This window comes from Vibrio porteresiae DSM 19223 (assembly GCF_024347055.1).
GTDB classification, from domain to species: Bacteria; Pseudomonadota; Gammaproteobacteria; order Enterobacterales; family Vibrionaceae; genus Vibrio; species Vibrio porteresiae.
Window position 1 is genome coordinate 288,357 of sequence record NZ_AP024895.1, and the last position, 115,343, is coordinate 403,699.

Here is a 115,343-nt window from a genome sequence, read left to right on the forward strand (position 1 = left end):
TATGCCTTTGCTGGGCTTCTACGTGGCAGCCGATCTGAAGTCACCAAATCGTTAAGTAATGATCTCGATATTCCTGCCAGTGCTGAGTTGGTATTAGAAGGTTACATCGACCCAAATGAGTATGCTCAAGAGGGGCCTTATGGCGATCATACCGGTTACTACAATGAAGTAGAGATGCATCGTGTCTTCACGGTGACCCATGTCTCTATGCGCAACAAACCCATTTATCACAGTACTTATACTGGTCGTCCACCAGATGAGCCTGCCGTTCTTGGTGTGGCATTGAATGAAGTCTTTGTTCCTATTCTACAAAAGCAATTTCCTGAGATTGCTGATTTTTATTTACCGCCAGAAGGTTGTTCTTACCGATTGGCAGTAGTGACTATGAAGAAGCAGTATCCGGGACATGCGAAGCGAGTGATGATGGGTGTGTGGTCTTTCTTGCGCCAATTTATGTACACCAAGTATGTCATTGTCTGTGATGAGAGTGTTGACCCTCGTAACTGGGATGACGTTATTAAAGCAATGACGGATAACATGGCGCCGGTTGCTGACTCACTCTTTATTGAAAATACTCCCATCGATTCGCTTGATTTTGCTTCGCCAGTGGTTGGCCTTGGTTCAAAGTTGGGGATGGATGCCACTATTAAGTGGGAGCCTGAATTGGCGATGACCCAAATGAATGCGGTGTCCTCGAAAACAGGTGCTGAGAGGTCTTTAATAGACGCTGTGAAATTGCAATATCCGCGAATCCGAGATATTCACTTACCAGAGTCAGCACAAGGACGCTTTGTCTTAATCAATATGGAAAAAGATGAGGCGGGACAATCTGAGGACGTATTGCAGGCGGTAATCAATGCATTATCGGAATGTCACGATGTGAAGTTTATTGCCCTGTTCGATTTGGATGTGAATATTCACGATTGGAAAGACGTGATCTGGGCAATCACGACGCGAATGGATCCTGAACGGGATTCGTTGCGTGTTAAAGCTGCTGGTGGGCGTAGCTCTCTATTAGCAATGGATGCCACCAATAAATTTAATGGTGAAGTTCAGCGTGAGTGGGGGACGCCAATTAAGAAAGATCCTAAACTGGTAGCTAAGATTGATGAATTATGGGATGAGTTAGATATCCTATGACCCATACTGTTATATTACTTCCTAGTAACATCCAGTTTGAGGTTGAACCTGGGCAAACGGTGTTAGAGGCTGCGCTCAACCAGCAGATTTCCTTTCCACATCGTTGTCAGGTTGGTGCATGTGCTGCATGCCTATGTCGAAAAGTAGAAGGTGAAGTGAGTTATCAACTTGAGCCCATGCTGACAGAAAAAGAGCAGCAGTTAGGTTGGGTGTTTGCGTGCCAAGCTTCCCCTGAAAGTGATTTAGTACTTACTTTTGAAGAGTAAGTTTAGAGGAACACCATGATTGTAAATTGTAAAGTAAAGTCGATAGATGCTTTGGCAAGTAATACTTATAAAATTCTTTTGCAGCCAGAAAGCACTGTTACCTTCAAAGCCGGTCAATACCTAATGGTCGTGATGGGTCTAAAAGATAAGCGTCCATTTTCTATTGCTAATTCGCCCACGAGAGCAGGGGAATTGGAACTGCACATCGGCGCGGCTGAGCATAATGCTTATGCGGGCGAAGTGGTGGAAAAAATGCGTAATGCTTTGACAACTCAAGATAGCGTGGAAATTGATGTTCCCCATGGCAAAGCCTCTCTTCAAGAAAGCGAACGTCCTTTACTTCTGATTGCTGGTGGTACTGGCTTTAGTTACGTTCGTTCAATCCTTGACGATGTGATCGCTCATCAATGGTCACAGCCTACCTATCTATATTGGGGTGCTAAGGACAAATCGCAGCTTTATGCATTTGATGAGCTCGTGGCTCTTGCTAGCACTCATGCCAATATTCACTTTGTTCCAGTCGTTGAACACCAAGATGAGAGTTGGACTGGTAAAGTAGGTAATGTTCTTCAAGCTGTGAGTCAAGATTTTGCAACGTTAGAAGAATTTGATATCTATCTAGCAGGTCGTTTTGAAATGGCGGGTGCTGCTCGTGACCAGTTTGTTCTAAATAAACAAGCGAATTCAGATCGGATGTTTGCAGACGCTTACGCATTTATTTAAGTTTTCTTCATCAGTCAGATCATCTAAAAAGGGCAAAAATGCCCTTTTTTTCGCCTATTTGTACACACAAGCAGCGAACGCTCCATTTTTATCGTTTTTTTGCAAAAATCGCTTGCGGCTTTTTAATTACTCCCTATAATGCGCCCTCACTGACACGGCAGACGCCACAAGGCTTCAGCAGTATCAGTAAGAGGATAAGACGCTCGAATGAGAAAGTTGAAAAAAGTGTTTGACACTGACAACGAAATCGCTAGAATGCACCTCCGCTTCGAAAGAAAAGTTCTTGAAAAGCAAGCTCTTTAACAATTTAAACCTATCAATCTGTGTGGGCACTCGTTGATGATAATCATAGCTTCTTAGGAAGCACAATGGTTTCAATGAACTGAGTGACCAATTAAGTCTTCGGACTTAGCACAGTCAATTTATTCAGTATTCATTGAGCCGAAAAAACTTTTAATTGAAGAGTTTGATCATGGCTCAGATTGAACGCTGGCGGCAGGCCTAACACATGCAAGTCGAGCGGCAGCACAGAGGAACTTGTTCCTTGGGTGGCGAGCGGCGGACGGGTGAGTAATGTCTGGGAAGTTGCCCGATAGAGGGGGATAACCATTGGAAACGATGGCTAATACCGCATAACCTCGCAAGAGCAAAGAAGGGGATCTTCGGACCTTTCGCTATCGGATACGCCCAGATGGGATTAGCTAGTTGGTGAGGTAAGGGCTCACCAAGGCGACGATCCCTAGCTGGTCTGAGAGGATGATCAGCCACACTGGAACTGAGACACGGTCCAGACTCCTACGGGAGGCAGCAGTGGGGAATATTGCACAATGGGCGCAAGCCTGATGCAGCCATGCCGCGTGTATGAAGAAGGCCTTCGGGTTGTAAAGTACTTTCAGCAGTGAGGAAGATGGTGAGATTAATACTCTCATCATTTGACGTTAGCTGCAGAAGAAGCACCGGCTAACTCCGTGCCAGCAGCCGCGGTAATACGGAGGGTGCGAGCGTTAATCGGAATTACTGGGCGTAAAGCGCATGCAGGTGGTCTGTTAAGTCAGATGTGAAAGCCCGGGGCTTAACCTCGGAATCGCATTTGAAACTGGCAGGCTAGAGTGCTGTAGAGGGGGGTAGAATTCCAGGTGTAGCGGTGAAATGCGTAGAGATCTGGAGGAATACCGGTGGCGAAGGCGGCCCCCTGGACAGACACTGACACTCAGATGCGAAAGCGTGGGGAGCAAACAGGATTAGATACCCTGGTAGTCCACGCCGTAAACGATGTCTACTTGGAGGTTGTGGCCTTGAGCCGTGGCTTTCGGAGCTAACGCGTTAAGTAGACCGCCTGGGGAGTACGGTCGCAAGATTAAAACTCAAATGAATTGACGGGGGCCCGCACAAGCGGTGGAGCATGTGGTTTAATTCGATGCAACGCGAAGAACCTTACCTACTCTTGACATCCAGAGAACTTAGCAGAGATGCTTTGGTGCCTTCGGGAACTCTGAGACAGGTGCTGCATGGCTGTCGTCAGCTCGTGTTGTGAAATGTTGGGTTAAGTCCCGCAACGAGCGCAACCCTTATCCTTGTTTGCCAGCGAGTAATGTCGGGAACTCCAGGGAGACTGCCGGTGATAAACCGGAGGAAGGTGGGGACGACGTCAAGTCATCATGGCCCTTACGAGTAGGGCTACACACGTGCTACAATGGCATATACAGAGGGCGGCTAACTTGCGAAAGTGTGCGAATCCCAAAAAGTATGTCGTAGTCCGGATTGGAGTCTGCAACTCGACTCCATGAAGTCGGAATCGCTAGTAATCGTGGATCAGAATGCCACGGTGAATACGTTCCCGGGCCTTGTACACACCGCCCGTCACACCATGGGAGTGGGCTGCAAAAGAAGCAGGTAGTTTAACCTTCGGGAGGACGCTTGCCACTTTGTGGTTCATGACTGGGGTGAAGTCGTAACAAGGTAGCGCTAGGGGAACCTGGCGCTGGATCACCTCCTTAATACGAAGATTATTGCGATGAGTGTTCACACAGATTGATACGGTTTAATAAAAGAGAGCACCGCGTTAGATTCCTCTGCCCTCAGCCAATTGGCGCAGAGTATATTGTGTCCCGTTCGTCTAGAGGCCTAGGACACCGCCCTTTCACGGCGGTAACAGGGGTTCGACTCCCCTACGGGATACCATCTTTAAGCACATTTGCTTAAGTGTTCTTAAAAATGGTTTTACTTTCGTAATGAAAGAAAATCTTTGCTCTTTAACAATTTGGAAAGCTGACAAAACAATGTTTTATTTCAATGAAATAGAAGATTGTTTGTAAAGTTCTCAATTGTCTTCGTTATGAAGACAAACAAAAACACATTCAAGTGTTCTTGGATTTACTTTTTAAGTAAACCTTTTGCTTCTGCTTTTTCAAAGCGGAGATAAGAGGAAAATTGAGTTCGGCAATATCGAGTCTGCAACATGTATAAAAATGCAGACAACCTTGGTGACTTGTTCATCAACTCGAAACTTTTTTGGGTTGTATGGTTAAGTGACTAAGCGTACACGGTGGATGCCTTGGCAGTCAGAGGCGATGAAGGACGTACTAACTTGCGATAAGCGTAGATGAGGCAGTAAGAGCCACTTGAGTCTACGATTTCCGAATGGGGAAACCCAACTGCATAAGCAGTTATCTTTAACTGAATACATAGGTTAAAGAAGCGAACCGGGAGAACTGAAACATCTAAGTACCCCGAGGAAAAGAAATCAACCGAGATTCCGAAAGTAGCGGCGAGCGAAATTGGATTAGCCCTTAAGCTTATTATGCGTCAGGCGAAGGCTCTGGAAAGGGCCGCGATACAGGGTGATAGCCCCGTAGCTGATAACGCATAGTAAGTGAAAACGAGTAAGGCGGGACACGTGTTATCCTGTCTGAACATGGGGGGACCATCCTCCAAGGCTAAATACTCCTGACTGACCGATAGTGAACCAGTACCGTGAGGGAAAGGCGAAAAGAACCCCTGTGAGGGGAGTGAAATAGAACCTGAAACCGTGTACGTACAAGCAGTAGGAGCCTCCTTTGTGGGGTGACTGCGTACCTTTTGTATAATGGGTCAGCGACTTATATTCAGTGGCAAGGTTAACCGTTTAGGGGAGCCGTAGGGAAACCGAGTCTTAACTGGGCGCACAGTCTCTGGATATAGACCCGAAACCGAGTGATCTAGCCATGGGCAGGTTGAAGGTTGAGTAACATCAACTGGAGGACCGAACCGACTAATGTTGAAAAATTAGCGGATGACTTGTGGCTAGGGGTGAAAGGCCAATCAAACTCGGAGATAGCTGGTTCTCCCCGAAAGCTATTTAGGTAGCGCCTCGGACGAATACTACTGGGGGTAGAGCACTGTTAAGGCTAGGGGGTCATCCCGACTTACCAACCCTTTGCAAACTCCGAATACCAGTAAGTACTATCCGGGAGACACACGGCGGGTGCTAACGTCCGTCGTGAAGAGGGAAACAACCCAGACCGCCAGCTAAGGTCCCAAATTATAGCTAAGTGGGAAACGATGTGGGAAGGCTTAGACAGCTAGGATGTTGGCTTAGAAGCAGCCATCATTTAAAGAAAGCGTAATAGCTCACTAGTCGAGTCGGCCTGCGCGGAAGATGTAACGGGGCTAAGCTATAAACCGAAGCTGCGGCAATGCAATTTATTGTATTGGGTAGGGGAGCGTTCTGTAAGCCGTTGAAGGTGAGTTGTAAAGCTTGCTGGAGGTATCAGAAGTGCGAATGCTGACATGAGTAACGATAATGGGGGTGAAAAACCTCCACGCCGGAAGACCAAGGGTTCCTGTCCAACGTTAATCGGGGCAGGGTAAGTCGACCCCTAAGGCGAGGCAGAAATGCGTAGTCGATGGGAAACGGGTTAATATTCCCGTACTTCTTACAATTGCGATGGGGGGACGGAGAAGGCTAGGTGGGCTTGGCGACGGTCGTCCAAGTTCAAGTGTGTAGGTTGGGTGTTTAGGCAAATCCGGACACCTAAGACTGAGACACGATGTCGAGCACCCAAGGGTGTGAAGTCATTGATGCCATGCTTCCAGGAAAAGCCTCTAAGCTTCAGATTGTAAGGAATCGTACCCCAAACCGACACAGGTGGTCGGGTAGAGAATACCAAGGCGCTTGAGAGAACTCGGGTGAAGGAACTAGGCAAAATGGTACCGTAACTTCGGGAGAAGGTACGCTCTCGACGGTGAAGTCCCTCGCGGATGGAGCTATTGAGAGTCGCAGATACCAGGTGGCTGCAACTGTTTATTAAAAACACAGCACTGTGCAAAATCGTAAGATGACGTATACGGTGTGACGCCTGCCCGGTGCCGGAAGGTTAATTGATGGGGTTAGCGCAAGCGAAGCTCTTGATCGAAGCCCCGGTAAACGGCGGCCGTAACTATAACGGTCCTAAGGTAGCGAAATTCCTTGTCGGGTAAGTTCCGACCTGCACGAATGGCGTAATGATGGCCACGCTGTCTCCACCCGAGACTCAGTGAAATTGAAATCGCTGTGAAGATGCAGTGTACCCGCGGCTAGACGGAAAGACCCCGTGAACCTTTACTACAGCTTGGCACTGAACATTGAGCCTACATGTGTAGGATAGGTGGGAGGCTATGAAGCGAAGACGCCAGTTTTCGTGGAGTCGACCTTGAAATACCACCCTTGTATGTTTGATGTTCTAACTTAGTCCCATTATCTGGGACAAGGACAGTGCCTGGTGGGTAGTTTGACTGGGGCGGTCTCCTCCCAAAGAGTAACGGAGGAGCACGAAGGTGGGCTAATCACGGTTGGACATCGTGAGGTTAGTGCAATGGCATAAGCCCGCTTAACTGCGAGAATGACGGTTCGAGCAGGTGCGAAAGCAGGTCATAGTGATCCGGTGGTTCTGAATGGAAGGGCCATCGCTCAACGGATAAAAGGTACTCCGGGGATAACAGGCTGATACCGCCCAAGAGTTCATATCGACGGCGGTGTTTGGCACCTCGATGTCGGCTCATCACATCCTGGGGCTGAAGTCGGTCCCAAGGGTATGGCTGTTCGCCATTTAAAGTGGTACGCGAGCTGGGTTTAGAACGTCGTGAGACAGTTCGGTCCCTATCTGCCGTGGGCGTTGGAGAATTGAAAGGGGCTGCTCCTAGTACGAGAGGACCGGAGTGGACGAACCTCTGGTGTTCGGGTTGTGTCGCCAGACGCATTGCCCGGTAGCTAAGTTCGGAATCGATAACCGCTGAAAGCATCTAAGCGGGAAGCGAGCCTTGAGATGAGTTCTCCCTGGCGCTATAAGCGTCCTAAAGGGTTGTTCGAGACTAGAACGTTGATAGGCAGGGTGTGTAAGCGTTGTGAGGCGTTGAGCTAACCTGTACTAATTGCCCGTGAGACTTAACCATACAACACCAAAAGGGTTTTGTAGGACTCGATTAAGACACTTGAATTGTGTTGAGACTTGAAACAGCTTTCTAAATTAAAGAATTTGCTTGGCGACCATAGCGATTTGGACCCACCTGATTCCATGCCGAACTCAGAAGTGAAACAAATTAGCGCCGATGGTAGTGTGGGGTTTCCCCATGTGAGAGTAGGACATCGCCAGGCTTTAAATTGCATTAGCGAGATGGATATCTTGTTAATAAGAATACAGCGGAGCGGTAGTTCAGTTGGTTAGAATATCGGCCTGTCACGCCGAGGGTCGCGGGTTCGAGTCCCGTCCGTTCCGCCACTAATTAAAGAAGCCTCAGTCGAAAGACTGAGGCTTTTTTGCTTTGGATTTTAGCAATATCCACAGATTTCTCTTCTTCTTTTCATCGTTGTAGCTTGTAGCTTTGAATTGCTTCTAGCTAGCGTTTCTGTGATGGAACGTTTCCAACATTCGCAAGTCCAGACTTTGTTTCCTGACGTCATGTCGTAGTATCACGATACAAAAAAAAGCCACTCGTGAAGGAGTGGCTTAGTAATGATTTCAATGAGTTACAGAATTTGTTTTAACACTCGGTCTGCGCTGACTCGAGTGATTCTACGAATCAGGCGCTGAACAGGGGCTGGATAATTTTCCATCTGTTCAATTTGCATATAACTGCCAATCAAATGCGTATGCTGCAGGATATTCGCTTTCTCTTTTTCAAATTGATCTTGAAGGAGCTGATTTTCATCACGTACTAACAGTGCATTCTCTAAGTCCAATTTCCACGCTCTAGGATTTAGGTTATTACCCGTTAGTAACATATAACGTTTATCCACCGAAATTCCTTTCAGGTGAAAACTATTTTCTTCATGTTTCCACAGGTGGATAGAAAGCTTACGTCCAGCGATGTTCGCTTCATTGATACGAGCAAAGCGACGAAGATTTAATTCATATAGGTAGGGTAACCCACCAATCGTTTTAAACTCTTGCTCTGGAGAGATATAGAAATCGTTCGCGGTTTTATCGCCAATCACGATATCTACTTTAACCCCACGGCGTATCGCCCTTTTCACTTCTTTAGCAACGCTTTTAGGGAAGTTAAAGTAAGGCGTACAAATGAAAATCTCTTCTTTCGCTTGAGCAATCATTTGAATAATGGTCTGATTTAAAAAATTACGTCTTTTACCGATGCCAACCAGCGGGGTAATCCCCACCTTATCAGAAGCAATTTTTTGTGGTTCAAACTGATAGAGAGATTGTGTCAATGATGCACGGAACTGACGAATGTCGATTCTAATTTCTTTCGTCTTCGGTTTATCACTGGCTGATAGGTCATAGACAGCAGGATGGGCAATCATTGAGTTTTGTACGTAATTCACCATAGAGTTGGCAAGGTCGGTACTTTCAATCGTATGGTATCGGTCGAAACGATAACGTTCTTTGTAGTGTAGATATACGTTGTTGAGACTTGCGCCACTATAAATCACTTTGTCATCGATAATGAAACCTTTAAGGTGCAGTACACCAAAAACTTCTCGACCGCGCACTGGAATGCCATATACCGGAACGGCATGCTCATATTTTTGAGCATACTCAGCGTACATAGCTGAATTACCTTGTGAAGATGCCGCACCAATCAGACCGCGTTGGGCACGATGCCAGTCAACACAGATGTTGATATCTAAACCTGGGTTACGCTGTTTTGCTTCATATATTTCTGTCAGTATCTCACGTCCTGCCTCATCATTTTCTAGATACAGTGCGACGATATAAATACGTTTTGTTGCATGACGTATTGATTCGATCAACTGGGCGCGAAATTCTTTAGCAGAGAACAGGACATTAAAATTCTCTGGAGATAGCGCAATCGCTGGCAGCTTTTTGACAGGGTGTCTACGAGCAATCATAGGGATGCTTTACCTTTATATGTGCAAAATTGCGGACTAAGTATTCTACCAAATTCGCTAGTTAGATGGCTAGGAATGGTGTCCATTCTACGTCTCATCCTGAAGAAAATGCATAGGAATGAGATTCTTACCATGCTGAGTGTAGCGCTGGAATAGCATTTTTAAGTCCGGTGGGAGCTCATTTTCATCAATCGATACAAAATAACTCTGTTGATAGAAACGATCCAGATGTGAATAAGCAAAACAGTAATCTTGAGGCGTCAGAACATGTTGAACACAATAAGCGAGTAGTTGTTGTCCAATGCCTTGATTGCGAAGATTATCTGCTACCGCCATGCCAGTTAAAAGACGAAATTGGCCGACGGTTCTAAAGCGGACAAGTGCTACCATTTCTGCCTCTTGATAAGCGACAATAATAAGCTCATCACTTTTAGGCTTGGCTCCTGGATAATGTTGCTTATAGAAGCGCTTAATTAACGGAATCTTGATGGGATCAAGAGTTTCAAACTGTAGAGTAGGCATTTGTTCTGTTCTGCATCGGTATCTGTTGTAGAATGCTTAGAGTTTAATAGATTACAAGAAAGCCATGCAATTTCATCTCGATATATCATTAAAGCCTTACCACACGTTTGGTATTGATCAACAGTGTGAACAATTGGCGATCGCTGAATCCGTTGATGATCTCAAATGGATCTATCGTCACCCTGATTGGCAAGAGAAAACCAAACTCATCATTGGTAAGGGCAGTAATATGTTGTTTACTCAACCTTACCAAGGATTGGTGATTGTTAACCGTATTATGGGTATTACTCACACTGAAGACTCGGACGCTTTTTACTTACACGTAGGGGCGGGTGAGGATTGGCCAGATTTGGTGCAATGGAGCGTGAGTCACTCAATGCCTGGTTTGGAAAATCTTGCGCTCATACCTGGATGCGCAGGCTCTGCACCTGTCCAGAATATCGGTGCTTATGGTGTTGAATTCAAAGATGTCTGCCAATATGTCGACTATCTCTGCTTAGAGAGTTTTGAAGTAAAGCGCTTAACTCTTGCTGAATGCCAATTTGGCTATCGTGATTCTGTATTTAAACATCGCTTATTTAACAAGGCAGTTGTAGTCGCTGTCGGCCTTAAATTGACAAAAGCATGGCAACCTCGCTTGCAATATGGACCGTTAAAAGTGCTTGAACATGACAGTTCTGCGCAAACCATTTATGACACTGTGTGCCATATTCGCCAAGAAAAATTGCCAGATCCAGCAAAGCAGGGAAATGCAGGCAGCTTCTTTAAAAATCCTGTCATATCTCAAGAGCAGTACCAAAGCTTATTGAATCAATTCCCGGATATAGTCGCCTACCCCGCAGGGGATGAGATGAAGGTCGCGGCGGGATGGTTAATTGATAAAGCTGGTCTGAAAGGCATTAGTATCGGTGGAGCTCGTGTCCATCCAAACCAAGCATTGGTTATCGTTAACCAAACGGGTGATGCGACCGCGCAAGATGTAATTGAATTGGCTGCTCATGTGTATAACACGGTTTATCAGCTATATCAGATTAAGCTAGAACATGAAGTTCGCTTTATGGCGGCAGACAGAGAAGTATACCTATCACAATTAATGGAGAACCCTGAGTGAAAGATCATAGTGTGAAATTGAGTTTACTAAACACCTTGTCCGATGGTGTATTTCACTCTGGTGAGTCCTTAGGTCAACAACTTGGTATAACTCGTGCTGCAATTAGTAAGCACATCCAAGGGATCCAAGAGTGGGGTGTCGATATATTTCGTGTGCAGGGGAAAGGTTATCAATTAGCACAGCCTTTCATTATGCTAAGTCACGATCTTATTCAAAGCCAAGTCAGTAACCCTGTTGAGTTACACCCGATTATTGATTCAACCAACCAGTTTCTTTTAGACCGAACCGAGACGCTCGCCTCTGGTACAGTGTGTGTCGCAGAGTATCAATCGCAAGGTCGAGGTCGTCGTGGACGTCAATGGGTATCGCCATTTGGTACCAACCTGTATTTTTCGATCTTTTGGCGTCTAGAAGCCGGAATGGCGGCAGCGATGGGACTGAGTTTAGTCGTTGGTGTCGCAATTGCAGAGGCGATTGAAAGCCTTGGTATTGAGGGTGTCAAACTGAAATGGCCAAATGACTTGTATCACAATGATAAGAAGCTCGCTGGGATTCTGGTTGAGATGTCTGGACAGGCCGGAGGTGCAGCTAACTTGGTTATTGGCATGGGGATGAACTTAGCGATGCAAGATAAAAAGGGCACGATAGATCAACCTTGGACAAGTTTGGCTGAAGTGATCGGTAACGATCAGCTGGATCGTAACCAATTAGTGGTCTCTTTTATTAAGACGCTCGATAAAGCATTAAAAAATTACGAAGTTCATGGCATGCAAGACTTCGTTACTCGTTGGAATCGCTTAGATAACTTTCTCGATCGTCCCATTCGTTTAATCATGGGAAATAATGAAGTGACGGGTATCGAACGAGGTATAGATTCACATGGTGGCGTTCTGCTTGAAACAAATGAAGGATTAAAAAGCTTTATTGGTGGTGAAATATCTTTACGTCGTAATGATTAGCGGTCAACCAATCAGCCTTCCTACTCATAAAAAAAGAGACCCATCGGTCTCTTTTTTGTCGAATTATTAACGCTATTTACGTAAAAGAATTTCTTCTACCGTATGATTGTCGCCTTTGCGCAAGATGAGTTGGGCGCGAAATTTTGTCGGTAGAATGTTTTGCTGCAAGTTTTTACCATTAATGGTGTGCCAAATGGTCTGTGCTTTTTCAACTGCCGCTTCTTCGGATAGCTGTGTGTAATGGCTAAAGTAAGAGCCAGGTTTGGTAAACGCGCTAAAGCGGAATGACATAAAGCGGTCAACATACCACTCTTCGATTAAACGAGTATCCGCATCGACATAAATCGAAAAATCGAGAAAATCAGAAATAAACACGGTATGAGGTGCATGAGGGTAGTCCATACCACTTTGCAGTACGTTTAACCCTTCAATAATCAGCACATCAGGGCAATCCACCACTTTTTGCTCGTCGGTAATATCATAAGTGACGTGTGAATAGACGGGAGCAACCACATGGCGTTCCCCTGCTTTTACATCCGAAACAAATTGTACGAGCTTACGAATATCATAGGATTCAGGAAATCCCTTTTTGTGCATGATATTTTTTGCTTGCAACACTTTATTTGGATAAAGAAAACCATCAGTGGTGATGAGTTCCACTTTAGGATGGTTTCCCCAGCGAGAAAGCAGTGCTCTGAGCAAGCGAGCTGTTGTGCTTTTACCTACCGCAACGCTACCTGCGATACCGATAATAAAAGGGGGCGCTTTCTCTTTGTTGCCTAAGAATTGCTCGAGGACCGTATTGCGGTTCTGTCTTGCAGCAACATACAGATTCAATAAACGAGCAAGCGGTAGATAGATCTCTACTGCCTCTTTCATCGTCAATTTTTCATTGATACCTTGTAGCTCTTTCAGATCACTCTCTGATAGCGTCATTGGGACGGTATTACGTAGATTAGCCCACTGTTCGCGATCAAAAGACAAGTACGGACTCATAGTATTCTCGACAATCTCACACATGCGAGAAAGGAACATACAATACGTGGCGAAGAATGCAAACGACAATCGCGCCATATTTCATAATTGAATAAAAAATAGCGTAAAAAGTAGTCATCCAGAGCGAATTGATTCAATTTAAGAGATTTTTTTTGAAAATAGGGCTTGCAAGGTATGAAATCATTCAATAGAATGCGCCCCACTTATGCCGACTTAGCTCAGTAGGTAGAGCAACTGACTTGTAATCAGTAGGTCACCAGTTCGATTCCGGTAGTCGGCACCATTTTCTCCAAGTAGTGAAAATGGAAATGTATTTTTGGAGGGGTTCCCGAGTGGCCAAAGGGAGCAGACTGTAAATCTGCCGGCTCCGCCTTCGATGGTTCGAATCCGTCCCCCTCCACCATATTGAATAGGAAATAGCACAAAGAGTTACGTGTTGCGGGCATCGTATAATGGCTATTACCTCAGCCTTCCAAGCTGATGATGCGGGTTCGATTCCCGCTGCCCGCTCCACTCATTTAAGTGTGCTGATATAGCTCAGTCGGTAGAGCGCATCCTTGGTAAGGATGAGGTCGGCAGTTCGATTCTGCCTATCAGCACCAGCTCTAAGCAAACTTTTCCTTTTCATATATACTTTCTACCGATAATTATTGGTTACGTGGTCATACTTTTTGAACCACCTAAATCCGTACCTAGAGGGACAAGTCATGTCTAAAGAAAAATTTGAACGTACGAAACCGCACGTAAACGTTGGTACTATCGGCCACGTTGACCACGGTAAAACAACTCTAACTGCAGCAATCTGTACTGTACTTTCTAAAGTATACGGCGGTGCAGCTCGTGACTTCGCGTCAATCGACAACGCTCCAGAAGAACGTGAACGTGGTATCACAATCAATACCTCTCACGTAGAATACGACACACCAACTCGTCACTACGCACACGTAGACTGCCCAGGACACGCTGACTATGTTAAAAACATGATCACTGGTGCTGCGCAAATGGACGGCGGTATCCTAGTTGTTGCTGCGACAGATGGCCCAATGCCACAAACTCGTGAGCACATCCTACTAGGCCGTCAGGTTGGTATTCCTTACATCATCGTATTCATGAACAAATGTGACATGGTTGACGATGAAGAGCTACTAGAACTAGTAGAAATGGAAGTTCGTGAACTTCTATCTGAATACGACTTCCCAGGCGATGACCTACCAGTAATCCAAGGTTCAGCACTAGGCGCGCTAAACGGCGAAGCACAGTGGGAAGAGAAAATCGTTGAACTAGCGAAAGCTCTAGACGAATACATTCCAGAACCAGAACGTGCAATCGATCTGCCATTCCTAATGCCAATCGAAGACGTATTCTCAATCCAAGGTCGTGGTACAGTAGTAACTGGCCGTATCGAACGTGGTATTTTGAAAGTAGGTGATGAAGTTGCAATCGTTGGTATCCACGATACAACAACAACTACTTGTACTGGTGTTGAAATGTTCCGTAAACTTCTAGACGAAGGTCGTGCGGGTGAGAACGTTGGTGCACTACTACGTGGTACTAAACGTGATGAAGTTGAACGTGGTCAAGTACTAGCTAAACCAGGTTCAATCACTCCACACACTAAATTCGAATCAGAAGTGTACGTACTGTCTAAAGATGAAGGTGGTCGTCACACTCCATTCTTCAAAGGCTACCGTCCACAGTTCTACTTCCGTACAACTGACGTAACTGGTAACATCCAGCTACCAGAAGGCGTAGAAATGGTAATGCCAGGCGACAACATTCGCATGTCAGTAGAACTAATTCACCCAATCGCGATGGACGAAGGTCTACGTTTCGCGATTCGTGAAGGTGGTCGTACAGTAGGTGCTGGTGTTGTAGCTAAGATCGTTGCTTAATTGCAATAATCGTTTGACGAAACACTAGTAAAAAGGGCATCATTTGATGCCCTTTTTAACTGCTATCGAATGGTTTGTCGAATTGTTAATCAATCGAAAGCAGTATATTTGTAGGGCTAAGAGCATTTCTTAGTCTGAAGTGTTATGATTCAGCATTCAAAATGTTGAAAATGGATTTGCCCTGCAACAGCGGGGTTGTTGTCGTCTGAAGTAAGACTTGTGACAGGTTGGTTTATGAAAGCAAAAACTGCTGAAACTCCTGATAGCTCAAGTGCGGCAGAGATCTTCAAGTGGGTTGTCACTTTTGCTCTGCTAGCTGTCGCTGTTGTGGGTAATTACCTATACAAAGATATGTCCGTTGTGATTCGTGCTGCTGGCGTGATCGTTTTGATCGCTGCTGCCCTTGGCATTGCTGCTATTACTAGTAAAGGTAAAGCTGCAGTAATTTTTGCTCGTGAATCTCGCATGGAAATTCGCAAAGTAGTTTGGCCTACACGCCAAGAAACTATGCAAACTACACTAATTGTTCTTGCTGTTAGCATCGTTATGGCCTTAGCGCTGTGGGGTATTGACGGCATTATGGTACGCCTAGTTGCTTTTGCGACTGGTATTTAATTGAGAGAGGGTAAGATACATGAGTGAAGCACCAAAAAAACGCTGGTACGTAGTTCAAGCCTTCTCAGGATTTGAAGGTCGTGTTGCTCAGTCTCTACGCGAACACATCAAGATCCACGGTATGGAAGAGCACTTCGGTGAAGTTCTTGTTCCTACTGAAGAAGTGGTTGAGATGCGTGCTGGTCAACGCCGTAAGAGTGAACGCAAATTCTTCCCTGGCTATGTGCTTGTGCAAATGGTTATGAACGATGAATCATGGCACTTAGTACGTAGCGTGCCACGTGTGATGGGTTTCATCGGTGGTACTTCTGATCGTCCAGCACCAATTACTGATAAAGAAGCTGACGCGATTCTGAACCGTCTTGAAAAAGCAAGTGAAGCTCCTCGTCCTAAAACTATGTTTGAAGCGGGTGAAGTGGTTCGTGTTAACGAAGGTCCATTTGCTGACTTTAACGGTACAGTTGAAGAAGTTGACTACGAGAAAAGCCGCCTGAAAGTATCGGTATCGATCTTTGGCCGTGCAACTCCTGTTGAGCTTGAATTTGGTCAAGTTGAAAAACTTGATTAAAAAAACATCTTTTAGTCTTGTTTAAGGCGCGAAATCTGATTATAATTTCGCGCCTTTTTACAGGTCTCTATTGTAAATCGGGGAGCTGATCATAGATTAGCGTTTGAACCCAAATTTTAGGAAATATCATGGCTAAGAAAGTTGAAGCTTATATCAAGCTGCAAGTTGCAGCTGGTATGGCAAACCCAAGTCCACCAGTTGGTCCTGCTCTAGGTCAACGTGGTGTGAACATCATGGAATTCTGTAAAGCGTTCAACGCACGTACAGAATCTCTAGAAAAAGGTCTACCAACTCCAGTTGTTATCACTGTATACAGTGACCGTTCGTTCACATTCGAAACTAAGACTCCACCAGCAGCAGTTCTTCTTAAGAAAGCAGCAGGCATCAAGTCTGGTTCAGGTCGCCCTAACACTAACAAAGTGGGTACAGTAACTGAAGCTCAAATCCAAGAAATCGCAGAAACTAAAGCTGCTGATATGACTGGTGCAGACGTTGAAGCTATGAAGCGTTCTATTGCGGGTACTGCTCGTTCAATGGGCCTAGTGGTAGAGGGTTAATACAATGGCTAAACTAACTAAACGCATGCGTACTATCCGCGAAAAAGTGGATGTAACTAAAGAGTACGACATCAACGAAGCTGTTGCTCTTCTTAAAGAACTAGCTACTGCTAAATTCGTTGAATCTGTTGACGTTGCTGTTAACCTAGGTATCGACGCTCGTAAATCTGACCAAAACGTTCGTGGCGCAACTGTGCTACCACACGGTACTGGTCGTGATGTACGTGTTGCTGTATTTACTCAAGGTGCAAACGCTGAAGCTGCTAAAGCTGCAGGCGCTGACCTAGTAGGTATGGAAGATCTAGCTGACCAAGTTAAGAAAGGCGAGATGAACTTCGACGTAGTTATCGCATCTCCAGATGCAATGCGCGTTGTAGGTCAACTTGGTACCATCCTTGGTCCACGTGGTCTTATGCCAAACCCTAAAGTTGGTACTGTAACTCCTAACGTTGCTGAAGCTGTTAAGAACGCTAAAGCTGGTCAGGTTCGTTACCGTAACGACAAGAACGGTATCGTTCATACTACGATTGGTAAAGTGTCTTTCGACGCTGCACAAATCAAAGAAAACCTAGAAGCTCTTCTAGTTGCTCTTAAAAAAGCAAAACCATCAGCAGCAAAAGGTGTTTACGTTAAGAAAGTAAGCATCTCTACCACTATGGGTGCTGGTGTATCAGTAGATCAAGCAACACTATCTGCTGCTATTTAATGCATTTGCTTAGGCGCAAAATTAGTGTATAATTCTGCGCCTAATATTTGTGGTTGGGGCTGAGTTCAGTTCTTACTGAAACGCAGTCTCCGTCCAAGACCGTAGGCGTTATCGCAAGATAACTTAATCGTTCCTACGTAGATGGTGCCCGAACCTGACGAAAGCTCTATTTAATATCTTTCTTCTGGGAATGCACCTCAATAACTCTCACTGTTGTGATAATAGTGAGTGGTGTAACGACAACCAGGAGTTAATCCAACATGGCATTAAATCTTCAAGACAAAAAAGCAATTGTTGCTGAAGTCAACGAAGCGGCCAGTGGTGCACTTTCTGCAGTTGTTGCTGACTCTCGTGGCGTTCAAGTTGCTGCAATGACAACTCTACGTAAACAAGCTCGTGAAGCTGGTGTTTACCTAAAAGTTGTTCGCAACACTCTAGCTCGTCGCGCAGTAGAAGGCACGTCTTACGAATGTCTACAAGACGTATTCGTAGGTCCAACTTTGATCGGCTTCTCTAACGAGCACCCAGGTGCTGCAGCGCGTCTTTTCAAAGACTTCGCTAAAGAGAACAAAGCATTTGAGATCAAAGCTGCTGCATTTGAAGGCGCTTTAGCTGACGTAGAAGTACTAGCTACACTACCAACTTACAACGAAGCAATCGCACGTTTGATGATGTGCATGAAAGAAGCTTCTGCTGGCAAATTGGTACGTACTATTGCTGCTGTTCGCGACCAGAAACAAGAAGCTGTTGCTTAATAAAGCTTGCTTTTTATTGGTTGCAAAATAAACTTATTGTTGACTTAAAAGAGAATTGTTATGTCTATTACTAACGAGCAAATCCTAGACGCAGTTGCAGAAATGTCTGTAATGCAAGTTGTTGAACTAATCGAAGCAATGGAAGAGAAATTCGGTGTTTCTGCTGCTGCTGCTGTAGTTGCTGGTGGTCCAGCTGCTGCTGCTGTTGAAGAGCAAACTGAATTCAACGTTATCCTAGCTTCTGCTGGTGCGAACAAAGTTTCTGTTATCAAAGCAGTACGTGGCGCAACTGGCCTAGGTCTTAAAGAAGCTAAAGCTCTAGTTGACGGCGCTCCAGCTGCTGTTAAAGAAGCTGTTTCTAAAGAAGAAGCTGAAGCTCTTAAGAAAGAACTAGAAGAAGCTGGTGCGACTGTTGAAGTTAAGTAATTTCTTAATTTCATAGCCGTAATGGCTAATGGCTGGTGGTTTAATGACCACCGGCCTTTTTGCGCTGTAGGGTCTCGACGAGTTTTCCCGCTGTTTAGACGTCGATTTCCGTGCAAAACACGACCTATTCTTTCGTAGTAAGTCGTCACTACAGTAAACAGCTATTAGTCACTGTCCTAACCCTTCGTTATTGAAATGACCAAGGCGGGCAGTTTGGGTCACTTATCAGCGAGCTGAGGAACCCCATGGTTTACTCTTATACCGAGAAAAAGCGCATCCGTAAGGACTTTGGTACTCGTCCACAAGTGTTGGACATTCCATACCTGCTATCGATCCAGCTCGATTCGTTCGAAAAGTTTATCGAACAGGATCCTGAAGGACAATACGGTCTTGAAGCCGCTTTTCGTTCTGTATTTCCTATTCAGAGCTACAACGGCAATTCAGAGCTGCAATACGTTAGCTACCGTCTTGGTGAGCCAGTATTTGACGTTAAAGAATGTCAAATCCGTGGCGTAACTTATTCAAAACCACTACGCGTAAAACTACGCCTTGTGATTTTTGATAAAGACGCGCCAGCAGGTACTGTCAAGGATATTAAAGAACAAGAAGTCTACATGGGTGAAATTCCACTCATGACTGAAAATGGTACCTTCGTAATCAATGGTACCGAGAGGGTTATCGTATCCCAGCTGCACCGAAGCCCCGGCGTGTTCTTCGACAGCGATAAGGGTAAGACTCACTCATCAGGTAAAGTTCTTTATAACGCACGTATCATTCCTTACCGTGGTTCATGGTTGGATTTCGAATTCGATCCGAAAGACAACTTGTACGTACGTATTGACCGTCGTCGTAAACTACCTGCTTCTATCATTCTGCGTGCCCTAGGCAAAACGACAGAAGAGATCCTAGATATTTTCTTCGAAAAAATTCATTTCGAAGTAAAAGATCAGACTCTTTACATGGAGTTAGAGCCAGAGCGTCTACGAGGCGAAACTGCATCGTTTGACATCGAAGCTGATGGTAAGATCTACGTAGAAAAAGGCCGTCGCGTTACTGCACGTCACATTCGTCAATTAGAAAAAGACGCTGTGAAATTCATCGATGTTCCTGTGGAATACATCGTTGGCAAAGTATCGTCTAAAGATTATATCGACGAAGCGACTGGCGAAGTTATCGTAGCGGCTAACCAAGAGATCAGCCTAGAAGCGCTAGCTAACCTATCTCAAGCAGGTTACAAAAAGCTAGAAGTTCTATTTACGAACGATCTAGACCATGGCCCATTCATGTCAGAAACTCTACGTGTCGACAGTTCGTCTGACCGTATTTCTGCATTGGTAGAAATCTACCGCATGATGCGCCCTGGCGAGCCGCCAACAAAAGAAGCGGCTGAAGCCCTATTTGAAAGCCTATTCTTCTCTGAAGAACGTTACGACCTATCAACTGTAGGCCGTATGAAGTTCAACAGCTCTATCGGTCGCGAAGATGCTGGCGAACAAGGCACACTCGATGAGCTAGACATCATCGAAGTGATGAAAAAACTGATCTCTATCCGTAACGGTAAAGGCGAAGTGGACGATATCGACCACCTAGGTAACCGCCGTATCCGTAGCGTGGGTGAGATGGCAGAAAACCAATTCCGTGTTGGTCTTGTACGTGTAGAACGCGCTGTTAAAGAACGTCTAAGCCTAGGCGATCTAGACAACGTGATGCCACAAGATCTGATCAACGCGAAACCTATTTCTGCAGCAGTTAAAGAATTCTTTGGCTCTTCACAACTTTCACAGTTCATGGACCAAAACAACCCATTGTCAGAAGTGACGCACAAACGTCGTATCTCTGCATTAGGTCCTGGTGGTTTGACTCGTGAACGTGCAGGCTTCGAAGTTCGTGACGTACACGTAACTCACTACGGTCGTCTATGTCCTATCGAAACTCCTGAAGGTCCAAACATCGGTTTGATCAACTCTCTATCAGCGTTTGCACGTTGTAACGAGTACGGTTTCCTAGAAACTCCGTACCGTCGTGTTGTTGATGGCGTTGTAACTGATGAAGTAGATTACTTGTCTGCGATTGAAGAAGGTCAATTCGTTATCGCTCAGGCGAACGCGAAACTGACTGAAGAAAGCACTTTTGCTGATGAGCTAATCACTGCTCGTCAAAAAGGTGAATCTGGTCTTCACCCTCGTGAACACGTTAACTATATGGACGTTGCAACTAACCAAGTTGTATCGATTGCAGCATCGCTAATCCCATTCCTAGAACACGATGACGCGAACCGCGCATTGATGGGTGCGAACATGCAACGTCAGGCTGTTCCAACACTGAAATCAGATAAACCTCTAGTAGGTACTGGTATCGAACGTAACGTAGCGGTTGACTCAGGTGTAACTGCAGTTGCGAAACGTGGTGGTATGATTCAGTCAGTTGACGCTTCACGTATCGTAGTTAAGGTTAATGAAGAAGAATTGGTCCCTGGCGAAGCGGGTATCGATATCTACAACCTGACTAAATACACTCGTTCTAACCAGAACACTTGTATCAACCAGCGTCCATGTGTGATGCCGGGTGAACCTGTGTCTCGTGGGGACGTTCTAGCTGATGGTCCTTCTACTGACCTTGGTGAACTTGCGCTTGGTCAAAACATGCGTATCGCGTTCATGCCTTGGAACGGTTACAACTTCGAAGACTCAATCTTAGTGTCTGAAAAAGTTGTTCAAGACGACCGCTTTACCACTATCCACATTCAAGAACTTTCTTGTGTGGCTCGTGATACTAAGTTGGGCGCAGAAGAGATTACTGCTGATATTCCAAACGTAGGTGAAGCTGCTCTGTCTAAACTAGACGAGTCAGGTATCGTTTACATTGGTGCTGAAGTGAAGGGTGGCGACATCCTAGTTGGTAAAGTAACACCTAAAGGTGAAACTCAGCTAACTCCTGAAGAAAAACTGCTACGTGCAATCTTCGGTGAAAAAGCATCAGACGTTAAAGATACTTCTCTACGTGTACCTGGCTCAGTAACTGGTACGGTTATCGACGTACAAGTCTTTACTCGCGATGGCGTAGAAAAAGACAAACGTGCGCTTGAAATCGAACAGATGCAGTTGAAAGAAGCGAAGAAAGACTTGACCGAAGAATTCCAAATTTTGGAAGGCGGTCTACTTGCTCGTGTTCGTACTCTACTGCTATCTGCTGGTTACAGCGAAGCGAAACTAGATAGCCTAGATCGTAAGCAATGGTTAGCACAGACTCTTGAGAATGATGATCAGCAAAACCAACTAGAACAGTTGGCAGAGCAGTTCGACGAGCTAAAAGCTGAATTCGATAAGAAATTCGAAGCTAAGCGTCGTAAGATCACTCAAGGTGATGATCTAGCTCCTGGTGTACTGAAGATCGTTAAGGTTTACCTAGCGGTTAAACGTCGTATCCAGCCTGGTGATAAGATGGCGGGTCGTCACGGTAACAAAGGTGTAATTTCTAAGATTAACCCAATCGAAGATATGCCTTACGATGAAACCGGTCGTCCTGTAGACATCGTACTAAACCCACTGGGCGTACCGTCTCGTATGAACATCGGTCAGATCCTTGAAGTTCACTTAGGTGCTGCAGCAAAAGGCATCGGTGACAAGATCAATGCGATGGTTAAAGAGCAACAAGAACTTGCGAAGATTCGTGAATTCTTGCAACGCGTTTACGACCTAGGCAACACTCGTCAGCAAGTAGACATTGCTAGTCTATCTGATGAAGAAGTACGTACTCTAGCGAATAACTTGCGTAATGGTTTACCTATTGCGACTCCAGTATTCGATGGTGCATCTGAGAAGAACATCAAAGCGTTGCTGAGCCTGGCAGACCTGCCAGAATCTGGTCAGCTAACACTGTTTGATGGTCGTACAGGTGATGCGTTTGAGCGTCAAGTAACTGTAGGTTACATGTACATGCTTAAACTGAACCACCTTGTTGATGACAAGATGCACGCTCGTTCAACCGGTTCTTACAGCCTTGTTACTCAGCAACCACTTGGTGGTAAAGCTCAGTTCGGTGGCCAGCGTTTCGGTGAGATGGAAGTATGGGCACTTGAAGCTTATGGTGCTGCATATACTCTACAAGAAATGTTGACTGTTAAATCGGATGATGTGAATGGCCGTACTAAGATGTATAAGAACATCGTAGACGGTAACCACTCTATGGAACCTGGTATGCCAGAATCGTTCAACGTATTGTTGAAAGAGATTCGCTCACTAGGTATCAACATCGAGCTAGAAGACGAAGAGTAAACCCTATAGCAGTCCCTTCGGGGGCTGCTTGACTGGTTTTCGGTAGGAAGGTGCTTACGTAAGTAGGCCCCTTTTAACTCCTTACAGGAGCTGATTGTGAAAGACTTATTAAACTTTCTAAAAGCACAGCACAAGACTGAAGAATTTGACGCGATCAAAATCGGTCTTTCTTCGCCAGACATGATTCGTTCATGGTCTTTCGGTGAAGTTAAAAAACCTGAGACCATCAACTATCGTACGTTCAAACCTGAGCGCGATGGTCTGTTCTGTGCGCGTATCTTTGGTCCAGTAAAAGACTACGAATGTCTTTGTGGCAAATATAAGCGTCTGAAACACCGTGGTGTAATCTGTGAAAAGTGTGGCGTTGAAGTAACCCAAACTAAAGTTCGTCGTGAACGTATGGGTCACATCGAGCTGGCTTCTCCTGTTGCTCACATCTGGTTCCTAAAATCACTACCATCTCGTATCGGTCTATTAATGGATATGCCGCTACGTGACATCGAACGTGTACTTTACTTCGAAATGTACGTAGTGACTGAGCCAGGCATGACTGATCTTGAAAAAGGTCAAATGCTGACTGAAGAAGAATACCTAGACCGCCTAGAAGAGTGGGGTGATGAATTCACCGCTAAGATGGGTGCTGAAGCGATCAAAGATCTGCTTCAATCTATGGATCTTCCTGCAGAAGCAGAAATGATGCGTGAAGAGTTACAAACCACTAACTCTGAAACAAAGCGCAAAAAACTGACTAAGCGTTTGAAATTGGTTGAAGCGTTCGTTACTTCTGGCAACAAACCAGAATGGATGATCCTAACTGTTCTTCCAGTTCTTCCGCCAGATCTTCGTCCTCTAGTACCACTAGATGGCGGTCGCTTTGCGACTTCTGATCTGAACGATCTATACCGTCGTGTGATCAACCGTAACAACCGTTTGAAACGTCTACTTGAGCTTGCTGCTCCAGACATCATCGTACGCAACGAAAAACGTATGCTGCAAGAGTCTGTTGATGCGCTGCTAGACAACGGTCGTCGTGGTCGTGCGATCACTGGTTCTAACAAACGTCCTCTGAAATCTCTTGCTGATATGATCAAGGGTAAACAAGGTCGTTTCCGTCAGAACCTTCTTGGTAAACGTGTAGACTACTCAGGCCGTTCTGTAATCACAGTTGGTCCATACCTACACCTGCACCAATGTGGTCTGCCTAAGAAAATGGCACTTGAGCTGTTCAAACCATTCATTTACAGCAAGCTAGAGACTCGTGGTCTTGCGACTACAATCAAAGCAGCTAAGAAAATGGTTGAACGTGAAGAATCAGTAGTTTGGGATATCCTAGACGAAGTGATTCGCGAACACCCTGTTATGCTTAACCGTGCACCAACACTGCACCGTTTGGGTATCCAGGCATTTGAACCTGTACTGATCGAAGGTAAAGCTATTCAGCTACACCCTCTGGTTTGTGCGGCGTACAACGCGGACTTCGATGGTGACCAAATGGCGGTACACGTACCGCTAACACTTGAAGCTCAACTTGAAGCTCGTACTCTGATGATGTCGACAAACAACATTCTGTCGCCAGCGTCAGGTGATCCTATCATCGTACCTTCTCAGGACGTTGTATTGGGTCTGTACTACATGACTCGTTCGAAAATCAACGACAAAGGCGAAGGCATGTACCTTGCTGGCCCTAAAGAGGCTGAGAAAGCGTACCGCACTAAGACCGCAACGTTGCACGCTCGAGTTAAAGTACGTATTACCGAGACTGTAATTGATGACGATGGCAACACCACGACTGAAACTAAGATGGTAGATACTACCGTTGGTCGTGCAATGCTATGGCAAATCGTACCGAAAGGTCTGCCATTCTCTGTTATCAACCAAAAACTTGGTAAGAAACAGATTTCTAACCTGTTGAACGTGGCTTACCGTAAGCTAGGTCTGAAAGATACTGTTATCTTTGCTGACCAAATCATGTACACAGGTTTTGCTTACGCAGCACTTTCTGGTGTTTCTGTTGGTATCGACGACATGGTTGTTCCACCAGCGAAATACACTGAGATCGCAGCAGCGGAAGAAGAAGTTCGCGAAATTCAAGAACAGTTCCAATCTGGTCTTGTAACTGCGGGCGAACGTTACAACAAAGTGATCGATATTTGGGCTTCTACCAACGACCGCGTTGCTAAAGCGATGATGGCTAACTTGTCATCTGAAACTGTTATCAACCGTGACGGTGAAGAAGAACAACAAGAATCGTTCAACAGCATCTACATGATGGCCGACTCTGGTGCGCGTGGTTCTGCAGCTCAGATTCGTCAGCTTGCTGGTATGCGTGGTCTGATGGCTCGTCCAGATGGTTCAATCATCGAAACGCCTATCACCGCGAACTTTAAAGAAGGTCTAAACGTACTTCAGTACTTTATCTCAACGCACGGTGCTCGTAAGGGTCTTGCGGATACAGCATTGAAGACAGCGAACTCAGGTTACTTGACTCGTCGTCTAGTTGACGTTGCACAAGACGTGGTTGTTACTGAACACGACTGTGGCACGCACGAAGGCGTTGTTATGACTCCTCACATCGAGGGTGGTGACGTTAAAGTAGCACTGACTGAACTTGTTCTTGGTCGTGTGGTTGCAGAAGATGTTCTGAAACCTGGTACTGAAGAAGTTCTTGTTCCTCGTAACACACTGATCGACGAAAAATGGTGTCAAATCCTGAATGAAAATTCAGTTGACCAAGTATTTGTACGTTCAGTAGTAACGTGTGACTCTGACTTCGGTTGTTGTTCACTATGTTACGGCCGTGACCTAGCTCGTGGTCACCTAGTTAACCAAGGTGAAGCAGTAGGTGTTATCGCTGCACAGTCAATCGGTGAACCAGGTACACAGCTAACGATGCGTACGTTCCACATCGGTGGTGCGGCATCGACAGCAGCAGCAGAAAACAGCATCAAAGCGAAAAACAAAGGTTCTGTTAAACTGCACAATGCTAAATTCGTAGTAAACAAAGAAGGTAAGCTAGTAATCACATCTCGTGCTTCTGAGCTAACCATCATTGACGAATTCGGTCGTACTAAAGAGAAACACAAACTGCCTTACGGTTCTCACCTAAGCAAACACGACAACGATGGTGTTGAAGTAGGTGACGTAGTTGCTAACTGGGAAGCACACACACTGCCAATCATCACTGAAGTGGCAGGTCGCATCCAGTTCGTTGACATGATCGACGGCGTAACTGTTTCTCGCCAGACAGATGACCTAACTGGTCTATCTTCTAGCGAAGTAACTGATGCAGCAGCTCGTCCATCAGCAGGTAAAGATATGCGTCCAGCTATCAAACTTGTTGATGAGAAAGGTAAAGATGTATTGATCCCTGGTACTGATATGCCAGCACAATACTTCCTACCTGGTAAAGCGATTGTGAACATCGAAGATGGCGCAGAAGTAAACGTGGGTGATACGCTTGCACGTATTCCACAAAAATCTGGCGGTAACAAAGACATCACCGGTGGTCTACCACGCGTTGCTGACTTGTTTGAAGCTCGTAAGCCTAAAGAGCCTGCAATTCTTGCTGAGTACACAGGTACTGTGTCATTCGGTAAAGAAACGAAAGGTAAACGTCGTCTAGTGATTACACGTGACGGTGGTGATGCTTACGAAGAGATGATTCCTAAACATCGTCAGTTGAACGTGTTCGAAGGTGAACGCGTTGAACGTGGTGACGTGATTGCGGATGGTCCAGAGTCTCCACATGACATTCTACGTCTACGTGGTATTCACGCTGTGACTCAGTACATCACTAACGAAGTGCAGGAAGTATACCGTCTACAAGGCGTTAAGATTAACGATAAGCACATTGAAACTATCGTTCGTCAAATGCTACGTAAGTGTACTATCACTCACGCTGGGGATTCTGAATTCCTACCGGGTGAACAAGTTGAATACGCTCAAGTTAAAGTGGCAAACCGTAAACTAGAAGCTGAAGGCAAAGAGCCTGCACGTATTGAACGTGAGCTACTAGGTATTACTAAAGCGTCTCTTGCAACTGAGTCATTCATCTCTGCTGCATCGTTCCAAGAAACAACTCGCGTTCTTACTGAAGCAGCTGTATCTGGTAAACGTGATGAGCTACGTGGTCTGAAAGAGAACGTAATTGTTGGTCGTCTGATCCCAGCTGGTACTGGTTTCGCATACCACCAAGAGCGTCAAGCGAAACGCGAAGCACAAAAAGAAGGTCCATCTGTTGAACAAGCAACAGATAACCTTGCTGCTCTGCTAAACGCTGGTTTCTCTTCTGACGAGTAATCGATAGCGCTAAAAAAAAGGCACCCTCGGGTGCCTTTTTTGTTGCTTGTCGTTTACGAAGTGTTGTCAACGCAAGTTTAATCAGCCGCTGGTTTAAGCGCCTGGAGGCACCGCAAGACTGTCAGCAATTAACTGAATTAAGGAATCTTCAATACCAAAACGTTGTTCGAGCACTTCTCCCACTTCAGAGAGATCGTGGTCGAGATCCTCTAAGTCTTCGTCATCTGTAATGGTGGCGTACTTATCAGTGAAACTGAGCAAAGGCTCGTTAGTTTCAATGATATCTCCGTATGTTGCATTAATATCATCCGTTGCATGGAATCCAGTGGCATGCCACTTGTTCATTACCATGTCATAGATTTTGAAGTGGCCTTCAGAAATGTAATCGACGAGATCTTGGCAAAACACTTGTAGCTCAATAGGTGATGGAAGTTCTTCTATCGTTGCTTTAGCAGCACTCGGCTGCATATTAGCTAGCTTACAATAGGCGACGATCAGCACTTGTCTCTTGTTTAACCAATGGTCAATAACGTCGCTGGAGCCACCCCACTGTTCTTGAGTTTTTTTCAGTTTTTTTAGCATGACAATGCCCTCATGGCTCATCATCAAATGATGATTATTCTTGGCTCATAGGTATTAAAGGTGGAAAAAAACCTATTGGGTATACAAGAATTTATAGAACATTTAATCGACAACTACAAACTCTGGTATGAAATCAGATTGCCAGTAAAATGGTGTAACTTCAAGAAGTGAGGATTGGATATGTTAAAGAATAGTGACGAGAAAACCGCTTATTGGTGTGTTGTTTCAGGAACTGATGTGTGGAGTATTGATGGAGATATCCCTTTTGGCAGTGCGGAGCAGTTCCAACTTCCTGTATCACAAGCGGTTCAGATCGGTAGTTACCAAGATTCACCGGTGTACTGGCTTAATGCTGACGAACTTGAAACGATTCCTGAATTGGTTTCGCTACGGAGCTTATTAGGGCTTGATACCACAAGGTTTCATCTACTTAGCAAAGCTGTGCAATATGGGCATATGACTCAATCGCAACGTTTTTGTCCAAATTGTGGCGGACGTAACTATTTCAATCATAGCCAAAATGCAATGCAGTGCCAGGATTGCCGTACGCTGCATTACCCTCGTATTTCTCCTTGTGTGATTGTTGCGGTACGTAAAGAGAATCAAATTTTACTCGCTCAGCATCCACGCCATAAAACAGGTATGTATACCGTGATTGCGGGTTTTGTCGAATCGGGTGAGACGCTAGAAGAGTGTGTTGCGCGCGAAGTTAAGGAAGAGACTGGCCTTGAGATTACCAATATCCGCTATTTTGGCAGTCAACCTTGGGCGTTCCCTTCCAATATGATGATGGGTTTCCTTGCAGACTATGCTGGTGGCGAGGTTAAGCCTGATTATAGTGAGCTAAGTGATGCTCAATGGTTTAGTCCTGATACGTTGCCTGAATTGGCACCTAAGGGAACCATTGCTCGTGAATTAATCGAACATACCGTCACAACCATACTTGAGCAAAACAGATAAAAAAAGCCCTCCAGAAGGAGGGGGTAAGTAATATGTCGTTATGAGATGTCGGTAGTTTGAGTACCTGCTACTTTTATTATTATGTAGTGAGCGAACAAATTTGTAACATTGTGCTAAAAAGTAAGCAAAGTATTTATTGATTTATCGCTTAATTACTTGAACTGGATAACAAAGCTAAGCGGTTTTCCTCATAGATCGATGTTAGAATACCTGCCCAGTAAATCAGCTAATACAATAATAATTGGAAGACGGAATGACAGAACTAAAGAACGATCGTTATTTACGCGCCTTGCTCAAACAACCAGTCGATTGCACTCCAGTATGGATGATGCGTCAGGCCGGTCGCTATTTACCTGAGTATCGTGAAACGCGCGCGAAAGCAGGCGATTTTATGTCCTTGTGCCGTAACGCCGAGCTTGCTTCTGAAGTGACTTTACAGCCGCTGCGTCGTTTCCCTTTGGATGCTGCTATTCTGTTCTCAGATATTTTGACGATTCCAGATGCAATGGGATTAGGTTTACGCTTTGAAGCGGGTGAAGGTCCAGTGTTCGATAAACCGATCACTTGTCGCGCCGATGTGGATCGTATTGGTATCCCTGATCCGGAAGGTGAATTGCAATACGTTATGAATGCAGTGCGTCAAATCCGTAAAGACCTGCAAGGTGAGGTACCCCTGATTGGTTTTTCTGGTAGCCCTTGGACACTGGCAACCTATATGGTTGAAGGTGGCAGTTCAAAAGCGTTTACTAAAATCAAAAAGATGATGTATAGCGACACAACAACATTGCACTTGTTGTTGGATAAGTTAGCAGACAGCGTGATTGAATACTTGAATGCTCAAATCAAAGCGGGTGCTCAATCGGTGATGGTATTCGATACTTGGGGTGGTGTACTGACTCCTCGTGATTACCAAGCATTCTCTTTGCATTACATGCATAAAATCGTCGATGGTTTAATTCGTGAAAACGAGGGGCGTCGCGTTCCTGTGACCTTGTTTACCAAAAATGGTGGCATGTGGTTAGAGCAGATTGCAGCAACAGGTTGTGATGCCGTTGGTTTGGATTGGACGATTGATATTGCTGAAGCGAAAGCAAGAGTCGGCGATAAAGTGGCACTGCAAGGCAATATGGATCCTTCTATGCTTTACGCTCCACACGAGCGTATTCGCGAGGAAGTGTCTTCTATTTTGAGTGGCTTTGGGGATGGTACAGGTCATGTGTTTAACTTAGGTCACGGTATTCATTTGGATGTACCACCGGAAAATGCTGGCGTGTTTGTTAATGCGGTTCATGAACTGTCTAAGCCTTATCACTTTAATAAATAGTCACTAATTGGCGCTGTATTACAGCGCCAACCTTACAAAACGAACTTGGTAAACTGCTGATACGCAGTGAGGGAATCCTCTTCGATGAAAACGAAAGACCGAATTGTTTATGCTGCATTAGAGCTGTTTAATGAAAATGGTGAGCGTAGTATTACGACTAACCATATTGCCGCGCATATCGATATTAGCCCAGGTAACTTGTACTATCACTTTCGCAATAAACAAGAGATTGTGCGCGAGATCTTCAAATTGTACTCGGCAGAATTGATTGAGCGTTTCACCCCTTTGCAGGGGCAGTATGAGAGCCTAACTTTGCTCAAGCATTACCTCGATTCGATCTTCACTTTGATGTGGCGCTATCGTTTCTTCTACGCCAATTTGCCTGATATTTTGCAACGCGACGATCAATTGCATGCAGATTATATTGCGGTGCAGGATAAGCTTCAGGCTAACCTCATCAATATTATCCGTGCCTTTGTTGAGATGAATTTGCTCGATATCGCAGAGCAAGATATGCAAAAAACCGCAACTACACTGCATATTGTGGCCTCTTCTTGGTTGGCTTATCGCTCGGCAATGTCACCAAAAACGCAGATTACTGAAGCCGTGATTCATCAGGGCGTACTGCAGATTATCTCAATTGTAAAACCGACCGCGACCTCGACTGGTTATGAACAGCTTCAGTTGTTGGAAGAGGGCGTGCGTGCTATGCATGCCTAAAAGGGATGAGATATAACCTTTCTGTCTTGGGCAATTCAAACTAATGCTGGTAACGTAATTGAGTGAAATAAACTCAGTGACCGATTTGATATGCATTACGATATTTTTAACGGTGATGCCGATGGCATCATCGCTCTTCTCCAACTTCGCTTAGCTCATCCGATCGCCAGTACCTTGGTTACTGGAATTAAGCGCGATATTGAGTTGGTTCATCAAGTTAGCTGCCAACCCGATGATTCCGTGACGGTATTGGATATCTCAATGGCGAAAAATCAGACTGCGCTTAACCAGATATTGGAACAGGGCGTCTCAGTCTTTTATGCTGATCACCATCTTCCTGGTGCTATTCCTGAACACGCCAATCTAGATGCCCACATCGATACGGATGCGAATATGTGCACTGGATTGATCATTGACCGCTATTTACAAGGGCAATTTCATGCGTGGGCCATTACGGCTGCTTATGGTGACAATCTTATTGCGAAGGCGACTGAATTGGCTGAGAGGGCTGGCTATTCTAAAGTTCAGCAACAACAGCTTTGTGAACTCGGTACGTTGATCAACTACAACGGTTATGGCCGAAATGTGGAAGAGCTTCATTACCATCCGGCTGCGTTATTTCGCATGCTGTCTCAGTACGATTCACCGTTTGCTGTTATCGCTGATAAGCAATCGCCGTATTACTATCTAAAACGGGGTTACGAGCAAGATATCGCGCTAGCTCAATCCGTCAGCCCTTATTGGGAAGATGAGCACTTGCGTGTATTTCTGTTACCCGCTGAGCCTGCGTCTTACCGCATCAGTGGCGTCTTCGGCAACTTGATTGCCAATCAGTCGCCAGAGCAGGCGCATCTGGTACTGACAGAAATCAATGATGGGCAAGCTTATACCGTATCGTTACGGGCACCGCTATCCAACAAGCAAGGGGCGGGTGGTTTATGCAGTGAATTTGCAACGGGTGGTGGTCGAGAAGGGGCGGGAGGAATTAACTCTCTACCTAAACATGCACTTGATGAACTGATTACCAAGGTTGCTAGCTACTACCGACATTAGTGGGTTTGCATTGAAAATGATTAAGAGAAAGGCCCGCTAGCGGTATTAGCGGGCCTTTTTATTCATCGGTTAGTCTCTGCGCTGTTACTTAGGTGATTAGCGGCTTAACCAAGAGAGAGGGTTTTCTGCTTGGCTGTTACGGCGCACTTCAAAGTAAACGGCTGGTTGAGGCTGACCGCCTGTATCACCGGCTAGGGCAATCGTCTCGCCTGCCGATACTTTATCCCCCTCTTTTTTGGTGAGGGCTTGGTTGAAACCGTAAAGGGTCATATCACCGCGACCATGGTCGATCAGCACCATCAGACCATAACCACGTAAATAGTCAGAGAAAACCACAGTGCCCGGATAGATAGCTTTGACCGGTTCTCCGTAATTGGCACTGATCACAATCCCTTTCCAGTTGATTTGACCGCCTTGATAATCGCCATAACGATGCAGTAATGAACCTTTGATTGGCCAAGGCAGTTTGCCTTTTTGTCTTGCTAAACCATCCATAGGGACGGCGTTTCGTTTCGCTGCTTTGGCAATTTCCGCTTTTAAGCGTGTTTCATTACGCTGCAGCTCAGCTAGATAAACCTTATCTCCAGAAATGCCTTTTTGAATTTTACTGATAGTGCTATGACGTTGTTGTTGGCTATTGGCCAGTTCTTGGTATTTCTTGGTTTGTTGTTCTAAGAGCGAGGTGATTTGATCCCGTTCCAACTTTAACTGGTGTTCACTATCATCCAGCTCTTGATGAGTTTGCTCGAGTGTCTGGATCGCTTGGGTACGTGATTTGGCTAAATGTTGGTAGTACTGACTAATGCGATCTTCTTCAACGCCGGTATTTAACAAGTTGCCACTGGCGGTTGCGCGTTTTGTGATGTAATAGGTTTGCATCAGCTTGGTAAGAATATCGGTTTGCTTTTTACGCTGAGTCTCTAACTGCGCGATTTTTTTTTGCAGCTGAGCGATATTCTGGTTGGCTTTGTTTTGCTGCTGCTTAGTCTCTTCAATTTGCTTTTTTTGACTCGCGATATCGAGCTCTTGCTTTTTCAATGCTTGTTGCAGTTCATCGAGCTCTTTTTGTTGCTGCGATAGCGATTGTTTTTGACGTTGAATTTCACTGGTTACGCCTTTTAACTCTTGCTGAGAGGCTGCGTATGTATCGATAGAAAAAAGCAGGCTCAAAGTGAGTACAGTCGCGGATGTAGTTAGGCTGAATAAGCGAGAACGGTGAGTCTTAAACGTCATAGTGATTAGTTTTATTTACCATTTATAGCGAGACAGTATTACCTAAAGCGTTGATTGAGGCGAGCGTGCCATGCAAAAAGTTTGTCATTCTATGCACAATAAACGCTGAAATAGAAAAAGGCCTCCATCAGGAGGCCTTTGTATCGAGAGTCAAAGAGACTTATTTGAACAGCACTTTACCAGTCATTTCTGCTGGAATTTCAGTATCTGTTAGCGCCAACATGGTTGGAGCTAGGTCAGACAGTTTGCCGCCTTCTTTGAATTCAAAATCTTTGTTACCAACATAGATTAGAGGTACAGGAAGGTTAGTGTGTGCTGTGTGGATGCCACCAGTTTCAGGGTTGACCATCATTTCAGCGTTACCGTGGTCAGCAGTGATAAGTAGTTGACCATCAGCTTCTTTAATCGCTTCAACAACACGACCAATACAAGCGTCAACGGCTTCACATGCTTTGACCGCAGCATCATAAACACCAGTGTGACCAACCATGTCGCCGTTAGGGTAGTTACAGATGATCGCATCGTATTTACCAGACTTAATCGCAGCAACGAGTTTGTCAGTCAGCTCAGTTGAGCTCATTTCTGGTTGTAGGTCGTAAGTCGCAACTTTTGGAGAAGCAACGATTTGACGATCTTCACCATTAAATTCAGTTTCAACGCCACCGTTGAAGAAGAACGTTACGTGAGCGTATTTTTCGGTTTCAGAAATACGTAGCTGAGTTTTACCTGCTTTCGCTAACCATTCACCGTAAGTGTTTGTTAGAGACGCTGGTGGGTAAGCGCAAGCTAGAGGAATATCTGCAGCGTATTGAGTCAGCATAACGAAATCAATTGCTGGGAACTTAGCGCGTTCAAAGCCGGCAAAATCTGTAACGAAAGTACGAGTGATTTCACGAGCACGGTCGGCACGGTAGTTCATGAACACAACAGTGTCGCCATCTTCAATCGCTGAAGACTCTTGGCCTGCTGCACAAACCACAGTCGCTTTCACGAATTCATCGTTTTCTTCACGAGCGTAAGCTGCTTCAAGACCAGCAACGGCAGAATCGACAGTGAACTCGCCTTTTGCTTCAACAAGAAGGTCGTAAGCTTTTTGTACGCGATCCCAGTTGTTGTCACGGTCCATTGCGTAGTAACGACCGATCAAAGATGCAGTGCGACCTTTGCCTAATTTCGCAAATAGTTCGTCAAAGCGTTTTAGTGATGCTTCGGCACTGCGTGGTGGAGTGTCACGTCCATCAAGGAAACAGTGTAGGAAGATTTTTTCAGCGCCACGAGCTGCTGCAAGTTCAACGGCTGCGTAGATGTGATCTTCGTGAGAATGAACACCACCTGGAGACATCAGACCCATGATGTGTACAGCTTTACCGCCTTTTACCGCTTTATCGATAGCTGACACAAGCACTTCGTTAGTTTGGAATTCACCGTCTTGGATAGCTTTAGTGATACGAGTTAGGTCTTGATAAACGATACGACCTGCGCCGATGTTTGTATGACCTACTTCAGAGTTACCCATTTGACCGTCAGGTAGACCTACGTCTAGACCAGAGGCTGAAATCAGGGTATGTGGATTGTTTGCTACCAGACCATCCAGAACAGGGGTATTTGCGTTGTTAATCGCATTGTTGCTGTTGTCTTCACGGTAACCCCACCCGTCAAGAATGACTAGAGCCATAGGCTTCTTAGCTGACATAGTATTGACCTCGTCAAATTCAAAGTAACTGAAATTAGCGTAATTTTACTACACTTTTTCCCCTTTGCAGTAGGTTAAGATCAATGATTCTACCTATCAATGTGATTAACCCCTACTTAGAGTAGCAAGTGGTAAATTAGTAACCTTTTTAGGTGTAAGGATATTACGTACCCTAGTACACCAATATTCCAGTGCCCAGCACAGCGACAAAAGCGCCTGACCAAGCATACCGGTTTGGACATTGCTTCGTGTACAACCAGATAATTGGTAATAACATAATTGGCGTGGTAGAAGACAATAACGCAACCATGCCGACATTTCCATCTCGTAACGCGTACATGATAAGCGTCATGCCAAGAGCCATTGCCAGAAAACCGTTAACAAAAGTGATGGCAAAAATAGTAGGTGTAATTCTTTGTGTGGCGACCGCTAAGCGATGCCCTGTGAATCGAAAGAGGCAATGTGCGCAGAAAGCGGTGATCATACGGATAGCTGAGGCTGCTACAGGATCGATCTCGGTGACCATGACGGGCTTTGCCAATATACCGCCTAAGGCTTGGCAAATTGCAGCTGTTATACCTAGGGCAATACCTGCGCCAATATGACCATTGATACTATCGAGTTGATGGCTTTTCTTACCGCGACGGCCAAAAAATATGGCGCTCAATACACCAGTAAAGACGAGAGTTGAGCCTAATAATTCCCCACTGCTCATGGTTTCGCTAAAGAGAAAGTAGCCCAATACGGCAGAAAATACGGCATGGCATGAAAAGAGCAAGCCCGATTGGCGAGGCCCCATGCGATTTAAGCAGGCAAACAAAGCCGTATCGCCGATAAAAATACCAATCAAGCCAGAGAGTGCCATGGGTAAGATATCGCTGGTGGTAACAGAGTCCCAGCCGCCAGTGAAAAGCGCGAATAGCGTCAAAATGATCGAGGTGCAGCCCATTCGCCAACGGCTATAAGCAAAAGATCCCAGATGTTTGGATGGTGCTACCGACATTAAGCTTGATATTGCCCAAAGCAGGGCAGCGCCTAAGGCCAGCCATTCGTAACCCATGAAGTTTATCCGTAACGTGAAAGGGTAAAGAGGAGTGCTAATATGCCATTTAGCCAAACGAAAGCAATGACTATTTTCTTGGTCGATTGAGTGTTGAGAGCGCTGGAAGATAAAAAGAAAAATCCCGGCAGCGCCGGGATTTATTTATGCTTTGTGTGCGTACGCAGAACCTAAACGAGTCGGCGTATTAACGCGCATCGAATCATCAAAACGAATCGCGTCTTTGGCAAATAGGTTAATCACTGTTGAACCTAGCTTGAAGCGACCCATCTCTTCCCCTTTTTTAAAGTGGATAGCTTTTTCGCCTTCGGCTGGGTAGTTCCAGCGATAAATGGTATTGCCTCTTGGTGGTGTAATTGTACCTGCCCAAACAACTTCAATACTACCAACGATGGTTGCACCGACGAGTACCTGAGCGAGTGGTCCAAATGGCGTGTCGAAGATACACACAACACGTTCATTACGCGCAAAAAGATTAGGCACGTTCTCAGCAGTTAATGGATTCACTGAGAATAGGTCCCCCGGTACATAAATCATTTGACGTAACGTGCCATCACAAGGCATGTGCACGCGATGGTAGTCACTTGGTGATAAGTAAAGTGTGGCAAAATCACCATCAATAAACTCGTTTGCCAAAGTAGCATCGCCACCCAATAGTTCCTGAGCGGAAAAGTCATGGCCTTTTGCTTGAATCAGCTTACCGTCATTGATGTAACCAAACTGACTTACGCATGCATCTGCAGGGTGAACTAATGTTTCCTCACCTTCGGCTAGTGGACGTACACCTGGTTTGAGTTCGCGAACAAAAAACTCATTAAACGTACTAAAGTGTTTTGGATCTGAGTGCAACGCCTCATCCATGTTCACTTTGTACTGTTTGATAAACAAACGAATAACCGCTGTGGTTAGACCGCCTGCTTTGGCTGAAGCCAGTTTCCCTACCAAGCGGGTTAAACCATGCTGAGGGATCCAGTACTGCAGTCCAACTTTAATTTTATCCATTGTCGATAATTCCAATGTCTATTTATCATTTGGGCGCGAAATGTTACTGAAAAATTGTAATGATGTCAGTATTTGTGCACTTCTAGCCCACAAAATTCGATCAAAGATCGGCTTTCTTATTCTTTGAATATTGTCGGTTGGCTTTATTTTCCGCCATGCTTTCAATAATTCGGTGATAGTTGTCGAAACGAATTTCACTGATTTCGCCCTTGCTGACGGCTTCACGTAATAAACAACCAGGATCATCACCGTGTTTGCAATCGCGGAACTTACAGCCACCAAGATAAGGACGAAACTCTCGATAAGCTTGAGTAATGTCATCAGCTTCTAGGTGCCATAAACCAAATTCACGAACCCCAGGGGAGTCAATCAGATCGCCACCTGTTGGAATATGGTATAAACGAGCCGCCGTTGTGGTATGTTGGCCTAAACCTGAGTTTTCGGAGATTTCTCCCTCCTCAGCAATTAAGTCACAATCAGGCATTAACGCATTGACTAAGCTTGATTTCCCCACCCCTGATTGACCAACAAAAATGTTGATTTTGTTGCGCAGCAGAGCCTCGAGTTCTTCAATCCCTTCGCCGGTTTGCTTACTCACATACAGCACTTGAAAGCCAATACCACGATAGATATCTAGCCATTGGTCATACTGTTGGCGTAGTTCATCTGTCAGTAGATCGATTTTATTCAATACTAACAGTGGTGCGATATCTAACGTTTCCGAGGCAATTAGATAACGGTCTATAATGTTGAGTGACAGCTCTGGTAGCACAGAAGATATGATCACCATCTGATCAACGTTGGCTGCAACAGGTTTTAAACCGTCATAGTAATCTGGACGAGTCAAAACGGATTTGCGTGGTTCGACAGCTTCCACGACACCTGAAATGCCAGCGAGCGTTTCGATACCTGGACGCCAAGTAACACGATCACCAGAGACAAGAGTTTCAATTCCCCGGCGCATATTGCAACGGTGAATTTCACCTGTTTCAACATCTTCGATGTCAGCATGCTGACCAAAACGGGTAATCACTAGCCCATTTTTGGCACCTTCTAGCATGGATTCGTCCCATTGAATGGTCTCTTCCTGGGTGAGTCGTTTACTTTGATTGCTTCTTACTCGCCTTACTTGGCCTTTAGTCAGCTTATTTCTTTTTGCCACTATGCGTTTCTTTATTCTAAGTTAGAGAATGTCGGCTGCATGTATACCAGCAGATGCTATGAAATCCAAGAGAGTGCGGTATCTTGGTTTTCTGATTTTAGGTATAGTACCTTTTTTCCAGACAATCCCATATAGGCACCTATCTATGTCTTTTAACGAACAGAATCTTATCTGGGTCGATTTAGAGATGACGGGTTTAGATCCAGAAACCCACAAAATTATCGAAATCGCCACTATTGTGACGGACAGTGAACTGAATATTTTGGCTGAAGGCCCTGTGCTTGCGATTCATCAACCAGAGTCTGAGCTAGCTAAAATGGACGATTGGTGTACCAACACCCATACCGCAAGTGGATTGGTTGATCGAATTCGTGCAAGTAAGATCACTGAAGATGACGCGGTGGCACAAACTATCGAATTTTTAGAGAAATGGGTACCAAAAGGTAAATCTCCGATTTGCGGTAACAGTATTGGTCAGGATCGCCGTTTTCTATATAAACACATGCCAACGCTTGAAGAGTACTTCCATTACCGTTACATCGATGTCAGCACGATTAAAGAGTTGACTCGTCGTTGGAAACCAGAAGTTCTATCGGGATTTACTAAACAAGGTAGCCATTTAGCACTCGATGACATTCGTGAATCTATTGCTGAGTTGCAGTTTTATCGTCAACACGTGTTCTCGATTTAAGTGACCCAATAGCGGTTATGTCAGGGTCGAGCAGCAGAGAGATTAAGGAAATGATTCTTTTTGTATGCTTTTTCAGCGTTTAAGATTATTTTTTTCTTTTTTTTGATGAAGTTCTTGCATCAAAAAAAAATGCTCTTATAATTCGCAGCCCTGACAACGGGAAACCGAAAGTCAATGCGACACTAGCTCAGTTGGTAGAGCGCAACCTTGCCAAGGTTGAGGTCACGAGTTCGAACCTCGTGTGTCGCTCCAATCTTTCTTTAAGATTGAAAGCAAAACGTTTAAACGTCGTATGATGCGACACTAGCTCAGTTGGTAGAGCGCAACCTTGCCAAGGTTGAGGTCACGAGTTCGAACCTCGTGTGTCGCTCCAATCTCCCTTTACGGTTGAGAGCACCAACGTTTAAACGACATACGATGCGACACTAGCTCAGTTGGTAGAGCGCAACCTTGCCAAGGTTGAGGTCACGAGTTCGAACCTCGTGTGTCGCTCCAATCTTTCTTTAAGATTGAAGCACTAACGTTTAACGACGTATGATGCGACACTAGCTCAGTTGGTAGAGCGCAACCTTGCCAAGGTTGAGGTCACGAGTTCGAACCTCGTGTGTCGCTCCAGTTTCCTTCTCGTAGAGAAGAAAGTCTTCATCGTACTTTAACGGTGACACAATACGGACGCGGGGTGGAGCAGTTTGGTAGCTCGTCGGGCTCATAACCCGAAGGCCGTCGGTTCAAATCCGGCCCCCGCAACCAAATTCTAATAATTTGTTGAAAAACAAGTTGTTATGCGACACTAGCTCAGTTGGTAGAGCGCAACCTTGCCAAGGTTGAGGTCACGAGTTCGAACCTCGTGTGTCGCTCCAGTTTCCTTCTCATTAGAGAAGAAAGTCTTCATCGTACTTTAACGGTGACACAATACGGACGCGGGGTGGAGCAGCTTGGTAGCTCGTCGGGCTCATAACCCGAAGGTCGTTGGTTCAAATCCAGCCCCCGCAACCAAATTCTAATAATTTGTTGAAAAACAAGTTGTTATGCGACACTAGCTCAGTTGGTAGAGCGCAACCTTGCCAAGGTTGAGGTCACGAGTTCGAACCTCGTGTGTCGCTCCAGTTTCCTTCTCATTAGAGAAGAAAGTCTTCATCGTACTTTAACGGTGACACAATACGGACGCGGGGTGGAGCAGCTTGGTAGCTCGTCGGGCTCATAACCCGAAGGTCGTCGGTTCAAATCCGGCCCCCGCAACCAAATTCTAATAATTTGTTGAAAAACAAGTTGTTATGCGACACTAGCTCAGTTGGTAGAGCGCAACCTTGCCAAGGTTGAGGTCACGAGTTCGAACCTCGTGTGTCGCTCCAGTTTCCTTCTCATTAGAGAAGAAAGTCTTCATCGTACTTCAACGGTGACACAATACGGACGCGGGGTGGAGCAGCTTGGTAGCTCGTCGGGCTCATAACCCGAAGGTCGTTGGTTCAAATCCGGCCCCCGCAACCAAATTTAGATAATTTGATTCGTTCGAGTTATCACATCTCAGATGCGACACTAGCTCAGTTGGTAGAGCGCAACCTTGCCAAGGTTGAGGTCACGAGTTCGAACCTCGTGTGTCGCTCCAGTTTCCTTCTCATTAGAGAAGAGAGTCCTCATCGTACTTCAACGGTGACACAATACGGACGCGGGGTGGAGCAGCTTGGTAGCTCGTCGGGCTCATAACCCGAAGGTCGTCGGTTCAAATCCGGCCCCCGCAACCAAATTTCGCTTTGAGTACTGACTCTCAGCCCATAGCTTGAATTGAGTAGCATGAGTGTTATTCATTCAAGTTATTTTCATTATTCGTACTGTACCGGTTCGATAAATGAAGCTAACTCATTGAATATGCTCATTAAGAGCCCTTAATGATTAGTAAGATAGCAGTAAAGGATTAGAACTGTTATTTAGGTCACATATTAAGCGCTAGCGAACTAGCTGTTTGTGCTAGGCTTAAGGTCTCTTCGGTACGTGCTCTTTTGTTAATGCTGAGAAGCATTACTCCCAAATAATGACAAAGTGGTAGGCCGGAGCTGTTATGACTCTTGGTTTATATCCTGTCATTTCAATATGTTTTCCCAAACTTCTGAACTATTCGTTCACAGACTTATCCACAATTTTTCCTTGTGGATAACTTGGTGTATAAAGTGTTTTTGAGGTGAAAAAATACGGGAGTAGAGAGGATCTTTATTGGTATGTCAGATTTTTATAACTGAACGGTCTTTATTTAACTGATTGTTTTTAAATGATTTTTTGTGTTTTTCCTATTTAATGAAATAACCATAAAAAGATCATTAACTACAAAATCCTTGATCCTAGTCATTTCCTGCTATTGTGACTAACTTTATTTGAAGTTAGAAAACGTTGTCTCATTATTTTTTTTTCCACACTTCCTTTTTGTGAGTGATGTCAAGCCAGAAGTGAAAAGTTTATCTCGGCCTATGCATCTCTAGGCAACCCTTTTTGTACTATTCGAATGAGACGTTCTTTCTTTCGGTCCTCAAAAGGCAGTTGTTTAAGTTGCTGAGCAAGCGCCCACTCAATATGAGCGTCTAAAAGGTCTGATTTCCCTTTGGCATCTTCTAATGTCGCTATTATTGCTTGGGAATAGGGGGCGTTACCCATGGCGATAATCAGATTACGCTGCCATTGCTCATGTCCAATACGGCGGATGGCTGAACCTTCCATATTCCTTAGAAATGTTGCTTCATCCCATGCAAACAATGCGAGCAGATCGGGGTTCATGAACGCTTTTCGACGATGAAAGTCTGGCTCTTGGGTTATTTCGGCAAAGCGATTCCATGGGCATACCAGTTGGCAGTCATCGCAGCCATAAATGCGATTACCCATGAGTGGCCGAAACTCTTCCGGAATGATGCCAGCAAATTCGATGGTGAGATAAGAAATGCAGCGGCGTGCATCAATGACGCCTTCTGCGACGATCGCTTGGGTAGGGCATGACGTCATGCAGGCAGTACATTTACCGCATTGATTCTCTTGAGGAGTATCGATGGGTAATGGAATATCAATCAGCAGTTCGCCTAGAAAGAACCATGACCCAGCCTGTTTATCGAGAATGAGCGAATGTTTGCCTGTCCAACCTAGGCCAGCCTTTTGTGCTAGAGGGCGCTCAAGAATCGGAGCTGAGTCGACAAATGGACGGTATCCCAATTCTCCAGTCACTTCTTTTATTTTGTCGCCGAGCTTTTTAAGTTGGTTGCGTACTAGCTTATGGTAGTCGCGACCTAGAGCATAGCGACTGATGTAGGCTTGTGACCCATCTTCTAGATTGGAGGCAAAGTGAGCCTCTGGAGGAAGGTAGTCCATACGAACACTAATCACACGAATGGTGCCTGGTAAGAGCTCAGCGGGTCTCGCACGCATCATGCCATGGCGCGCCATCCAATCCATGTCACCATGATACCCAGCGTCTAACCACCGCTGTAGAGCTTCTTCGTGTTCAGAGAGATCGACATCGCAGATACCAGCTTGGCTAAAGCCTAGCTCTTGAGCCCAAATTTTGATGTTATCTGCCAGAGCTTGATAGTTCATATCATATCTACGATCCAAAAGGGGCGAGGATCTTAACGGATCTAATCGGTGGGATCTAGTGTGTGAGTCCTAGCAATTTAACATGAAACTGAGCATGTTTTTCTGTTTGCTTACAGAAGAGATCTTGTTAATCAAATCAACTACAGTTTACTATTCCTGTTCTATAAGCATATTTTGCGCCGTTAAGGCGATCCTTTTTGAGATAGTATTTCATGAACACCAAGACTTTTACTCTGAAGAACGAACAAGATACCGTTGCTTTGGGCACTGCGTTGTCCAGCTTGTGTCGTCAGCAAACGACGATCTTTTTGTACGGAGATCTTGGCGCAGGTAAGACAACGTTTAGCCGTGGTTTTATTCGTGCGTTGGGGCATCAGGGGAATGTAAAAAGTCCTACGTATACTTTGGTGGAGCCTTATCAGCTAGACAATTGGCAGGTATATCATTTTGATTTATACCGCCTTGCCGATCCTGAAGAACTCGAGTTCATGGGCATTCGTGATTACTTTACCAGTGATGCTATCTGTTTGGTCGAGTGGCCAGAAAAAGGCAAGGGGTTATTGCCTCAGCCAAATTTGACTATCGATATTCGCTATGATGGGCAGCAGCGTCAAGTTGCTATTACCGCGAATGACGAGTATGGACGTACCTTATTGAGCCAGTTGGAGTTATGTTGATTGTTAACCGTTTTCGTGTCGTAGTTTATCTCTTTGGGCTCTTTTCATGTGTGGTGTCAACGCTTGCTCAAGCAAACGTATTGGAAGGCATCCGTGTTTGGCCTTCTCCTGATGAAACGCGTATTGTGATGGATGTGAAGTCTGAAGTGGAATTCAGCTACTTCACCTTATCCAGTCCTAATCGCCTCGTGATTGATCTTAAATCCACATCATCACAAGCCAAGTTGCCAATCAAGGTTACTGACAGCGCAATTATAAAGCAGATTCGTGCCAGTTCTCCTCCAGAGAAGGGCACATTTCGTTTGGTCATGGAGCTGAGTAAGCATATCTCTCCACAGCTTTTTACCTTGCCGCCGACCCCTGGTGGGCAATATGGTCATAGGTTAGTAGTCGATTTGCCGAATGAAACACCAAAAGAAGCTGCGAGTAATTCGATTGCGAAGTTAAAAGCCAGTCGTGATATTTCACAACTATCGGGAAATGACGATATCATCGTCGCTGTCGACCCTGGTCATGGTGGGGAAGATCCAGGTTCTATTGGACCTGGCCATCGTTTTGAAAAAAATGTCACTATCAGTGTGGCGAAAAAACTCGCTGATTTAATTAACCAAGTCCCTGGTATGAAAGCGATTTTGACTCGTTCTGGGGATTATTATGTTAGTTTGAATAAGCGTACTGAAATTGCTCGAGAACAAAAAGCACATTTGCTGGTATCAATCCATGCGGATGCGTTTAATTCACCTGGTCCAAGAGGGGCGTCGGTGTTTGTGCTCAATACTCGTCGAGCGAATACTGAAATAGCGCGTTGGGTAGAAAACCATGAAGAGCAATCAGAGCTCCTCGGTGGCGCAGGCGCTGTCTTAGCGAAAAACAACAGTGACAAGAACATCAGTCAAACATTGCTTGATCTGCAATTTAGTCATTCGCAAAAAGAGGGGTATACCCTTGCCAGTGACATTATTAGTCAATTAAGCAAAGTGGCTTACCTGCACCGTTCGAAACCCGTGAATGCTAGTCTAGCGGTGTTGAAGTCACCGGATATTCCATCGGTGTTAATTGAGACGGGCTTTATTTCAAACCCATCGGAAGAGAAGCTGTTATTCCAACGTAGTCATCAAGATAAGTTGGCTCGCGCCATTGCAACGGCAGTAGTCCAGTATTTTAAAGATAATCCGCCTGAAGGTACGTTGTTTGCCAATCGTAATAAAACTCATAGCTATCGAGTTCAAAGCGGTGAATCGTTATCGACCATAGCGCATCGTTTTGGTATGTCTGTGGATGATATTAAAAAGGAAAATGGACTTAAGGATGACACTTTAAGTGTTGGGCAAGTACTGCGTATTCCCGGCGGGCATACTTCTATCGATGTGCCTCAAGAAAGTAACCCTGTAGAAACTCAAGTTGTGACTCACGTGGTGAAATCCGGAGAGTATTTGGGCCAAATTGCCAGTCGTTATAAAGTGGCCGTCGCTGACATTAAAAAAGAGAATAGCCTGAAATCCAATACCTTGTGGGTGGGGCAAAAACTGAAAATGACGGTGTCGTTGAAAGACAGCCCAATCCGTAAGCATACTGTGGCTCGAGGTGAATTCTTGGGTAAGATTGCCGATAAATACGATGTGGGTGTGAAGAGTATCCGCGAGGCAAATCACCTTAAGTCTGATAATCTGGCCATTGGTCAAGTACTCATTATTCCAAATAAATAAGTAAATCATGGCGATCCAAATTTTACCTGCTCGCCTTGCCAACCAAATTGCGGCTGGTGAGGTGGTTGAAAGACCAGCCTCCGTTGTGAAAGAGCTGGTGGAAAACAGCTTGGACTCAGGCGCGACCCGAATCGATATTGATATTGAGAAAGGGGGCGCGAAGCTAATCCGTATTCGTGACAACGGTTCGGGGATCCCAAAAGATGAATTGTCTTTGGCTTTAAGTCGCCATGCGACGTCGAAGATCCATAACCTTGATGATCTAGAAGCGATCATGAGCCTTGGCTTTCGTGGTGAAGCGCTAGCGAGTATCAGTTCAGTCTCTCGCTTAACGCTGACTTCGAGAACACCTGCTCAAGAAGAAGCATGGTCTGCCTACAGCGAAGGTCGTGATATGGCGGTACAGCTTCAACCTGCCGCACATCCTGTTGGAACGTCAGTCGAAGTATTGGATCTCTTTTTTAATACGCCAGCGCGCCGCAAGTTTTTGCGTACCGAAAAAACGGAATTTGCTCATATTGATGAGTTAGTGAAACGTATCGCTTTAAGCCGTTTTGATGTGACATTTTCTTTGCGCCATAACGGGGCCGTCGTCAGGCAGTACCGAGCCGCCCAAACTCGTGCTCAAGAAGAGAAGCGTGTTGGGGCCGTATGCGGTAGTGCTTTTGCCCGAGAAATGTTACGAGTTGATCTGGAGCACCAAGGATTAAAGCTATCCGGTTGGATTACCACCCCAGAAGGTGCTCGGCAACAGAGTGATTTACAGTTCTGCTATGTGAATGGGCGCATGATGAAAGATAAGTTGATCAATCATGCGATCCGCCAAAGTTATGAAACTAGCTTACGTGCTGATCAATACGCTACTTATGTTCTGTTTATCGAGATCGATCCACATCAAGTGGATGTGAATGTTCATCCAGCCAAGCATGAAGTTCGCTTTCATCAAGCGCGCTTGGTTCACGATTTTATCTATCAAGCTGTGAGTAGTGCCTTGTCACAAGCTTGCCATATTGATACGCCAGCGCTCAATGACGCTGCATTTCATATTACAAATGATGAAGAACAGGATGAAAGTGCCGAAGCATCAACCTCTTCGGTACCTGAACGTATTTGGCAGGCGATTGAACAAACGCCCGCGTATCCCGGACGCACCGGATACGAAAAACCAGACAGCGACAGTCGATCGTCGCAAAAGGATCATCAAGTTAAGGAAGCGACGCCAAGTCTGCGTGAATGGCAGCCATCGAGTCGTCAGGCAGAGCGTAAGAGAACGAATGATAAAGGCGATAACGCTCCAACTGCTGCTCAGGTGCGTGTTTATCAGCAACTGATGCAAACGCCCCCAATGCATGATCAGCCACATCTCTCTGTTCATCCTGAAAAAAATGAGTCGGTTGACTTTGCCGAGCCTATCGAAAAATTAGGTAAAGCGGTGGCTGTTATTCAAGGGCAATATCTGGTGATGGGGTCGGCACAAGGTTGTGTGTTGGTGTCACTTAAGCAAGCCGAGCATTTGAAGCTCCTTGGACAGTTAGATGCCTCACATCAAGCGTTAAAAAGTCAGCCGTTACTGGTGCCTCTGTCAGTTAAAGTTTCGCCAAGTGAGCAAGTGGCGGTTGAACGTTACCATGATCTATTTTTGCAATTTGGCTTAGATTTGCAGCCTAGAACTAAGCAGATGGTTATGGTGATGGGGGTTCCTCAGCCAATAAGACAGCAAAACTTACAACTTCTTGTGCCAGATCTGTTATCTTATGCGGCCTTAACTTTGGACGAAGATGCCCCATGTTTGGATCATACTCAATTGACCCTATGGTTAAGTGAGCGTGTTAAATCCGCAAAAACTGACTACACTCTATCTGAGGCGATACAGTTGATCTCAGAAATAGAGCAGTTGTGGCAGGGGAAACTTCCTTTGCAAGATGGACACTTTGTTCGACCTATAGACTTTTCAGCGACTATTGCAGCATTGACTTCATGACCAAACAACTACCTCTTGCCCTCTTTTTGATGGGACCAACTGCGTCTGGTAAAACAGACCTCGCTATTCGACTGCGTCAAAAATATCCTGTTGATATCATTAGTGTAGATTCAGCATTGATCTACAAAGGGATGGATATTGGTACGGCTAAGCCTACAGCGCAAGAGTTAGCGCAAGCGCCTCATGAATTGATAGACATTTTGGATCCTAGTGAGTCTTACTCAGCGGCGGATTTTCGTCGTGATGCGTTAAACGAGATGAATGATATCGTTTCGCGCGGCAGAATTCCCCTTTTAGTGGGCGGAACTATGTTGTATTACAAGGCCTTACTAGAGGGATTATCTCCGTTACCGGCAGCAGATCCCAAAATTCGTCAACAAATCGAGCAAGAGGCATTGACTAAGGGTTGGTCATTCCTGCACGATGAGCTGAAGATGATTGATCCAGTGTCGGCTGAGCGGATTCATCCTAATGATCCACAAAGATTATCAAGGGCATTGGAAGTTTATCGAATTTCGGGTAAAACTTTAACTGAACTGACCGAAACGAAAGGGGAAGCAATTCCTTTTCGAGTTAAACAGTTCGCAATTGCTCCCAAGGAAAGGGCAGAACTGCATAGACGTATTGAACTGCGGTTTGAAAAAATGGTCGAAGCAGGGTTTGAAGATGAGGTGAAAGCCCTCTATGCTCGAAAAGATCTTCATCCTGATTTGCCATCGATCCGTTGTGTTGGATATCGTCAAATGTGGGACTACTTAGACGGGAATTGCAATTTGGATGAGGCGATTTTTCGTGGCATCTGTGCAACTCGTCAATTGGCCAAGCGGCAGATCACCTGGTTACGCAGCTGGGATGATTTAACTTGGTTAGATAGTGAGAACATTGAACACGCCTTAGAAACTCTCTCAAATGCCATAGCATCTGATTGAGTAAGCTGTGTATAATGGGATCGCTTTTGCGTAATGTGCCCTGTAAAGGATCCGTTACTTGAACTTGGCTATGTGTGCCCCAATAACGGATCAGGGTGTTTTCATTCGTTTAGCTCAGATGTAAAGGCCGCACAGAACTCTAGTGCACCGCTAGCTAAATAATTACTACAAAATACAAATAAGGAAAATAAAATGGCTAAGGGGCAATCTCTACAAGACCCATTCTTAAATGCACTACGTCGCGAGCGTATCCCTGTATCAATCTACCTAGTGAACGGTATCAAACTACAAGGCCAAATTGAGTCTTTCGATCAGTTTGTGATCCTTTTGAAAAACACCGTTAACCAAATGGTATACAAACACGCGATTTCTACAGTCGTTCCTGCTCGTCCAGTTAGTCACCACACTGGTGATCGTCCAGCGCAGGATCGTCCTTCTGACAAAGCGGAAGATTAATTAATAAGTTTATTTATAAGGAGTTGATAGCTTGTTTGACCGTTATGAATCCGGGGAGCGAGCCGTACTTGTTCATATCAACTTCACGCAAGAGGGTGAATGGGCTGATCTCAGCGAATGTAAAATGCTGATATCATCCGCCGGAGTGTCGACATTACGAGTGGTTACTGGTAGTCGACAAACTCCGCACCCTAAATATTACGTAGGTGAAGGTAAAGCCCAAGAAATCGCCGATGCAGTTCGAGATGTGTCTGCAGACGTGGTGATTTTCAACCATGCCCTTTCTCCAGCCCAAGAGCGTAACCTTGAACGGTTATGTCAATGTCGAGTGATTGATCGCACAGGATTGATCTTAGATATCTTTGCGCAGCGAGCGCGTACTCACGAAGGTAAATTACAAGTTGAACTGGCACAGTTGCGCCATTTGTCGACTCGACTTATTCGTGGTTGGACGCACTTGGAGCGTCAAAAAGGCGGGATTGGTTTACGTGGCCCAGGTGAAACCCAGCTAGAAACTGACCGACGTTTATTGCGTGAACGTATTAAAGCGATTTTGCGTCGCCTAGAGAAAGTGGCGAAGCAACGTGAACAGGGGCGTCGTGCGCGAAACCGTGCTGATATTCCAACAGTATCACTGGTTGGTTATACCAACGCGGGTAAATCTACCCTATTTAACCGCATTACTGAGGCGGGGGTTTATGCAGCCGATCAGCTGTTTGCCACACTAGATCCTACATTAAGAAAGATCGAGCTGGCAGATGTCGGTCCTGCGATCTTGGCCGACACAGTAGGGTTTATTCGTCATCTTCCACATGATCTTGTTGCCGCTTTTAAAGCGACGTTACAAGAAACTCAAGAAGCTGACATTTTGTTACATGTTATCGATGCGACTGATGAGCGCTTTCGTGAGAATATTGATGCGGTTAATGGCGTGTTATTAGAAATCGACGCAAATGAAGTGCCGACTCTACTCGTCATGAACAAAATCGATAACCTAGAAGATCCTCAACCACGCATTGAGCGTGATGACGAGGGGATGCCAAAAGTTGTCTGGTTATCAGCAATGGAAGGTATCGGAATTGATCTTCTGTTTGATGCATTGACTGAACGCTTAGCAAGTCAAATAGTTGAATATACTTTGCGTATTCCACCACAACATTTAGGTCGAATTCGCAGTATTTTCTTCCAAATGAACTGTATTAAGCAGGAAGAATATGATCCAGAAGGCAATTTATTGATCACAGTTCGTCTCCAGCAGGTGGATTGGTCTAGACTAGAAAAAAGAGAACCAGCAGTTTTGCGTGACTTTATAGTTACTTAAATGACTGCTAGAGTATAACGTCATATCAAATGATGGAGCTTTCTAATGGCGTGGAATGAGCCTGGTAATAACAACGGCAACAATGGCCGCGATAATGACCCTTGGGGTAATAATAATCGTGGTAACAATGGTGGCCGCGAGCAAGGTCCTCCGGATTTAGACGAAGTCTTTAACAAGCTGAGTCAAAAGCTTGGAGGCAAGTTTGGCAAGAAGGGTGGTGGTAAAGGTCCTTCTTTTACAAATGGCGGAGTCATCGGTATCGGTGTCATTGCGCTTATCGCCGTTGTCATTTGGGTCTTTGCCGGTTTCTATACCATAGGTGAAGCTGAACGTGGTGTTGTCCTGCGTTTAGGTAAATACGATCGTATCGTTGATCCTGGTTTGAACTGGCGTCCGCGCTTTATTGACCAAGTTACCCCGGTCAACGTACAAGCGATTCGTTCACTGCGCGCCTCTGGTTTGATGTTAACCAAAGACGAAAACGTAGTGACGGTGTCAATGGATGTGCAATATCGCGTTTCTGACCCATACAAGTATTTGTATGTAGTAACCAATGCTGACGACAGCCTTCGTCAAGCAACGGATTCTGCACTGCGTGCTGTTATTGGTGACTCTTTGATGGACAGCATCCTAACCAGTGGTCGTCAACAGATTCGTCAGACTACCCAACAAACGCTAAACCAGATTATCGATTCTTACGATATGGGTATTTCGATTGTTGATGTGAACTTCCAATCAGCTCGCCCACCAGAGCAAGTCAAAGACGCCTTTGATGATGCGATTGCGGCTCGAGAAGATGAAGAACGTTTCATTCGTGAAGCAGAAGCGTATAAAAACGAAATTCTGCCAAAAGCGACTGGTCGTGCTGAACGTCTGAAGAAAGAAGCTCAGGGTTACAGTGAAAGAACGATTAACGAAGCTTTAGGTCAAGTAGCTCAGTTTGAGAAACTATTGCCAGAATATGAGGCAGCACCAAAAGTGACTCGTGATCGTCTCTACTTGGATACAATGCAGAAAGTTTACTCTAGTACTTCTAAAGTGCTGATTGATTCGAAATCTAGCGGTAACTTGTTGTATTTGCCTTTAGATAAACTGACTGGTAAAGCTGCCTCTTCTAAGTCACAAGATAGCAGTCAATCTGACTCGTCTTCTATCTACGACTCAGTAACGGTGGATTCACCAAATTCAGACAGTAAAAAGAGCACCACAGATACTCAATCACGCACTAACGATTCACGTCAAGGGAGATACTAAGCATGCGTAAGTTAATGATCCCAGCGGTTGTCGTTGTTCTGGCGTTACTGCTCATGTCGATGTTTGTTATCCCTGAAGGTGAACGTGGTATCGTTATTCGTTTCGGTAAGGTAATGAAAAACGAACAAGATTTGTCAAAAATCTATGAGCCTGGACTGCACTTTAAAATGCCTATGTTTGACCGAGTTAAAACCTTAGATGCTCGTATTCAAACCATGGATGGCCGTTCAGACCGTTTCGTTACCTCTGAGAAGAAAGACGTTATCATCGATTCTTATGTGAAATGGCGTATTCAAGACTTTGGCCGTTACTACCTTGCTACAGGTGGTGGTAACACTCTTACCGCTGAAGCGCTATTGGAACGTAAAGTGACTGACGTACTGCGTGCAGAAATCGGTTCACGTGAAATTAAGCAGATCGTTTCTGGTCCGCGTAATGATGATGTATTGCCTGATAGTACTGATGCTGATGTAGTGACCACCGAAGCGGCAAAAGAAGCGTTAGAAGTTGATGGTCAGCGTGACCAAATCATGGCTAACGTTTTGAAAGATACACAACTAAGCGCAGCGAAAGATTTAGGTGTCTATGTAGTTGATTTCCGTATGAAGAAAATCAACTTACCTGATGAAATCAGTGAATCTATCTATCGTCGTATGCGCGCTGAACGTGAATCTGTTGCACGTAAGCACCGTTCTCAAGGTCGTGAAAAAGCAGAAGTCATTCGTGCTCAAGCGGAACTTGAAGTGGCAACTATCTTAGCAGAAGCGGATAAGACAGCCCGTGTAACGCGCGGTGACGCTGACGCTAAAGCGGCTAAGATTTATGCAAAAGCTTACAACGAAGATCCTGAATTCTTTAGCTTCCTTCGTTCTTTGCAAGCATATGAAAAATCATTTGATAGTAAGAGCGATATCCTAGTTCTTGATCCTAAGAGTGATTTCTTCAAGTACATGAACGATGCGAAAGGTTCTGTGAAGTCTAAGTAAGGCGTTGATGTCGAACAGTATTAAGAAGGTCCCGCAAGGGACCTTTTTTTGTCTGCTATTAGGAGTATCGACAGTGATGCGTTATCTTGGGAAACCTTATAAACAGATAATATTGTGAGAAGAGGGCGTTAGTGAAAACCTTATTTGGTGTACTAGGCGTAGTACTTATTATTGAAGGAATTGGTCCCTTGTTGGCCCCACAAGGCTGGCGGGCGATGATCGCTCAACTAAGCCAACAACCTGACCAACAATTGCGCCGCATGGGCGGTTGCCTAGTGGTTGCAGGCCTCGTTATTGCTCATTTCTTTCTGTAAGCAATTATTCTTTAAAATCAATAATGTGGTGGAGGTGTTTCCTCGGAAGGGTCGGCGATATTCGAAGTACTCATATTTTTGACTTTCCCCACCACGTATCTCATTTGATCCTGCATTTTACTGATCAGCAGCTGCTGCTGGCTCAATGCATCATTGAGTTCGCTAATGGTCTGCTCTTGAAAGGCGAGTTGGCATTCTAAATCGTCAATGCGTTGCTGCAGTTTTGTGGTTGATGCGTCTGTCATGGTTACTCTTCGAATTTCCAAGCTTGAGCAATCCCAGCAGAAGAGGCTGAGATAATGCGTTGTTGTTTATCTAGTGTGGCATCATACACTACCGCTCGAGGAGGTCGCGCATCTTTTCTTGGTTTGGTGTCAAAAGAGTCTAGGTGTTTTCCGGTGTGCGTATTCCATACGTCAATACGGCTAGAAGGTGTACCAGTAATCAGATAGCGACCGTCATCACTAAAACGTGCACTAGTAAAGATAAGCTGGCGCGAGAAGCTGCGTAATGTTGCCTGCTTTTTCCCTGTTTTTAAATTCCATATCACAGCATCATTTGTATCGTCAGAGGTAAATGCGAGTTCACCATCACGTTGCAAAGCGACTCTATTCACTCTGTGTTCATGTTTAAACGTTAAGATGATTTGAGCGGTTTGGGTATCCCAGAGATAAGCATTGTAATCATTGCCCCCAGTTAAGGCGTATCGACCGTTTGGAGAAAGGGCAACTGTGTTGACTTTTTCATAATGGGCAAGGAACTCTATACGTCTACCGCTGACTAAGTCGACGTAGATAGCTTTTCCATTGGATAACCCCAATAGGACTTGCTGTCCGTCACTAGAGATATCAATATCGCGAATTAGGCCATCAGAAATTGACCACAGTCCTTTTGCCTGTGCCATGCCTAAATCCCAAACAGCGAAGTCGGTCTGAGTGGCTGTCACCGCGTAGCGATCGTTATCTGAGATACGTATGTTAATCACGGTATTGGCATCAGGATCTTGAGCACCTAAGTCTGCTAGACGTTTACGCTCTGTGAGATCCCACAATATTAACTGATGTTCTTTTGAGTAAATTAAGGCAAATCGCCCGTCGCGACTTAAACCAAAAGCGGTGGAACCGTTGGGCTCAAGATCCCATTCTTCAACGGAATTACTCGTGAAAAAACACCCAGTTAACGTCATGATGACACACGTACATAGGATGAAATGAGAAATTATTGGTTTCACGTTTAATATTCCACTTAGTATAAAGACAATCGCATAACATAAAGCTATATTGGTACAATTGTGCGTTGTGCACCAATGGAAAACTCAGTTTTGTGCACAATCCAATAGGACTGCCGAATAATTGGAGAATTTGATGAAATCATTATTTAAAGTGTCACTGCTTGCTGCTACTGTCATGTTAGCTGTTGGCTGCCAGAAAGATGAACCTAAAAAAGCGGACACTAAACCTGCAGCTGAGCAATCACAAAGCGCAGTAAACTTTAAATCAGACGATGACAAAGCAGCTTACGCTATTGGTGTGTCATTTGCGAACTACCTATCGACTAGCCTAGAAAAACCAAAAGAAATTGGTATTGAGCTTAAGAAAGATATCGTTCTGCAAGGTATCGAAGACGCATTTGCTGGCAAAGCAGGCATGAAAGATGACGAGACTCGTGAAGTTCTTCAAGGTCTTGATAAACGCGTTGCTGAAAAAATGAAAGCTCAGCAAGAAGAGAAAGCAGCTGCAAACCAAAAAGCAGGTGAAGATTTCCGCGCGAAATTTGCTAAAGAGAAAGGTGTTAAAACCACTAAATCTGGTTTGATGTACCAAGTAGAGAAAGAAGGTACTGGTGAATCACCTAAAGCAACAGATACAGTAGAAGTTCACTACAAAGGAACTCTAGTTGATGGTACTCAATTCGATAGTTCATACGATCGTGGTGAACCAGCAACATTCCCACTAAACCGCGTTATCCCTGGTTGGACTGAAGGTGTTCAGCTAATGAAAGTGGGTGCGAAATACAAGTTTGTTATTCCACCACAATTGGCTTACGGCGAACAAGCCACACCAACCATCCCTGGTAATTCAACACTCGTATTTGAAGTTGAGCTGTTGAAAGTTGAAAAACCAGATGCAAAAGCTGCTGACAAGCCTCAGGCTAAAAAATAATCGAGCAGTTGATTAAATGATGAAAAAGGGCCTGTATTACAGGCCCTTTTTGTATCAGTAACAAGATATAAATTGTTCTACGTCACTTGTTGATAATATAGAGCAAACCAATATTAAAATTTTCTGATAAACTTACCCCAATTTGTTGAATTATTGTTCTAAGGTCAAAAACAGTGACAACCACAGAAACCATTAATCCTGATCTGCTATTGGAGATGGAATCCGTGCATGTGAAGCCTTTTACTCAACATGACAAAGTGATTCTTAAATCTTATGAAGCAGTGGTAGACGGTATCGCCAGTTTGATTGGTCCCTTTTGTGAAATCGTTTTGCATTCACTGGAAGATCTCAATACCTCTGCTGTGAAGATCGCGAACGGAGAGAACACAGGACGCCAAGTTGGGTCACCAATTACCGATTTAGCTCTTAAGATGTTGAAAGACATAGAGGGTTCAGAGCGTAATTTTTCACGTTCTTATTTTACTCGGGCAAAAGGTGGGGTTTTGATGAAGTCGATTACCGTTGCAATTCGCAATGGTGATAATCGTGTCATCGGATTACTTTGTATTAACGTGAACTTGGATGCGCCATTTTCCCAAATTCTCAATTCATTTTTGCCTACACCTGAGGCTCAAGCTGCTGCATCAAATGTTAACTTTGCTAGCGATGTTGAAGAGCTGGTGGATCAGACCGTTGAGCGTACGATAGAAGAGATTAACGCCGATAAGTCGGTATCGAATAATACTAAGAACCGCCAGATTGTGATGGAGTTATTCGATAAAGGCATTTTCGATATTAAAGATGCGATTAACCGTGTTGCGGATCGCCTTAACATATCGAAACATACGGTTTATCTCTATATTCGCCAACGTAAAACCGAGGAAGACGAGAAGTGAGTTCTATGGCTACGCCACTAACTTATACATTGCTCGTTAATGGGCCAGCTTATGGTACACAGTCGGCTCGCAATGCCTATTTGTTTGCTCAAGCTCTCATCGCCAAAGGTCACACCCTTGTGAGCGTCTTCTTTTATCAAGAAGGGGTGCACAATGGCTCAGCCCTAACTTTGCCTGCGAATGACGAATTTGATTTAGTTAAAGCTTGGCAAGCATTGTCACTTGAACATCACGTGCGTTTAGAAACTTGTGTCGCTGCCTCTTTGAGACGCGGGGTGATTGGTGACCAGGAAGCCCAGCAACATCATCTAAAACAGACTAGTTTGGCTAAAGGCTTTGACCAGAGTGGTTTAGGCAGTTTAGCTGAAGCGTTATTAACGCAGGATCGAGTGGTGCAGTTTTGAGTAAATTAGCTTTTGTTTTTCATACCGCTCCACACCAAACTTCGGCAGGTCGAGAAGCTCTCGATGCTGTCTTGGCCGCATCTGCCTACAGTGAAGAGATTGGTGTTTTCTTCATCGGTGAGGGCGTGTTACAACTTTTACAGAGCCAACAACCCGATCTTATTCTGAGTCGTAATTACATCAGTGCGTTTAAGTTACTGGATCTCTACGATATCGAAGCGCGTTTTATCTGCCAAGATAGCTTAAATGCATGGGGTATCGATGTAAGTGAATTGATCATCGATGGCGAAGTTATTCCACGTAAAAATGTGGCTGAGCAATTGGCCAGTTTCGATAAAATCGTCAATTATTAGGAGGGAATGAGATGTTACATATCGTGAAAAACATCGACAAGTTGCCTCTAGTGATGTCTTTGTATCAAGAAGAGGATGCATTGCTTCTTGTTGAAGGAGCTGTGTATGGCTTTAGCCAACATTCAGCGACCTTTTCGCTTTTGTCTGAGCAAGGATCGATCTACGCATTGCTAGAGGATCTCAACGCTCGAGGTTGGAGAGAAAAAGTCTCCCCATTAGTTCATGTGGTTGATATGTTGGGATTCGTAGAGCTTACTGAACAATACAAGCAATCAATTACTTGGTGATATTGGCCACGTTTGGACTCTTTTCTAATCAAGTTTATCTTTCCCAATCGGTGAAAAAAGATCTGTATATTTCTTGACACACCACCATCGGCTGCATAGAATTTTGCGTCCCTATTTATGTAGGGATAGATTTTTCACAAAGCTTACTTTCAGTAAATCAGGAGCTAGTTAATGGCAACTATTAACCAGTTGGTACGTAAACCTCGTGTAAAGCAAGTTGTTAAAAGCAACGTGCCTGCACTAGAAGCGTGCCCACAAAAACGTGGTGTTTGTACTCGTGTTTACACTACTACACCTAAAAAACCTAACTCAGCACTTCGTAAAGTTTGTCGTGTACGTCTGACAAACGGCTTCGAAGTAACATCGTACATCGGCGGTGAAGGCCATAACCTTCAAGAGCACTCAGTTGTTCTTATCCGTGGTGGTCGTGTTAAAGACCTTCCAGGTGTGCGTTACCACACTGTTCGCGGTGCACTTGACTGTTCTGGTGTTAACAACCGTAAACAAGCTCGTTCTAAGTACGGTGTGAAACGTCCTAAGTCTTAATGGAATCCGTTAAGTAAGGCCAAACACTAAATTATTTTGAATTTTTTGAAAAAACTGCAAAGTTTTGGATAAAACCTGAAAAAGACAACGGAGAAAATCCATGCCACGTCGTCGCGTTATTGGTCAGCGTAAGATCCTTCCAGATCCAAAGTTCAAATCTGAACTGCTGGCAAAATTCGTTAACATTCTTATGGTTGACGGTAAGAAATCAGTTGCAGAGAAAATTGTTTACACTGCACTAGATACTATGGCTGAGAAATCTGGTAAAGATCACTTAGCTGTATTTGAAGAAGCTCTTGAAAACGTTCGCCCAGCGGTAGAAGTTAAATCTCGCCGTGTGGGTGGTTCAACTTACCAAGTTCCAGTAGAAGTACGTCCGGTTCGCCGTAACGCACTTGCTATGCGTTGGTTGGTTGAAGCTGCGCGTAAGCGTGGTGAAAAATCTATGGCTGGCCGTCTAGCTGCTGAAATGCTAGAAGCTGCTGAAAACAAAGGTACTGCTGTTAAGAAACGTGAAGACGTTCACCGTATGGCAGAAGCGAACAAAGCGTTCGCACATTACCGCTGGTAATGCCTTCTGTGCTGCGAGGTTCTCTCGCAGCACATTTCTACAATCTAAGGTTAACCTTAGTAAGAGGATACAATCGTGGCTAGGAAAACTCCTATTGAGCTCTATCGTAATATCGGTATTTGTGCTCACGTAGATGCAGGAAAAACAACCACAACTGAGCGTATTCTGTTCTACACTGGCCTTTCCCATAAAATTGGCGAAGTTCACGATGGTGCTGCAACCATGGACTGGATGGAGCAGGAGCAAGAACGTGGTATTACTATCACTTCCGCTGCGACTACGACATTCTGGCGTGGTATGGATGCACAGTTTGAACCACACCGTATTAACATTATCGATACCCCTGGACACGTTGACTTTACTATCGAAGTAGAGCGTTCACTACGCGTGCTTGATGGTGCTGTTGTAGTGTTCTGTGGTGCATCAGGTGTTGAACCTCAGTCAGAAACTGTATGGCGCCAAGCTGACAAATACCACGTTCCACGTATGGTATTCGTTAACAAAATGGACCGTGCAGGTGCAGACTTCTTACGCGTTGTAGACCAAATTAAACATCGTCTTGGTGCAAACCCAGTTCCTATCCAATTAAACATTGGTGCCGAGGAATCGTTTACAGGTGTCATCGACCTGATCAAGATGAAAGCCATCAACTGGAATGACGCGGATCAGGGTATGACTTATACCCATGAAGAGATCCCTGCTGATCTAGTCGAATTAGCTGAAGAATGGCGCAACCACATGGTGGAATCTGCTGCTGAAGCTAACGAAGAGTTGATGGATAAATACCTTGAAGAAGGTGAGCTAACTGAAGAAGAGATCAAAGCGGGTCTTCGTCAGCGTACGCTTAATAATGAAATCGTATTGGCAACATGCGGTAGTGCATTTAAGAACAAAGGTGTTCAGGCTGTCCTGGATGCTGTTGTTGATTTCCTACCAGCGCCAGTCGATGTCCCTGCTATCAAAGGTATCGATGAAGACGGCAATGAAGTTGAGCGCCATGCGAGCGACGACGAGCCGTTCTCTGCATTAGCGTTTAAGATTGCGACCGACCCATTTGTGGGCTCACTTGCGTTTATGCGCGTTTATTCCGGTGTGGTTAACTCTGGTGACGCTGTATATAACTCAGTGAAAGAAAAACGTGAACGTTTTGGTCGTATCGTGCAAATGCACTCAAACAAACGTGAAGAAATTAAAGAAGTTCGCGCTGGTGATATCGCTGCGGCCATCGGCCTCAAAGATGTGACTACGGGTGACACTCTTTGCGATCCAAACCACAAAGTGATTTTGGAACGTATGGAGTTCCCAGAACCTGTTATTCAGATTGCTGTAGAACCTCGTTCTAAAGCAGACCAAGAAAAAATGGGTATCGCTCTGGGCAAACTAGCGTCAGAGGACCCTTCATTCCGTGTTGAAACGGATAATGAAACTGGTCAAACTCTGATCTCTGGTATGGGTGAACTACACCTTGATATCATCGTTGACCGTATGAAACGTGAATTCAGCGTTGATTGTAACGTAGGTAAACCTCAGGTTGCTTACCGTGAAACCATTCGTGGTAAATCGGAAGTTGAAGGTAAGTTTGTTCGTCAGTCAGGCGGTCGTGGTCAATATGGTCACGTTTGGCTGAAAATCGAACCTTCTGAACCTGGTGAAGGCTTTGTCTTCGTTGACCAAATCGTGGGTGGTGCAATTCCTAAAGAATTCATCGGCCCGGTAGCGAAAGGTATCGAGGAGCAAATGAACAACGGTGTGTTGGCTGGATATCCGGTATTGGATGTTAAAGCGACATTATTCGACGGTTCATTCCACGATGTCGATTCAAGTGAGATGGCGTTTAAGATCGCTGGCTCAATGGCATTCAGGAAAGGTGCGCTTGAAGCAAATCCTGTCATTCTTGAACCGCTAATGAAAGTTGAAGTAACCACTCCAGAAGATTGGATGGGTGATGTTGTTGGCGACTTAAACCGTCGTCGTGGCCTCATTGAAGGTATGGATGAAGGTCCAGTAGGACTAAAAATCATTCATGCTAAAGTCCCTCTATCTGAAATGTTCGGTTACGCAACTGACCTTCGTTCAGCAACTCAAGGCCGTGCTTCGTACTCAATGGAGTTCTCCGAGTACGCAGAAGTGCCTAAAAATATTGCAGATGCAATCGTTGCAGAGCGCGGTTAATAATGAATCTATTGCGCTAACGAGCGTTGGCGCATAAAATAGCAATTTCTGGCGCGCCTTAAGTATATACGTTGCTTGAGGCGAATCATAACTAGGAAGGAACACGATCGTGTCTAAAGAAAAATTTGAACGTACGAAACCGCACGTAAACGTTGGTACTATCGGCCACGTTGACCACGGTAAAACAACTCTAACTGCAGCAATCTGTACTGTACTTTCTAAAGTATACGGCGGTGCAGCTCGTGACTTCGCGTCAATCGACAACGCTCCAGAAGAACGTGAACGTGGTATCACAATCAATACCTCTCACGTAGAATACGACACACCAACTCGTCACTACGCACACGTAGACTGCCCAGGACACGCTGACTATGTTAAAAACATGATCACTGGTGCTGCGCAAATGGACGGTGGTATCCTAGTTGTTGCAGCGACAGATGGCCCAATGCCACAAACTCGTGAGCACATCCTACTAGGCCGTCAGGTTGGTATTCCTTACATCATCGTATTCATGAACAAATGTGACATGGTTGACGATGAAGAGCTACTAGAACTAGTAGAAATGGAAGTTCGTGAACTTCTATCTGAATACGATTTCCCAGGCGATGACCTACCAGTAATCCAAGGTTCAGCACTAGGCGCGCTAAACGGCGAAGCACAGTGGGAAGAGAAAATCGTTGAACTAGCGAAAGCTCTAGACGAATACATTCCAGAACCAGAACGTGCAATCGATCTGCCATTCCTAATGCCAATCGAAGACGTATTCTCAATCCAAGGTCGTGGTACAGTAGTAACTGGCCGTATCGAACGCGGTATCCTAAAAGTAGGTGATGAAGTTGCAATCGTTGGTATCCACGATACAACAACTACTACTTGTACTGGTGTTGAAATGTTCCGTAAACTTCTAGACGAAGGTCGTGCGGGTGAGAACGTTGGTGCACTACTACGTGGTACTAAACGTGATGAAGTTGAACGTGGTCAAGTACTAGCTAAACCAGGTTCAATCACTCCACACACTAAATTCGAATCAGAAGTGTACGTACTGTCTAAAGATGAAGGTGGTCGTCACACTCCATTCTTCAAAGGCTACCGTCCACAGTTCTACTTCCGTACAACTGACGTAACTGGTAACATCCAACTACCAGAAGGCGTAGAAATGGTAATGCCAGGCGACAACATTCGCATGTCAGTAGAACTAATTCACCCAATCGCGATGGACGAAGGTCTACGTTTCGCGATTCGTGAAGGTGGTCGTACAGTAGGTGCTGGTGTTGTAGCTAAGATCGTTGCTTAATTGCAATAATCTTTCTGCGAACCTCGCATAGAAAAGGGAAGCTTCGGCTTCCCTTTTTGCTTTTTTAGTAACCTATTGATAATAATATATATAATTTATTGGAATATATTTTGTTCAATAAATTATGGAAATAAGAATAGTTATTGTTTATATTGTCTTTAGTTTTTATGCGAAGAAGATGTTATGTACGTTTGCCTCTGCCACGGTGTATCAGACAAGAAGATTAAACAATTAGCCATCGAGCATGGCGTGACTGATATTCGTGGAATAAAAAAATGTACTGCTTTGGGGAGCCAATGTGGTCGTTGTGTTCGCCAAGCAAAAGAGATCTTAGAGCAGGTAAAACCACTGGAACTGCAAAAAGCCAGTTGATTATTTTATCGTCTTTTTTTGACACTCTAGATATTGGTTCTTAAAGTTAATAGAACCAACTGGAGGGTATATCAATGAAAGGCGATCCAATCATTATTCAACATCTCAATAAAATTCTTGGCAATGAGCTTATTGCTATCAACCAATATTTCCTTCATGCCCGCATGTACAAAGACTGGGGGCTAAAACATCTTGCTGACAAGGAATATCACGAGTCTATTGACGAGATGAAGCATGCAGACCATATCATCGAGCGTATTCTCTTTCTAGAAGGGCTACCTAATCTTCAGGACCTCGGGAAATTGATGATTGGTGAAGATACCAAAGAAATGCTCGAGAGTGACCTTAAATTGGAAATGGCAGCGATTCCAGACCTACGTGATGCTATCGCTTACGCAGAAGATATTCGAGATTATGTCTCGCGAGATTTGTTCCAAGAGATTCTCGAAGACGAAGAAGAGCATGTTGATTGGCTGGAAACTCAGCTTGGTTTAATCGATATGACAGGGTTGGAAAATTATCTTCAAGCACAATTTGTTGATGAAGATTAAGAACATAGACTTTCTATTATTCAGCCCAGACATGGATCTGGGCTTTGTCTTTTTTAAGCTTGCTCTACCTCACAATTCCCTTGCTTACTCCATAGCGATTCTGTACAATTCGTGCTCCTTTATTCTCGGTCAATTATCATTCGTTCCTTGCTTCCTCTGGATGACCGGGCCAACTTGGGAAGCTGAATAATCCGTAAGGAGCAATAAATGCGTCATTACGAAATCGTATTCATGGTGCACCCAGATCAAAGCGAGCAAGTTGCTGGCATGATCGAACGTTACACTGGTTCTATCACTGAAGCAGGCGGTACTGTACATCGTCTAGAAGATTGGGGTCGTCGTCAACTGGCTTACCCAATCAACAAACTGCACAAAGCTCACTACGTTCTTATGAACGTTGAAGCTGACCAAGCAGTAATCGATGAACTAGAAACTGCTTTCCGTTTCAACGATGCAGTTCTACGTAACATGATTATGCGTACTAAACACGCAGTTACTGAACCTTCAATCATGCTTAAAGCTAAAGAAGAGCGTACTAAGCGTGACGAAGTGAAATCAGAAGCTAACGCTGAGTAATTTCGTTGCTGACCATTCGAAATAAGACGTGAATAACAATGTTACTCATATTCTGATTCGAACCACAGTTTGTTGAATGTTACCTATGGTCTCCTCGACTTGAGTACCATTCAACGAATGCAAAAAGTAAGCTGTATAGATAAGTTTCTTGTCGATGTAGTTTCACCAGTGGAAATGGTCATTAACTTAAACTCAGAATTTAGTACAAGGCTGTATCATCGAGATAAGTTGTTTTATGACTTATCTGACCCGCCAAATAAGCGCAAAAAATTGATGTTACATGCCCACAACATTACTCATATTTAGATCAGGAGATAGCCCATGGCTCGTTTCTTCCGTCGTCGTAAATTCTGCCGTTTTACTGCAGAAGGCGTACAAGAGATTGATTACAAAGACGTAGCAACTCTTAAGAACTACATCACTGAAGCTGGTAAAATCGTACCTAGCCGTATCACTGGTACAAGCGCTAAATATCAGCGTCAGCTAGCTCGTGCAATCAAACGTGCTCGCTACCTAGCTCTGCTGCCTTACACTGACAAACATCAGTAATCGGCACCGTTTATTAAGAAAGAGGATTAAGCAATGCAAGTTATTCTACTTGATAAAATCGGTCACCTAGGTACCCTTGGCGATACAGTTAACGTTAAATCTGGTTACGCTCGTAACTTCCTTATCCCTCAAGGTAAGGCTGTTATGGCAACTAAAGCTAACGTTGAAATGTTCGAAACTCGTCGTGCTGAACTAGAAGCAAAAGTTGCTGAAGTTCTAGCATCTGCACAAGCTCGCGCTGACAAACTTAACGCTCTAGAAGCAGTAGTTATCGCTTCTAAAGCTGGTGACGAAGGCAAACTATTCGGTTCTATCGGTACTCGTGACATCGCTGATGCGATCACTGCCGCTGGTGTTGAAGTTGCTAAGAGCGAAGTTCGTCTACCTGAAGGTGCTCTACGCACAACTGGTGAATTTGAAATCCAAGTTCAACTTCACGCAGAAGTTTTCGCAGCTGTGAAACTTCAAGTTGTTGCTGAGTAATCTCTCGGTATTCTGACTTAAAAAAAACACCAGCTTCGGCTGGTGTTTTTTTATGTCTGTTATCTGTTGCTCAAAATGATACGAGCACACTAACGGTAAATATGCCGTCGTGTTTAACCAATCCATCCGGTACTTTGTCGTAGTACTGTAAGTTATGGCTTAACTTAAGAGCGATGTTATCGGTGATGTTGTTCGTTAACCCCACATCACTGGTATAAGTGGTGTTACTGTCACCGGTCACCACTGTAACGTCAGCATAGAAGTTGAGGTTTTTTCTAATTACCCATTCATTGCGAACATTGAAACGAATGATCGGCTCTTGAATTGTTTCGTCAAATACCACGTCGTTGGAGTCTATTTCATCCACGTTTGGCTCTTGGTAACGATAACCAGGACCTAATTCAAATTCCCAAGTGACCTTTTCAGTGTGCATCAATTGGTAACCCAAACCGGCTGAGAAAGTATAATCTTTAAAGTAGGCGGTATAGTTCGAATCCGTTCCTTTAAAACTGCTGTATAGGTAGTGTTTAGGTCCAAGCTTATAGTCACTTTGCAGCGAATAGTCCGATTTTCGTTTATCTTTATACGTTTCACGAACTAATTTATAGAGCTTCCATTGCCCTGTCGTTCGGTGACGACCTTCGGTGTAGCTGGCTTGCAGCAATGTATTGAGCGCTTCGGTATTGGTATTGCCAGAATGGGCTTGGTAGCCGAGTTCGACCTGTCCTTCCCATGGTGACGGTACTTTTATGTCCTTACTTTCGGTCGCTTCGGTTTGGGGTTGGGCAGTGTCTTCGGCGCAAGCGATGCCAGAAAGCAAAATACCAACACTAAAAAGCCAAAATTTGGACACTAAGAACCTCTGATATTCGTGTTTAACTAAGAGAATGATAGGGTTTGTATGGTGAATATTAGTCAAGCCTAGGTTAATTCTGCCTGAGAACCCACAAACTTCTGATCGGGTAATTACAAATTATCTAATACCGCTATAATAAGCGGTCATTAAAGCGTTACAGAGTGAAGTCATGGCTGAACCACGAACTGAAAATCGAAACCGTAAACCATCTGATGCACAAGTTGATGCTATCAAAGTACCACCGCATTCTATTGAGGCAGAACAGTCTGTCATCGGTGGTTTGTTGTTGGACAATGAACGTTGGGATACTGTCTCTGAGCGAGTGGTAACACAAGACTTCTACAGTCGCCCTCATCGCCTGATTTTTGATGCGGTGAAATCTATCCTAGAAAATAGCGACCCCCTAGATCTTATTACGCTTTCTGAGTTTTTGGAACAAAGAGAGCAACTTGATGATGTGGGTGGTTTTGCCTATCTTGCCGATCTAGCTAAGAATACGCCAAGTGCGGCAAACATCAATGCTTATGCTGAGATTGTGGCAGAGCGTGCTTTGGTTCGTAACTTGATTGGTGTAGCAAATGAAATCGCTGATGCGGGTTACGATCCTCAGGGGCGCTCCTCAGAAGATTTGCTGGATATGGCGGAAAGCAAAGTGTTTGCTATTGCTGAAGCACGCACTTCAGAAAACGAAGGTCCACAAAGCGTTGATACTATTCTTAATAAGACGCTAGAGCGCATCGAACTGTTGTATAAAATGCCACAGGATGGTGTGACAGGTGTCGATACTGGGTTTACTGATCTAAATAAGAAGACCGCAGGTTTACAAGGTTCAGATTTGGTGATTGTGGCGGCTCGTCCTTCTATGGGTAAAACCACATTTGCCATGAACTTATGTGAAAATGCAGCCATGTCTCAAGATAAGCCAGTACTTATCTTTTCTCTAGAGATGCCAGCGGATCAGTTAATGATGCGTATGTTGGCGTCGTTGGCTCGTGTGGATCAGACTCGTATTCGTACCGGGCAGTTAGATGATGAGGATTGGGCGCGAATCTCTTCTACTATGGGTTTACTCATGGAGAAGAAAAACATGTTTATTGATGACAGTTCAGGTTTGACTCCAACCGAAGTTCGTTCTCGTGCGCGTCGTATTGCACGTGAACATGGCGGTTTATCCATGATCATGGTCGACTATTTGCAGTTGATGCGTGTACCGTCTTTAGTCGATAACCGCACACTTGAAATCGCAGAAATATCGCGTTCATTGAAAGCATTAGCGAAAGAGTTGAATGTGCCTGTTGTGGCGCTATCTCAGTTGAACCGTTCCTTGGAGCAACGTGCAGATAAACGCCCTGTAAACTCGGATCTGCGTGAATCTGGCTCTATCGAACAAGATGCCGACTTAATCATGTTTATCTACCGTGACGAGGTATATCACCCTGACAGCGCTTTAAAAGGGACGGCTGAAATCATCATTGGTAAGCAACGTAACGGTCCTATTGGTTCGGTGCGTCTTACTTTCCAAGGTCAATTCTCCCGCTTCGATAATTATGCTGGACCAGCATTCGATGATGAGTAGTACTATGCAATACAAACAGGCGGCCACAGCGCACATTGATTTAGATGCGCTGCAATTTAATTTGGGCAAAATTAAGCAACAGGCTCCTAACAGTAAGATCATGGCTGTCGTAAAAGCGAACGGTTATGGTCATGGATTAAGAGATATTGCCCAAAATGCGAATGTCGATGCCTTTGGTGTCGCACGAATTGAAGAAGCATTACAGCTAAGAGCATGTGGTATTGTAAAACCGATTCTGTTGCTCGAAGGTTTCTATTCTCCGGTTGATCTTCCGGTTCTTACCACTAACAACATTCAAACAGTCGTTCACTGTGTTGAGCAGTTGGAAGCTTTAGAGCAAGCAGAGTTGGAGCACCCCGTATCAGTCTGGTTAAAGATTGATAGTGGTATGCATCGTCTTGGGGTTAGACCCGAGCAATACCCTGACTTTGTTCGCCGTTTGAAAGCCTGTCCGAATGTTGTTAAACCACTGCGTTATATCAGCCATTTTGCTTGTGCTGATGAACTCGATAATTCAATGACAACTGAGCAGATTTCACTGTTTCGTCAATTGACGGATGATGAACAAGGTGAGCGCTCTATGGCGGCATCGGCTGGATTATTGGCTTGGCCAGAAAGTCAATTTGATTGGGTTCGTCCGGGAATAATCATGTACGGTGTTTCTCCATTCGTTGAGAAAAATGCTGCTGATATGGGGTATCGCCCAGTGATGACTTTGAAGTCACATTTGATTGCGGTCAGTGATGTAAAAGCGGGAGAGTCCATTGGTTACGGTACGATTTGGACTAGCCAACGTGATACACGCATTGGTGTCATTGCGATTGGTTATGGTGATGGTTACCCAAGAACGGCTCCAAGTGGTACACCTGTGGTAGTCAATGGACGTGTTGTCCCTATCGCAGGGCGCGTTTCAATGGATATGCTGACGGTGGATCTTGGTCCAGATGCTCAAGATAAAGTCGGTGATGAAGCGATTTTATGGGGTGAGCAGTTACCAGTTGAGGTTGTCGCTTCTCATATTGGTACGCTAGGTTATGAACTCGTAACCAAACTTACCGCACGAGTTTCAATGTCTTACCATAATAAAGCAGGCCAATAGGCCTGCTTTATTCATTCTCCTTGGAGAGTCGCGATAAGACGTCTTTGACCGCCTAAGTCTCGATGCTCCCCAAGGTAAATGCCTTGCCATGTACCTAAAGCTAATTTTCCGTGATGGATAGGGATGGTCACACTGGATCCCAGTAGTGATGCTTTAATATGAGCGGGCATGTCATCGTCACCTTCATAGGTATGCTGAAAGTAAGACGCTCTTTCAGGTACGACGTGATTAAAGTAGCGCTCCATATCACCACGCACGGTAGGGTCAGCATTCTCATTGATGGTGAGACTTGCCGATGTATGTTGGATAAATAGATGCAGTAATCCAACCGAGATCTTCTTTAGATCAGGCAGTTGCTGTTCGATATCGCGCGTAATTAAGTGAAATCCACGAGGATAAGCGGGTAGCAGGATAGTGTGCTGTTGCCACATGGTGAGCTCTCCGTAGGCTATTGTTTGTTCGACAGTATAGCGTTATGGTGGGCGGGGAGCGATTGCAATATAATGGACCGATTCCTATGGGTTACTGACTTAACTCAATGTGGAGACGAGGGAGCTAAGTCATACTCGGTGGTCGAAAACGTATTACTAAGCTGTGACCTTTTAGATCACGGTATTTTTTCTTTTTTTAATCGGGGATTCCCAAAGTAGCTTGCTACCGAAGGAATAAGACCAACTGCTATATCGGGATAGATACCATGCTAAAAAATATCAATCCAACGCAAACTGAAGCTTGGAAAGCGTTGACTGCGCATTTTGAAACTGCGCAAGACATGAACTTAAAAACATTGTTTGCTGAAGACAGTGAACGCTTTGCAAAATTCTCAGCTAGCTTCGGTTCTGATCTGCTAGTGGATTATTCAAAAAACCTTATCAACGAAGAAACGATGCAGCACTTGTTTGCTCTTGCAAACGAAATTGATATTAAAAGTGCTATTAAAGCGATGTTCAGCGGCGAAAAAATTAACCGTACTGAAGATCGTGCTGTTCTTCACACTGCACTTCGTAACCGTAGTAATTCTCCAGTGTTTGTTGACGGGCAAGATGTGATGCCAGCAGTCAACGCTGTGCTTGAAAAGATGAAGTCTTTTTCTGAACGCGTTATTTCTGGTGAGTGGAAAGGTTTTACTGGTAAGGCAATCACTGACGTAGTGAATATCGGTATCGGTGGTTCAGACTTAGGTCCTTACATGGTGACTGAAGCGCTCGTGCCTTTCAAAAACCATCTAACCATGCATTTCGTTTCTAACGTCGACGGTACTCATATTGCTGAAACGTTGAAAGGTGTTGATCCAGAAACCACATTGTTCTTGGTTGCTTCAAAAACATTTACCACTCAAGAAACGATGACGAATGCGCATACTGCTCGTGATTGGTTCTTGAAAGCAGCAGGTGATGAAGCTCATGTGGCAAAACACTTTGCCGCTCTATCTACCAACGGTAAAGCAGTTGCTGAATTCGGTATCGATACAGCAAACATGTTTGAGTTCTGGGATTGGGTTGGTGGCCGTTACTCTCTATGGTCTGCAATTGGTCTATCTATCATTCTTTCAATTGGTTTTGACAACTATGTTGAGTTACTAACGGGTGCACACGAAATTGATAAGCACTTTGTGGAAACTCCACTTGAGCAGAATATTCCAGTGATCTTGGCTCTGATTGGTATTTGGTACAACAATTTCCACGGTGCTGAAACTGAAGCTATCCTACCTTACGATCAATACATGCATCGTTTCCCTGCTTACTTCCAACAAGGTAACATGGAATCAAACGGTAAATTCGTTGATCGCAACGGTAACGCTGTGACTTACCAAACCGGTCCAATCATTTGGGGTGAGCCTGGTACTAACGGTCAACACGCTTTCTATCAGTTGATCCACCAAGGTACTAAAATGATCCCTTGTGACTTTATCGCTCCAGCGAAAACTCACAACCCAACTGGCGATCACCATCAAAAACTGATGTCTAACTTCTTCGCTCAAACAGAAGCGTTAGCCTTTGGTAAATCTGCAGAAACTGTTCGTGCTGAATTGGTGAAAGCAGGTAAATCAGAAGAAGAGATCGCGGCACTAGTTCCTTTCAAAGTCTTTGAAGGCAACCGTCCAACCAACTCTATTTTGGTTAAAGAGATCACTCCTCGTTCACTAGGTAACCTAATTGCGATTTACGAACATAAGATCTTTGTTCAAGGCGTCATTTGGAACATCTTTACCTTTGACCAGTGGGGTGTTGAGCTAGGTAAACAACTAGCTAACCAAATCCTGCCAGAATTGGTTGATGGCAGCAAAGTAGCCTCTCACGATAGCTCTACTAATGGTTTGATTAACGCGTTTAAACAACTGCGAGCTTAAGATAATAAGAGCCCAACTATGTGGGCTCTTATTACAATTCATACAGAACCAATAAAAAAGCTGATGGTCGGTGCCATCAGCTTTTTTGATTCTAACAAAGGGGATGAAGAGCGTTATTCAAAACAGATTTCAATAAACGCATTACCCCATTGAGATGCGAACGGCATCAGGATAATTGAGCCTTCGCACTTATGACGAATCGTATGACCTCTTCCTGATACCACAACTGGGGTTGCCATATCAAAATCGAATCCACTTTCGGCCAAAATACGCTTCGCGCCACCCGTTACCATGTTGGTGATTTCACCCACCATGTCGGTCACTTCTTCATTAATGCTGCTAGGGCGTTCACCTAACATGTTTTGCATAATTTCAAAGGCTAAGCTTTCGTCAAAGGTAATCGACATAGAGCCTCTGGTTTGAGGGCCAACCATGCCTATCAGTCCGGAGATATCTCCCCGAGCGATCTCATCTTTCTTCAGACGAGGTTTTTGTGGCTTCAATTCTAGGGAAGCCATAGTTTTTAGCACATTCATTAATGAAGCTAAAAACGGGTTCACAAATTCAGCTCGCATAACCTTCTTCTATTCGTTTAATCCATTATTTAGAGGAGCATGACTGGCAAACACCATGTGACTCAATGACATGGTTCTGAATGGTAAAGCCGTGCTTCTCCGCATTTTCTTCCAATAGAGCTACAAGAGTATCATTTTGCAGTTCAATAACGTTACCGCATTTGTCACATATCAATAGATGTGAGAAGTGCTTGTGAGCGTTACAGGAACAGCATGAGATAAAACTATTGGTAGACTCTACTCTATGAATAAAGCCTTGCTCCATTAAAAAGTCGAGTGCACGGTAAACTGTAGGTGGCTTAGCTTGAGGTTCACTCTCTTTGAGATCTTCAAGAAGCTCGTAAGCACTAGACGCTTTTTTACTGGAACAAATCAGCTCAAAGACACGCTTACGTTGTGTAGTAAGTCTAACGCCTCTTGCTGCACAGATTTCTTCAACTTGCTGAGTTAGCTTTTTGTCCAAATTTATCACCATTGCTGTTGGACTCTAGTAATCATATACCATTTCACGATGAATATCGTTTCGCATTAGAGAAATAGCAGAGCTTTATTCAATCACTAACATCGATATTCTCATCGATAAGGGCAAATGGAGTCACTTTGATGATCGAACAATACCATTTATCAGTCAATTACGATATGACTAAAGTTATATGCTGTCACAAGGTTGTGATGGAATGCCGCTCTCAAACAACGTTACCAGTAGTGAAGAGTGATATTTGTTCTGCACGAGCGATGTTCAGTGTGTATAATTCGCCGATGATAAAGGTGCCTAGGCACTTTTGAGAGTTTTTGAGTAGCGATGATCTAAAAGCTTTTTGAGCATGATGATCCTCCCTAAAAGTGAATAATTGAGGTACATCAGTGTCAACACCTGATATTACGAAAGACTTTGTTATGCAGCGATTGTCTGTTGCGCCAATGCTCGATTGGACGGACCGTCATTGTCGTTATTTCCACCGTCTAATGACGTCTCAAACATTGCTGTATACCGAGATGGTAACGACGGGGGCAATCATTCATGGCAAAGGCGACTTTCTTGCGTATAACGAGCAAGAACATCCGCTTGCTTTGCAATTAGGTGGTTCTAACCCAGTCGATCTAGCGCACTGTGCTAAGTTAGCTCAAGAGCGTGGATACGATGAAGTGAACTTAAACGTAGGTTGTCCCTCAGATCGCGTCCAAAATGGTCGCTTTGGTGCATGTTTAATGGCTGAAGCAGAGTTGGTGGCTGAATGCGTTGCGGCGATGAAAGCGGTGGTCGATATTCCTGTCACGGTGAAAACTCGTATCGGTATTGATGATTTGGACTCTTATGAGTTTCTGACCAACTTTATCGCAACAGTGGCCGATAAAGGTGGTTGTGAGCAATTTACTATCCATGCTCGTAAAGCGTGGTTAAGTGGCTTAAGTCCAAAAGAGAATCGTGAAATTCCGCCTTTGGATTACCCACGTGCATATCAAATCAAACAAGACTTTCCACAGCTGACGATTGCTATTAACGGTGGTGTGAAAACGCTCGAGGAAGCCAAAGAGCATCTGACGCATCTAGATGGTGTGATGATCGGTCGTGAAGCGTATCAAAATCCTTATATTTTGGCCCTTGTAGACCAAGAGATTTTTGGTTTGAACACGCCAGTGAAGAAACGCTCTGATATCGTCAAAGAAATGTATCCGTACATCGAGGCATGTTTATCTAATGGTAGTTATTTAGGGCACATTACTCGTCATATGTTGGGTATATTCCAAAATATGCCAGGGGCACGTCAATGGCGTCGACATATTAGTGAGAATGCCCACAAGCCAGGAGCTGGTATCGAAGTGTTAGAGCAAGCCTTGGCGAAAATTCCTTACCAAGAATTGGATGTGTGATCTCGATTCATAAAATATTGAATGTATAAAAAGAAGAAGCCAATCCCATTAAGGGATTGGCTTCTTCTCATTTAGAATGCGCTTCTACAAAAATATGACTGAGAACAGAATTAACTGTTCCAATAAAGAACGTTAGAGGGCGATTACATGTACGCGGCTATTTTTTTATTTTCCTTTTTTGCAACGCTTTGGAGCTTGGGGATCAGTAAGTTAAACTTGATGCTCTCTTTGGCTGTTGCACTAGCGGTAGTGTTTCTACTCAGTATGTTAGGCACAGTTTTTAAAATTTTGCCTTGGCTCATTTTGGTTTGTGCGGGCATATGGCTATATCGCCGCTATGGGAGAGCCTGATCGCATAATCTCTTATCACGCAGCAGCTCACTTTCTTTTCACTATACTGGTACTTAGATACAAGGAACAGTAACTAAAGAAAGCATGGAGTTCAGTGATGCATAAATTCTATGTGCACTCTATTTTTTGGATACCTTTATTGTGCTCTTCTCCTGTCTGGGGGGCTGATAGCTTTTACTCTGGACAAGTAGGAACCGATGTTTGGATGGCAGAAACAAAGGGGGCGGGTGAGGAAACTGATCCCTCCAATGTGCCCTCTTTATATATCGCGTTTGAACATCAGTTTCCTGTTCTGCCAAACCTAGCTTTCCATTACACGAATTTAGTTGAAGACGATGTTGCTTATGATCGTTATAGCTACCTATTTTACTATCATGCTTTAGATACCGATTTGTATCGCTTGGATACAGGGATTAACGTATCTCGCTTCAAAGATGGTAAGTATATTGGTGTTAACCAACAGACCTATCATTTCAATGCGACAACTGTGACCTTTCATGCGTATGCGCAGGTAGCGATTCCTTATACTTTGCTCGATGCATTTGCAGAAACCGATATAGCTCATTTGGGGGGCGATAATTTACGGTATCGCGATACGTCTCTCGGAGTTCAATGGCAAACGCCAATCAACATGGGAACGTTAGTATTACGAGCAGGGTATCGAGAAGCAAAGGTGGAGTTGAATGACAGTGATATACCTAGTGTCTTAAGCGATCCTGAATCAATAAAATCGTCAGGTTGGTTTGTCGGTGTGCGGGTCGTTTTCTAGTTCGACACAACAAGCCTTGAATTAACTATTGTTGCTTTTATAAATAAACTGGATTTTATTGTCGACCTAGACCATCTTTATTCTAACAGTGCTGGTGGATAGGGTGGGCAAGAGATGACGATTACCGAACTTAGATCGCTGTTTCAAGATAAGCAGCTTATCGAAGCAATTATCGAACCTTCTACTCAAGATGGCGCTTGGATTGTTGAGTTTCGCCATCAGCGAGGCGGTTTTGTCTTGTTAACCGATGCGACCGGCAGCGAATGTCAATACGACAACTTGGATTTGGCATCTGAATCAGCCATGGCTGTGGGTTTTAATCAGGTCAGGGTTGAATCACGCGAATTTTGATTTACAAGTTTATTTCTTCCAAAAAGTTATAAAACATACCTATCTATTCTTTCTTGTTATTTAGATGAGTGGTTAATCTATCGTCACGCAATGAATATGGAAGTCGTGACAATGTCTTCAGGAAACACCACATCAAAAGAAATAGCTGGTCTAGCGAGTCCTCTAAATGATTTGCAACTTAATCAGTTGCAACAAACCGTTTCGCAACTCTCATCGACACAATTAGCGTGGGTGAGTGGTTATTTTTGGGGATTAAGTCAATCGTCGAACGTAGCGATTGCACCATCTACTCAAGCCGCTGTAACACCAGCTGGCAAACTCACTATTATTTATGCGTCTCAAACTGGTAACGCAAAAGGCGTAGCTCAAGCGTTAAAAGAACAAGCTAGTACCGCTGGTATTCCAGTCTCTCTTGTAGATGCAAGTGATTATAAAGGTAAAGACCTAGCGAAAGAGACCCACGTTATCATCGTTTCATCAACCAATGGTGAAGGTGAAGCTCCTGATAATGCGTTAGCTCTGCATGAATTTCTTCAATCGAAGAAAGCACCTAAGTTACCGAACCTACAATATGGCGTGTTGGCTCTAGGCGATTCTAGCTATGAGTTCTTTTGTCAAACGGGTAAAGACTTCGACTCATTCTTAGAAAAACTGGGTGCAAAACGTTTTATCGATCGTGTCGATTGCGACGTTGATTATGATGCGCCAGCACAAGAGTGGTCGGCTAAAGCGATCGCTGTGGTAAAAGAAACATTGGCAAGCGCTGCTCCAAGTATCGCTACCGCTTCTGCTACTCAGAGTGAGACTCACTCGGAATACACTAAACAGAAACCGTTTAGTGCTAGTTTACTGACGAATCAGAAGATCACTGGTCGCGATTCAGGTAAAGATGTGCGCCATATCGAAATTGATTTATCTGATTCAGGCATCCGTTACCAGCCCGGTGATGCACTTGGTGTTTGGTATGAAAACTCTTCTGAGTTAGCGAATGAAATTCTCAGTGCGGTAGGCCTTTCTGGTGTGGAAAGTGTCGATGTGGATGATGAAAGCTTATCTATCCATAGTGCACTTGTGTCTAAGTTCGAAATTACAGCTGCCAACCCTCAATTTATCAATAAATTGAGTGAGCTGGTAGACAATGCAGATTTACAAAAGCTGGTGGCTGATAAAGACGAGCTTCGCGATTTCGCGAGCAAAACTCAGATTGTGGATGTACTACATCAATATCCAGTGACGCTTTCTGCTGAGCAGCTTGTCTCTTTATTACGTCGTTTAACTCCACGTTTGTACTCTATTGCATCAAGCCAAGCTGAAGTCGATGAAGAAGTTCACCTAACGGTCGGTGTGGTTGAATACGATTATGACGGCAAAGCTCGTCAAGGCGGCGCTTCCAGTTATTTAAGTCACCGTCTAGAAGAGGGTGATAATGTTAAGGTGTTCATCGAACACAATAATAATTTCAAATTACCTGAAGATGATAATGCTCCAATCATTATGGTTGGTCCTGGTACTGGTATTGCTCCGTTCCGTAGCTTCATTCAAGAGCGTGATAATCGTGGCGCGAGTGGAAAAAACTGGTTGTTCTTTGGGGATAGAACCTTTACGCAAGACTTCCTATATCAAGTCGAATGGCAGAAATATCTGAAAGATGGAGTTCTCTCTCGTCTCGATGTGGCCTTTAGTCGTGATCAACATGAAAAAGTCTATGTTCAACACCGAATTCTTGAAGAGGCGAAACAAGTTTGGCAGTGGATTCAAGAGGGAGCGTATATCTACATTTGTGGTGATGCGACTCGTATGGCCAAAGATGTTCACGATGCATTGATCACTGTAGCCAAACAAGAAGGCGGTTTTACTCAGGAACAAGCTGAGGAATACCTAAATGAACTGCGTAAAGCGAAACGTTACCAAAGGGACGTATACTAATGAGCATTAATCCAGAAACCAAAGTACAAGAAGTGTTAGGCGAGGTGCTTGGTCCACTTGCGGATAATGAGCGCTTTAAAGGCGAAAGTAACTTCTTACGCGGTACAATTGAACAAGATTTACAAGACAGAATTACGGGTGGATTCACTGCGGATAACTTTCAGTTAATTCGTTTCCACGGGATGTACCAACAAGATGACCGTGATATTCGTGCTGAACGTGCGAAACAAAAACTTGAGCCGCTACATAATGTGATGCTACGTGCTCGTATGCCAGGTGGTGTCATTAAGCCTGAGCAATGGTTAGCGATCGATAAGTTTGCTGCTGAGCACACTATGTATGGAAGTATCCGTTTGACGACGCGTCAAACCTTCCAATTTCACGGTGTGCTTAAACCAAACATTAAGATGATGCATAAAATGCTTCATCAAATTGGGATTGATTCTATTGCCACAGCAGGGGACGTTAACCGTAACGTGCTATGTACCACTAACCCAGTAGAGTCTGAGTTACATCAAGAAGCTTATGAGTGGGCGAAAAAGATCAGTGAGCATTTGCTTCCAAAGACGCGTGCTTATGCTGAGATTTGGCTAGATGGTGAAAAACTAGAAGGACCAGATGAAGAGCCTATCTTGGGTAGCACTTATCTACCTCGTAAGTTCAAGACAACCGTTGTTATCCCGCCACAAAATGATGTGGATGTTCACGCGAACGATTTGAACTTCATTGCGATTGCTGATAACGGCAAGCTGGTGGGCTTTAACGTTCTTGTTGGTGGTGGTTTGGCGATGACTCACGGAGATACATCAACGTATCCACGCCGTGCTGATGAGTTCGGTTATATCGCTTTAGAAAATACTCTTAAGATTGCCGAAGCTGTCGTAACCACACAACGAGATTGGGGTAACCGTTCCAATCGTAAAAATGCGAAAACTAAATACACATTAGACCGTGTCGGTATTGATGTGTTTAAAGCAGAAGTTGAGCGTCGAGCGGGTGTTCAATTTGAAGCTATTCGTCCATATGAATTTACTGGGCGCGGTGATCGTATCGGTTGGACGAAAGGTATTGATGGTAAATACCACTTAGCTCTGTTTATCGAAAATGGTCGTTTGTTGGATTACCCTGGCCGTCCACTGAAAACAGGTGTCGCCGAAATTGCGAAAATTCACCAAGGTGATTTCCGCATGACAGCTAACCAGAACTTGATCATTGCTGGTGTACCTGCTGAGCAAAAAGATGACATCGAACGTATTGCTCGTGAACACGGTTTGATGGATGACTCGGTTTCAGAGCAACGTAAGAACTCAATGGCTTGTGTGGCATTTCCTACTTGTCCTTTAGCGATGGCGGAAGCAGAACGTTTCTTACCTGATTTCGTTACCCAAGTGGAAGGTATTCTAGAAAAGAACGGTCTAGCAAAAGAAGACAATATTATTTTGCGTGTCACTGGCTGTCCAAATGGTTGTGGTCGTGCAATGTTGGCTGAAATTGGTTTAGTGGGGAAAGCGCCTGGTCGTTATAACCTTCATCTAGGTGGTAACCGTGCGGGTACTCGTATTCCTAAGATGTATAAAGAGAACATTACCGTTGATCAGATTTTGACTGATATTGATGAGCTGGTGGGACGCTGGGCAAAAGAACGCCTAGACGGTGAATGTTTTGGCGACTTCACTATCCGTGCAGGCATCATTCAAGAAGTGATCATTTCGAAGAGGGATTTCCATGCCTAATCATCAGCATTCTGTTCCAGAACTCGCTGAGCTGCTCTCTTTATCTAAGGCGGAGCGTACGCTTCGCCTGCAAGAGATAAATGAGTATTTAGAAACATTGACAGCTCAAGGGCGTGTTCGATGGGCGCTAGAAAATTTACCTGGTACTCATGCTTTATCTTCCAGTTTTGGTATTCAGGCTGCAGTTATGCTGCACCTAGTCTCTGTCGAGAAGAAAGACACACCAGTCATTTTGACTGACACAGGGTATCTGTTCCCAGAAACTTATCGTTTTATCGATGAGTTAACCGAACGCTTAGGGTTAAATCTGCAAATATATAAAGCGGAACACTCTCCTGCATGGCAAGAGGCGCGTTACGGTAAACTTTGGGAACAGGGGATCGAAGGTATTGAAAAGTACAATCACATTAATAAAGTAGAACCGATGCACCGAGCGTTGGATGAACTGCAAGTAAGTACTTGGTTCTCCGGTTTGCGTCATGAGCAATCTAAATCTCGTTCTAACTTACCTATCCTGGGAATTCAAAACGGCGTATTTAAATTCTTACCTATTGTGGACTGGACCAATAAAGATGTTCACTACTATCTAAAAGAGTTTGATTTGCCATACCACCCATTATGGGATCAAGGATACTTATCCGTAGGTGATACTCACACGACTAGAAAGTGGGAACCGGGAATGAGTGAAGAAGAAACACGATTTTTTGGTTTGAAACGAGAATGTGGCCTTCATGAAGATGATCATGAACAACATGGTTCTGGTATTTAATAGGAAATGCTCAAAAAAAGAGAAAAGAGGTATGTGATTCACAGCCTCTTTTTTTATTAGTGCTAGTTGATTGTGGATAACTCAGTGGAAAAGATGTGCCTTAGATATGGGTAAAGTGGGATAAATAAAGCTTTGCTCGAGAATGCAGCACTTAACCGTTATTTTTGCAATTTTATGAAAAAAGCGCTTGCCACTGTGAGAGAGATCTCTATAATGCCGCTCCATCGACAGGGCAAGCGCTGACAAGCGTCAGAAGCAAAATGAGTCAAGTCGAAAGGTCAGAAAAAGAAATTTAAAAAGTGGTTGACACTGTTTTGAAAATCGATAGAATGGCCGCCTCTTTCGCTGCGAAGTAACTCGCAAAGTTGAAAGCAAGCTCTTTAACAATTTAAACCTATCAATCTGTGTGGGCACTCGTTGATGATAATCATAGCTTCTTAGGAAGCAACATGGTTTCAATGAACTGAGTGACCAATTAAGTCTTCGGACTTAGCACAGTCAATTTATTCAGTATTCATTGAGCCGAAAAAACTTTTAATTGAAGAGTTTGATCATGGCTCAGATTGAACGCTGGCGGCAGGCCTAACACATGCAAGTCGAGCGGCAGCACAGAGGAACTTGTTCCTTGGGTGGCGAGCGGCGGACGGGTGAGTAATGTCTGGGAAGTTGCCCGATAGAGGGGGATAACCATTGGAAACGATGGCTAATACCGCATAACCTCGCAAGAGCAAAGAAGGGGATCTTCGGACCTTTCGCTATCGGATACGCCCAGATGGGATTAGCTAGTTGGTGAGGTAAGGGCTCACCAAGGCGACGATCCCTAGCTGGTCTGAGAGGATGATCAGCCACACTGGAACTGAGACACGGTCCAGACTCCTACGGGAGGCAGCAGTGGGGAATATTGCACAATGGGCGCAAGCCTGATGCAGCCATGCCGCGTGTATGAAGAAGGCCTTCGGGTTGTAAAGTACTTTCAGCAGTGAGGAAGATGGTGAGATTAATACTCTCATCATTTGACGTTAGCTGCAGAAGAAGCACCGGCTAACTCCGTGCCAGCAGCCGCGGTAATACGGAGGGTGCGAGCGTTAATCGGAATTACTGGGCGTAAAGCGCATGCAGGTGGTCTGTTAAGTCAGATGTGAAAGCCCGGGGCTTAACCTCGGAATCGCATTTGAAACTGGCAGGCTAGAGTGCTGTAGAGGGGGGTAGAATTCCAGGTGTAGCGGTGAAATGCGTAGAGATCTGGAGGAATACCGGTGGCGAAGGCGGCCCCCTGGACAGACACTGACACTCAGATGCGAAAGCGTGGGGAGCAAACAGGATTAGATACCCTGGTAGTCCACGCCGTAAACGATGTCTACTTGGAGGTTGTGGCCTTGAGCCGTGGCTTTCGGAGCTAACGCGTTAAGTAGACCGCCTGGGGAGTACGGTCGCAAGATTAAAACTCAAATGAATTGACGGGGGCCCGCACAAGCGGTGGAGCATGTGGTTTAATTCGATGCAACGCGAAGAACCTTACCTACTCTTGACATCCAGAGAATTTAGCAGAGATGCTTTAGTGCCTTCGGGAACTCTGAGACAGGTGCTGCATGGCTGTCGTCAGCTCGTGTTGTGAAATGTTGGGTTAAGTCCCGCAACGAGCGCAACCCTTATCCTTGTTTGCCAGCGAGTCATGTCGGGAACTCCAGGGAGACTGCCGGTGATAAACCGGAGGAAGGTGGGGACGACGTCAAGTCATCATGGCCCTTACGAGTAGGGCTACACACGTGCTACAATGGCATATACAGAGGGCGGCTAACTTGCGAAAGTGTGCGAATCCCAAAAAGTATGTCGTAGTCCGGATTGGAGTCTGCAACTCGACTCCATGAAGTCGGAATCGCTAGTAATCGTGGATCAGAATGCCACGGTGAATACGTTCCCGGGCCTTGTACACACCGCCCGTCACACCATGGGAGTGGGCTGCAAAAGAAGCAGGTAGTTTAACCTTCGGGAGGACGCTTGCCACTTTGTGGTTCATGACTGGGGTGAAGTCGTAACAAGGTAGCGCTAGGGGAACCTGGCGCTGGATCACCTCCTTAATACGAAAGATTATTGCGATGAGTGTTCACACAGATTGATACGGTTTAATAAAAGAGAGCACCGCGTTAGATTCCTCTGCCCTCAGCCGATTGGCGCAGAGTATATTGTGTCCCGTTCGTCTAGAGGCCTAGGACACCGCCCTTTCACGGCGGTAACAGGGGTTCGACTCCCCTACGGGATACCATCTTTAAGCACATTTGCTTAAGTGTTCTTAAAAATGGTTTCGAAAGAAATCTTTGCTCTTTAACAATTTGGAAAGCTGACAAAACAATGTTTTATTTCATTGAAATAGAAGATTGTTTGTAAAGTTCTCAATTGTCTTCGTTAAGAAGACAAACAAAAACACATTCAAGTGTTCTTGGATTTACTTTTTAAGTAAACCTTTTGCTTCTGCTTTTTCAAAGCAGAGATAAGAGGAAAATTGAGTCCGGCAATATCGAGTCTGCAACATGTATAAAAATGCAGACAACCTTGGTGACTTGTTCATCAACTCGAAACTTTTTTGGGTTGTATGGTTAAGTGACTAAGCGTACACGGTGGATGCCTTGGCAGTCAGAGGCGATGAAGGACGTACTAACTTGCGATAAGCGTAGATGAGGCAGTAAGAGCCACTTGAGTCTACGATTTCCGAATGGGGAAACCCAACTGCATAAGCAGTTATCTTTAACTGAATACATAGGTTAAAGAAGCGAACCGGGAGAACTGAAACATCTAAGTACCCCGAGGAAAAGAAATCAACCGAGATTCCGAAAGTAGCGGCGAGCGAAATTGGATTAGCCCTTAAGCTTATTATGCGTCAGGCGAAGGCTCTGGAAAGGGCCGCGATACAGGGTGATAGCCCCGTAGCTGATAACGCACAGTAAGTGAAAACGAGTAAGGCGGGACACGTGTTATCCTGTCTGAACATGGGGGGACCATCCTCCAAGGCTAAATACTCCTGACTGACCGATAGTGAACCAGTACCGTGAGGGAAAGGCGAAAAGAACCCCTGTGAGGGGAGTGAAATAGAACCTGAAACCGTGTACGTACAAGCAGTAGGAGCCTCCTTTGTGGGGTGACTGCGTACCTTTTGTATAATGGGTCAGCGACTTATATTCAGTGGCAAGGTTAACCGTTTAGGGGAGCCGTAGGGAAACCGAGTCTTAACTGGGCGCACAGTCTCTGGATATAGACCCGAAACCGAGTGATCTAGCCATGGGCAGGTTGAAGGTTGAGTAACATCAACTGGAGGACCGAACCGACTAATGTTGAAAAATTAGCGGATGACTTGTGGCTAGGGGTGAAAGGCCAATCAAACTCGGAGATAGCTGGTTCTCCCCGAAAGCTATTTAGGTAGCGCCTCGGACGAATACTACTGGGGGTAGAGCACTGTTAAGGCTAGGGGGTCATCCCGACTTACCAACCCTTTGCAAACTCCGAATACCAGTAAGTACTATCCGGGAGACACACGGCGGGTGCTAACGTCCGTCGTGAAGAGGGAAACAACCCAGACCGCCAGCTAAGGTCCCAAATTATAGCTAAGTGGGAAACGATGTGGGAAGGCTTAGACAGCTAGGATGTTGGCTTAGAAGCAGCCATCATTTAAAGAAAGCGTAATAGCTCACTAGTCGAGTCGGCCTGCGCGGAAGATGTAACGGGGCTAAGCTATAAACCGAAGCTGCGGCAATGCGATTTATCGTATTGGGTAGGGGAGCGTTCTGTAAGCCGTTGAAGGTGAGTTGTAAAGCTTGCTGGAGGTATCAGAAGTGCGAATGCTGACATGAGTAACGATAATGGGGGTGAAAAACCTCCACGCCGGAAGACCAAGGGTTCCTGTCCAACGTTAATCGGGGCAGGGTAAGTCGACCCCTAAGGCGAGGCAGAAATGCGTAGTCGATGGGAAACGGGTTAATATTCCCGTACTTCTTACAATTGCGATGGGGGGACGGAGAAGGCTAGGTGGGCTTGGCGACGGTCGTCCAAGTTCAAGTGTGTAGGTTGGGTGTTTAGGCAAATCCGGACACCTAAGACTGAGACACGATGTCGAGCACCTAAGGGTGTGAAGTCATTGATGCCATGCTTCCAGGAAAAGCCTCTAAGCTTCAGATTGTAAGGAATCGTACCCCAAACCGACACAGGTGGTCGGGTAGAGAATACCAAGGCGCTTGAGAGAACTCGGGTGAAGGAACTAGGCAAAATGGTACCGTAACTTCGGGAGAAGGTACGCTCTCGACGGTGAAGTCCCTTGCGGATGGAGCTATTGAGAGTCGCAGATACCAGGTGGCTGCAACTGTTTATTAAAAACACAGCACTGTGCAAAATCGTAAGATGACGTATACGGTGTGACGCCTGCCCGGTGCCGGAAGGTTAATTGATGGGGTTAGCGCAAGCGAAGCTCTTGATCGAAGCCCCGGTAAACGGCGGCCGTAACTATAACGGTCCTAAGGTAGCGAAATTCCTTGTCGGGTAAGTTCCGACCTGCACGAATGGCGTAATGATGGCCACGCTGTCTCCACCCGAGACTCAGTGAAATTGAAATCGCTGTGAAGATGCAGTGTACCCGCGGCTAGACGGAAAGACCCCGTGAACCTTTACTACAGCTTGGCACTGAACATTGAGCCTACATGTGTAGGATAGGTGGGAGGCTATGAAGCGAAGACGCCAGTTTTCGTGGAGTCGACCTTGAAATACCACCCTTGTATGTTTGATGTTCTAACTTAGTCCCATTATCTGGGACAAGGACAGTGCCTGGTGGGTAGTTTGACTGGGGCGGTCTCCTCCCAAAGAGTAACGGAGGAGCACGAAGGTGGGCTAATCACGGTTGGACATCGTGAGGTTAGTGCAATGGCATAAGCCCGCTTAACTGCGAGAATGACGGTTCGAGCAGGTGCGAAAGCAGGTCATAGTGATCCGGTGGTTCTGAATGGAAGGGCCATCGCTCAACGGATAAAAGGTACTCCGGGGATAACAGGCTGATACCGCCCAAGAGTTCATATCGACGGCGGTGTTTGGCACCTCGATGTCGGCTCATCACATCCTGGGGCTGAAGTCGGTCCCAAGGGTATGGCTGTTCGCCATTTAAAGTGGTACGCGAGCTGGGTTTAGAACGTCGTGAGACAGTTCGGTCCCTATCTGCCGTGGGCGTTGGAGAATTGAAAGGGGCTGCTCCTAGTACGAGAGGACCGGAGTGGACGAACCTCTGGTGTTCGGGTTGTGTCGCCAGACGCATTGCCCGGTAGCTAAGTTCGGAATCGATAACCGCTGAAAGCATCTAAGCGGGAAGCGAGCCTTGAGATGAGTTCTCCCTGGCGCTATAAGCGTCCTAAAGGGTTGTTCGAGACTAGAACGTTGATAGGCAGGGTGTGTAAGCGTTGTGAGGCGTTGAGCTAACCTGTACTAATTGCCCGTGAGACTTAACCATACAACACCAAAAGGGTTTTGTAGGACTCGATTAAGACACTTGAATTGTGTTGAGACTTGAAACAGCTTTCTAAATTAAAGAATTTGCTTGGCGACCATAGCGATTTGGACCCACCTGATTCCATGCCGAACTCAGAAGTGAAACGAATTAGCGCCGATGGTAGTGTGGGGTTTCCCCATGTGAGAGTAGGACATCGCCAGGCTTTAATCTCGCTTGCTTGATGAAACATCAAGCAAGTCACCATAAAGTTTTAAGTTAATTAGAATTTTATGTTGACTTTCAAAGTGGGTAGCGTAAGATACGCGTCCTGCCTAAGTGCTAAGGCACTGAAAGCAAAGCTCTTTAACAATTTAAACCTATCAATCTGTGTGGGCACTCGTTGATGATAATCATAGCTTCTTAGGAAGCACAATGGTTTCAATGAACTGAGTGACCAATTAAGTCTTCGGACTTAGCACAGTCAATTTATTCAGTATTCATTGAGCCGAAAAAACTTTTAATTGAAGAGTTTGATCATGGCTCAGATTGAACGCTGGCGGCAGGCCTAACACATGCAAGTCGAGCGGCAGCACAGAGGAACTTGTTCCTTGGGTGGCGAGCGGCGGACGGGTGAGTAATGTCTGGGAAGTTGCCCGATAGAGGGGGATAACCATTGGAAACGATGGCTAATACCGCATAACCTCGCAAGAGCAAAGAAGGGGATCTTCGGACCTTTCGCTATCGGATACGCCCAGATGGGATTAGCTAGTTGGTGAGGTAAGGGCTCACCAAGGCGACGATCCCTAGCTGGTCTGAGAGGATGATCAGCCACACTGGAACTGAGACACGGTCCAGACTCCTACGGGAGGCAGCAGTGGGGAATATTGCACAATGGGCGCAAGCCTGATGCAGCCATGCCGCGTGTATGAAGAAGGCCTTCGGGTTGTAAAGTACTTTCAGCAGTGAGGAAGATGGTGAGATTAATACTCTCATCATTTGACGTTAGCTGCAGAAGAAGCACCGGCTAACTCCGTGCCAGCAGCCGCGGTAATACGGAGGGTGCGAGCGTTAATCGGAATTACTGGGCGTAAAGCGCATGCAGGTGGTCTGTTAAGTCAGATGTGAAAGCCCGGGGCTTAACCTCGGAATCGCATTTGAAACTGGCAGGCTAGAGTGCTGTAGAGGGGGGTAGAATTCCAGGTGTAGCGGTGAAATGCGTAGAGATCTGGAGGAATACCGGTGGCGAAGGCGGCCCCCTGGACAGACACTGACACTCAGATGCGAAAGCGTGGGGAGCAAACAGGATTAGATACCCTGGTAGTCCACGCCGTAAACGATGTCTACTTGGAGGTTGTGACCTAGAGTCGTGGCTTTCGGAGCTAACGCGTTAAGTAGACCGCCTGGGGAGTACGGTCGCAAGATTAAAACTCAAATGAATTGACGGGGGCCCGCACAAGCGGTGGAGCATGTGGTTTAATTCGATGCAACGCGAAGAACCTTACCTACTCTTGACATCCAGAGAACTTAGCAGAGATGCTTTAGTGCCTTCGGGAACTCTGAGACAGGTGCTGCATGGCTGTCGTCAGCTCGTGTTGTGAAATGTTGGGTTAAGTCCCGCAACGAGCGCAACCCTTATCCTTGTTTGCCAGCGAGTCATGTCGGGAACTCCAGGGAGACTGCCGGTGATAAACCGGAGGAAGGTGGGGACGACGTCAAGTCATCATGGCCCTTACGAGTAGGGCTACACACGTGCTACAATGGCATATACAGAGGGCGGCTAACTTGCGAAAGTGTGCGAATCCCAAAAAGTATGTCGTAGTCCGGATTGGAGTCTGCAACTCGACTCCATGAAGTCGGAATCGCTAGTAATCGTGGATCAGAATGCCACGGTGAATACGTTCCCGGGCCTTGTACACACCGCCCGTCACACCATGGGAGTGGGCTGCAAAAGAAGCAGGTAGTTTAACCTTCGGGAGGACGCTTGCCACTTTGTGGTTCATGACTGGGGTGAAGTCGTAACAAGGTAGCGCTAGGGGAACCTGGCGCTGGATCACCTCCTTAATACGAAGATTATTGCGATGAGTGTTCACACAGATTGATACGGTTTAATAGAGCACCTAGTGGGTCTGTAGCTCAGGTGGTTAGAGCGTTCGCCTGATAAGCGAGAGGTCGGTGGTTCAAGTCCACTCAGACCCACCAATATTTCCGTAAGGAAAACACCGATGGGGTTATAGCTCAGCTGGGAGAGCGCCTGCCTTGCACGCAGGAGGTCTGCGGTTCGATCCCGCATAGCTCCACCATCTTTAAGCGCATTAGCGATAGTGTTCTTAAAAATGGTTTCGAAAGAAATCTTTGCTCTTTAACAATTTGGAAAGCTGACAAAACAATGTTTTATTTCATTGAAATAGAAGATTGTTTGTAAAGTTCTCAATTGTCTTCGTTAAGAAGACAAACAAAAACACATTCAAGTGTTCTTGGATTTACTTTTTAAGTAAATATTCAAAATTGAGTCCGGCAATATCGAGTCTGCAACATGTATAAAAATGCAGACAACCTTGGTGACTTGTTCATCAACTCGAAACTTTTTTGGGTTGTATGGTTAAGTGACTAAGCGTACACGGTGGATGCCTTGGCAGTCAGAGGCGATGAAGGACGTACTAACTTGCGATAAGCGTAGATGAGGCAGTAAGAGCCACTTGAGTCTACGATTTCCGAATGGGGAAACCCAACTGCATAAGCAGTTATCTTTAACTGAATACATAGGTTAAAGAAGCGAACCGGGAGAACTGAAACATCTAAGTACCCCGAGGAAAAGAAATCAACCGAGATTCCGAAAGTAGCGGCGAGCGAAATTGGATTAGCCCTTAAGCTTATTATGCGTCAGGCGAAGGCTCTGGAAAGGGCCGCGATACAGGGTGATAGCCCCGTAGCTGATAACGCACAGTAAGTGAAAACGAGTAAGGCGGGACACGTGTTATCCTGTCTGAACATGGGGGGACCATCCTCCAAGGCTAAATACTCCTGACTGACCGATAGTGAACCAGTACCGTGAGGGAAAGGCGAAAAGAACCCCTGTGAGGGGAGTGAAATAGAACCTGAAACCGTGTACGTACAAGCAGTAGGAGCCTCCTTTGTGGGGTGACTGCGTACCTTTTGTATAATGGGTCAGCGACTTATATTCAGTGGCAAGGTTAACCGTTTAGGGGAGCCGTAGGGAAACCGAGTCTTAACTGGGCGCACAGTCTCTGGATATAGACCCGAAACCGAGTGATCTAGCCATGGGCAGGTTGAAGGTTGAGTAACATCAACTGGAGGACCGAACCGACTAATGTTGAAAAATTAGCGGATGACTTGTGGCTAGGGGTGAAAGGCCAATCAAACTCGGAGATAGCTGGTTCTCCCCGAAAGCTATTTAGGTAGCGCCTCGGACGAATACTACTGGGGGTAGAGCACTGTTAAGGCTAGGGGGTCATCCCGACTTACCAACCCTTTGCAAACTCCGAATACCAGTAAGTACTATCCGGGAGACACACGGCGGGTGCTAACGTCCGTCGTGAAGAGGGAAACAACCCAGACCGCCAGCTAAGGTCCCAAATTATAGCTAAGTGGGAAACGATGTGGGAAGGCTTAGACAGCTAGGATGTTGGCTTAGAAGCAGCCATCATTTAAAGAAAGCGTAATAGCTCACTAGTCGAGTCGGCCTGCGCGGAAGATGTAACGGGGCTAAGCTATAAACCGAAGCTGCGGCAATGCAATTTATTGTATTGGGTAGGGGAGCGTTCTGTAAGCCGTTGAAGGTGAGTTGTAAAGCTTGCTGGAGGTATCAGAAGTGCGAATGCTGACATGAGTAACGATAATGGGGGTGAAAAACCTCCACGCCGGAAGACCAAGGGTTCCTGTCCAACGTTAATCGGGGCAGGGTAAGTCGACCCCTAAGGCGAGGCAGAAATGCGTAGTCGATGGGAAACGGGTTAATATTCCCGTACTTCTTACAATTGCGATGGGGGGACGGAGAAGGCTAGGTGGGCTTGGCGACGGTCGTCCAAGTTCAAGTGCGTAGGTTGGGTGTTTAGGCAAATCCGGACACCTAAGACTGAGACACGATGTCGAGCACCTAAGGGTGTGAAGTCATTGATGCCATGCTTCCAGGAAAAGCCTCTAAGCTTCAGATTGTAAGGAATCGTACCCCAAACCGACACAGGTGGTCGGGTAGAGAATACCAAGGCGCTTGAGAGAACTCGGGTGAAGGAACTAGGCAAAATGGTACCGTAACTTCGGGAGAAGGTACGCTCTCGACGGTGAAGTCCCTTGCGGATGGAGCTATTGAGAGTCGCAGATACCAGGTGGCTGCAACTGTTTATTAAAAACACAGCACTGTGCAAAATCGTAAGATGACGTATACGGTGTGACGCCTGCCCGGTGCCGGAAGGTTAATTGATGGGGTTAGCGCAAGCGAAGCTCTTGATCGAAGCCCCGGTAAACGGCGGCCGTAACTATAACGGTCCTAAGGTAGCGAAATTCCTTGTCGGGTAAGTTCCGACCTGCACGAATGGCGTAATGATGGCCACGCTGTCTCCACCCGAGACTCAGTGAAATTGAAATCGCTGTGAAGATGCAGTGTACCCGCGGCTAGACGGAAAGACCCCGTGAACCTTTACTACAGCTTGGCACTGAACATTGAGCCTACATGTGTAGGATAGGTGGGAGGCTATGAAGCGAAGACGCCAGTTTTCGTGGAGTCGACCTTGAAATACCACCCTTGTATGTTTGATGTTCTAACTTAGTCCCATTATCTGGGACAAGGACAGTGCCTGGTGGGTAGTTTGACTGGGGCGGTCTCCTCCCAAAGAGTAACGGAGGAGCACGAAGGTGGGCTAATCACGGTTGGACATCGTGAGGTTAGTGCAATGGCATAAGCCCGCTTAACTGCGAGAATGACGGTTCGAGCAGGTGCGAAAGCAGGTCATAGTGATCCGGTGGTTCTGAATGGAAGGGCCATCGCTCAACGGATAAAAGGTACTCCGGGGATAACAGGCTGATACCGCCCAAGAGTTCATATCGACGGCGGTGTTTGGCACCTCGATGTCGGCTCATCACATCCTGGGGCTGAAGTCGGTCCCAAGGGTATGGCTGTTCGCCATTTAAAGTGGTACGCGAGCTGGGTTTAGAACGTCGTGAGACAGTTCGGTCCCTATCTGCCGTGGGCGTTGGAGAATTGAAAGGGGCTGCTCCTAGTACGAGAGGACCGGAGTGGACGAACCTCTGGTGTTCGGGTTGTGTCGCCAGACGCATTGCCCGGTAGCTAAGTTCGGAATCGATAACCGCTGAAAGCATCTAAGCGGGAAGCGAGCCTTGAGATGAGTTCTCCCTGGCGCTATAAGCGTCCTAAAGGGTTGTTCGAGACTAGAACGTTGATAGGCAGGGTGTGTAAGCGTTGTGAGGCGTTGAGCTAACCTGTACTAATTGCCCGTGAGACTTAACCATACAACACCAAAAGGGTTTTGTAGGACTCGATTAAGACACTTGAATTGTGTTGAGACTTGAAACAGCTTTCTAAATTAAAGAATTTGCTTGGCGACCATAGCGATTTGGACCCACCTGATTCCATGCCGAACTCAGAAGTGAAACGAATTAGCGCCGATGGTAGTGTGGGGTTTCCCCATGTGAGAGTAGGACATCGCCAGGCTTTAATCTCGCTTGCTTGATGAAACATCAAGCAAGTCACCATAAAGTTTTAAGTTAATTAGAATTTTATGTTGACTTTCAAAGTGGGTAGCGTAAGATACGCGTCCTGCCTAAGTGCTAAGGCACTGAAAGCAAAGCTCTTTAACAATTTAAACCTATCAATCTGTGTGGGCACTCGTTGATGATAATCATAGCTTCTTAGGAAGCACAATGGTTTCAATGAACTGAGTGACCAATTAAGTCTTCGGACTTAGCACAGTCAATTTATTCAGTATTCATTGAGCCGAAAAAACTTTTAATTGAAGAGTTTGATCATGGCTCAGATTGAACGCTGGCGGCAGGCCTAACACATGCAAGTCGAGCGGCAGCACAGAGGAACTTGTTCCTTGGGTGGCGAGCGGCGGACGGGTGAGTAATGTCTGGGAAGTTGCCCGATAGAGGGGGATAACCATTGGAAACGATGGCTAATACCGCATAACCTCGCAAGAGCAAAGAAGGGGATCTTCGGACCTTTCGCTATCGGATACGCCCAGATGGGATTAGCTAGTTGGTGAGGTAAGGGCTCACCAAGGCGACGATCCCTAGCTGGTCTGAGAGGATGATCAGCCACACTGGAACTGAGACACGGTCCAGACTCCTACGGGAGGCAGCAGTGGGGAATATTGCACAATGGGCGCAAGCCTGATGCAGCCATGCCGCGTGTATGAAGAAGGCCTTCGGGTTGTAAAGTACTTTCAGCAGTGAGGAAGATGGTGAGATTAATACTCTCATCATTTGACGTTAGCTGCAGAAGAAGCACCGGCTAACTCCGTGCCAGCAGCCGCGGTAATACGGAGGGTGCGAGCGTTAATCGGAATTACTGGGCGTAAAGCGCATGCAGGTGGTCTGTTAAGTCAGATGTGAAAGCCCGGGGCTTAACCTCGGAATCGCATTTGAAACTGGCAGGCTAGAGTGCTGTAGAGGGGGGTAGAATTCCAGGTGTAGCGGTGAAATGCGTAGAGATCTGGAGGAATACCGGTGGCGAAGGCGGCCCCCTGGACAGACACTGACACTCAGATGCGAAAGCGTGGGGAGCAAACAGGATTAGATACCCTGGTAGTCCACGCCGTAAACGATGTCTACTTGGAGGTTGTGGCCTTGAGCCGTGGCTTTCGGAGCTAACGCGTTAAGTAGACCGCCTGGGGAGTACGGTCGCAAGATTAAAACTCAAATGAATTGACGGGGGCCCGCACAAGCGGTGGAGCATGTGGTTTAATTCGATGCAACGCGAAGAACCTTACCTACTCTTGACATCCAGAGAACTTAGCAGAGATGCTTTAGTGCCTTCGGGAACTCTGAGACAGGTGCTGCATGGCTGTCGTCAGCTCGTGTTGTGAAATGTTGGGTTAAGTCCCGCAACGAGCGCAACCCTTATCCTTGTTTGCCAGCGAGTCATGTCGGGAACTCCAGGGAGACTGCCGGTGATAAACCGGAGGAAGGTGGGGACGACGTCAAGTCATCATGGCCCTTACGAGTAGGGCTACACACGTGCTACAATGGCATATACAGAGGGCGGCTAACTTGCGAAAGTGTGCGAATCCCAAAAAGTATGTCGTAGTCCGGATTGGAGTCTGCAACTCGACTCCATGAAGTCGGAATCGCTAGTAATCGTGGATCAGAATGCCACGGTGAATACGTTCCCGGGCCTTGTACACACCGCCCGTCACACCATGGGAGTGGGCTGCAAAAGAAGCAGGTAGTTTAACCTTCGGGAGGACGCTTGCCACTTTGTGGTTCATGACTGGGGTGAAGTCGTAACAAGGTAGCGCTAGGGGAACCTGGCGCTGGATCACCTCCTTAATACGAAGATTATTGCGATGAGTGTTCACACAGATTGATACGGTTTAATAGAGCACCTAGTGGGTCTGTAGCTCAGGTGGTTAGAGCGTTCGCCTGATAAGCGAGAGGTCGGTGGTTCAAGTCCACTCAGACCCACCAATATTTCCGTAAGGAAAACACCGATGGGGTTATAGCTCAGCTGGGAGAGCGCCTGCCTTGCACGCAGGAGGTCTGCGGTTCGATCCCGCATAGCTCCACCATCTTTAAGCGCATTAGCGATAGTGTTCTTAAAAATGGTTTCGAAAGAAATCTTTGCTCTTTAACAATTTGGAAAGCTGACAAAACAATGTTTTATTTCATTGAAATAGAAGATTGTTTGTAAAGTTCTCAATTGTCTTCGTTAAGAAGACAAACAAAAACACATTCAAGTGTTCTTGGATTTACTTTTTAAGTAAATATTCAAAATTGAGTCCGGCAATATCGAGTCTGCAACATGTATAAAAATGCAGACAACCTTGGTGACTTGTTCATCAACTCGAAACTTTTTTGGGTTGTATGGTTAAGTGACTAAGCGTACACGGTGGATGCCTTGGCAGTCAGAGGCGATGAAGGACGTACTAACTTGCGATAAGCGTAGATGAGGCAGTAAGAGCCACTTGAGTCTACGATTTCCGAATGGGGAAACCCAACTGCATAAGCAGTTATCTTTAACTGAATACATAGGTTAAAGAAGCGAACCGGGAGAACTGAAACATCTAAGTACCCCGAGGAAAAGAAATCAACCGAGATTCCGAAAGTAGCGGCGAGCGAAATTGGATTAGCCCTTAAGCTTATTATGCGTCAGGCGAAGGCTCTGGAAAGGGCCGCGATACAGGGTGATAGCCCCGTAGCTGATAACGCACAGTAAGTGAAAACGAGTAAGGCGGGACACGTGTTATCCTGTCTGAACATGGGGGGACCATCCTCCAAGGCTAAATACTCCTGACTGACCGATAGTGAACCAGTACCGTGAGGGAAAGGCGAAAAGAACCCCTGTGAGGGGAGTGAAATAGAACCTGAAACCGTGTACGTACAAGCAGTAGGAGCCTCCTTTGTGGGGTGACTGCGTACCTTTTGTATAATGGGTCAGCGACTTATATTCAGTGGCAAGGTTAACCGTTTAGGGGAGCCGTAGGGAAACCGAGTCTTAACTGGGCGCACAGTCTCTGGATATAGACCCGAAACCGAGTGATCTAGCCATGGGCAGGTTGAAGGTTGAGTAACATCAACTGGAGGACCGAACCGACTAATGTTGAAAAATTAGCGGATGACTTGTGGCTAGGGGTGAAAGGCCAATCAAACTCGGAGATAGCTGGTTCTCCCCGAAAGCTATTTAGGTAGCGCCTCGGACGAATACTACTGGGGGTAGAGCACTGTTAAGGCTAGGGGGTCATCCCGACTTACCAACCCTTTGCAAACTCCGAATACCAGTAAGTACTATCCGGGAGACACACGGCGGGTGCTAACGTCCGTCGTGAAGAGGGAAACAACCCAGACCGCCAGCTAAGGTCCCAAATTATAGCTAAGTGGGAAACGATGTGGGAAGGCTTAGACAGCTAGGATGTTGGCTTAGAAGCAGCCATCATTTAAAGAAAGCGTAATAGCTCACTAGTCGAGTCGGCCTGCGCGGAAGATGTAACGGGGCTAAGCTATAAACCGAAGCTGCGGCAATGCAATTTATTGTATTGGGTAGGGGAGCGTTCTGTAAGCCGTTGAAGGTGAGTTGTAAAGCTTGCTGGAGGTATCAGAAGTGCGAATGCTGACATGAGTAACGATAATGGGGGTGAAAAACCTCCACGCCGGAAGACCAAGGGTTCCTGTCCAACGTTAATCGGGGCAGGGTAAGTCGACCCCTAAGGCGAGGCAGAAATGCGTAGTCGATGGGAAACGGGTTAATATTCCCGTACTTCTTACAATTGCGATGGGGGGACGGAGAAGGCTAGGTGGGCTTGGCGACGGTCGTCCAAGTTCAAGTGCGTAGGTTGGGTGTTTAGGCAAATCCGGACACCTAAGACTGAGACACGATGTCGAGCACCTAAGGGTGTGAAGTCATTGATGCCATGCTTCCAGGAAAAGCCTCTAAGCTTCAGATTGTAAGGAATCGTACCCCAAACCGACACAGGTGGTCGGGTAGAGAATACCAAGGCGCTTGAGAGAACTCGGGTGAAGGAACTAGGCAAAATGGTACCGTAACTTCGGGAGAAGGTACGCTCTCGACGGTGAAGTCCCTTGCGGATGGAGCTATTGAGAGTCGCAGATACCAGGTGGCTGCAACTGTTTATTAAAAACACAGCACTGTGCAAAATCGTAAGATGACGTATACGGTGTGACGCCTGCCCGGTGCCGGAAGGTTAATTGATGGGGTTAGCGCAAGCGAAGCTCTTGATCGAAGCCCCGGTAAACGGCGGCCGTAACTATAACGGTCCTAAGGTAGCGAAATTCCTTGTCGGGTAAGTTCCGACCTGCACGAATGGCGTAATGATGGCCACGCTGTCTCCACCCGAGACTCAGTGAAATTGAAATCGCTGTGAAGATGCAGTGTACCCGCGGCTAGACGGAAAGACCCCGTGAACCTTTACTACAGCTTGGCACTGAACATTGAGCCTACATGTGTAGGATAGGTGGGAGGCTATGAAGCGAAGACGCCAGTTTTCGTGGAGTCGACCTTGAAATACCACCCTTGTATGTTTGATGTTCTAACTTAGTCCCATTATCTGGGACAAGGACAGTGCCTGGTGGGTAGTTTGACTGGGGCGGTCTCCTCCCAAAGAGTAACGGAGGAGCACGAAGGTGGGCTAATCACGGTTGGACATCGTGAGGTTAGTGCAATGGCATAAGCCCGCTTAACTGCGAGAATGACGGTTCGAGCAGGTGCGAAAGCAGGTCATAGTGATCCGGTGGTTCTGAATGGAAGGGCCATCGCTCAACGGATAAAAGGTACTCCGGGGATAACAGGCTGATACCGCCCAAGAGTTCATATCGACGGCGGTGTTTGGCACCTCGATGTCGGCTCATCACATCCTGGGGCTGAAGTCGGTCCCAAGGGTATGGCTGTTCGCCATTTAAAGTGGTACGCGAGCTGGGTTTAGAACGTCGTGAGACAGTTCGGTCCCTATCTGCCGTGGGCGTTGGAGAATTGAAAGGGGCTGCTCCTAGTACGAGAGGACCGGAGTGGACGAACCTCTGGTGTTCGGGTTGTGTCGCCAGACGCATTGCCCGGTAGCTAAGTTCGGAATCGATAACCGCTGAAAGCATCTAAGCGGGAAGCGAGCCTTGAGATGAGTTCTCCCTGGCGCTATAAGCGTCCTAAAGGGTTGTTCGAGACTAGAACGTTGATAGGCAGGGTGTGTAAGCGTTGTGAGGCGTTGAGCTAACCTGTACTAATTGCCCGTGAGACTTAACCATACAACACCAAAAGGGTTTTGTAGGACTCGATTAAGACACTTGAATTGTGTTGAGACTTGAAACAGCTTTCTAAATTAAAGAATTTGCTTGGCGACCATAGCGATTTGGACCCACCTGATTCCATGCCGAACTCAGAAGTGAAACAAATTAGCGCCGATGGTAGTGTGGGGTTTCCCCATGTGAGAGTAGGACATCGCCAGGCTTTAAATTGCATTAGCGAGATGGATATCTTGTTAATAAGAATACAGCGGAGCGGTAGTTCAGTTGGTTAGAATATCGGCCTGTCACGCCGAGGGTCGCGGGTTCGAGTCCCGTCCGTTCCGCCACTAATTAAAGAAGCCTCAGTCGAAAGACTGAGGCTTTTTTGCTTTTTGTTTAAAAAATATTTGTGCACTTCTCTTTTTCTTTCCCCCCCTAAAGACACGCAGACTTCTTCACCAGACAAAGCTATTGTTCATTCGAGGCCTTCTACTCGAGAGATTGTCACATACGGTTTTCGATCGTATAGGTTGATCAATGTTAAATTGTTGTGATTAAACCGTAGGTCACCTTTTCATAGTGAAATAGCGATGCTAATTTATCTGCTGAATGTTTGGCATCTAGCTATTGGAGTTTTCTGAATGAGATTGCCTTTATTATTGGTTCTATTCTCCTGCTATGCGTCAAATGTAGCTTATGCTGAAACAGCATCTACTGACGTGAAATCAAATGATGAGTCTTTGGTTGACGAGAGAGTGCAGGATGAGAAGAAGGTTCAGGATAACCCTTTTGTTATCATGCCTCACAAGGCTAACTATTTGTTACCTATCACTTACAATCCTCATCCTAATGACAAACCGTTCCGTGAAGATGATGAATATGCTGATGATCTAGAAAAGTTCGAGGCTAAATTTCAGATATCTTTTAAGATGCCACTAGCTATCGATCTTGTCGGTGGCGGTGACCTATATTTTGCGTATACCAACCAGTCATGGTGGCAAGTTTATAATAAAGATGATTCAGCCCCGTTTCGAGAAACCGTACATGAACCTGAAGTGTTCATGCTCTTCGACAACGATTGGAAAATTGGTGGCTTTACTAATTCATATTGGGCTCTAGGAGCTAACCATCAGTCTAATGGACGCTCTGGGACACTTTCGAGGAGTTGGAACCGTTTATATGGTTCTATGGTGTTCGATAAGGGGGATTTTGCCTTAAGTGCAACAGCGTGGTGGAGAATTCCTGAAAGTCGCAAGGATAGTCCTACCGATGCCACTGGAGATGATAATCCAGATATCACCCACTACATGGGGCACTTTGAGCTTGTCGGTCTATATGGAGTAGGGCAACAGCGTTATACGTTTTTGATTCGAGATAACTTACAGCAAGATAATAAAGGTGCTCTTCAATTAACGTGGAGCTATCCGATTCATCGTAACTTACGTGCGTACGTTCAATACTTTAACGGTTATGGTGAAAGCTTAATTGATTACGATGTGCATACTCAGCGTATTGGTATTGGTATCGCGTTAAACGATCTTTTATAACCTCATTTATTATAAAAAGAAGCCTCCTGTTCGGAGGCTTCTTTCAGTTTGTAGACGCGATATACTATCTAATTCTGCTCGTCTTTGACTAATTCATTTGCTGTTGACTCTTGCTGCTCTTCCATTTTCTTTTCAGCAATTTTCGCTTTTTCAATCATAGGTGTGATCGTTGATCCTTGGATCAAAATAGAGAACACGACCACTGCATACGTCATCACTAGAACCAGTTCTTTTACGTCGATTAACTTATCTGGAATCACCATAATTCCTGATGGAATAGACAATGCCATGGCCAACGCTAAGCCTCCGCGCAATCCACCCCAAGTTAATATACGGATAGACCAAGGATTGTAAGTGCGATAACGTTTAAACCCAACGTAAGGCACTGCAACACTGACGTAACGACCCAAGAGTACCAATGGAATCGCGATTGCCATGACTATCCAGTCTTCTTCGTGGAATTTAAATAGCAACATCGACATACCGATCAGCAAGAACAGTACGCCATTTAAAAACTCATCGACCAGTTCCCAGAAGTGATCTAAGTGTTCTTCACTCTCTTTAGAGAATCCAATAAAGCGCGTCCAGTTACCGATCATAATGCCTGATACCACCATTGCTAGCGGTCCTGACACATGGATGATATCTGCAAACACAAAGCCAGCGGTTGGGACACCTATGGTTAGTAACAATTCCATAGAGTGGTCATCTGTTGCACAAATCAAATAATGGAAGATTAGACCAAGAACCAAACCATAAAGGATGCCACCTAATGCCTCATGTACGAATAATTCAGCTACACTGCCGATAGTTGGTGCGTGTTGACCAAATGCGATAGTAAAAATGGTGACGAAGATAACTAGACCAAAACCATCATTGAATAGTGATTCACCTTCTATTTGTGTTGAAATACGTTTGGGTGCGTTAAGTTTCTTAACGATAGCCAATACGGCTATTGGGTCGGTTGGTGAAATCAATGCGCCAAAGAGAAGACAGTAAATAAGTTGTAGATCGATACCTAGAAAATGACAGGCGCCGTAAAGACCGTAACCGATGAAGAAAGTTGAAAAAAGAGTTGAGCCTAAGGCGAGAACGGCGATTTCCCATTTTTGATCTTTTAGGTTGGGAAGTTTGATACCTAATCCGCCAGCAAATAACAAGAATCCTAATATGCCTTTGAGCAGGAAGTCTTCGAAGTTAATACTGGTCATGGTAGTTCGAGCGATTTTGGTTAATTGAAACCAATCATTTTGACCTGCAACTAAGATGAGCAACGAAAGCAACATGGAACCTGCGGTAATCGCTATTGTTGTTTGCATTTTACCTATCTTGCTGTTGAAGAAGGCAATAAGCATCGCAGCGGCAGAAAGAAAACAGAGTGTGTAATAGACTGACATTTTCTTCTCTTTGATGTAACAAATTGTGAGCGGAAATTGTCTGACGATGGTGGCTAAATAGCAAACATTTTTTGTTGTTCTTATCACCAATGAATGAGAGTGAAATTTGTCCTTTTTATTGATTTAGACGTCTAGATTTCTAGATGGACTATGATAGGATGTCGCTAATCATAAGGAATGAGGTTGTATTGTGAGTAGTTATATAAAACAACAAATAGAAACACAGTTAAAGCAACGCATACTGCTTATTGATGGCGGTATGGGAACCATGATTCAAGGTTATAAGCTGGAAGAGCAAGACTACCGTGGAGCGCGTTTCGCTGATTGGCATTGTGACCTAAAGGGTAATAATGACTTACTTGTTTTAACTCAGCCTCAGTTGATTAAAGAGATTCACGATGCGTATCTGGAGGCCGGTGCTGACATTCTAGAAACCAATACATTCAATGCCACCACTATCGCGATGGCTGATTATGATATGCAGTCGATCAGTGAAGAGATCAACTATGCTGCTGCTAAATTGGCCCGTGAAACTGCAGATGAATGGACGGCTAAAACACCAGATAAGCCGCGCTATGTCGCTGGTGTTTTAGGTCCAACTAACCGCACATGTTCTATTTCACCAGATGTAAACGACCCTGGTTTTCGTAATGTTCATTTTGATGAGCTAGTAAAAGCGTATTCAGAATCAACGCGTGCGCTTATCAAAGGTGGTTGTGATCTGATTCTTATTGAAACCATTTTTGATACGTTGAATGCCAAAGCGTGTGCTTTTGCCGTCGAAACCGTATTTGAAGAGCTTGGTTTGACCTTACCCATCATGATCTCCGGCACGATTACCGATGCCTCTGGTCGTACATTATCGGGTCAAACAACCGAAGCTTTTTATAACTCCATGCGCCACGTTTCACCTATCTCGTTTGGTTTAAACTGTGCTCTTGGCCCTGATGAGTTACGTCAATATGTTTCTGAAATGTCGCGCATTTCAGATTGCTTTGTCTCAGCTCACCCTAACGCTGGCTTACCAAATGCCTTTGGTGAATACGATTTATCACCAGAAGATATGGCTGAGCATATTTCTGAATGGGCTCGTTCAGGATTTCTCAACTTTGTTGGTGGGTGCTGTGGTACGACGCCTGAGCATATTCGAGCCATCGCCAAAGCGGTTGAAGGTGTCGCACCTCGTGTTATTCCTGATATTAACCGAGAATGTCGTTTATCTGGCCTTGAACCACTTAATATTGCTAAAGAAACCTTATTTATTAACGTTGGTGAGCGAACCAACGTCACTGGCTCTGCTCGTTTTAAACGCCTCATTAAAGAAGAGCAATATGACGAAGCGCTAGAAGTTGCGCGTCAGCAGGTTGAAAACGGTGCCCAAATCATCGATATCAACATGGATGAAGGCATGCTAGATGCTCAAGCCTGCATGGTGCGTTTTTTGAACCTATGTGCTTCTGAACCAGAAATTTCGAAAGTACCGATCATGGTGGACTCTTCTAAATGGGAGGTCATCGAAGCAGGCTTAAAATGCATTCAAGGCAAAGGGATTGTTAACTCCATCTCGCTTAAAGAAGGCAAAGAAAAATTTGTTGAACATGCCAAGCTAGTGCGTCGTTATGGCGCTGCAGTCATTGTCATGGCATTTGATGAAGTCGGTCAGGCCGATACTCGCGAACGTAAACTGCAAATTTGTACCCGAGCTTACCGAATTTTGGTCGATGAAGTGGGGTTCCCGCCAGAAGATATCATTTTTGACCCTAATATCTTTGCTGTTGCAACAGGGATAGATGAACACAATAACTACGCTTTAGATTTCATTAATGCAGTCGCTGATATTAAGCACGACTTGCCTTACGCAATGATTTCCGGTGGTGTGTCTAACGTATCGTTCTCTTTTCGCGGTAACAACTATGTCCGTGAAGCAATTCACGCGGTGTTCCTATATCACTGTTTTAAAAATGGTATGGATATGGGGATCGTCAATGCAGGTCAGCTTGAAATTTACGATAACGTGCCACAAAAATTACGTGATGCGGTTGAGGATGTGATTCTTAACCGTCGCGATGACGGCACTGAACGATTGTTGGAAATTGCCGAAGAGTATCGTGAAAACGCTGTTGGTAAAGAAGCCGATACGTCTGCTCTTGAATGGCGAACTTGGCCAGTAGAAAAGCGCTTAGAGCATGCTTTAGTAAAAGGTATTACTGAGTTTATCGTTGAAGATACCGAAGAAGCACGATTGAAGTCGGCTAGACCCATTGATGTGATCGAAGGTCCATTGATGGATGGCATGAACGTGGTCGGTGATTTATTTGGTGAAGGGAAAATGTTCCTTCCTCAAGTGGTGAAATCAGCTCGAGTGATGAAGCAAGCTGTTGCTCACTTAGAGCCATTTATTAACGCGCTTAAACAATCGGGTTCATCAAACGGCAAAATATTGATGGCAACCGTAAAAGGCGATGTTCACGATATCGGTAAGAACATTGTCGGTGTGGTGTTGCAATGTAATAACTTTGAAATCATTGATCTAGGGGTAATGGTTCCCTGTGAGCAGATTCTAAAAGTCGCGAAAGAACAGAAGGTCGACATCATTGGCTTGTCTGGTTTGATAACCCCATCCTTGGATGAAATGGTTCATGTCGCGAAGGAGATGGAGCGTCAAGGTTTTGATATTCCACTAATGATTGGTGGGGCGACAACATCGAAAGCCCATACGGCAGTGAAGATTGAGCAGAACTATCATCAGCCTGTTGTGTATGTCAGTAATGCTTCTCGAGCGGTGGGTGTGTGTACCGCATTATTGTCAGATGAGCAGCGTCCAAGTTTTATTGAAAAACTCAATGTTGAATATGAGCGTACGCGTGAACAACATGCGCGTAAAACCCCTAAATCTCGTCCGGTGACGTTAGCTGAAGCTCGTGCGAATAAAGTTGCTATCGATTGGGATGATTACGAACCACCAGTTCCCGTTAAGCCGGGAATCCATGTGTTTGAGAATATGGATGTAGCTACCCTACGTCAGTATATCGACTGGACTCCATTCTTTATGACTTGGTCGTTGATGGGTAAGTACCCAGCGATTTTGGAGCATGAGGAAGTGGGCGAAGAGGCCAAACGTCTATTCCATGATGCCAATGAGTGGCTTGATCGTATTGAAAGTGAAGGGTTGCTGAAGGCGTCTGGTATTTGTGGTTTGTTCCCTGCAGCAAGCATCGGTGACGACATTGAAGTCTACCGTGATGCCGAGCGTCGTGATGTTTCTCATTTACTGCATCACTTGCGGCAACAAACGTTCAAACCGAAAGGTCCTAACTATTGTTTGTCTGATTATATTGCGCCGAAAGAGAGTGGTAAGGCCGATTGGATTGGGGCATTTGCGGTCACTGGTGGTATCAATGAACGTGAAATCGCCGATCAGTTTAAAGCCCAAGGCGATGATTACAATGCGATTATGGTTCAAGCGGTTGCGGATCGACTCGCAGAGGCTTTTGCAGAATATTTGCACCAAGTGATGCGTAAGGATATTTGGGGATATGCGGCTGATGAGACACTGTCGAACGACGATCTGATTCGTGAAAAATATCAGGGGATTCGTCCAGCACCGGGATATGCCGCATGTCCTGAACATACTGAAAAAGGGGCGATTTGGGAGCTACTTAAGGTTGAAGAAACGATCGGTATGAAATTGACCTCAAGTTACGCCATGTACCCAGGAGCATCGGTATCTGGTTGGTACTTCTCTCATCCTGAGTCGCGCTATTTTGCAGTGGCACAAATCCAAGAGGATCAGCTCGAAGATTATGCTGCGCGTAAAGGCTGGGATCGTGTTGAGGCTGAAAGGTGGCTGGGTCCGAATATTAATGGCTAATCCGAGTCAGTGTGAAATAAGCAAGAAAAGAGGGCCATCAAATGATGGCCCTTGTTACTTCTCGTTCGCCAGTTGGCTTTTTATTATTTTTCGAACAGTTCACCGTGAAGGTGCTGAATCACTTCTTTAGCTGACGATGAGTCAACTAAGAAACAGAGGTTATGATCACTTGCGCCATAGCAAATCATGCGTAAGTTGAAATCATCAAGTACACCAAATACTTTCTTCGCATAACCACGGTTTTCCATTTGGTTACCGATTAATGCGACTAAGCTCAGGTTGTGTTCTACTTTTACCGTACACAAATCTTGTAATTCATCTTTAACTGCTTGAGGTAGCTCTGGAGCGCCGCCAGAGGTGTCAGTCTTATCCAGAGTTAGCGATACACTGATTTCTGAGGTGGTAATCAGGTCGACAGAAATTTTATGTTTAGCCAGTATTTCAAATACTTTGGATAAGAAACCGTAAGCTTGGAACATCTTCGCACTATGCAGCGTAACCATAGTCTGGTTATTACGCAGTGCTAATGCACGAAATGGTGGTGCGCTTTCTACTTCTTGGCGAATCCAAGTGCCGCCTCGTTCTGGTTCTTTTGACGAGCCAACGAAAACTGGAATGCCATCGCGAAGTGCAGGTAGCAAAGTCGATGGGTGAAGAATCTTCGCCCCAAAGTTAGCCATTTCTGATGCTTCGTTAAAGCTGATTTCTGGAATAGGTTGGGCATTAGGCGCAATACGTGGGTCGGTGCTGTAAATTCCAGGGACATCCGTCCAGATCTCTAGACCGGATGCTTGAACTGCTTCTGCAATTAAAGCTGCTGAATAGTCACTGCCGCCTCGGCCTAATGTGGTCGTGTTGCCATCTTCATCTGATCCGATAAAGCCTTGAGTTACCACAACATGGTTTTGACAAAGAGGGACAAGAAGCTCTTTGGCTAGGGAGCCAATTTCATCGAGCTGAGGTTCTGCTTTACCAAAGTTGTCATCGGTACGCAGTACTTCGCGAATATCAAAACGGACAGCATTAATACCGCGTTCAACCATCACTTGGGTCAGGATGTAGGTCGACATCAATTCGCCGCATGCCACAAGATGATCGGTCAGTTTATGGCTAGATTGGTAAGATGCTGCCTCAGAGGCGCTAGTGATGATATCCAAAATAGCATGAACTTGTTTTTCAACTTTAGTTGGGTCACTCAGTTGGTCGATGATCGCATGGTGTATATCTGCGATTTGTTTAATGAGCGCGGCACGGTCGTCGGCATCAGCCACACCGTTGGCCAGTTCAACCAGTAAATTGGTCACACCTGAACAGGCGCTACTCACAACCAGTTTAGTTTCTTGATTGTTTTCGATAATCGCTGCACAGCGACTCATTGCTACAAAGTCTGCTACGCTAGTTCCGCCAAATTTCGCTACATTAAATGCGCTCACAATGTATTCTCCCGATACGTCCTAAAATAAAAATTGGGCTGTAAGAACAACCTTATGTCCTAATAATGTGAAGAGAGAGACGTAGAGCAAAAAAAGAGGTGTTACTTAAGAAAGGTTAAGGAGACCTCAGAAGCTCTTCATCAGACTGAGCTGATGACAGTTGAAGGGATTCAGCCCATTCACCCGACAGGTCACTACCACATTATGACCTATCTCGGCACTACTCCCCCTCAATGTTTTGTGTTGGAATTGTGGTTCCACAAAACACCTACCTGGGTAGTGCTCCTCTTCTGCTTGATAGCTTGTTCATTGAACGTGTTTGTGTGATTAATGTCAATCGTAAATTGCATGATTATGCCTGTTAACGGTTATTTTTATGATGAATCGGCTCTTCTTCGTAATCACAGGTAGCGTTGAGCGCTTTTCCATCTACGCTAAGCTTAGCAATAAATTTGTTAGCAAGGAGGCATCATGGCTATTACTCATTTTTTACCACCAAGAAGAATTTTGATGGGACCTGGCCCATCAGATATATCACCTCAAGTATTACAAGCACTTAGTCGTCCAACGGTCGGTCATTTGGATCCTCTTTTTATCGGCATGATGGATGAAGTGAAATCGCTACTGCAATATGCGTTTCAAACCAAAAACAGTTTTACGATTGCCGTCTCCGCGCCTGGTAGTGCGGGGATGGAGGCATGCTTTGTTAATTTGGTTGAGCCAGGTGACAAAGTTATCGTGTGTCGTAACGGTGTCTTTGGCGAGCGAATGCGCGAAAATGCGATTCGCTGTGGTGCGCAAGTCGTTGTTGTCGATGATGAATGGGGCGCTCCTGTTTCTGTTGATAAAGTAGAACAAACCCTTAAAGACCATCCTGATGCAAAAGTATTGGCGTTTGTACATGCCGAGACGTCTACCGGCGCGTTAAGTGACGCTAAGGCTTTAGGTGCTCTAGCAAAACGTTTCGGGATGTTGAGTATTGTCGATACAGTAACCTCGTTAGGCGGGGTGCCGCTGCTGGTGGATGAATGGCAGCTCGATGCGGTTTATTCTGGTAGTCAAAAATGCCTATCTTGTGTCCCAGGCTTGTCGCCGTTGACCTTTTCACCAGCCGCGATAGACAAAATAAAATCACGAAAGACGCCAGTACAGAGTTGGTTCTTAGATCAAACCCTAGTGCTAGCTTATTGGAGTGGTGAAGGGCGACGCAGCTATCATCATACCGCGCCAGTGAACAGTCTCTATGCGTTGCATGAAGCCTTACTCTTGTTACAACAAGAAGGATTGGAGAATGCTTGGGCTCGTCATCAAACAATGCACCAAAAGCTAAGAGTGGGATTGGAAGAGATGGGATTTGAATTTGTCGTGGATACTCCCTACCGGTTACCACAACTCAATGCCGTTTATTTTCCACATGGAGTGAACGATGGCGCAGTTAGACAACATTTACTCAATACCTACAATCTCGAAATAGGCGCAGGGCTTGGTGCTCTGGCGGGTAAAGCGTGGCGTATTGGTTTGATGGGGTATGGTGCGCGTGAAGAGAATGTCGCCTTATGCCTCAGTGCATTAAAAGCGTCATTGAGTACGGGTAGCTAAGTTTCTCATTGCTAAGTTTCGTAGAGTAATAAGGCCTGAAATCTCAGGCCTTATTTGAATCAGAGAGAAGAAACCGATGATGTGTTAGTGTCCCTCTGGTATTGCTGAAGATGCCCCAGACGCTGCTGATATCGACACTGGGTCAACATACTGCACTGAGTCAAATTCAACTTCTGGGAATAAAAATTTGGCTTCAGCGCGAATCTGTTCTGCTCGGCTTGCTTCGCCGATGCTCTGATACGCAATAATCAAGTTCTTGTAGAATTCAGGCCTTGGTTTACGTTTGATGATGCCAAGTGACCAATCAATAAAAGGCTGAATATACTTCGCTTCATGTTGTTGTAATCCCATCTCTAGATAGGTGCTGTACACATCCCAATCGTAACGATCTTGCCAGACATATAAGTTGGTTACCTTGTTTAGCAAGGCTGGGTCATGGGGAGCTAAACGCTCAAAACGAATCAAAACATAGTTGGTTTGCAGAGCCGTTACCATAAACGCGGTGGTGAGCAATGGTACAAGTAACGAAAGAATTCTTAAACCTGCTTTAATCCAATGGTGGAATGCCCAGTAACGGTATTTGGCCGAGCGCTGATCAATCCAATAGAGCAAGATCAAAAATGTAATCCAATGCGCTGTCGAATGATAAAAAGGATACTCGAGCTGGGTGTGCAGGCTTATTGGAACCAACAGGGCAAAGAGAGCAAGACGAGTATCTTTTTTGGTGTGGTATAACCGAATGAATACAAATCCTACCGCGATAAAAATACCGACAATCGGCAGTAAGCCACCTTCGACTGCCCAATAAAGTAACTCATTATGGGGGTGGTCCATTGAAGGCAAACCAGCGTGATAAGTCGGATTTAACTGATGCTGCCTTGCAGTGTATAACAAGTATTCGGATTCAAATTTACCGTAGCCATAACCGGTAAATGGTTTTTCTATCACCATGTCCAGTGTTTGTGGAAACGTGTATCGACGGGGGCTTTGTAGGTCGGCCTTATTGATAACAAATCCCGCATTTCCCTGAATATGTACGGCAGACAATCCCGACGTGATACCCAACACAATAATGGCGAGCCAAGCAACGAGACGACGGCGTGGTGCATACTTATACTGATAAGGTATGAGCAGTAATGTTGTCAGCAATAAGGCTAGCCACCCAGTACGTGAGGCCAATACCACCAAGAGTAAAGTCGACACAAAGAGTGTGATATAGAGTAATGATATTTCTACGATTCTACGATTGTACTTTTGTGGTTGGCGCGCCAGCATATATCCAGCAAGTACAAAGCCCGTTGCCATGAAGCTTGCCATGACGTTAGGTTGTTGAAAAATACCGTAAGGGCGCAAAAATCTTAATGTGCCATCCGTACGCTCTGGTGCTCCAAAATATTGATACAACCCAAAGATGGCTTCCATTAGCGTCGCAATGATGATCAGCCATAGTAGACGTTGGCGTTCTTTGTTGCTGAATCGAAATTGTTGTAACAAGAGGAAGAAGCCCCAGCCGCTCCACAGACCGACTAGTCGTAAAGAGCTTTCAGCTGAAGAGGCATTGCTATACAACACCGGAATGGTCATCAGAACACAAGCGATGAAAAGACCAATCGTCAATTTTGAATAGCGTAACTTTAGATTGTTACCTAACTGATATAAGCCAATTCCAGAGGCAATGCTCACAGCTATCCAAGTGGTGTCGTTAAAGGACAATGACAAACCTGAACCACCAGGGTTCGACATGAAAAAATGCATCGCATAAATGTAGATTAAAGCGATTGCATAAATGAAGGCTTTATTGAGCGGAACCACCGGAGCTTGCGGTTCCAATTTTGTGCCGCTTAAGAGTAATATCGCCATAATGTTCTCATCGACTTATAAAAAGAAACCAGCGTGAATGCTGGTTTCGATACTTTACCTTTTTTACCTATTTCAACATAGGTTTAAGAAATCGAGCGGTATGCGAACTTTCCACACTCACTATATCTTCTGGAGTGCCCTGAGCGATGATCTCACCGCCACCTTGGCCACCTTCAGGTCCGAGGTCGACAATCCAGTCTGCAGTCTTAATCACATCCAAGTTATGCTCAATGACAACTATGGTATTGCCTTTATCTCGAAGCTGATGAAGCACGGTAAGTAATTGTTGTATATCGTGGAAGTGTAAACCTGTCGTTGGTTCATCCAAAATATAAAGCGTTTTACCTGTATCGCGTTTGGATAACTCGCGTGCCAATTTAACTCGTTGAGCTTCACCGCCAGAAAGTGTAGTCGCTGCCTGACCTAAACGTATATAGGATAAACCAACATCCATTAGAGTTTGCAATTTACGTGCGATAGCCGGAACTGGTTCAAAAAATTCGCGAGATTCTTCAATGGTCATCTCAAGAACTTCGTGAATGGTCTTGCCTTTATATCGAACTTCTAAGGTCTCGCGGTTATAGCGTTTCCCTTTACATACATCACACGGAACATACACGTCGGGTAGGAAATGCATTTCCACCTTGATTACGCCATCGCCTTGGCAAGCTTCACAGCGACCTCCGCGCACGTTAAAACTAAATCGTCCCGGTTTGTAACCACGAGAGCGAGATTCTTGCGTCCCCGCAAATAGCTCACGGATTGGGGTGAAAATTCCAGTGTAGGTTGCAGGGTTAGAACGTGGTGTACGTCCGATAGGGCTTTGGTCGATATCTATCACTTTATCGAAGTGCTCAAGTCCTTTGACTGCTTTGTAAGGAGCGGGTGTTGATGTCGTTGCCCCATTCAGCGCGGTATGAGCAATTTTAAAGAAAGTATCGTTGATTAGAGTGGATTTACCAGAGCCAGAAACCCCAGTGACACAAGTAAACAGGCCTACTGGAATCGATAAATCGACATTTTTTAGGTTGTTCCCTGTTGCGCCTAACACTTCAACGACTTTCTTGGGATTTCTTGCGACACGCTGCTTTGGTACAGCAATCGACTTCGCACCACTAAGGTATTGACCTGTCAAAGAGTTTGGATTGGCAATGATCTCTTCTACCTTGCCTTCTGCAACCACCTGACCACCATGAACACCTGCTCCTGGACCAATATCAATTACGTAATCCGCCATGCGAATAGCATCTTCATCATGCTCAACGACTAAGACGGTGTTTCCTAAATCACGTAAATGAATCAAGGTCTTTAATAGTCTTTCATTATCGCGTTGGTGCAAACCGATAGAGGGCTCATCTAGTACATACATGACGCCGACTAAACCTGCACCTATTTGACTCGCTAAGCGAATGCGCTGCGCTTCGCCACCAGACAATGTATCAGCGCTGCGAGAGAGATTGAGGTAGTTCAAACCCACATTGACCAAAAAGTGTAAGCGATCTTTGATCTCTTTCATCACTTTCTCAGCGATTTGCGCTTTTTGACCTTTTAGCTCTAAGGTGTCAAAAAAGGTCAGAGCATCAGAAATGCTCAACTCAACGATTTCTGGTAACGCGGTATCATTAATGAAGACGTTGCGAGCTTCTTCACGTAAGCGGGTGCCATGACAGCTAGCGCAAGGTTTGTTAGAAATGTACTTACTCAGTTCTTCTCGAACTGAGCTGGATTCTGTTTCGCGATAGCGACGTTCTAACGTATTAAGAATGCCTTCGAATGGATGGCGTTTAATACGAATATCCCCCCGATCGTTCACATACTTAAACTCGATCTCTGTACTACCTGATCCATGTAAAATCACTTCTTGAATTTTCTTTGGTAGTTCATCAAAAGGCGTTGTGAGTTTAAATTTATAGTGTTCGGACAGCGAAATCAGAATCTGGAAATAATAAAAATTACGTTTGTCCCAGCCAATGATGGCACCATCGGCAAGACTAAGATGCGGGTTTTGAATAACGCGTTCTGCATCAAAATATTGTTGAACACCTAGGCCGTCACAGGTAGGGCAAGCTCCGGCTGGGTTGTTAAACGAGAACAGGCGAGGTTCAAGTTCACGCATGCTGTAGCCACAGTGTGGGCAAGCAAAGTTAGCGGAAAAGACGTGTTCTTCACCATCGCCTTCCATTGGTGCTACCACAACCACACCACCAGACAGTTCGAGTGCGGTTTCAAATGATTCAGCAAGACGTTGTTGTAGATCGGCACGTACTTTAAAACGGTCGACCACCACCTCAATGGTGTGTTTCTTTTGCAGTTCTAGCGCTGGTGGATCGGATAGATCGCAGGTTTCACCATCAATACGAGCGCGGATGAAACCTTGTGCAGCTAGGTTTTGCAACGTTTTAACGTGTTCACCTTTACGCTCCTTGATAATTGGCGCAAGGAGCATCATTTTCGACCCTTCAGGAAGTGCCAAAACTTGGTCAACCATTTGGCTGACGGTCTGAGCGCTCAGAGGCACGCCATGTTCTGGACAGCGAGGTTCGCCGATGCGAGCGTAAAGCAAACGCAGATAGTCGTAAACTTCGGTGATAGTACCTACAGTAGAGCGAGGGTTATGCGATGTTGATTTCTGTTCAATAGAGATTGCAGGAGATAACCCTTCAATGTGGTCAACATCCGGCTTTTCCATTAAAGATAAAAACTGACGTGCATAGGCAGAGAGTGATTCTACATAACGACGCTGACCTTCAGCGTAGAGAGTATCGAATGCAAGAGAAGACTTTCCTGAGCCTGAAAGTCCGGTGATCACAACCAACTTATCTCGTGGAATTGTGATATTGATATTTTTGAGGTTATGGGTGCGAGCGCCTCGTACTTCGATTTTATCCATCTGTCAGCTCTACTTAAAATACCGAGATGAACAAGTATTACATAGAGTGAGAATTGTGCAAAGAAGCACTGGATAAAAAAACAGTTAGAAACCTTCATTCCTAACTGTTCGATTTGGTGTTTAAAGCAAAATACGCATTAACCTTTTTTGGTGGAATGCTTATCTAGAGCTACTTTTTTCTCATTTTTCTTGTAGAGGTTTTCGTAGCAGTAGTTGGTTGCTTCGATATAACCTTCAACACTACCGCAGTCAAAACGGTGGCCTTTGAATTTGTATGCCAGTACACAGCCCGATTTTGCTTGCTTCAGCAGAGCATCAGTAATTTGGATTTCTCCGCCCTTACCCGGTTCTGTTTTTTCGATTAATTCGAAGATATCTGGAGTTAAGATATAGCGACCGATGATTGCAAGGTTACTAGGCGCTTTGCCTGGTTCTGGTTTCTCTACCATGTCATCGACACGATAAATATCGTCTTTGATCATTTCACCAGAAATCACACCGTATTTGTGTGTTTCATCTGCTGGAACTTCTTGTACAGCGACAATGGAACAGCGGAACTGATTATAAAGCGCAACCATTTGAGCTAGCACGCCTTTATCTTGGTTCACGCATAAGTCATCGGCTAGTACTACTGCAAACGCTTCATCACCGACTAACTCACGACCGGTGAGAATCGCATGACCTAGACCTTTCATCTCACGTTGGCGAATAAAAGTGAAGGTTGCACTGTCCATAATGCTGCGAATATCGCCTAGCAGCTCTTCTTTGTTGGTGCCGTTGATTTGATGTTCCAGTTCATAGTTCATATCGAAATGATCCATGATTGAGTGCTTACCACGGCCGGTCACGATACACATGCCGTTCATACCCGCTTGGATAGCCTCTTCAACGCCGTATTCAATAAGAGGTTTGTTAACGACAGGCATCATTTCTTTAGGCATGGATTTGGTTGCTGGCAAAAAACGCGTGCCGTAGCCAGCGGCAGGGAAAAGGCACTTTTTAATCATAACAATGACCTATTTAAAATCGAAAGTTCGAATGCTTATGGGCACTTTACCACGGGCGCACGTTCTGTATCAGCAGATTTGCCGGATCTTAAGATAAAAATGTGCTGCAAAACGCACTATAACCTCAGTGTTTGCTTTGCCCATTGTATTGCTTCGATTCTATTTTTCACGTTAAGTTTTTTATAAATATTGTAGAGATGTGATTTTACGGTTAATTCACTGATGAAGAGTGTATCTGCAAGCTCAGTATTGGAACTTGCTGAGCAGAGATAACGCAATATCTCGGTTTCGCGTTGGCTTAGCATGGGGAAAGAATGGGAAGTTTCGCTCGTTAACTTTGATTGCCAATAATTGATCAACTGCTCATAGACGTGTTCAGGAAAACGGATTCGACCGTTGATGATATCGGCTAGACTGACCGCGATTTCAGCTGGGGATGTGCCACTATAAAAGAGACCGCGTAAACGTCCAAAAGTGAGTAATTCATCTGTTGTTAGCCGTTTGGGTACGTTGAATAACACCACTTCAAAGCGCTGTTCAGTCATGTGGATAGGAGCAAGCCCTTTGCGTAAAGAGTGATGCTCACTGTAATCCAACAGCAAAATTTTGTGCTTGTATTCTTGATAGTGAGTTTTGATCTCTTCAGGTGTGACAATCGGGACACTAACACTGAGCAGCTGTAGAGTTTCAAGCATATTTGGGCTAACGCTTTGTGTATCAAGCGTCATCAGATACAAGGTTCTGGCATATTGATTTTTGACCATAATATTGCACTTCGCATTGACTAGAGGAAGGCTTGTTTTACCTAGTGATGATGAGACTTGACGAGGCAGAATAGAGAAAATTGCGTCCAACTTCTTAGCTTTTGTCTAAGGTTGAGTAAAGGGCAAAACAAAAATCAGAGACAGACCGCAAAATCAAAATGGAAGACATGCACTTTAATTATGAGCACAGTACCAATAAGGAATTTGGCGATAAGGGAAGATTGGTGAGAAGGATAAAGCGTGTTATCCTTGCTGACTAATTTTAGAAACACTCACTGTGATAGACGGAGCAGAACATGGCAAGCCGTGGTGTGAACAAAGTAATTTTAATTGGCAACCTGGGTAATGATCCTGAGGTTCGTTACATGCCAAATGGTGGTGCAGTTGCAAACATCACTATAGCAACGTCAGAAACTTGGCGTGATAAAGCAACGGGTGAACAACGTGAGAGAACTGAGTGGCATCGTGTTGCATTGTACGGAAAACTGGCTGAAGTAGCAGGTGAGTACCTACGTAAAGGCTCTCAAGTTTATATCGAAGGTCAACTACAGACGCGTAAGTGGCAAGACCAAAGCGGTCAAGATCGCTACACAACAGAAGTCGTAGTTCAAGGTTATAACGGCATTATGCAAATGCTAGGTGGCCGTCAAGGCGGTGGTGCTCCAGCTGGTGGTATGCAACAGCAACAACCACAACAGCAAGGTGGATGGGGACAACCTCAACAACCTGCAATGCAGCATCAGCCACAGTACCAATCTGCACCTGCACAACAATCTCAGCCAGCGCCTCAATACAATGAGCCGCCAATGGATTTCGACGACGATATCCCGTTCTAGAGATTGCTCGATACGAAGAGATCAAAAAAGCTCACACCTAGGTGTGAGCTTTTTCTTTATCATCAATTTAGTATTTACTGTCGATGTATTTCTCAATGTATTGTTTCACTTTGGCTCGTTCTTCTCGGGTCTTCGAGGAAATATGAAACTCAATCTGGTTTACGGTACGTAACCGGTTGATGTAATACATTTCGACATTAATGTCGGTTAGCTGGTTAATCTCTTGGATTGGCTTAAGCAGCGCTCTTTCTTTAAAGTGCTGCCAGCAGTTTAATGACTCTTCCACACCAAACTGTTTACGCAGTTTATCGACTTCAATCGTGAACGATTTTTTTACCTGCCAAGATTTACACATTTCGTAAAGACGAATTGAGTAGTAGCTGGTCAAAAAGGCAATATTGATAAACTTGTACTGCGTATAAGGTGGCTCTACATAATGCACTAGTGGCGTGTAAGAATCAGAAATTCGAATGCGAGCTTCATTTTTTGAGGGAAAATCAACACTATCAATGATCGCCTCATTGATACTGATTTGTTCGCTCTCAACTCTGAATGGTGCGCCTACCATAGTGCTTAGTGCCTCTCTGATACCAGAGAAGTTGTTCGATTGCAGCGTCAGACCAATCGCTTGGCAATATTCTTTGATATTGATGTCGACGTATGGCTGCTCTTTGTCTGCAAGCGTGGCAAAGCAGTACTTAATGACTTTGTACTGGTTATAAGAAATTTTATATTCTGATGCCTGAATAAAGTCGTTGCTTTTCACCACAACTTTATTACGCATTTTATTAATATTGATTGATGGAGATTTTTTTATCGTCATAGTCTCACCATGCCGCATATCGACTGTTCACTAAGGCCAAGATTTCTCTTCTAATGTAAGAAATCCACATCTAAATGATGTTTAAAAGAGACTAACTACCCTTAATAAAATAGAGAATTAAGTGCTCTTTTTCTACCATTGAAAAATGAACAGTTAGCGAGTGTATATCTAGTTTCAATGAAACTTGTACGCGTTATCTGTCCAGAAAAAACGGTGACTCAGGTGCTTATTCGAGCTCTAGCGAAATTGCTGCGGCTTTAGCGCCAGTGATCTTAAGAAGATCGCTTGGCGAGAGTCTAACAACCAGACCACGATCGCCCGCATTAACGTAGAGAGCATCAAGTTTCATCAATTCTTCAGCAAGAAAAACAGGCATTAAATTGAATACACCGAGCGGGCTTGTTCCACCCGAGACAAAACCAGTTAGCTTTGTCGATTTGTCTGCATTCATCATGCGCGCCTTTTTACCCATCAAAAGAGCAGCGGCTGCGTCCATATCCACTTTTTTATGAACAGGCAAAACAATACAAACAGGCGACTTTTTATCGACTTCAATAATCAGAGTTTTAGCGACACTATTTTCATCTTGCCCCATCGACTGAGCCGCTTGAATACCGATAGATGAACCGTGAGGGTTATATTCATACGTTTCGATAGAGTAAGTGACACCACTGTCAGATAAAATATGGCGAATAGTTTGCTGCATATATAACCCTTTGGTAATAAGTTAATAATTATGTGTTAGAAACACAAAAATTATATCTGTGTGGTTTTGTTTTTAACCAAAGAAAAGATTAATTTACTTTTAAATAATGTCTAAATTTAAATCTATGACATTAAAATAATTATTAATTAATATTTACTCTCTCATCCGTAAAAGGTCTTACTCCTTAAAACAGAGCTCATTATAAAAACTGTTCATACTTTAAACAAGATCTTTACGTGTTACGAAAGTGTGTTTTTTTGATTTTTTATCAATGTATTTCATGTGGTTATGAAGCTATCGCACACAAAAAATATCGAAATAAACACAAAATTTAACACCGTTGGGAATGAGGCGATGTAACAAAAATGTAGAAAGGAGGGGGAGTTGTGTAAGCGAGATAGCTTTGAATTGTCTTTTGAACTTCTTGCTATTGAGTTATTCTCACTGATTATTTTTTATCTGGCAACACTAAAGTGGTGATAAATATTGTGTTTGTTTGGATTTAATATTTTTCAATATGAGATGTAGAGGTTGAAATGTCATTCTTAGAACAAAATAGATCTATATTTAAACTCTCTCCAGATAAGTGCTTACATGATGAACAGCAGCAGCTGAAAAATAAATTAGAAGAATTTCTATGTTTAAATAGAGCAGAGGAACATGGCTGCTTTATTATTTATGGTGATGCTGGAACCGGGAAAAGTGTATTTCTTAACCGAGTGTTTATGGATTTACAGCATTATGCAAGAGCAGATAAACAACATCCATTATATGGGTTAAATAATGTGCTTCTGGTTAATCACCCAGAAATGCTTAAAGCGTATAAAAATGCGGCAGAAAAAATCCCAACATTAAAAAAGAAAGATTATGAACGTCCAACGACTTTCATCAATCAATATCACAAAGCAGGAAAAGTAGCGGATATAGTCTTAGTTGATGAAGCTCACTTGTTGCTGACTGGGCCAGACCGCTATAACCATTTTTTTCAAGATAATCATTTAGAAGAGTTAATGAAGCTGGCTCGACTTGTGGTGCTTGTGTTTGATGAGAAGCAGGTATTAAAAGCGAAAAGTTTGTGGGATAACACTAGGTTGAACCATTTACTGCAAGCGTATCCAGTAGAGACATTTACCCTGAAGCGTCAGTTTCGTATGAATGTGGCTCTTGAACACGCTGATTGGATAACCCAATTTTGCCAAGGAAATCTTCAACCGATACCGTCAGCTTCAGCGCAGTTTGAGTTAATGCCTTACGATGATGCTCAGAAAATGTATGAAGATATTCAAGAGCATAACCAATACCGTGGTTTATCGAGAATGCTGTCTACCTACGATTATCCTTATCGACTCGATGGTAAAGATTATTTCATTGTTGAAGGACGCTTCTGTTTGCGTTGGGATCGAGCTAAGCCACAAGCCAAGGATCCTTGGGCGGAGCGTGAAGATACGATTGAAGAAGTGGGCTCCGTTTATACCATCCAAGGTTTTGACCTTAACTATGTCGGTTTGATCTTAGGACCATCAGTGAGTTGGGATGAAGCCACTCAGCGTATCGTGTTACAACCAGAGAAGTATGAAGATAAGGCGGCGTTTAACGGATTAGGTGGGAAAGATAATGCTCAGCATCTAAAACAAAATCTGATGTGGAATAGCATTAACGTCTTGATGACGCGAGCGATTAACGGGTTGTACATTTACGCGCATGATCCTATTCTGCGGAAAAAATTGATGCAAGCGATGGTATAAGGAGTAACCACATGGCTGAAACGATCTTGTGGATCGATGATCCAAAAATGCAAGGAGCATCGGCTTTGGTCGAATGTTTTGATGATGATCTCGCCTCTCTCGTCAATAAGATGTTTTCCTGTATTGAGCAGTATAAGGAGTCCGGGCTAGCGGCTATTCAGCTCGGAGTTGCCCAGCAAGTGATTGTGATCGCTATCGATGATGAATATGCCAACCACCATCGATTGGCGTTAGTCAACCCTGTGATCACTTGGTCGAGTGAGCAAATGACTCAGCATTTGGAGCTGTGCTCTTCAATTCCTCAGCATCCTCTGCCAGTGAGTCGATCTAAAGAGGTCACTGTTCAATATCAAGATATTCACGGACAGAGTCAGCAATGGCAGACGAAAGGTGTTGTAGCGGTTTGTTTGCAGCATTTGATCGAACATTTGAGTGGTCACTCTTTGCTTGATCATCTCTCATCGCTTAAAAAGCAGCGCGTCAAAAAAGGATTGATCAAGCTGCACCGGCATAGTGTTTAAAATCAGCGTAACGAATGCGTATAAAATGTAATTCTGCTGCTGTTAACGCGCGTTGATCCTCAAATTAATAAAAAAGCCGCCAAAATAGCGGTTTTTTTATATACTTATCTACAGCCGTTTGTTTTAAAATTCATCAACTAAACGACTTTCATTCCTCGTAAGAGAACAGAAAAGGAATTCCATTTTCATGAGGTATACGCCAACTCTTAAATTAAGCACCCGCTTAGTTGCTTTTGTGACGTTAATCGTGATCAGCGCTATGTTCGTTCTGTTCGTTGGCGGAGTGCTCTCATTTCAGCGTTTAGGTCAGGAATACATGAACCACTATTTAGAGGGGATCGTTGAGGTCCTCGATAAAGAGATGGAAGATCCTGATGCGATCTATTCTATGCAGCGCTGGATGCCGAAAATGTTGCAGGCAAGCAATATTGTCGAGATGCAGTTATCGTCCAAATCGGGCGTGATTTACCGTTTTCGAGATACGACGAATAAAGTCACACCGGATCGACTCTACGACTCCACCCTGAAGTTAAAGCGCCATGAAGGGTACGAAGTCTCATTTCAAGTTATCCCTCCTTATAACGGTTATAGCTATTCGCTTGGTGCTATGTTGTCGATCACTTTCGCCGTGGTATTGATCGTCATCGGCCTGCTACAAGGATTGAAGTGGCTTAGAAATCAATTGCTTGGATCTGAATTGCTTGAAGAAC

General features: G+C 45.0%; 83 protein-coding genes, 25 tRNA genes, 12 rRNA genes, 1 pseudogene and 1 riboswitch (2 of these 122 cut by a window edge). Of the genes and pseudogenes, 97 read left to right on the forward strand and 24 right to left on the reverse strand.

The genetic code is table 11. The features are described 5' to 3' along the window. From ubiD to OCV11_RS01305, 9 genes and pseudogenes are all read left to right on the forward strand, one after another. A pseudogene (ubiD, locus tag OCV11_RS01270) lies at positions 1–667 on the forward strand (4-hydroxy-3-polyprenylbenzoate decarboxylase) (its annotated part extends 714 nt beyond the left edge of the window); the annotation flags it as partial. Positions 668–678: 11 nt separating this feature from the next. Beyond that, complete coding sequence (locus OCV11_RS25035; protein WP_373332811.1) at positions 679–1,140, forward strand: UbiD family decarboxylase; 462 nt, start codon at positions 679–681, stop codon at positions 1,138–1,140. Next, positions 1,137–1,406 (forward strand): 2Fe-2S iron-sulfur cluster-binding protein, encoded by a 270-nt coding sequence (locus tag OCV11_RS01275; RefSeq protein WP_261894512.1) that lies wholly within the window; start codon positions 1,137–1,139, stop codon positions 1,404–1,406. The genes OCV11_RS25035 and OCV11_RS01275 overlap by 4 nt, the downstream gene beginning before the upstream one ends. Before the next feature lie 15 nt (positions 1,407–1,421). Beyond that, the gene (gene fre, locus OCV11_RS01280) at positions 1,422–2,129 is read left to right on the forward strand and encodes an NAD(P)H-flavin reductase (protein WP_261894514.1); all 708 of its coding nucleotides are present in this window, start codon (positions 1,422–1,424) and stop codon (positions 2,127–2,129) included. A gap of 454 nt (positions 2,130–2,583) precedes the next feature. Beyond that, positions 2,584–4,126: ribosomal RNA gene (locus OCV11_RS01285) — 16S ribosomal RNA — on the forward strand. 108 nt (positions 4,127–4,234) lie between these two features. Next, positions 4,235–4,310, forward strand: a tRNA-Glu gene (locus OCV11_RS01290). 341 nt (positions 4,311–4,651) lie between these two features. Further along, positions 4,652–7,538 (forward strand): 23S ribosomal RNA (locus tag OCV11_RS01295). 86 nt (positions 7,539–7,624) lie between these two features. Further along, positions 7,625–7,740, forward strand: a 5S ribosomal RNA gene (gene rrf / locus OCV11_RS01300). The 16S, 23S and 5S rRNA genes sit together here with 2 tRNA genes alongside, the layout of an rRNA operon. A 47-nt stretch (positions 7,741–7,787) precedes the next feature. Continuing rightward, positions 7,788–7,864 (forward strand) — tRNA-Asp (locus OCV11_RS01305). Positions 7,865–8,112: 248 nt separating this feature from the next. On the opposite strand, the gene pssA is transcribed toward OCV11_RS01305, so the two are convergent. Both pssA and OCV11_RS01315 read right to left on the reverse strand, forming a co-directional pair. Beyond that, positions 8,113–9,453 carry a CDP-diacylglycerol--serine O-phosphatidyltransferase gene (pssA, locus tag OCV11_RS01310; protein ID WP_261894516.1) on the reverse strand — a complete coding sequence of 447 codons (1,341 nt, stop codon included), beginning with the start codon at positions 9,451–9,453 and terminating at the stop codon, positions 8,113–8,115. Positions 9,454–9,540: 87 nt separating this feature from the next. Continuing rightward, positions 9,541–9,975, reverse strand: a complete 435-nt coding sequence (locus OCV11_RS01315) for a GNAT family N-acetyltransferase (RefSeq protein WP_261894518.1) — start codon at positions 9,973–9,975, stop codon at positions 9,541–9,543. A 64-nt stretch (positions 9,976–10,039) separates the two neighbouring features. On the opposite strand from OCV11_RS01315, the gene murB reads away from it, so the two are divergent. Further along, complete coding sequence (gene murB / locus OCV11_RS01320) at positions 10,040–11,086, forward strand: UDP-N-acetylmuramate dehydrogenase (protein WP_261894519.1); 1,047 nt, start codon at positions 10,040–10,042, stop codon at positions 11,084–11,086. After that, positions 11,083–12,045 (forward strand): bifunctional biotin--[acetyl-CoA-carboxylase] ligase/biotin operon repressor BirA, encoded by a 963-nt coding sequence (gene birA / locus OCV11_RS01325; RefSeq protein WP_261894520.1) that lies wholly within the window; start codon positions 11,083–11,085, stop codon positions 12,043–12,045. The genes murB and birA overlap by 4 nt, the downstream gene beginning before the upstream one ends. A gap of 72 nt (positions 12,046–12,117) precedes the next feature. Here the strand turns inward: birA and coaA are convergent, their stop codons facing one another. Further along, positions 12,118–13,041: a type I pantothenate kinase gene (gene coaA / locus OCV11_RS01330; protein ID WP_261894521.1), complete on the reverse strand. Its 924-nt coding sequence runs from the start codon at positions 13,039–13,041 to the stop codon at positions 12,118–12,120. A gap of 207 nt (positions 13,042–13,248) precedes the next feature. On the opposite strand from coaA, the gene OCV11_RS01335 reads away from it, so the two are divergent. From OCV11_RS01335 to rpoC, 13 genes are all read left to right on the forward strand, one after another. After that, a tRNA-Thr gene (locus OCV11_RS01335) sits at positions 13,249–13,324 on the forward strand. A gap of 35 nt (positions 13,325–13,359) precedes the next feature. Beyond that, positions 13,360–13,444, forward strand: a tRNA-Tyr gene (locus tag OCV11_RS01340). 35 nt (positions 13,445–13,479) lie between these two features. After that, a tRNA-Gly gene (locus OCV11_RS01345) sits at positions 13,480–13,554 on the forward strand. A gap of 13 nt (positions 13,555–13,567) precedes the next feature. Further along, a tRNA-Thr gene (locus OCV11_RS01350) sits at positions 13,568–13,643 on the forward strand. 105 nt (positions 13,644–13,748) lie between these two features. Next, complete coding sequence (gene tuf / locus OCV11_RS01355) at positions 13,749–14,933, forward strand: elongation factor Tu (protein ID WP_261894522.1); 1,185 nt, start codon at positions 13,749–13,751, stop codon at positions 14,931–14,933. Between the two features lie 234 nt (positions 14,934–15,167). After that, positions 15,168–15,548 carry a preprotein translocase subunit SecE gene (gene secE, locus OCV11_RS01360; protein ID WP_261894523.1) on the forward strand — a complete coding sequence of 127 codons (381 nt, stop codon included), beginning with the start codon at positions 15,168–15,170 and terminating at the stop codon, positions 15,546–15,548. A 19-nt stretch (positions 15,549–15,567) separates the two neighbouring features. After that, positions 15,568–16,116 (forward strand): transcription termination/antitermination protein NusG, encoded by a 549-nt coding sequence (gene nusG / locus OCV11_RS01365; RefSeq protein ID WP_261894525.1) that lies wholly within the window; start codon positions 15,568–15,570, stop codon positions 16,114–16,116. A 128-nt stretch (positions 16,117–16,244) separates the two neighbouring features. Continuing rightward, the gene (gene rplK, locus OCV11_RS01370) at positions 16,245–16,673 is read left to right on the forward strand and encodes a 50S ribosomal protein L11 (RefSeq protein ID WP_261894527.1); all 429 of its coding nucleotides are present in this window, start codon (positions 16,245–16,247) and stop codon (positions 16,671–16,673) included. Between the two features lie 4 nt (positions 16,674–16,677). Beyond that, a complete protein-coding gene (gene rplA, locus OCV11_RS01375; protein ID WP_261894529.1) occupies positions 16,678–17,379 on the forward strand; it encodes a 50S ribosomal protein L1 in 702 nt (233 codons plus the stop codon). A gap of 260 nt (positions 17,380–17,639) precedes the next feature. After that, positions 17,640–18,134 (forward strand): 50S ribosomal protein L10, encoded by a 495-nt coding sequence (rplJ, locus tag OCV11_RS01380; protein ID WP_261894531.1) that lies wholly within the window; start codon positions 17,640–17,642, stop codon positions 18,132–18,134. A 60-nt stretch (positions 18,135–18,194) separates the two neighbouring features. Next, positions 18,195–18,560 (forward strand): 50S ribosomal protein L7/L12, encoded by a 366-nt coding sequence (gene rplL, locus OCV11_RS01385; RefSeq protein WP_261894533.1) that lies wholly within the window; start codon positions 18,195–18,197, stop codon positions 18,558–18,560. 245 nt (positions 18,561–18,805) lie between these two features. Beyond that, on the forward strand, positions 18,806–22,834 hold the full coding sequence (rpoB, locus tag OCV11_RS01390) for a DNA-directed RNA polymerase subunit beta (RefSeq protein WP_261894535.1): 4,029 nt from the start codon (positions 18,806–18,808) through the stop codon (positions 22,832–22,834). 96 nt (positions 22,835–22,930) lie between these two features. Further along, entirely contained in the window at positions 22,931–27,133 is a 4,203-nt protein-coding gene (gene rpoC / locus OCV11_RS01395; protein ID WP_261894537.1) for a DNA-directed RNA polymerase subunit beta', read from the forward strand. 93 nt (positions 27,134–27,226) lie between these two features. Here rpoC and rsd read toward each other — a convergent pair whose 3' ends face one another. Then, positions 27,227–27,715, reverse strand: coding sequence for a sigma D regulator (rsd, locus tag OCV11_RS01400; RefSeq protein ID WP_261894539.1), 489 nt, complete (start codon positions 27,713–27,715; stop codon positions 27,227–27,229). Positions 27,716–27,895: 180 nt separating this feature from the next. Here rsd and nudC point away from each other — a divergent pair, with 180 nt between their 5' ends. From nudC to OCV11_RS01420, 4 genes are all read left to right on the forward strand, one after another. Beyond that, positions 27,896–28,675, forward strand: coding sequence for an NAD(+) diphosphatase (gene nudC / locus OCV11_RS01405; RefSeq protein WP_261894541.1), 780 nt, complete (start codon positions 27,896–27,898; stop codon positions 28,673–28,675). 253 nt (positions 28,676–28,928) lie between these two features. Next, entirely contained in the window at positions 28,929–29,999 is a 1,071-nt protein-coding gene (gene hemE, locus OCV11_RS01410; protein WP_261894543.1) for a uroporphyrinogen decarboxylase, read from the forward strand. An 84-nt stretch (positions 30,000–30,083) separates the two neighbouring features. Then, entirely contained in the window at positions 30,084–30,719 is a 636-nt protein-coding gene (locus OCV11_RS01415; protein WP_261894545.1) for a TetR/AcrR family transcriptional regulator, read from the forward strand. Positions 30,720–30,809: 90 nt separating this feature from the next. Beyond that, positions 30,810–31,772, forward strand: a complete 963-nt coding sequence (locus OCV11_RS01420; protein WP_261894546.1) for a DHH family phosphoesterase — start codon at positions 30,810–30,812, stop codon at positions 31,770–31,772. Between the two features lie 96 nt (positions 31,773–31,868). Here the strand turns inward: OCV11_RS01420 and OCV11_RS01425 are convergent, their stop codons facing one another. The 5 genes from OCV11_RS01425 to rsgA all read right to left on the reverse strand — a co-directional run bounded on the left by OCV11_RS01425 (position 31,869) and on the right by rsgA (position 37,922). Continuing rightward, complete coding sequence (locus OCV11_RS01425; protein ID WP_261894547.1) at positions 31,869–33,005, reverse strand: murein hydrolase activator EnvC family protein; 1,137 nt, start codon at positions 33,003–33,005, stop codon at positions 31,869–31,871. Between the two features lie 160 nt (positions 33,006–33,165). Next, complete coding sequence (gpmM, locus tag OCV11_RS01430) at positions 33,166–34,698, reverse strand: 2,3-bisphosphoglycerate-independent phosphoglycerate mutase (protein WP_261894549.1); 1,533 nt, start codon at positions 34,696–34,698, stop codon at positions 33,166–33,168. 172 nt (positions 34,699–34,870) lie between these two features. Next, complete coding sequence (locus OCV11_RS01435; RefSeq protein ID WP_261894551.1) at positions 34,871–35,758, reverse strand: DMT family transporter; 888 nt, start codon at positions 35,756–35,758, stop codon at positions 34,871–34,873. A 144-nt stretch (positions 35,759–35,902) separates the two neighbouring features. Beyond that, positions 35,903–36,760: an archaetidylserine decarboxylase gene (asd, locus tag OCV11_RS01440; protein WP_261894553.1), complete on the reverse strand. Its 858-nt coding sequence runs from the start codon at positions 36,758–36,760 to the stop codon at positions 35,903–35,905. A 100-nt stretch (positions 36,761–36,860) separates the two neighbouring features. Further along, positions 36,861–37,922, reverse strand: a complete 1,062-nt coding sequence (gene rsgA / locus OCV11_RS01445) for a small ribosomal subunit biogenesis GTPase RsgA (protein ID WP_261894555.1) — start codon at positions 37,920–37,922, stop codon at positions 36,861–36,863. Between the two features lie 145 nt (positions 37,923–38,067). On the opposite strand from rsgA, the gene orn reads away from it, so the two are divergent. The 14 genes from orn (at position 38,068) to OCV11_RS01515 (ending at position 40,355) form a co-directional block, all read left to right on the forward strand. After that, positions 38,068–38,613: an oligoribonuclease gene (gene orn, locus OCV11_RS01450; RefSeq protein WP_261894557.1), complete on the forward strand. Its 546-nt coding sequence runs from the start codon at positions 38,068–38,070 to the stop codon at positions 38,611–38,613. A gap of 176 nt (positions 38,614–38,789) precedes the next feature. Next, a tRNA-Gly gene (locus tag OCV11_RS01455) sits at positions 38,790–38,865 on the forward strand. A 45-nt stretch (positions 38,866–38,910) separates the two neighbouring features. Beyond that, positions 38,911–38,986: transfer RNA gene (locus tag OCV11_RS01460), tRNA-Gly, on the forward strand. A 46-nt stretch (positions 38,987–39,032) separates the two neighbouring features. After that, a tRNA-Gly gene (locus OCV11_RS01465) sits at positions 39,033–39,108 on the forward strand. A 44-nt stretch (positions 39,109–39,152) separates the two neighbouring features. Beyond that, positions 39,153–39,228 (forward strand) — tRNA-Gly (locus tag OCV11_RS01470). A 58-nt stretch (positions 39,229–39,286) separates the two neighbouring features. Beyond that, positions 39,287–39,363 (forward strand) — tRNA-Met (locus tag OCV11_RS01475). Between the two features lie 34 nt (positions 39,364–39,397). Then, positions 39,398–39,473 (forward strand) — tRNA-Gly (locus OCV11_RS01480). A gap of 59 nt (positions 39,474–39,532) precedes the next feature. Further along, positions 39,533–39,609: transfer RNA gene (locus OCV11_RS01485), tRNA-Met, on the forward strand. Between the two features lie 34 nt (positions 39,610–39,643). Continuing rightward, positions 39,644–39,719, forward strand: a tRNA-Gly gene (locus OCV11_RS01490). Between the two features lie 59 nt (positions 39,720–39,778). Continuing rightward, a tRNA-Met gene (locus OCV11_RS01495) sits at positions 39,779–39,855 on the forward strand. A gap of 34 nt (positions 39,856–39,889) precedes the next feature. Then, positions 39,890–39,965 (forward strand) — tRNA-Gly (locus OCV11_RS01500). Positions 39,966–40,024: 59 nt separating this feature from the next. Then, a tRNA-Met gene (locus OCV11_RS01505) sits at positions 40,025–40,101 on the forward strand. A gap of 42 nt (positions 40,102–40,143) precedes the next feature. After that, positions 40,144–40,219 (forward strand) — tRNA-Gly (locus tag OCV11_RS01510). 59 nt (positions 40,220–40,278) lie between these two features. Then, a tRNA-Met gene (locus tag OCV11_RS01515) sits at positions 40,279–40,355 on the forward strand. 715 nt (positions 40,356–41,070) lie between these two features. Here OCV11_RS01515 and queG read toward each other — a convergent pair. Then, positions 41,071–42,183, reverse strand: a complete 1,113-nt coding sequence (gene queG, locus OCV11_RS01520; RefSeq protein WP_261894559.1) for a tRNA epoxyqueuosine(34) reductase QueG — start codon at positions 42,181–42,183, stop codon at positions 41,071–41,073. 212 nt (positions 42,184–42,395) lie between these two features. Between queG and tsaE the strand changes: the two genes are divergently transcribed. From tsaE to OCV11_RS01565, 9 genes are all read left to right on the forward strand, one after another. Beyond that, positions 42,396–42,860 (forward strand): tRNA (adenosine(37)-N6)-threonylcarbamoyltransferase complex ATPase subunit type 1 TsaE, encoded by a 465-nt coding sequence (tsaE, locus tag OCV11_RS01525; RefSeq protein ID WP_261894571.1) that lies wholly within the window; start codon positions 42,396–42,398, stop codon positions 42,858–42,860. Then, entirely contained in the window at positions 42,854–44,566 is a 1,713-nt protein-coding gene (locus OCV11_RS01530; RefSeq protein ID WP_261894573.1) for an N-acetylmuramoyl-L-alanine amidase, read from the forward strand. Before tsaE ends, OCV11_RS01530 begins: the two co-directional genes overlap by 7 nt. A 7-nt stretch (positions 44,567–44,573) precedes the next feature. After that, entirely contained in the window at positions 44,574–46,547 is a 1,974-nt protein-coding gene (gene mutL / locus OCV11_RS01535) for a DNA mismatch repair endonuclease MutL (protein WP_261894579.1), read from the forward strand. Further along, positions 46,544–47,476 carry a tRNA (adenosine(37)-N6)-dimethylallyltransferase MiaA gene (miaA, locus tag OCV11_RS01540; RefSeq protein WP_261894584.1) on the forward strand — a complete coding sequence of 311 codons (933 nt, stop codon included), beginning with the start codon at positions 46,544–46,546 and terminating at the stop codon, positions 47,474–47,476. The genes mutL and miaA overlap by 4 nt, the downstream gene beginning before the upstream one ends. Positions 47,477–47,668: 192 nt before the next feature. Next, positions 47,669–47,932: an RNA chaperone Hfq gene (gene hfq / locus OCV11_RS01545; RefSeq protein WP_261894586.1), complete on the forward strand. Its 264-nt coding sequence runs from the start codon at positions 47,669–47,671 to the stop codon at positions 47,930–47,932. A gap of 31 nt (positions 47,933–47,963) precedes the next feature. Continuing rightward, entirely contained in the window at positions 47,964–49,253 is a 1,290-nt protein-coding gene (hflX, locus tag OCV11_RS01550) for a ribosome rescue GTPase HflX (protein WP_261894588.1), read from the forward strand. Positions 49,254–49,298: 45 nt separating this feature from the next. Next, positions 49,299–50,507 carry an FtsH protease activity modulator HflK gene (hflK, locus tag OCV11_RS01555; RefSeq protein ID WP_261894590.1) on the forward strand — a complete coding sequence of 403 codons (1,209 nt, stop codon included), beginning with the start codon at positions 49,299–49,301 and terminating at the stop codon, positions 50,505–50,507. Between the two features lie 2 nt (positions 50,508–50,509). Next, complete coding sequence (hflC, locus tag OCV11_RS01560) at positions 50,510–51,493, forward strand: protease modulator HflC (protein ID WP_261894591.1); 984 nt, start codon at positions 50,510–50,512, stop codon at positions 51,491–51,493. A 131-nt stretch (positions 51,494–51,624) separates the two neighbouring features. Further along, a complete protein-coding gene (locus OCV11_RS01565) occupies positions 51,625–51,807 on the forward strand; it encodes a DUF2065 domain-containing protein (protein ID WP_261894593.1) in 183 nt (60 codons plus the stop codon). Positions 51,808–51,824: 17 nt separating this feature from the next. Here the strand turns inward: OCV11_RS01565 and OCV11_RS01570 are convergent, their stop codons facing one another. Then, a complete protein-coding gene (locus OCV11_RS01570) occupies positions 51,825–52,052 on the reverse strand; it encodes a SlyX family protein (RefSeq protein ID WP_261894594.1) in 228 nt (75 codons plus the stop codon). A gap of 2 nt (positions 52,053–52,054) precedes the next feature. Then, the gene (locus OCV11_RS01575) at positions 52,055–53,038 is read right to left on the reverse strand and encodes a WD40 repeat domain-containing protein (protein ID WP_261894595.1); all 984 of its coding nucleotides are present in this window, start codon (positions 53,036–53,038) and stop codon (positions 52,055–52,057) included. Between the two features lie 133 nt (positions 53,039–53,171). Here OCV11_RS01575 and fkpA point away from each other — a divergent pair, with 133 nt between their 5' ends. From fkpA to rplI, 14 genes are all read left to right on the forward strand, one after another. Continuing rightward, the gene (fkpA, locus tag OCV11_RS01580) at positions 53,172–53,969 is read left to right on the forward strand and encodes an FKBP-type peptidyl-prolyl cis-trans isomerase (protein ID WP_261894597.1); all 798 of its coding nucleotides are present in this window, start codon (positions 53,172–53,174) and stop codon (positions 53,967–53,969) included. A gap of 173 nt (positions 53,970–54,142) precedes the next feature. Beyond that, on the forward strand, positions 54,143–54,865 hold the full coding sequence (locus tag OCV11_RS01585) for a helix-turn-helix transcriptional regulator (protein WP_261894599.1): 723 nt from the start codon (positions 54,143–54,145) through the stop codon (positions 54,863–54,865). 5 nt (positions 54,866–54,870) lie between these two features. Continuing rightward, positions 54,871–55,269, forward strand: coding sequence for a sulfurtransferase complex subunit TusD (gene tusD / locus OCV11_RS01590; protein WP_261894600.1), 399 nt, complete (start codon positions 54,871–54,873; stop codon positions 55,267–55,269). Then, a complete protein-coding gene (tusC, locus tag OCV11_RS01595; protein WP_261894602.1) occupies positions 55,266–55,622 on the forward strand; it encodes a sulfurtransferase complex subunit TusC in 357 nt (118 codons plus the stop codon). Before tusD ends, tusC begins: the two co-directional genes overlap by 4 nt. Positions 55,623–55,633: 11 nt before the next feature. Continuing rightward, on the forward strand, positions 55,634–55,909 hold the full coding sequence (gene tusB, locus OCV11_RS01600; RefSeq protein ID WP_261894605.1) for a sulfurtransferase complex subunit TusB: 276 nt from the start codon (positions 55,634–55,636) through the stop codon (positions 55,907–55,909). A 171-nt stretch (positions 55,910–56,080) separates the two neighbouring features. Further along, positions 56,081–56,455, forward strand: a complete 375-nt coding sequence (rpsL, locus tag OCV11_RS01605) for a 30S ribosomal protein S12 (protein ID WP_261894606.1) — start codon at positions 56,081–56,083, stop codon at positions 56,453–56,455. A gap of 100 nt (positions 56,456–56,555) precedes the next feature. Continuing rightward, complete coding sequence (gene rpsG, locus OCV11_RS01610; protein WP_261894607.1) at positions 56,556–57,026, forward strand: 30S ribosomal protein S7; 471 nt, start codon at positions 56,556–56,558, stop codon at positions 57,024–57,026. Positions 57,027–57,101: 75 nt separating this feature from the next. Continuing rightward, positions 57,102–59,198: an elongation factor G gene (fusA, locus tag OCV11_RS01615; protein WP_261894609.1), complete on the forward strand. Its 2,097-nt coding sequence runs from the start codon at positions 57,102–57,104 to the stop codon at positions 59,196–59,198. 109 nt (positions 59,199–59,307) lie between these two features. Next, on the forward strand, positions 59,308–60,492 hold the full coding sequence (gene tuf, locus OCV11_RS01620; protein ID WP_261894522.1) for an elongation factor Tu: 1,185 nt from the start codon (positions 59,308–59,310) through the stop codon (positions 60,490–60,492). Between the two features lie 183 nt (positions 60,493–60,675). Beyond that, positions 60,676–60,864, forward strand: a complete 189-nt coding sequence (locus OCV11_RS01625; RefSeq protein WP_261894611.1) for a (2Fe-2S)-binding protein — start codon at positions 60,676–60,678, stop codon at positions 60,862–60,864. A 74-nt stretch (positions 60,865–60,938) separates the two neighbouring features. After that, positions 60,939–61,415, forward strand: coding sequence for a bacterioferritin (bfr, locus tag OCV11_RS01630; protein ID WP_261894613.1), 477 nt, complete (start codon positions 60,939–60,941; stop codon positions 61,413–61,415). Between the two features lie 207 nt (positions 61,416–61,622). Further along, a complete protein-coding gene (rpsF, locus tag OCV11_RS01635; RefSeq protein ID WP_261894614.1) occupies positions 61,623–61,991 on the forward strand; it encodes a 30S ribosomal protein S6 in 369 nt (122 codons plus the stop codon). 321 nt (positions 61,992–62,312) lie between these two features. Next, the gene (gene rpsR, locus OCV11_RS01640; RefSeq protein ID WP_000090471.1) at positions 62,313–62,540 is read left to right on the forward strand and encodes a 30S ribosomal protein S18; all 228 of its coding nucleotides are present in this window, start codon (positions 62,313–62,315) and stop codon (positions 62,538–62,540) included. A 33-nt stretch (positions 62,541–62,573) separates the two neighbouring features. Continuing rightward, a complete protein-coding gene (gene rplI / locus OCV11_RS01645) occupies positions 62,574–63,023 on the forward strand; it encodes a 50S ribosomal protein L9 (protein WP_261894615.1) in 450 nt (149 codons plus the stop codon). 70 nt (positions 63,024–63,093) lie between these two features. Here rplI and OCV11_RS01650 read toward each other — a convergent pair whose 3' ends face one another. Further along, a complete protein-coding gene (locus OCV11_RS01650; protein WP_261894616.1) occupies positions 63,094–63,876 on the reverse strand; it encodes a DUF481 domain-containing protein in 783 nt (260 codons plus the stop codon). Positions 63,877–64,048: 172 nt separating this feature from the next. Between OCV11_RS01650 and OCV11_RS01655 the strand changes: the two genes are divergently transcribed. Beyond that, entirely contained in the window at positions 64,049–65,455 is a 1,407-nt protein-coding gene (locus OCV11_RS01655; RefSeq protein ID WP_261894617.1) for a replicative DNA helicase, read from the forward strand. Between the two features lie 4 nt (positions 65,456–65,459). Next, on the forward strand, positions 65,460–66,554 hold the full coding sequence (alr, locus tag OCV11_RS01660) for an alanine racemase (RefSeq protein WP_261894619.1): 1,095 nt from the start codon (positions 65,460–65,462) through the stop codon (positions 66,552–66,554). 11 nt (positions 66,555–66,565) lie between these two features. Here alr and OCV11_RS01665 read toward each other — a convergent pair whose 3' ends face one another. Then, positions 66,566–66,985 carry a secondary thiamine-phosphate synthase enzyme YjbQ gene (locus tag OCV11_RS01665; protein WP_261894620.1) on the reverse strand — a complete coding sequence of 140 codons (420 nt, stop codon included), beginning with the start codon at positions 66,983–66,985 and terminating at the stop codon, positions 66,566–66,568. Positions 66,986–67,251: 266 nt separating this feature from the next. Between OCV11_RS01665 and pgi the strand changes: the two genes are divergently transcribed. Beyond that, positions 67,252–68,904 carry a glucose-6-phosphate isomerase gene (gene pgi, locus OCV11_RS01670; protein ID WP_261894622.1) on the forward strand — a complete coding sequence of 551 codons (1,653 nt, stop codon included), beginning with the start codon at positions 67,252–67,254 and terminating at the stop codon, positions 68,902–68,904. A 113-nt stretch (positions 68,905–69,017) separates the two neighbouring features. On the opposite strand, the gene OCV11_RS01675 is transcribed toward pgi, so the two are convergent. Then, positions 69,018–69,479, reverse strand: a complete 462-nt coding sequence (locus tag OCV11_RS01675; protein WP_261894623.1) for a chemotaxis protein CheX — start codon at positions 69,477–69,479, stop codon at positions 69,018–69,020. A gap of 25 nt (positions 69,480–69,504) precedes the next feature. Next, positions 69,505–69,954: a zinc uptake transcriptional repressor Zur gene (zur, locus tag OCV11_RS01680; protein ID WP_261894624.1), complete on the reverse strand. Its 450-nt coding sequence runs from the start codon at positions 69,952–69,954 to the stop codon at positions 69,505–69,507. 422 nt (positions 69,955–70,376) lie between these two features. Here zur and dusA point away from each other — a divergent pair, with 422 nt between their 5' ends. The 23 genes from dusA (at position 70,377) to OCV11_RS01790 (ending at position 95,181) form a co-directional block, all read left to right on the forward strand. Then, positions 70,377–71,351: a tRNA dihydrouridine(20/20a) synthase DusA gene (gene dusA, locus OCV11_RS01685; protein WP_261896204.1), complete on the forward strand. Its 975-nt coding sequence runs from the start codon at positions 70,377–70,379 to the stop codon at positions 71,349–71,351. A 147-nt stretch (positions 71,352–71,498) separates the two neighbouring features. Further along, entirely contained in the window at positions 71,499–71,702 is a 204-nt protein-coding gene (locus OCV11_RS25040) for an envelope stress response protein PspG (RefSeq protein ID WP_373332799.1), read from the forward strand. 97 nt (positions 71,703–71,799) lie between these two features. Next, positions 71,800–72,471, forward strand: coding sequence for a TIGR04219 family outer membrane beta-barrel protein (locus OCV11_RS01690; protein ID WP_261894625.1), 672 nt, complete (start codon positions 71,800–71,802; stop codon positions 72,469–72,471). A 114-nt stretch (positions 72,472–72,585) separates the two neighbouring features. Beyond that, positions 72,586–72,822 carry a hypothetical protein gene (locus tag OCV11_RS01695; RefSeq protein ID WP_261894626.1) on the forward strand — a complete coding sequence of 79 codons (237 nt, stop codon included), beginning with the start codon at positions 72,586–72,588 and terminating at the stop codon, positions 72,820–72,822. Between the two features lie 90 nt (positions 72,823–72,912). Beyond that, complete coding sequence (locus tag OCV11_RS01700) at positions 72,913–74,748, forward strand: assimilatory sulfite reductase (NADPH) flavoprotein subunit (protein ID WP_261894628.1); 1,836 nt, start codon at positions 72,913–72,915, stop codon at positions 74,746–74,748. Then, entirely contained in the window at positions 74,748–76,481 is a 1,734-nt protein-coding gene (cysI, locus tag OCV11_RS01705; protein ID WP_261894629.1) for an assimilatory sulfite reductase (NADPH) hemoprotein subunit, read from the forward strand. Before OCV11_RS01700 ends, cysI begins: the two co-directional genes overlap by 1 nt. Then, entirely contained in the window at positions 76,474–77,250 is a 777-nt protein-coding gene (locus OCV11_RS01710) for a phosphoadenylyl-sulfate reductase (RefSeq protein WP_261894630.1), read from the forward strand. The genes cysI and OCV11_RS01710 overlap by 8 nt, the downstream gene beginning before the upstream one ends. 535 nt (positions 77,251–77,785) lie before the next feature. Beyond that, positions 77,786–79,328: ribosomal RNA gene (locus OCV11_RS01715) — 16S ribosomal RNA — on the forward strand. A 109-nt stretch (positions 79,329–79,437) separates the two neighbouring features. Beyond that, positions 79,438–79,513, forward strand: a tRNA-Glu gene (locus OCV11_RS01720). 329 nt (positions 79,514–79,842) lie between these two features. After that, positions 79,843–82,729 (forward strand): 23S ribosomal RNA (locus tag OCV11_RS01725). Between the two features lie 86 nt (positions 82,730–82,815). After that, positions 82,816–82,931, forward strand: a 5S ribosomal RNA gene (gene rrf / locus OCV11_RS01730). A 295-nt stretch (positions 82,932–83,226) separates the two neighbouring features. Beyond that, positions 83,227–84,769: ribosomal RNA gene (locus tag OCV11_RS01735) — 16S ribosomal RNA — on the forward strand. Between the two features lie 61 nt (positions 84,770–84,830). Beyond that, positions 84,831–84,907: transfer RNA gene (locus OCV11_RS01740), tRNA-Ile, on the forward strand. Positions 84,908–84,932: 25 nt separating this feature from the next. Further along, positions 84,933–85,008: transfer RNA gene (locus tag OCV11_RS01745), tRNA-Ala, on the forward strand. A 297-nt stretch (positions 85,009–85,305) separates the two neighbouring features. Further along, positions 85,306–88,192: ribosomal RNA gene (locus tag OCV11_RS01750) — 23S ribosomal RNA — on the forward strand. Positions 88,193–88,278: 86 nt separating this feature from the next. Then, positions 88,279–88,394, forward strand: a 5S ribosomal RNA gene (gene rrf, locus OCV11_RS01755). 295 nt (positions 88,395–88,689) lie between these two features. Continuing rightward, a 16S ribosomal RNA gene (locus OCV11_RS01760) occupies positions 88,690–90,232 on the forward strand. 61 nt (positions 90,233–90,293) lie between these two features. Further along, a tRNA-Ile gene (locus tag OCV11_RS01765) sits at positions 90,294–90,370 on the forward strand. Between the two features lie 25 nt (positions 90,371–90,395). Next, positions 90,396–90,471, forward strand: a tRNA-Ala gene (locus tag OCV11_RS01770). Between the two features lie 297 nt (positions 90,472–90,768). Continuing rightward, positions 90,769–93,655, forward strand: a 23S ribosomal RNA gene (locus OCV11_RS01775). Between the two features lie 86 nt (positions 93,656–93,741). Next, positions 93,742–93,857 (forward strand): 5S ribosomal RNA (rrf, locus tag OCV11_RS01780). 47 nt (positions 93,858–93,904) lie between these two features. Further along, positions 93,905–93,981: transfer RNA gene (locus OCV11_RS01785), tRNA-Asp, on the forward strand. Positions 93,982–94,275: 294 nt separating this feature from the next. Beyond that, a complete protein-coding gene (locus OCV11_RS01790; protein ID WP_261894632.1) occupies positions 94,276–95,181 on the forward strand; it encodes a phospholipase A in 906 nt (301 codons plus the stop codon). Between the two features lie 68 nt (positions 95,182–95,249). On the opposite strand, the gene OCV11_RS01795 is transcribed toward OCV11_RS01790, so the two are convergent. Beyond that, entirely contained in the window at positions 95,250–96,578 is a 1,329-nt protein-coding gene (locus OCV11_RS01795) for a cation:proton antiporter (protein WP_261894633.1), read from the reverse strand. A 190-nt stretch (positions 96,579–96,768) separates the two neighbouring features. Between OCV11_RS01795 and metH the strand changes: the two genes are divergently transcribed. Next, positions 96,769–100,449 carry a methionine synthase gene (gene metH / locus OCV11_RS01800; protein WP_261894635.1) on the forward strand — a complete coding sequence of 1,227 codons (3,681 nt, stop codon included), beginning with the start codon at positions 96,769–96,771 and terminating at the stop codon, positions 100,447–100,449. An 83-nt stretch (positions 100,450–100,532) separates the two neighbouring features. Here the strand turns inward: metH and lysC are convergent, their stop codons facing one another. Then, entirely contained in the window at positions 100,533–101,882 is a 1,350-nt protein-coding gene (gene lysC, locus OCV11_RS01805; protein WP_261894636.1) for a lysine-sensitive aspartokinase 3, read from the reverse strand. 122 nt (positions 101,883–102,004) lie between these two features. Further along, positions 102,005–102,180, reverse strand: a riboswitch (Lysine riboswitch). A 173-nt stretch (positions 102,181–102,353) separates the two neighbouring features. Between lysC and OCV11_RS01810 the strand changes: the two genes are divergently transcribed. Further along, complete coding sequence (locus OCV11_RS01810; RefSeq protein WP_261894638.1) at positions 102,354–103,481, forward strand: pyridoxal-phosphate-dependent aminotransferase family protein; 1,128 nt, start codon at positions 102,354–102,356, stop codon at positions 103,479–103,481. 84 nt (positions 103,482–103,565) lie between these two features. Here the strand turns inward: OCV11_RS01810 and OCV11_RS01815 are convergent, their stop codons facing one another. The 4 genes from OCV11_RS01815 to OCV11_RS01830 all read right to left on the reverse strand — a co-directional run bounded on the left by OCV11_RS01815 (position 103,566) and on the right by OCV11_RS01830 (position 110,002). After that, positions 103,566–105,341, reverse strand: coding sequence for a PglL family O-oligosaccharyltransferase (locus OCV11_RS01815; RefSeq protein WP_261894640.1), 1,776 nt, complete (start codon positions 105,339–105,341; stop codon positions 103,566–103,568). A gap of 67 nt (positions 105,342–105,408) precedes the next feature. Next, positions 105,409–108,231: an excinuclease ABC subunit UvrA gene (gene uvrA / locus OCV11_RS01820; RefSeq protein WP_261894641.1), complete on the reverse strand. Its 2,823-nt coding sequence runs from the start codon at positions 108,229–108,231 to the stop codon at positions 105,409–105,411. Between the two features lie 137 nt (positions 108,232–108,368). Continuing rightward, positions 108,369–109,238 carry a UTP--glucose-1-phosphate uridylyltransferase GalU gene (gene galU / locus OCV11_RS01825; RefSeq protein ID WP_261894643.1) on the reverse strand — a complete coding sequence of 290 codons (870 nt, stop codon included), beginning with the start codon at positions 109,236–109,238 and terminating at the stop codon, positions 108,369–108,371. Between the two features lie 116 nt (positions 109,239–109,354). Continuing rightward, positions 109,355–110,002 carry a helix-turn-helix transcriptional regulator gene (locus OCV11_RS01830; RefSeq protein WP_261894645.1) on the reverse strand — a complete coding sequence of 216 codons (648 nt, stop codon included), beginning with the start codon at positions 110,000–110,002 and terminating at the stop codon, positions 109,355–109,357. Between the two features lie 296 nt (positions 110,003–110,298). Here OCV11_RS01830 and OCV11_RS01835 point away from each other — a divergent pair, with 296 nt between their 5' ends. Beyond that, positions 110,299–110,838: a single-stranded DNA-binding protein gene (locus tag OCV11_RS01835; protein WP_261894647.1), complete on the forward strand. Its 540-nt coding sequence runs from the start codon at positions 110,299–110,301 to the stop codon at positions 110,836–110,838. Positions 110,839–110,905: 67 nt separating this feature from the next. Here the strand turns inward: OCV11_RS01835 and OCV11_RS01840 are convergent, their stop codons facing one another. Both OCV11_RS01840 and OCV11_RS01845 read right to left on the reverse strand, forming a co-directional pair. Next, the gene (locus tag OCV11_RS01840) at positions 110,906–111,661 is read right to left on the reverse strand and encodes a replication initiation protein (RefSeq protein ID WP_261894649.1); all 756 of its coding nucleotides are present in this window, start codon (positions 111,659–111,661) and stop codon (positions 110,906–110,908) included. 226 nt (positions 111,662–111,887) lie between these two features. Continuing rightward, positions 111,888–112,367, reverse strand: coding sequence for a YbaK/EbsC family protein (locus OCV11_RS01845; RefSeq protein ID WP_261894650.1), 480 nt, complete (start codon positions 112,365–112,367; stop codon positions 111,888–111,890). Between the two features lie 536 nt (positions 112,368–112,903). On the opposite strand from OCV11_RS01845, the gene OCV11_RS01850 reads away from it, so the two are divergent. The 3 genes from OCV11_RS01850 to csrD all read left to right on the forward strand — a co-directional run. After that, the gene (locus OCV11_RS01850) at positions 112,904–114,112 is read left to right on the forward strand and encodes a DUF2075 domain-containing protein (protein WP_261894652.1); all 1,209 of its coding nucleotides are present in this window, start codon (positions 112,904–112,906) and stop codon (positions 114,110–114,112) included. An 11-nt stretch (positions 114,113–114,123) separates the two neighbouring features. Continuing rightward, on the forward strand, positions 114,124–114,633 hold the full coding sequence (gene def / locus OCV11_RS01855) for a peptide deformylase (protein WP_261894653.1): 510 nt from the start codon (positions 114,124–114,126) through the stop codon (positions 114,631–114,633). A gap of 187 nt (positions 114,634–114,820) precedes the next feature. Beyond that, positions 114,821–115,343, forward strand: the beginning of a protein-coding gene (gene csrD, locus OCV11_RS01860) for an RNase E specificity factor CsrD (RefSeq protein ID WP_261894654.1). It continues 1,481 nt past the right edge of the window; 523 of the gene's 2,004 nt are visible here — the first part of the coding sequence; it begins with the start codon at positions 114,821–114,823; its stop codon lies beyond the right edge, outside the window.

Bases quoted from the DNA above. Each gene is read 5' to 3' on its own strand.
- OCV11_RS25035 (WP_373332811.1), top strand. From the start codon at position 679: ATGAATGCGGTGTCCTCGAAAACAGGTGCTGAGAGGTCTTTAATAGAC.
- OCV11_RS01275 (WP_261894512.1), top strand. From the start codon at position 1,137: ATGACCCATACTGTTATATTACTTCCTAGTAACATCCAGTTTGAGGTT.
- fre (WP_261894514.1), top strand. From the start codon at position 1,422: ATGATTGTAAATTGTAAAGTAAAGTCGATAGATGCTTTGGCAAGTAAT.
- pssA (WP_261894516.1), bottom strand. From the start codon at position 9,453: ATGATTGCTCGTAGACACCCTGTCAAAAAGCTGCCAGCGATTGCGCTA.
- OCV11_RS01315 (WP_261894518.1), bottom strand. From the start codon at position 9,975: ATGCCTACTCTACAGTTTGAAACTCTTGATCCCATCAAGATTCCGTTA.
- murB (WP_261894519.1), top strand. From the start codon at position 10,040: ATGCAATTTCATCTCGATATATCATTAAAGCCTTACCACACGTTTGGT.
- coaA (WP_261894521.1), bottom strand. From the start codon at position 13,041: ATGAGTCCGTACTTGTCTTTTGATCGCGAACAGTGGGCTAATCTACGT.
- tuf (WP_261894522.1), top strand. From the start codon at position 13,749: ATGTCTAAAGAAAAATTTGAACGTACGAAACCGCACGTAAACGTTGGT.
- secE (WP_261894523.1), top strand. From the start codon at position 15,168: ATGAAAGCAAAAACTGCTGAAACTCCTGATAGCTCAAGTGCGGCAGAG.
- nusG (WP_261894525.1), top strand. From the start codon at position 15,568: ATGAGTGAAGCACCAAAAAAACGCTGGTACGTAGTTCAAGCCTTCTCA.
- rplK (WP_261894527.1), top strand. From the start codon at position 16,245: ATGGCTAAGAAAGTTGAAGCTTATATCAAGCTGCAAGTTGCAGCTGGT.
- rplA (WP_261894529.1), top strand. From the start codon at position 16,678: ATGGCTAAACTAACTAAACGCATGCGTACTATCCGCGAAAAAGTGGAT.
- rplJ (WP_261894531.1), top strand. From the start codon at position 17,640: ATGGCATTAAATCTTCAAGACAAAAAAGCAATTGTTGCTGAAGTCAAC.
- rplL (WP_261894533.1), top strand. From the start codon at position 18,195: ATGTCTATTACTAACGAGCAAATCCTAGACGCAGTTGCAGAAATGTCT.
- rpoB (WP_261894535.1), top strand. From the start codon at position 18,806: ATGGTTTACTCTTATACCGAGAAAAAGCGCATCCGTAAGGACTTTGGT.
- rsd (WP_261894539.1), bottom strand. From the start codon at position 27,715: ATGCTAAAAAAACTGAAAAAAACTCAAGAACAGTGGGGTGGCTCCAGC.
- nudC (WP_261894541.1), top strand. From the start codon at position 27,896: ATGTTAAAGAATAGTGACGAGAAAACCGCTTATTGGTGTGTTGTTTCA.
- hemE (WP_261894543.1), top strand. From the start codon at position 28,929: ATGACAGAACTAAAGAACGATCGTTATTTACGCGCCTTGCTCAAACAA.
- OCV11_RS01415 (WP_261894545.1), top strand. From the start codon at position 30,084: ATGAAAACGAAAGACCGAATTGTTTATGCTGCATTAGAGCTGTTTAAT.
- OCV11_RS01420 (WP_261894546.1), top strand. From the start codon at position 30,810: ATGCATTACGATATTTTTAACGGTGATGCCGATGGCATCATCGCTCTT.
- OCV11_RS01425 (WP_261894547.1), bottom strand. From the start codon at position 33,005: ATGACGTTTAAGACTCACCGTTCTCGCTTATTCAGCCTAACTACATCC.
- gpmM (WP_261894549.1), bottom strand. From the start codon at position 34,698: ATGTCAGCTAAGAAGCCTATGGCTCTAGTCATTCTTGACGGGTGGGGT.
- OCV11_RS01435 (WP_261894551.1), bottom strand. From the start codon at position 35,758: ATGGGTTACGAATGGCTGGCCTTAGGCGCTGCCCTGCTTTGGGCAATA.
- asd (WP_261894553.1), bottom strand. From the start codon at position 36,760: ATGGATAAAATTAAAGTTGGACTGCAGTACTGGATCCCTCAGCATGGT.
- orn (WP_261894557.1), top strand. From the start codon at position 38,068: ATGTCTTTTAACGAACAGAATCTTATCTGGGTCGATTTAGAGATGACG.
- queG (WP_261894559.1), bottom strand. From the start codon at position 42,183: ATGAACTATCAAGCTCTGGCAGATAACATCAAAATTTGGGCTCAAGAG.
- tsaE (WP_261894571.1), top strand. From the start codon at position 42,396: ATGAACACCAAGACTTTTACTCTGAAGAACGAACAAGATACCGTTGCT.
- OCV11_RS01530 (WP_261894573.1), top strand. From the start codon at position 42,854: ATGTTGATTGTTAACCGTTTTCGTGTCGTAGTTTATCTCTTTGGGCTC.
- mutL (WP_261894579.1), top strand. From the start codon at position 44,574: ATGGCGATCCAAATTTTACCTGCTCGCCTTGCCAACCAAATTGCGGCT.
- miaA (WP_261894584.1), top strand. From the start codon at position 46,544: ATGACCAAACAACTACCTCTTGCCCTCTTTTTGATGGGACCAACTGCG.
- hfq (WP_261894586.1), top strand. From the start codon at position 47,669: ATGGCTAAGGGGCAATCTCTACAAGACCCATTCTTAAATGCACTACGT.
- hflK (WP_261894590.1), top strand. From the start codon at position 49,299: ATGGCGTGGAATGAGCCTGGTAATAACAACGGCAACAATGGCCGCGAT.
- hflC (WP_261894591.1), top strand. From the start codon at position 50,510: ATGCGTAAGTTAATGATCCCAGCGGTTGTCGTTGTTCTGGCGTTACTG.
- OCV11_RS01570 (WP_261894594.1), bottom strand. From the start codon at position 52,052: ATGACAGACGCATCAACCACAAAACTGCAGCAACGCATTGACGATTTA.
- fkpA (WP_261894597.1), top strand. From the start codon at position 53,172: ATGAAATCATTATTTAAAGTGTCACTGCTTGCTGCTACTGTCATGTTA.
- tusD (WP_261894600.1), top strand. From the start codon at position 54,871: ATGGCTACGCCACTAACTTATACATTGCTCGTTAATGGGCCAGCTTAT.
- tusB (WP_261894605.1), top strand. From the start codon at position 55,634: ATGTTACATATCGTGAAAAACATCGACAAGTTGCCTCTAGTGATGTCT.
- rpsL (WP_261894606.1), top strand. From the start codon at position 56,081: ATGGCAACTATTAACCAGTTGGTACGTAAACCTCGTGTAAAGCAAGTT.
- rpsG (WP_261894607.1), top strand. From the start codon at position 56,556: ATGCCACGTCGTCGCGTTATTGGTCAGCGTAAGATCCTTCCAGATCCA.
- OCV11_RS01625 (WP_261894611.1), top strand. From the start codon at position 60,676: ATGTACGTTTGCCTCTGCCACGGTGTATCAGACAAGAAGATTAAACAA.
- bfr (WP_261894613.1), top strand. From the start codon at position 60,939: ATGAAAGGCGATCCAATCATTATTCAACATCTCAATAAAATTCTTGGC.
- rpsF (WP_261894614.1), top strand. From the start codon at position 61,623: ATGCGTCATTACGAAATCGTATTCATGGTGCACCCAGATCAAAGCGAG.
- rpsR (WP_000090471.1), top strand. From the start codon at position 62,313: ATGGCTCGTTTCTTCCGTCGTCGTAAATTCTGCCGTTTTACTGCAGAA.
- rplI (WP_261894615.1), top strand. From the start codon at position 62,574: ATGCAAGTTATTCTACTTGATAAAATCGGTCACCTAGGTACCCTTGGC.
- OCV11_RS01655 (WP_261894617.1), top strand. From the start codon at position 64,049: ATGGCTGAACCACGAACTGAAAATCGAAACCGTAAACCATCTGATGCA.
- alr (WP_261894619.1), top strand. From the start codon at position 65,460: ATGCAATACAAACAGGCGGCCACAGCGCACATTGATTTAGATGCGCTG.
- OCV11_RS01665 (WP_261894620.1), bottom strand. From the start codon at position 66,985: ATGTGGCAACAGCACACTATCCTGCTACCCGCTTATCCTCGTGGATTT.
- pgi (WP_261894622.1), top strand. From the start codon at position 67,252: ATGCTAAAAAATATCAATCCAACGCAAACTGAAGCTTGGAAAGCGTTG.
- OCV11_RS01675 (WP_261894623.1), bottom strand. From the start codon at position 69,479: ATGCGAGCTGAATTTGTGAACCCGTTTTTAGCTTCATTAATGAATGTG.
- zur (WP_261894624.1), bottom strand. From the start codon at position 69,954: ATGGTGATAAATTTGGACAAAAAGCTAACTCAGCAAGTTGAAGAAATC.
- dusA (WP_261896204.1), top strand. From the start codon at position 70,377: ATGCAGCGATTGTCTGTTGCGCCAATGCTCGATTGGACGGACCGTCAT.
- OCV11_RS25040 (WP_373332799.1), top strand. From the start codon at position 71,499: ATGTACGCGGCTATTTTTTTATTTTCCTTTTTTGCAACGCTTTGGAGC.
- OCV11_RS01690 (WP_261894625.1), top strand. From the start codon at position 71,800: ATGCATAAATTCTATGTGCACTCTATTTTTTGGATACCTTTATTGTGC.
- OCV11_RS01695 (WP_261894626.1), top strand. From the start codon at position 72,586: ATGACGATTACCGAACTTAGATCGCTGTTTCAAGATAAGCAGCTTATC.
- OCV11_RS01700 (WP_261894628.1), top strand. From the start codon at position 72,913: ATGAATATGGAAGTCGTGACAATGTCTTCAGGAAACACCACATCAAAA.
- cysI (WP_261894629.1), top strand. From the start codon at position 74,748: ATGAGCATTAATCCAGAAACCAAAGTACAAGAAGTGTTAGGCGAGGTG.
- OCV11_RS01710 (WP_261894630.1), top strand. From the start codon at position 76,474: ATGCCTAATCATCAGCATTCTGTTCCAGAACTCGCTGAGCTGCTCTCT.
- OCV11_RS01790 (WP_261894632.1), top strand. From the start codon at position 94,276: ATGAGATTGCCTTTATTATTGGTTCTATTCTCCTGCTATGCGTCAAAT.
- OCV11_RS01795 (WP_261894633.1), bottom strand. From the start codon at position 96,578: ATGTCAGTCTATTACACACTCTGTTTTCTTTCTGCCGCTGCGATGCTT.
- OCV11_RS01810 (WP_261894638.1), top strand. From the start codon at position 102,354: ATGGCTATTACTCATTTTTTACCACCAAGAAGAATTTTGATGGGACCT.
- OCV11_RS01815 (WP_261894640.1), bottom strand. From the start codon at position 105,341: ATGGCGATATTACTCTTAAGCGGCACAAAATTGGAACCGCAAGCTCCG.
- uvrA (WP_261894641.1), bottom strand. From the start codon at position 108,231: ATGGATAAAATCGAAGTACGAGGCGCTCGCACCCATAACCTCAAAAAT.
- galU (WP_261894643.1), bottom strand. From the start codon at position 109,238: ATGATTAAAAAGTGCCTTTTCCCTGCCGCTGGCTACGGCACGCGTTTT.
- OCV11_RS01830 (WP_261894645.1), bottom strand. From the start codon at position 110,002: ATGGTCAAAAATCAATATGCCAGAACCTTGTATCTGATGACGCTTGAT.
- OCV11_RS01835 (WP_261894647.1), top strand. From the start codon at position 110,299: ATGGCAAGCCGTGGTGTGAACAAAGTAATTTTAATTGGCAACCTGGGT.
- OCV11_RS01840 (WP_261894649.1), bottom strand. From the start codon at position 111,661: ATGACGATAAAAAAATCTCCATCAATCAATATTAATAAAATGCGTAAT.
- OCV11_RS01845 (WP_261894650.1), bottom strand. From the start codon at position 112,367: ATGCAGCAAACTATTCGCCATATTTTATCTGACAGTGGTGTCACTTAC.
- OCV11_RS01850 (WP_261894652.1), top strand. From the start codon at position 112,904: ATGTCATTCTTAGAACAAAATAGATCTATATTTAAACTCTCTCCAGAT.
- def (WP_261894653.1), top strand. From the start codon at position 114,124: ATGGCTGAAACGATCTTGTGGATCGATGATCCAAAAATGCAAGGAGCA.